Raw genomic sequence first — 115,343 nt, 5'->3', positions numbered from 1 at the left:
TTTCAGGTATTCTCCCATGGGATCTTCTTTTTCAAAGCCCTGAGGGATTTTTTTCAGTTTATCATCCTGATCCAGCTCCGGAAAATGCTTTTTAAACTCTTTATTGTTGATGATCTTAAGAAAATCGTCCCCATACAGCGATATTTCTTTTCTGACCTCTTTCAGTACTGAAGATTCAGGCATATAGATTCCGCCTGCCAGAAAGGATTTTCCGGGTTCCATATGCAGATAATAGCCGCCTTTCTGGCTGCCTTTACCCATTCCGAGAGAAGCTCCGAAATTGGTTTTATAAGGAGATTTGTCTTTCGAAAACCGGGTATCCCTGTAAATCCTGAACAGTGATTTTTTGCCTTCAATTTTACCCAGTTCTTCATCAAACCCTGACATTTCACGGATGAGTTCATCCAGGAAAGCAATCACATTTTCCTGGGATTCTGTGTACGTAGCTTTATGCTCATTAAACCATTCACGGTTATTGTTGGCGGTAAGATTTTTGAGGAATTTAAATGTTTCCGGCTTTATATTAGTCATGTTCTGATATTTAGTGATCTGTTGTTCAATTGATAGAACCAAGTTAAAAAAATAAACTTATGTTGCCTAAAAATACATCTTTTTACCGGTATTTTCAATAAAAAAACACGTAATGTATACCATTGAAAAAATAATTTTGCGTTTAAAAATGATTAGGGATCAGGCGTAAATTAAACATTATTAACAATTTAATGAATCCTCATCAATGCTGATGGATACAGGAAATAACCAGAACAATGCAGAATGATGTCTTGAATGAAAAATTTACATCGAATGGCATTATTTTTGAAAATTCATAAATAATACGGAAAAAATCAATCCAATTTAATAAAAAAAATAATGTTTAACATGTTTTTAATGTGAAGCCTGTTTTTTTAGATTTATTTTTTTAAAAATTAAAAATATATTAAAGGATTCTGAATTAAAGTTTACATATTTAAAACTTTATTCAAAAACAAATCAAATATTTATTGTATCTTTGCAAAAATTTTAAAATATTTAATGAATTTATTTACGGAGACCAATTTAAGTCCTGATATTCTTAAGGCAATTGGCGAACTGGGCTACGAAAGCCCGACAGAAATCCAAAAACAGACTATCCCTTTCATTCTTTCAGATATTCGCGATTTGATCGCACTTGCGCAGACAGGGACAGGCAAAACAGCAGCGTTTTCGCTTCCGATTTTGGATATGATTGACGATACGAGTCGCAAAATCCAATTATTGGTGCTTTGTCCGACACGGGAGTTATGTCTTCAGATTTCTAAAGACATAAAAAATTATTCCAAGTACATGAGAGACATCAAAACCACAGCGGTTTACGGTGGAAGCAGTATTATGGATCAGATTCGATCTCTAAAGGAAAAGCCTCAGATTATTGTAGGAACTCCGGGAAGAGTAATCGACCTTATCAACAGAAAAGCACTTGATTTTTCTGCTATTCATTGGCTAGTTTTAGACGAAGCTGATGAAATGCTTTCTATGGGTTTCAAAGATGAGTTGGAAACCATTTTAAGTGAAACACCGGATACGAAGCAGACTTTCTTATTCTCGGCTACGATGAATAAAGAAGTGGAAAGAATTTCCAAAAACTACCTTACCAATCCGCACCGTATTTCTGTAGGTTCTATTAACGAGGTTAAGAAGAACATTAAGCACGAATACTATGTGGTAGGTTACCGTCAGAAAAAAGAAGCTCTTAAGCGATTAATTGATGCGAATCCTAACCAGTATTCCATTATTTTCTGCAGAACAAGAATGGAAACCCAGGAGGTTGCTGATTTCTTAATGCAGAACGGATATGCGGCAGATGCGCTTCACGGTGATCTTTCCCAGGCACAGAGAGATACGGTAATGAAGAAATTCAGACTGAAAAACATTGATATCCTTGTGGCAACTGACGTGGCAGCAAGAGGACTTGACGTAAACTCTCTTACCCACGTAATCCACTTCTCTTTACCTGATGATCCGGAAGTATTCGTTCACAGAAGCGGAAGAACCGGTAGAGCAGGAAAAGACGGTATTTCAATGGCTTTGATCAAGCCTGAGGAGAGCAGAAAGCTTAAACAGATTAAATCTGCAACGAAAATTGAAATCAACGAAAGGTTTATCCCTACCGGTGATGATATTATCAAAGCGCAGGTAGGTGGTGTTTTTGAAAAATTACTCACCGAGCACGAAGAAGATATTTTCGAATTTGATGACAGCCTGATCCCGGATTTAAGCTCGTTCTCAAAAGAAGAATTAGTACATAAATTACTACAGTTCCAGTTGAAAGACCTTGCTCTTTATTACAAAGATAAGCATGATCTTGCCGAGCAGAAGCTGAGCAGCAGAGATGATGATTATTCAAGAAGAGACAGAGGACGTGACAGGGACAGAGATAGAGGAAGAGATCGTGACCGTGACAGCAGAGGAAGAGACCGTGGCGGAAAACCTAGAAGAAAGGACGAAAACATGGTAAGATTTTTCTTCAACCTTGGAAAAAAGGATCAGTTGAAAAAGCTTGATGTATTGGATATCATCAATAAAGCAACAGCCGGAAAAAGCAAGAAGAGAGCAGAAATCGGTGATATTGAAATCCTTGAGAAATTCTCCTTCTTTGAAGTGGAAAAATCATTCCAGGACAATGTGATGAGTAATATTCCTTCTATGAAATTCAGAGGAAAAGAAATGAGAGCTGAAGTAGCAAACTAGGCATCTCAAATAGTATATAAAACCGGCTTCTGGCCGGTTTTTTTATTTGATTATCAGGGGGTCATGTAATGTTAACAAAACTTAATGTTATATTGTTTCAGGGCAAATCCTTTTTTAAGAAATTTGCACCAAATTATAAATACATAAAAATGGGAATTGGTAATATTTTCCACGCTTTTCAACCGAAAGATAAAATTTTCTTTGTACTTTTTGAAAAAGTAACGGAGAACCTAGTTGCAATGTCTGAAGACTTTAACAATGGAATCAAAGATTTCGATCTTAACGACGACACAATGTTAAAAAGAATGAGCGACTATGAACACAAAAATGATGAACTTACTCATGAGATCTTCGTTGAATTAGGAAAAAACTTCATTACACCGTTTGACCGTGAAGATATCCATACACTGGCTACAGGTCTGGATGATATTGCAGATTATATCTACGCTTCCACAAAATACATCTTCCTTTATAAATCGCCTGAAATGAAGGCCTATTCAGATTTCTCATTACTGATCCATAAGGCTTGTCTTGAAATCCAGAATGCCATGAAGAATCTTAAAGGCTTCAAGAATATGGACCAGGTAAAAGAAGCGTGTATCAAAGTAAACTCTATTGAAAATATTGCAGATGACCTGCTTTCCAATTCAATGGTGGACCTGTTTGAAACCAATGATGCCATTAACATTATCAAGGTTTCATCTGTACTTAATTATCTTGAAATCGTTACCGATAAAGCAGAAGATGTTGCCAACACGATTGAGAACATCATGATTAAATACGCTTAAAACAATTATAACTCACAGAAATGGAATTTCCGATTTTACTTACGGTTATTATTGCTTTAGCTTTAATTTTCGATTATATCAATGGTTTTCATGATGCAGCCAACTCCATTGCTACCATTGTATCCACAAAGGTTTTAACTCCTTTTCAGGCTGTACTTTGGGCAGCATTATGGAACTTCGCCGCTTTTTTTATTGCCGCCTATATTATTGGGGAATTTAAAATTGGTAACACCATCGCCAAAACGGTCAATGAGAATTTTATCAACCTTGAAGTGATATTCTCAGGTCTTGTAGCTGCCATTGCATGGAACCTTTTAACATGGTGGTTTGGGATTCCTTCCTCATCATCACATACCTTAATTGGAGGATTTTTAGGAGCAGCTCTGATGCATGCTTTCATGATGGATTATCATGACGTAGTGGCAACACAGCCGGATCTGGGCTTCTTCGAAACCTGTAAACATGCCCTGCATCAGGTAACCACACAAAGCGTTGTGAAATTTGATAAGGTAATTCCTATTTTCCTGTTCATTTTTATGGCTCCGATTATAGGGATGATTATTTCGATCATTATTACATTAATTATTGTTCACCTGTATAAAAAATCAAACCCGCATAAAGCAGATCAGTCTTTCAAAAGATTACAGCTGGCTTCTTCAGCGTTGTTCAGTTTAGGACACGGTTTGAATGATGCCCAGAAAGTAATGGGAATCATTGGAGCAGCTTTGATCTACTACCATGTAGAGATGCTTCAGGACCCCGTATACCTGAATATTCCTTCAGCCGGACGTTTTGATTATTTTGCGGAGCATTACCTTTGGGTTCCTTTGGTTTCTTTCCTGGCAATTGGTTTAGGTACCATGAGTGGAGGTTGGAAGATCATCAAAACGATGGGAACCAAAATTACAAAAGTAACTTCCCTTGAAGGGGTAAGTGCTGAAACTGCAGGGGCAATTACTTTATTTATTACCGACCACTTCGGCATTCCGGTATCTACTACACACACCATCACGGGTTCTATCATCGGGGTAGGATTAACGAAAAGGGTATCTGCTGTTAGATGGGGAATCACGGTAAGCCTTCTTTGGGCATGGATATTAACCATTCCAATTTCAGCTATTGTGGCAGGTATCACTTATCTTATTGTAACCTTTTTAACTTAATATAAAAGTTGAAATATCATATAAACTTTGTCCTTCGGGGCAAAGTTTTTTGTTTTATAAAGCCTTGAAAAATTGTATTTTTGTTCAAATTAAAAGATTGTATGGAATTTTTAGACAGATACCAGCAGATCGTTGCTGATGCCGTTACCAAGTATACCTTCAAAGACAAGCCCGCAGAACTTTATGACCCGATGAATTACATCATTTCCCATGGTGGAAAGCGTCTTCGTCCTATTATGGTATTAATGGCCTGCGACCTGTTCGGGGGAGATCTTAAGCAGGCGATAAAACCGGCCCTTGCTATTGAATTTTTCCATAATTTCACCCTTATCCATGATGATATTATGGATGAAGCCCCTTTAAGAAGAAATAAACCTACTATCCACACCCTTCACGGGATCAATGTGGGAATCCTTTCCGGAGACGGGCTGATGCTGAAGGCCTATAAATTTTTTGAAGATCTTGAACCTGAGATTTTCAAAGCATGCATCAGGATTTTTACCCATACGGGACTTCTGCTGTGTGAAGGCCAGCAATACGATATCAATTTTGAAACTCAGGAAAATGTAACCTATGATGATTACATCCGGATGATTACCTATAAAACAGGTGTTTTAAGTGCATCTTCTTTCGAGATAGGAGCGCTTATTGCAAGAGCCAATTTTAAAGATGCCAAAGCGATTTTTAATTTTGGAAAACATATTGGGATCGCTTTCCAGATTATGGATGATTATCTGGATGTATTCGGAGACCAGGCCCAGTTCGGAAAGAAACATGCCGGGGATATTTATGAAAATAAAAAAACAATTCTTTATCTTTTAGCGAGAGAACATGCAACAGATGAAGAGAGAAAAGAGCTTGATCACTGGTATGGCAAGAAAACCGATAATATTGATAAAGTATACGGCGTTGAAAAAATCTTCAGAAGAACAAAAGTAGACGAGAAAGCCCTGCGTCTGATCCAGAAGCACAACGAGATCGGGCAGAGCTATCTGGCGAAGATCAATATACCCGAAGAAAAGAAAAAACCTTTTGCTGAACTTGCCAATTATTTGTTGAGAAGAGAAAGTTAATGCGATAATGTGCTGATGTGTTGATGTGTTGATTTGCAGATTAATCATTATCACATTAGCACATCATCACATCATCATATCAATTTATGAAATTCAGAACCGAAGTAGACATTCCAAAGTCGGAGAAAAAGATCCATGTTGAAGATAAAATATTTTCAATAGGTTCGTGTTTTGCTTTGGAAATGACAGATCTTCTGGGACAGGGACAGCTTCAGACGGTTAATAATCCGTTCGGAACCATCTTTAATCCTTATTCAATCAATAATGCGATCAAAAGACTTCATGATTCCGAATTTTATACTGAAGATGAGCTGATTACCTTTAATGATGAATTCATTTCTCTGGATCACCACAGCAGTTTTGACCGGAGATATATCCACCAGACGCTGGATATAATCAATTCCGGGATAGAGATCGGAAACAGGTTTCTTCAGGATGCCGGATGGGTGCTTATTACCTACGGAACTTCATTTATCTATGAGTTTATTCCAAAGAAGAAGTTGGCAGCGAACTGTCACAAAATTCCTCAGAAATTTTTTGAAAAAAGACTGCTTTCCCATCACGAGCTCACCGACTCCATATACAATACGGTTTTAAACCTGAAAGATATATGCAGGGACGATGTACAGATCCTGTTCACCGTGTCACCGGTGCGCCATACAAAAGACGGAATGATTGAGAATCAGCTGAGTAAATCCAAACTGATTACTGGGGTTCATGAGGCCGTTTCGCAGCTGGAGAACTGCCATTATCTGCCTGTGTATGAAATACTGATGGATGATCTCCGGGATTACCGTTTTTATAAGGAAGATATGATTCACCCCAGTTCACAGGCTGTAAATTATATCTTTGATAAATTTGGAGAAGCTTATTTTTCCGATGAAACGAAAAGTTTTATCAAAGAAAATTTTAAGATCAACAGGGCACTTGAACATCGGACGGATGATGAAAAAGATCCTAAATATATTGAGTTCCGGGAAAAGCTGAAGCAAAGGATTGAAGCTCAAAGGGAAAAAGTAAGGCATAAAATATTTTTAAATGATTGATTTCACCACTCCTGAGTACCTGAAATCGGGAAATGAAACGCAGAAGAGAGCTTATGAAGTACTCAGAAAATACCGGGTCTTTGAGAAGTTAAGTTTCTATTCTCCGGTCCTGGCGGGAACCATCCCGATTGGGATTGATATTGAAGGGAGTGACCTTGATATCATCTGTGAGGTGGATCTTCGTTTTGAAGAGGATTTTCTGGACGATATCGCGATGAGCAGATTAATGCCCGGAGACACTGATGTAAAAGTTGAAAATATAATGGTTCGCGGAGAAAAATGCATCGTGCTGAACTTTATGCTGGAAGAGTTCCCGGTGGAGATTTTCGGACAGAATAAGCCCTCGCTTCAGCAGTATGCTTACCGTCACATGATGGCTGAATACAGAATATTAAACGAGAAAGGAAAAGATTTTAAACAAAAAATAATAGAACTTAAAAAGCAGGGAATCAAAACAGAGCCTGCTTTTGGTCTCCTGATGGGATTGGAAAATCCTTATGAAGACTTGTTAAAATTGTAAGAAGATGATTGATACACATACCCACTTATACGCAGAAGAATTTGATGAAGACAGAAAAGAAGCCATTCAAAAGGCTTTGGATAAAGGCATTACTAAATTTTATCTTCCTGCGATAGATTCAGAATCCCACGGGAAAATGCTTCAGCTGGAAGAAGATTATCCCGGACAGATCATTTCGATGATGGGGCTTCATCCTTGCTACGTAAAACCTGAATCCTGGGAAAAAGAACTGGAAATTGTTAAAAATTATCTTGATCAGCGGGTGTTTCCTGCGATAGGAGAGATCGGGATTGATTTATATTGGGACAAAAGCACGTTGGATATTCAGGTGAAAGCCTTTGAGCAGCAGATTGACTGGGCTATAGAGAAAGATCTTCCCATTGTGATCCATACCAGAGAAAGTTTTGATGAAACATTTGAGGTGCTGGAAAGAAAAAAAGATCCGAAACTCAGAGGAATTTTTCATTGCTTTTCCGGAAATCTTGAGCAGGCAAAACATGCAATCGATCTTAACTTTATATTGGGAATAGGAGGTGTTGTGACCTTTAAAAACGGAAAAATCGATCAATTTCTGAATGAAATTCCATTGGAAAAAATTGTTCTGGAAACAGATTCACCGTATCTGGCTCCGGTTCCGCACAGGGGAAAGAGAAATGAAAGTTCATATCTTGATCTTGTAGCCGGAAAACTGGTCGATATCTATGGAAAGGATTTTTCGGAGATTGACAGGATCACCACTGAAAATGCCAACAGGATTTTTAAGAATTAAGGATTCAGATGAATAAAATTTTAATTTTTGCAAAAAGAGGCAGTGTAAGCAGTTTAATCGTGTTTGCCATCTATTTTGTGGTTAATTTTTTATTCCTAACCAAATACGGCATCCGTCAGTCGGTGGTTCCGCTCAGTATTTTAGTGGTCATATTTGCTGCTGTACATGTTTTAATTTTTTCTTTGAGAAAGAACCCGGTGCTGACCAGAAAGTTCGATATACAATGGGTTTATGTACTCACAGCTGTTTTTACCATTGTCTATATTATCTTCTGCCATATTTTGAAAGATCCTTACCAGATGAATATAGACCGCTGGCAGACCCTGAATTTTTCTTTAGAGTTCTGGACCCACGGCAGGTATATTTATGATACGAAAAATTTCATGGGGAACTGGTCATCTTACCTTCCTGGCCAGCTTTTATTAGCGCTTCCTTTTTATTTGGCTGGAAATGTAGGCTATCTTCAGGTTGCTGCATTTTTGCTGTTTTCCTGCACGGTGATGATGGAATTTAAAAATAATCTCATCAGATTCACGGCGATCATGATGTTGGGAATTTCCCTGGCCTATAGCTATGAAGCGGTCTGCAAAAGTGATTTTATTTCTTCTTTTATTTTCTCTGCAGCTTTCATTCTTTTCTGGCATGCTAAGTTTAAAGATGATTATTTTCAAAAACCGGTTTTACTGGGAATATGCCTTGGAATTTTATGTCTTACCCGCAGTGTAGCCGTTATTCCATTAATTATTTTTTTACTGAAACCTTTTTTAGCAGCCCATATTAACCGCCAAATAAAGACAGCCGCTGCATTTCTGGGGACTGTCCTTGTATTATTGCTTAGTATTCTTCTTCCGGCTGAAAATATTAATGTTATACTCCTCCATAATCCTTTGAATCTTCAGGGGCAGAGCAATCTGTGGGTGATGCTTTTCTTTCTGGCTGTGGCTGTGTTTTCCTCTTTTTATGTCAGGAAGATCAATGATGTTTTTTATTTTTCTACCTGCATCGTTTTTCTTGCCATGCTTTGTTTTGTATTAGAAAAATACGTTGCTTTCGGGTATGGGTTCCAGCATAATTTTTTTTCTACCACATATCTGGCAGCGTGCCTGCCATTTAGTATTATTGCGTACTGCCTTTCAGTAGAACAGGAAATAAATTAACTGTTTGTTTTTTGTCATTTACATTTTATCTGGAAATCTTATTGTGATTTAAGCTTTTCATCGGGCAGAATTGATATGGAGTACTTTTCTTACTCTTCATCTGTTTTAGTTTAAAATGGTTAACAGGGATGGGGCGGTTAATCAACTTGTTTTAAATAATAAACTTTGGAACAGATCGAAATAAAGCTTTATCAAAATAACAACCTGTAAAAACAAAGATAGTTGCCGAAATAAACCGACAACTATTTTTAAATATTATTAATTTTATCCTATTAATCTGTAACACTTATTTAGGACTTGTCATTTAGAATACTCATTATTATGATCTTCAATTTTAATCTGCTTTAAAATCAATATTATATTGTGCCTCAACGTTAAGATCCGGCCCGGTAGCGGTTACTTCTTTTTTTAAGGCACCGTCTACATAGATCTGGACTTTCAAAGTAGAGGATGCATCGGCTCCGGTTGCTTTTACGATGGCAAGTGTTCCCTCCGTATTTATTTTTCCTACGGGTAACCGATGGGTCATTTTAACTTCAGGACTTGTCCATTGATTACTACTTACGTTCGGAGCAGTGACTAAATTGTCACCCACATACCCATGATATCTTGCACTTATAATCTGAACCCCTGGTGATCCTTCTGCTTTGTAAACTACTCTGTGTGTAATTTCATAATCCTGTTCTTCCTCACACTTACAAGAAATGATTATTGCAAACAAACCAGCCATTATTAAAAATAAAAAACCGGTTGCAATTTTTTGAAATGCATTCTTCTCTTTTGTCATTTTATTTTTGAATTAATATCATGGCGCGAAGATCAAAAATCTAGTTTTAAATAATTGTATCATATACCATTACATAGATATTACAGACATTTAAGGATGTGATAATCAAGCATAATTTCTAAAAACAACGTAAATAAGAGCGTATAAAAATAGAGTTGCCGGGCTTGCCCGGCAACTCTATTTTCATTGTAAAGTTTGTAACTCTAATTTAGCAATCAGGTACCCTTATTTTTTTCTGGTAAAATTCTTATTCTTAGGTTTTTTGAATCCAGTCGTGGAAGAACTTCCAGCGGATTTATTGCTGTTATTCTGTGGTTTTGGAGATCTCGGAGGTCTTCTTTCCCCACCGGCAGCCATAGGCTTGTTATTGGAATCTCTTTTTTGGGCAACCAGGTTATCAGTATGGAACGGATGATCTTTTACCACAGGTATTTTCTTCCCGATCAGCTTTTCCGTATTTCTTAAATTTAAAAGGTCAAGGCCGTCTACAAAAGAAATAGAAGATCCTTCAGCTCCGGCTCTTCCGGTTCTTCCGATCCTGTGAACATAGGTTTCGGAAACATCAGAAAGTTCAAAATTGATAACATATTTCAGCTCATCAATATCAATTCCTCTCGCTGCAATATCCGTAGCAACCAGAATTCTTGTTTTTCCGGATTTAAAGTTGTTTAAGGCATTCTGTCTGGCATTCTGGGATTTATTCCCATGGATTGCTTCTGCGGAGATATGGTCCTTCTGCAGCTTTTTGGCGATTTTGTCAGCTCCGTGTTTTGTTCTGGAAAATACCAGTACCGAATCTGCAATATCATTTTTTAAGATATGGGAAAGAAGGCTCAGCTTATTTTCTTTATCTACAAAATATACCGACTGCTTGATGGTTTCAGCAGTGGAAGATACCGGGGTAACTTCTACTTTTACGGGATTGTTCAATATAGAATCTGCCAGTTTCTGGATCTCAGAAGGCATGGTAGCTGAGAAGAATAAAGTCTGTCTTCTTTGCGGAAGAAGCTTGATGATTCTTTTTACATCATGTACAAAACCCATATCCAGCATTCTGTCTGCTTCATCCAGAACGAAGATTTCCAGATTTTTTAAGCTGATAATACCCTGGGCGATGAAATCAAGAAGTCTGCCGGGTGTGGCTACCAGAATATCAATCCCTTTTTTTAGGGCAGCTTCCTGGTTTCCCTGCTTCACACCTCCGAAAATAACAAGCTCTTTCAGCGGAAGATATTTACCGTACGCGTGAATATTTTCCTCAATCTGAATCGCCAACTCTCTGGTTGGTGTTAAGATCAGGGCTTTTATATGATTATTTTTAGTCTTATTCTGAGATAAATTTTGAAGGATAGGAATAGCGAATGCTGCTGTTTTTCCTGTTCCTGTTTGTGCACATCCTAAAAAGTCTCTGCCTTTTAAGATTTCAGGGATAGATCTCTCCTGAATGGGTGTTGGATTGGTATATCCCTGTTCCTGAATTGCTTTTGCAATAGGTTCTATTAAGTTTAGGTCTGTAAAATTCAAATGAACGTTTTTTTAATTTAAAATAAAATTCCCTCAATGTGAAGGAATTATAAGTTGCAAAGGTAGTCTAAATATTTTTAAGCGTGTTATTTTACTTTTGTCCACTGCTGGTTATGTTTCAGGTCTTCAAAAAACTGATACACTTTCATGAGTTTTTCGCTTCCTCTTTTCCCATAATCTTCTACATTTTTTGAAGTTCCATCTGCGAAACCAATTCTCAGATAAGAGGTCGGAAGATCGCTGATGTTTCTTGAGCCGTAGTTGTTTTCCAGGTTTTTCACATCAAGGTCATTCAGGAGAGAAATAAGCTGTTTATAGTCTGCTTCCTTAACCACTCCTTTAAAAGTCCCTTCCCGTGGTTTTGAAAATTCTCCTTTGGAAAAATCTTTGGAGAAATTGAAATGTTCAGCTTCCAGGATGGCTGTTCTGTCAGGGTTGATGGTCAGCTTAAAAATAGGGCAGGACCCAAAACACGCTCCGGCTTCATATTCAATAGTGGTATATGGTGAGCCGGCCTTTTTTTGTGCGGTGCAGGAAAATAAAAATATAAATGCACAAAGACTGAGTATATATTTCATAACGATGGTTTCCCAGGTTTCTTTCAATAATTATTCCAAATACCAACTTTCTCAGTAGAAGAGTTATTCCAGAGATGAAACACAACAGCCTTTAGTGAATGATAGTTTAAGAAATACCGGATTGCTATCCTTTGATTCATAATACTTTGTACGTTTTTTTGACGTATTGTAATAAGCATAGCTTTTTATTTCCCCCCTGTCGAATACTATTTTATTTTTGAAGAATAAAGGCTCCATATCAAAAAGGATATTGTTATTGAAATTATGATCAGTATCAATAATATCCAGCTCAATAACTCCTAAATTGATTTTTCTTTTTTTATAGTGAATAAGGTTGTACCTGTAATGGATAAGGTTGTTTTCTGCCCGTTTTTCAACAAGTTCTAATATCTGGTCTGTTTTCGCCTTTTTCCGTTTTCTGACTGCCGAAATTTCAGATTCAAGAGGGATATCTCCTTTAAAATAATCAAAATTTTCAGGTTTGATCTCCTTATTTTCGTCCTTGATCAAAACAGGCAGAACCGGGTTGCTCTCTCTTTTTAAATTGTAAATAACTCCATTTCTGCTGTTGTTATAAGAGAGAACAGACAGATCCGCATCATTCACATAATATTCAATATTTTCACTCACCTCAGTATCTTGATCGGTAGATTGGGCATTGCTGTGAATCAGTATGTAGTTTAATCTTTTATTAAACTCAAATTTAAAAAATGCTTTATGGCTTACAGGTGCAGGTTCTTCTGATCTGAAATTTTGCACAAATGAATCGCCATCCTGAGCATGAGCTGAGGCAGGGAGCAGGAATGAAACAAAAATAACAGCGGGTGCTGTTATTTTATGTATGAAGTGTGTCATTTTCTATCCATGAAGTTTTTTCCAGACGATGTCTTTCAGTTCTACAAGGCCTTCTCCCGTAACTCCGGAGAAGAAAATGGGTTGTCTGTTTTCCGGAAATTCAGCAGAGATTTCTTTTTTCAGCTCATCATCCAGAAGGTCGGATTTTGAAATGGAAATAATGAAATCCTTATCTAAAAGTTCAGGGTTGTATTCCGTCAATTCATTTTCCAGAATTTTAAACTCCTGGAAATGATCTTCAGAATCAGCCGGAATTAAGAATAATAAGATGGAATTTCTTTCAATATGTCTTAAGAATCTGTGTCCTAAACCTTTTCCTTCCGCTGCCCCTTCAATAATCCCAGGAATATCAGCCATTACAAAGGATTTGTAATTTCTGTAATCCACAATCCCGAGATTCGGAGTCAGGGTGGTAAATGCGTAATTCGCGATTTTAGGTTTTGCTGCGGAAACAGAAGCAAGAAGTGTAGATTTTCCGGCATTCGGGAATCCGACAAGGCCTACATCAGCAAGAATTTTAAGCTCGAAAACCACATAGCCTTCCTCACCATCCATTCCGGGTTGTGCATATCTTGGCGTCTGGTTGGTAGAAGATTTAAAATGTTCATTTCCCAAACCTCCTTTTCCACCTTTCATCAGGATGATCTCCTGCTTGTCTTCCAGAATTTCACCGATGATTTCACCGTCTTCATTTTTTGCAATCGTCCCGATAGGCACATCAATGTACACATCAGAACCATCAGCACCGGTCAGCTGGCTTTTTCCTCCGTTTTCTCCACGTTCAGCTTTTACGTGACGCGTGTAGCGGAGTGGAAGTAAAGTCCATTCCTGAGCATTTCCCCTCATAATGATGTGTCCGCCACGGCCTCCATCACCACCATCAGGACCTCCTTTCGGAATATATTTTTCACGGCGGAGATGGGCAGAACCTGCACCTCCGTGGCCGCTTTTACAATGGATCTTTACGTAATCTACAAAGTTTGACATATTTTTTGGGCTTAGGATTCAGAGCTCAGGATTTAGCATAAACATCAGTCCGCTAATTCCTGAACCCTGATTCCTTATTTAATTTTTTCTACTTCAGCGAAAAGCTTTTGGGAAATTTCGTCAATTTCTCCGATGCCGTTTACCTCAACATATTTTCCCTGTTGCTTGTAAAGTTCAGCTACTTCTGCTGTTTTAGTATAATATTCTTTAATTCTGTTTTCAATGATTTCTACATTGCTGTCATCAGATCTTCCACTGGTTTCCCCTCTTTTCAGAAGTCTTTCCACCAAAGTTTTATCTTCTACCACCAGAGACAGGCAGATGTCGATCTCGTCATTCAGCTCTTCTTTTACAATTCTTTCCAGAGCTTCCGTCTGTGCGGTAGTTCTTGGATAACCGTCAAAGATAAACCCGTTGGTATCCGTCGGTTTTTTAAGCTCGTCAATCAGCATATCCGTTGTTACCTGATCTGGAACAAGTTCTCCCTTATCAATATAAGACTTGGCCAGTTTTCCAAGCTCCGTGTCATTTTTCATGTTGTATCTGAAAAGGTCACCTGTTGAAATCTGTTTTAAGTTGAATTTTTCGATCAGGTTTTGAGCTTGTGTTCCTTTTCCACTTCCTGGAGGGCCGAACAGAACAATGTTTATCATAATGTTAAAGGGCTTCCGGCGGTTGGCAGTTAGCTTTTGGCATTTACCATTGGTCTAGCCTGCTTGTAGCCTTTAGCGTTTTTAAGTTATTATTAAATTAATTTCTTTATTTTACTTTTTTAGGCTAAAAGCTATCAGCTAAAAGCCAACAGCGTTTAATGGTTGATTTGTCCTTCTTCCAGTTGATACAGACCCGAAAGGTTTCTTCCTAACTCATCATAATCAAGTCCGTAACCAAGAACAAATTTATTCGGGATTTCCTTTCCGATATAATCCAGCTTGAAATCCTTTTTGTACACTTCCGGCTTTAGCAGGAAAGAGGCCAGTTTTACAGATTTCGGACGCTGTGTTTCCTTGAAATATTTAAACAGGCTTTCCACAGTATTTCCTGTATCTACAATGTCTTCCACCAAAATAATGTGACGGTCTCTCACATCTTTGGTCAGTTCCATTTTCTGGTAAACAATTCCTGTAGATTCTGTTCCTACGTAAGAACTCATTTGGATGAAAGCAATTTCGCATTCGCCAGGATAATATTTTAAAAGATCTGAGAAGAACATGATTACTCCGTTCAGTACCCCGATGAAAACCGGAACCTCGTCTTTATAGTCTTCATAAATCTTTAAAGCTGTTTCTTTTACAATTTCCTGAATTTCGTCTTCCTTCAGGTAAGGAACGAAAGTTTTGTCGTGGACTTTAATGCTTTCCATAAAAAATTTTAGTAGTCGGCAAAGTTACGTTTTTTTGATTAAAATCTTTTCAACTTTTATTATGGATTTAATAAATACTTTGTGCAAAAGGAAGAATCAAATAATTCAGATTCTAAAATCTCCTATATAGTAAAAAATTCCGTCAGTTCTCAGGTTTCTTATCCTTTTTAAAGAAGTTAAATTTGATTCAAAAAATAAAAACATCCGGATTCAATCCTTGCATAGCTGAAAATTTTATCTGAGAATTTGATTTTTTTTATCTGGAAAAAATGAATAATTAATAATTTGACCTGAGTCTGAATTAAGAAGTTAAGAGAAGCTGCAAAGAGGATGGAAGCTACTATTGGACCGAACATTTCTTACGGTTATCATAAAAACTGACCACTTCGGATGAAAAGATTAATAAAAAGCCAGGATAGAAGTCTTTAGACCTCCATAACCTCCCTCTTCCAGCTTCTGGCTTCCTTCCTTTTTGTCAGAAGAAATGGTTTTATCCCAAAATCAGGTTAATTTACTATCTTTGTACTTCCAAACCCCAAAAGATCATCATGTAGGATTTAATTTCTTTTCGATTTTATCAAACAATAACGCCTGTTATTGGATTAATTATTACTAAAAAAGAAATTATGATTTTACTGCACAATATATCCTACGGGTTTCCGGGAGGAAATCTCCTTTTTAATTCTATAAACCTAACCTTACAGCCTCACACGAAATCTGCACTGGCCGGAAACAACGGTATCGGAAAATCCACACTTCTGAAAATTATAGGACAGGAAATTCTGCCTTTGGAGGGGAGCGTTACCGTTAAAGGAAATCTCTATTACGTTCCGCAGATGTTCGGGAATTTTGATCATCTCACGATAGCCGAATGTCTTAAGATCGATGAAAAACTGAATGCCCTTCAAAAAATCACCAGTGGCGAGGTAGATGAAAAATACTTTGAAACGTTAAATGACGACTGGGAGGTTGAAGACCGATGCAGGAGTGCATTGCATTACTGGAATCTGGAAGACCTTGAACTGAACCAAAAGCTTGAAAGCTTAAGCGGTGGACAAAAGACAAAAGTTTTTCTCGCCGGAATACAGATCAGCCAACCTGATATTATTATCCTCGATGAACCTACCAATCACCTCGATGGGGAAGCAAGAAAGCAGCTCTATAACTTTATTGAGAAGACAGACGCGCAGGTAGTAATGGTGAGTCACGACCGTACTTTGCTCAACCTTGCTGATACTATTTTTGAATTGAGTAATCAGGGAATTTCTGCCTATGGCGGAAACTATGATTTTTATGCTGAGCAGAAAGAAATAGAAGAGGAGGCGCTTTATCACGATATTCATGCCAAAGAACGGGCTTTGAAAAAAGCAAAGGAAAAAGAGCGTGAAACTATGGAACGGAAGCAGAAACTTGATGCAAGAGGAAAAGGAAAGCAGGAAAAGTCCGGGGTAGCCAGGATTATGATGAATACCATGAGAAGCAATGCCGAAAAGAACACTTCTAAGCTCAAAGGTATCCATGCAGAAAAGATCAGTGGTATTTCCGGGGACCTCCGTGATCTGCGTTCTTCAATGAAAAATGCCGATCAGATGAAAGTGAATTTCAATGATTCCAATCTGCATTTCGGGAAAATCCTGATTAATGCGGAAAATATCAATTTCAGATATGGCAGCAGAAGCTTGTGGAAAGATCCTGTCAATATTCAGATGGTAAGCGGGGACAGGATCGCCATAAAAGGTTCTAACGGTTCGGGAAAAACAACTCTGATCAAACTGTTGCTGGGAAATCTGCAGCCTTCTGAAGGAACAATGACAAGATCGGATTTTAATACCATCTATATTGACCAGGAATATTCATTGATTGATCAGGAGTTGAGTATCTATGAATTTGTCCAGCAGTTTAATGATAAAGCTATGCAGGAATCTGAAGTAAAAACTTTGCTGTCCAGATTTTTGTTCGGAAAGGAAACCTGGGCTAAAAAATGCAGAGCCCTGAGTGGAGGAGAACGCCTGAGAATTTTGCTGTGTGGACTTTCGATCAGCAGTAAAGCTCCTGATATGATTATTCTGGATGAACCGACGAATAATTTAGACCTTCAGAATGTGAAAATTCTTACGAATTCCATTAAAGACTACAGGGGAACTTTGCTGGTGATTTCGCATGATGAAGTGTTTCTGGAGGAAATTGGGGTGGAGCGGGAAATTGTTTTGGGTTAGCAACTTATACTCACGCGGATTTAGCTGATGGAGCAGATTTTTCTTGTTGGAAATCGCAAAGGCGCAAGGTTGTTTAAGAAAGATTGTTTTTAAGGCGCAAGAAAATCGAAGATTTTCAAAAAGGATTAGGATCAATGATATTATTTCATTTATTGAGATCACAGCGGTGTACAATTTTATCGCAGATAAAATCCTTGCGTCTTAAAGCCTGAAGAAAGGAAATTTTAGTGTCTTTGCGATTTCCAACATATTAGTTTAAAGAAACTTGTCTGATTAAAAGACGGCTTTATATTATAAATATGTTGTCATCCAGCTATTGATGTCATTGAAAACATCTTTACGAATCTCTTCATTAAGGATTTCGTGGCGCATTTCAGGATAGATAACAGAGTTTACGTTTTTAAATCCATCCTGCTTTAAATCCTTGACTGTTTTCATAACACCTTTTCCAAAATCTCCTATCGGATCATTCTGTCCGCTGACAAACAGGAGAGGGAAGGATTTTGAAATGTGAGCAGCCCAATGTCTTGCCGTTGCTTTTTTATAAATGCTGAACAATGCAAAAAAAGCATTATTGCTGAAAGGAATTCCACAGAGTTCATCTTCAGTAAAAGCTTTTCTGTTAACGGGATTTACGCTGAGCCAGCTTGTATCATCAAAATCCTGATCTTTCTTAAAATGTTTGTTATTGACGATATTAAAAAGGGTATTGAGATAGGTAGGATATTTCGGTGCTATTTTATTGGCTAATGAAAGATAACCTTTGATCAGACTGATTCCCGCCAAAGGACCTCTGGTTCCAACCAGAACAGCGCCTGTAAATTTATTGCTTGCTTTTTGAAGCAGACATCGGGTAACAAATGATCCCATGGAATGACCAAGTACAAAATGGGGAACATCAGGATATTGCTGATGAAGATAATTACTCATGGCTTCAGCATCTGAAACCAGTTTTTCATCAGGGCGGTCGAGTTGGAAAAATCCGATATCTTTTTTATCCTTTACAGATTTTCCATGACCCAGATGATCATAGGTAAGGACAGCAAATCCTTGATCTGCAAAATACGCTGCAATTTCAGTGTATCTCCCGCTGTGTTCCTGCATGCCGTGGATGATGAGTAGAGTGGCTTTTATAGGAACTGCATGGGGAGTGAAAAGGGTGTGGAAGAGTTTGGGACTGTCCATAGTTTGGGTAGATAAGTATGCTGATTTTTGTAATGAGCTCATAAGATAATTCTATGGGACTTATTAAGTATAGCTATGGATTTGCCGTTTATTCATCTAACCTTGTTGATATATCCATTTGTTGGTGGAGAATTCTGATGATTTCAATTTCTTCATCCTTCAAATTGATTTTGTAAAATATAAAATGTGATTTTACTCTTGAGCGGAAATATCCTTTTCTAATTAAGTTGTAGTCTTTTCCTGATTCAGGATTGACAGTTATATATTCAATTTCACTCATGATTAAATTAAAATAGTAATCAGCCTGTTTTAATGACCAGTTTTCAAAAGTGTATAACCATATCTTTTCTAAATCATTTGATGCTTCCCTACTTATTCTATATTTCATGAGTCTGCAGAATGTTTTTGATGAAGGCCCTTGAGAAACTCATTACGATCAAAATTCTTCACAAAACCGGATTTTTCACCTTTTTTTAACTCATTAATTAATTCTGTTTTTTTTGATTCTTCATGCTCAAACAATCGTAATGCATTTCTTATAACCTCACTTGCAGACGAGTATTTTCCTGATTTTATTTGTTCACTAATGAAATTATCAAAATAATCTCCCAGTAATATGGATGTATTTTTTGCCATTGTGCTAATTTTAATCAAAGATACCAATTTTTGGTATATTAAAATGGTTTTTTATGGTATTTAATCATTATTAGTCCTAAAATATTTTCAAATTGCCTAATTTCTTGTATTTCCATCCAATGTTCTTTCGCTTTTCCATGATCTTATTATTTAAATAAATATATATTATTAACTCCAACCACATGATTTCCACCCCACCCAAAAATAAAATCCCCTCAGAATTTGCCCAGCCTATTTTTAAAAAGTAATTTTGCATGAATCTAAAATAATAGTAAAATATGTCAACTTACGTAGTTGTAGGTCTTCAGTATGGAGATGAAGGTAAAGGGAAAATCACGGATGTTTTATCGGCTAAATCGGATTATGTAGTTCGTTTCCAGGGTGGAGACAATGCTGGTCACACGGTTTATGTCGGGGATGAGAAATTTGTTTTGCACCTTCTTCCTTCAGGGGTACTGCAGTGCAAAGGGAAGTGTATCATTGCGAACGGAGTAGTGGTAAACCCGAAATCTTTCATTAAGGAAGTAGGCCAGATCGAAAGCAAAGGCTTAAGAACCGACCACATTTTCATCAGCAGAAGAGCGCATGTGATCATGCCTTACCACATTCTTTTGGATACATACCGTGAAGAAGAGCACGGAGGAACTCAGATCGGAACCACTAAAAAGGGGATCGGACCTTGCTATGAAGATAAAATTGCAAGAGTGGGGATCAGAATGATCGACCTTCTGAATCCTGAAATTTTAAGAGATAAAATCGAGAAAAACTTAAAGATTAAGAATTCTCTTTTTGAAAAATATTACGGAAAACCGACACTGGACGTTGAAGAAATTTACAACGAATATTTAGAAATCGGAAAACAGCTTCAGGACAGAATCGTTGATACTGAACTGGAATTAAACGAAGCCATCAGAGACGGTAAAAACGTTTTATTCGAAGGGGCACAGGCCTTGATGCTTGATATCGACTTCGGAACGTATCCATACGTAACTTCTTCTTCTCCATCTACAGGAGGGGTTTGTTCAGGAGCAGGTGTTCCGCCAACTTCACTTCAAAACCTGATCGGGGTGGCAAAAGCTTACTGTACTAGAGTTGGAAACGGACCTTTCCCATCTGAACTGGATAATGAGCTTGGAGAAAAGATCAGACAAATCGGTGGTGAATTCGGTGCTACAACAGGAAGACCAAGAAGAACAGGTTGGTTAGACCTTGTTTCTCTGAAGCATGCTTGTATGATTAACGGAATCAACAACCTGGTAATTACAAAATTAGACGTTCTTACAGGAATTGAAAACCTGAAAGTGGTGACCCATTACAAAACTGAGGACGGAAAAATCATCGATTATTTCACTTCTTCCACTGAGAAATTATACAACTACGAGCCAATTTATGAGGATTTACCGGGCTGGAATGAAGATATCACCAAAGCAAGAAGCTATGATGAACTTCCTGACACTGCTCAGAAATACATCGAGTTTATCGAAAAGTATTTGGGAATCAATGTGTACCTTGTTTCGGTAGGACCTGAAAGAAGCCAGAACATCATTAGAAAAGAATTATTCTAACTGTAGAATTCTAATAAATTATAAAAGAGACCGTCCTTGTGATGGTCTCTTTTTTGTGATTAAGGATTTATAACCAGAGCATCTTTAATTTTTTTTCTGCAAGAAAAAATATGTGAAGATGCGTGGTTAAAATAATCTGCTCTATCTGCAAGATCTGCGTGAGTCCGTTTTGTGACAGTTGTAAAAATTAATATAGGAAAAATCTGTGTCAATCCGTGAAATCAGCTGGAGAAAAATTATCCCTCTGTTACTACTGCATCACGTTCTCCGTCTTCCTCTTTTCCCTCCTGAATCATTTCCTCAGCTTCTGCTTTTTCCTCAGAAGTCGCTTCTTCCACCTGGTCTTCCTGTTCATCATTGTGATGATCAATAAAAAACTCACAGTAGACCGGAAGATGATCTGAACCAAAGTTTTCCAAGGTTTTAAGCTCCTGGATGAAAATATCCTCACTATGAAACATCAGGTCTATTGGAAATCTCAGCAGACGATATCTGGCATGGAATGTTGAAACAAAGGAATGCCCGATTCTGGGATCAATCAGATGGCTGGTTTTTCTGAATAAAATGGAGGATTTTGACCATGCGACATTATTAAAATCTCCTACCACAATTACAGGTTCTTTGATATCCTTGACGCGTTTGGCCGCACTCAGAAGGTCTCCGTCTCTTTCTTTTGAGGTTTCTTCTTCCGTAGGGCTCGGCGGCGGCGGATGCACCCCGAAGAATACAAATGAAAAGCCGTCTTTAGTCTTTAAATGAACTTCAATACTGGGTATATCATCAGCCACAAAGTAATGGGTCTGCGAACTCTTGATCTCCAGCTTTGAATAGAAGTGCATGCCATAAGTGTTTTCAAGAGTTACCTTATGATGGAAGGGATAATCTTTTTCCAGGACTTTCATCGCCTGTTCCCAATCGCCGTTGCTTTCCATGGTGAGAAAAACCTCGGGCTTATATTTTTCAATGAGTTGGATAAACCGGTGATATTCTTTATTGAACTGATAGACATTGGCGGAAATAAAATGCAGTTTTTGAGAGGACTGGTGCTCTTGCCGGTGCTTTTTTACAGGATAAAGCGGCGTGTATTTTACAAGCGTGACCCCATGATGAACAAACAGGAACAGAAGCAGCCCCTGTCCGTACCAGAAATGCTGGGGATGATCAATCAGAAGTCCGATTATAAAAGTAATAACGACAATATAAGTGATCTGGATCTTACCAAATTCCGGAACCCTGAATACCCAGTGTGAATGCTGTATTTTTGGAAGGATGGTCAGCAATACAAGTAACACTATTAAAAACAAATAAATTCCCCACATAATAACAAATCAACGGATAAAAATAGGTTATTTTTCATACAATCTGAAATATTCATTTTTAAACTTTGTTAATTTTAAGAGGTTACAATATTTTCACTATTTTTATGGTATTGGATTAATCAATATTACCATGAATAAATTAGCTGTTATCACCTTGCTGTGCTCTGTCTTCTGTTTCGGACAGCAGAACCAGGACATCGAAAAACCCATCCGCAACCTGTTTTCGGGAATGAAAAATGCAGATCCGGAACTGATGAGGTCTGCATTTACGGAAAGTGCTGTTTTGCAAAGTATTGACAAGGACGGAAACGTGAAAAATGAAAATATCCAGGAGTTTGTAGCCTCTGTTTCCAAATTTTCAAAAGATGATCTTGAGGAAAAAATTGTCATAGAAGCCGTTCATACAGATGGAAATCTGGCGAGTGTGTTTACGCCGTATTCTTTTTATTTTAAAGGAAAATTTTCTCACTGCGGGGCGAACAGTTTCCAATTGGTTAAACAGCAGAATGAATGGAAAATCCAGTACATTATAGATACCAGAAGAAAGGACAACTGCAAAGAGATTAAATAATGAGAAACCGGAATCTTATCCTAAATTATATTTTTATAAGCTGCCTGATCCTGCTCTTTTTAAATGATCATTTTTTTAAATATGACTATAGTGGATGGTTCACAGGTAAACTGTCAGATATATTGGGGATCATTCTGTTTCCGATGCTTCTTACTTACCTGTTTCCGATACTGAGACAGTATTCTGTTTTTGTGGCCGGGCTTTTATTTACTTTTTGGAAATCGCCGTATTCCGAGAATATGATCCAATTGTATAATACCGTGTCGCCTGTTCCGCTTCATAGGGTAGTAGACTACACAGATCTTATGGTTTTGGTGTTGCTGCCTGTTCCTTATATGTTGATTAAAAATACGGATATTATTGATCGTTTTACTTTTAAAAAGATCAATCCTTCCTTTGTTCTGCTGCCTTCAGTGCTCATTTTGATGTCTACTTCACCTGGAAAACGGTATTTTGAGTATGTGCCCTATACCGGGAATCTTTACTTTAATAATGCTACTTTTGATGTGAACAGATCAACGGATGAACTGTTTTCAGAAATAAAGAAAAGGAATATCAACATACAGAAAGATACTGCCAGGATCATCGCCATGAACAAAACAATGCTCCTTAACGCGGGGGAATTTGAACAGAAAAATCTTTACAATCGCGAAAAAATCTATAAGGTATCCGACGATTCTTTAAAAGTAAGAATTTTCCGGATGATAGAGAAAAGTGATGCTTATAAAATCAATAGTCTCCAGCTGGGCGACCAGACCATTTGGGATGTCCAGTTTGATATGCGTTCAAAAGATTCAAATACCAGTACTGTAATCACAGTAAAATCTGCGAGAATAGGAGAAACACTGAAAGCAGAAGAAGTAGACAGAAAGCTTAGAAAAATGTATAAAAAACTGCTGGCAGATAAATTTAAAACCCTTTAAAATGAAGATCCACCACATTGCTATCATTTGTTCAGATTATGAAGTATCCAAAAAATTCTATACGGACATTTTAGGACTGAACATCATCCGTGAAGTTTACCGGGCAGAAAGACAGTCTTATAAGCTTGATCTGGCTATCGGAGAGCACTACGTGATTGAACTGTTTTCCTTCCCTGATCCTCCCGCAAGGCCTTCCCGCCCTGAATCCTGCGGTTTAAGGCATCTCGCATTCTCAGTTGAGAATGTTGGCGCTAAAAGAGAAGAACTGATGGCGAAAGGCCTTACCTGCGAAGAAATCCGCATCGACGAATACACCGGGAAAGAGTTTTTCTTTACCCAGGATCCGGATCAGCTTCCGCTTGAATTCTATGAAATGTAAAATCAGTGGGCGTAACCCGTAAAGAAACTGATCGCCATAATAACAAGCACAATCGAAGAAATGACTACATATACGTAGTCTTTTTCTTTTAAATACCCTATCAATGCGAAAATAATCCTTACCAGGGGCGTAAAAATCAAGAGTAGAATTCCCAGCTGGATAATCGCCATGCCTTCCCCCTTACATAAAGAGGTCCAGAAATGGCCCCATACTTTTTCAGAAGAGGTTCCTATATCAAGGCTGGTGTATTTTTTTGGCATTTTAAAGCCTTCCAGAAACAGTTTGATAAAACCGATCAATGACGTTGCCACAGACAAAATAACGCCCAGTCTCAGGAGATTTCCCACCGAACGGTTCAGATCCACATCTGTAAAATTCTTTCTCATTATCTGAAGCTTTTATTGATCCCGTTATACATCATATATACTGACAAGATGGTAATCACAATGGCAAAGAAGACTTTTAATTTCTTTGTTTTGGAAACCATCAGCGTTTTTGAACCTATGAAACTTCCTACTACCACGCCAATCAGTACCGGAGCTACGATCACAGGAATGATCTCTCCTCTCTGGAAATAGATCAGGGCGCTGGCCACAGCCGTTACACCGATCATAAAGTTGCTGGTTGTAGTAGAAACCTTAAAAGGCAGTTTCATCATATTATCCATTGCCAAGACTTTAAGCGCACCGGAACCGATTCCTAAAAGTCCGGACATTGCTCCTGCAAACATCATCATTAAAAATCCCGAAACGGTATTTCTGGCGGAATAACTTTTTAGAACTCCTTTATCAGGAAAAGTCCCGTAAAGTTTAAGCTTTTCTTCAAGGCTTCCTTTAATTAAAGGCTCCTGATGATCAGGCTTTCCTTTAAGATTTAAAATTACTGTCAGAAGAAGAATACTCGCAAAGATAATTCCGATGGTATTCGGGTTAAGCATTCCGGAGACCAGGGCTCCCATGATAGCTCCGGCTGTAGTACCAATCTCAAGGAACATTCCGATTCGCATATTGGTAAAACCTTCTTTTACGAAAGCTACCGCTGCACCGGATGAAGTTCCAATCACAGAAATTAATGAAGCCCCAATGGCATAATGCATCGGAACACCGAAACCCAGCGTTAATAAAGGGATTATGATAACTCCTCCTCCCAAACCTGTAAGTGAACCTAAAAGACCGGCTGAAACTGCGCCGAGAAACAGAATGATGATTTCTGACATGCTACAAATATAAAACTATTGTGGTAGTCTGCCAAACGTTTAAAAAAGATAAATTTGACGTATTTTTGCAGGTATGAAAAGTGAACTGAAATTATTTTATATCATTCTCGGTGCAACGCCCAAAGGCAGGAATATCGAGCAGCATGACGTTTTTTTCGGGATAGCGGAAAACCTTAAAGATCTCGTTCCCGATATGAAGGATTTCTGGAAAGAAGCAGAAGGGAAGATCCATCTGGACTGTTACCAGGAAGTGAAATTTGCAGACGGATATGAAGTGAAGATTGTTGAAAAAACAGATCAGAAATCTGAAGACCAGCTGTACTTCCTGAATCTTGGAGGTTACAAAAGGGGTTTTTTTGAAGAATTTCATGAACAGCACCTTATGGTAGGAAAATCAATGGGAGAGATCATCAAGCGGGCAAAAGCTACGGAGTTTTATGAAACCATGGGTTTTGAAGGAGCCGTAAGCCACGTTGATGACAAACATGGCGTAGACATCGATGATATTTTTAATGTGAATGATATCCTTCCCGAAAAAATGAAAGAAAAATATACGATTATCCTGACCAGATCTGATGCAGAGAACCAGGAAAATCCAATGGGGTTGGGATACCTGAAAATTGATAAAGTACAGTAAGGCTTTTCGCATTTAATCTAATAGAAAAAATAAAAAGTAAGAATGAAAATAGGAATTTTAGGAGGCGGACAGCTGGGAAGAATGCTGATTCAAAGCGCACTGAAATACGACGACGAATTTTATACACTGGATCCGGCTTCCGATGCGCCATGCAGCACGATCTCACATTTTACACAAGGGAACTTCAATGACTATGAAACCGTCCTGAACTTTGGAAAGGACAAAGAGGTGGTGACCATTGAAATAGAGCATGTAAATGCAGATGCCCTGGCCGAACTTGAAAAACAAGGGGTAAAAGTGGTTCCGAATGCAGCCATCATCAAAACCATCCAGCAAAAAATCCTTCAGAAAGAATTTTACAAAATACATGATATTCCAAGTCCTGAATTTCAGGTGGTATGGAACAGTGATGAAAAAATCAGAATGCCGCTGCCTTTCGTACAGAAAATGAATACCGGAGGTTATGATGGAAAAGGGGTTCAGGTGATTAGAACTGAAGAAGATTTTCAGGATTTATGGAAAGAAGCTTCTGTGATTGAAAATCTGGTTGATATAGACAAGGAACTTTCTGTAATTGTAGCCAGAAATGAGAATGGAGAAACCAAAACCTTTCCGGTAACGGAAATGGTGGCAGATCCGAAACTCAACCTCTTGGATTTTAATATCTGCCCGGTTTCTTTAAACGAAGATATCGTCAAGCAGATTGACTCCATTACCCAGAAGTTTTTAAATGCAGTAAACTCACCGGGGCTTTTCGCGATCGAACTATTCTTAGATAAAGAAGGAAAGGTCTGGGTGAATGAAACGGCTCCAAGGCTGCACAATTCCGGCCACCAAAGCCAGGAAGGAAATGCCAATTCACAGTTCGAACAGATGTACCGTGTGGTGAAAAACCTGCCGTTAGCGAATACCGATGCACTTACCTTCAGTGGAATGCTGAATCTTGTAGGCGCAGAAGGACACGCGGGAAAAGTGGTTTATGAAGGAATGGAAGAAGTACTGAAACTCCCGAAAACATACATCCACCTTTACGGAAAAACTGAAACCAAACCTGGAAGAAAAATGGGGCACATCAACGTCCTTGCCGATTCCAAAGAAGAATTAATGGAAAAACTGGTGAAAGTGAAAGGAATGGTGAGGGTGATTGCTCAATAAGATCAGGACTGAAAATAAATATAAAGATAAAAGAGCTGTAATGATGATTGCAGCTCTTTTTGTGATTTTGCAATCATCACCCATCCACCTTCATCGAATGAACTTGTTGATTCCATCTTTGTTTTCTTGAATTTGTAGGATTCTAATTAAGCTTTGCGTATAAAATCTCCCGCAGATAGGGCAGATTATGCAGATTTTTTGTGTACAGAAAGTGTTTCCAAATTATTGCTTCTTAAAACTTATGTCCTTCTTTTAAAAATCCAAATGTATCAGAAAGCCTTATGATGCTGATCAAATATTGTATAGGATTTCCATTAATATTTTTTTAATTTATTTTGTGTAATTCATTAAAAAAATATATTTATATTAAAATAAAATATGTATTTTCATAATGAAAAATCCTGAATGATAAAAATTAGGAAAAAACCAATACTATTATTATGAAAAACTTAAAAAAAATCTCAAGAGAAACTTTAAAATCTGTAAAAGGAGGAATCACTCCTGAATGTGCTCAATGGTGGAGCTCAGGGCAACCTTATTATTCCAGCCAGGCAGCATGTCTTCAATCTCCAGGCTATGATCCTGACAATAATTTTGGATGTCATAATGCTTGCGGACGTTGGTACGTACTATAAAAAAATCTCTTGATAATTAAACTAAAGTCGGAAGGTTTCTTCCGGCTTTTTTATTTAATATCCTTTTCACTCACCGCTTCAAAAATCTTTTTCTTCTCATTCCATACAAAAGCATGATAGAAAATTCGCTTATCTTCATTGGATTCCCGGCATATGCTCGCAATAAATAATCTGCTGCCAGGATTGAAATTATCATGTATTGTTTTTTACTCTTTTTACTTGAAAATCTTCTGAATTACATTTCCGATTTCCATAAAATCATCATGATTTCCTACAGAACGTATCTCCGGACTGTTTTGATCAAATTCTGAAAACGGGAAAATCAGGAGGTAATTATTATCATTTAAATACCTGTTCAGCAATTCCGGGATCATTCTCATTCTTGGAATATAAGATTTCATCCCGCGTTTCGCCATCAAGACGATCAAAGCTTCATCTTCCTTTAATCCCGCAGCGGTTTTTTCGCCATCCTGCCAGGTACTCATGATGATAAATTCCGATTCTATATTGGCCTTTTTATTAATCCTCTGAAGAATATTCAGAATGTTTTCCGGGGCATAAAAAACCATGGTGGCACCGGAATTTCTGGCGATATTCCATACCCTGAGGAGTGCGTGGAAGAATCCGGCTTCCTTGTGGGCATTTTCAGGAATCATGACGGCATATTTTTTAATCGTGGAAAGGGGCTGGGCCGCATGATAGACCAATACGTTGACTTCATCGTTCTGAAGATAGCCATTGTAAAGGTTGTAAACAAAAGAAGGGGAGAATCCTTTTTCATCCTCCAGCCCAATGATAAGATCTGTAATGTCCTGTTCTTTAATCACATTTTTCACCCCGTTGACCACATCATTGTCATATCGTTTCAGGGCCTGTATGTTCACATCGGCAGCGGAAGCCGCATCAGCAGCCTGGTGAAGAAGTTTTTCAGCGTTTTTTACAGAGGATTCATTTTTATCCTCATTAATCACATTCAGTGCAAAAAGGTTCTCTGTATTCGAATGGGCTTTGATCTGGATTCCCAGATTAACCATTCTTTCCACAGTTTCCTCATGATTGATGGCCAGTAGGATATTTTCCTCTTCATGGCTGTTTCCGGAAACAGTATCTTCATTATCGCTGTCTGCAATCTTTTGTGCACTTGCCATTGAAATAAACGAAGAAATAGTACAGGAAACAAGGATCAGCAGAATACTTCCGTTCAGAACATGTTCGTTCAGTAATCTTACAGGTTCTCCGGTTTCTGTTTCGGAAAGGATGATATTGTATCCTACCATTACCGAGGCCAGTGTGGCTGCCGCAGAAGCAGAACTCAGCCCGAAAATCAGTTTTCCTTCCTCTTTGGAAAGTCTGAAAGTTTTTTGAGTCATCACCGCAGAAAGATATTTTCCACCAATGGAAGCCACAAGCATAATTCCTGCCACTTCAAGTGTTTCCCAGCTTTTGAAGAATACTTTAAAATCGATCAGCATTCCCACACTGATCAGGAAGAAAGGTATAAATATAGCGTTTCCTACAAATTCTACCCGGTTCATCAGTGATGAGGTATGAGGAATAAGCCTGTTAAGGGCCAGACCCGCAAAGAATGCTCCGATAATAGCTTCTAAACCGGCCAGTTCCGCAAGCAGAGCTGCCAGATAGATCATCACAAGCACAAAAATATACTGAGAAATCTTATCATCTACCTTTTTGAAAAACCATCGCCCTATAATCGGGAATACAATCAGAACAATCAGGGCGAATATAATAAAGGAAACGGAAAGTTTTACCCAGAATTCCGTACCGACATCTCCCTGCGAAAGTCCCACAATGACAGCCAGAACCAATAGTGCCAGGATATCGGTAATCATGGTTCCGCCAACTGTAATATTAACGGCTTTGTTTTTTGCAATGCCCAGTTTACTCACCAATGGATAGGCAATCAACGTATGAGAAGAAAAAAGGCTGGCAAAAAGAATGGAAGTCAGGACTGAAAAATGAAGCAGGTAGTAACCGCCAAGATAGCCCAGAACAAGGGGAACGGTGAATGTATAAAGTCCAAAAGTGAGGCTTTTCCACTTGTTCTTTTTAAAATCACCCATATCAATTTCCAGACCTGCCAGAAACATAATGTAAAGAAGACCTGTAGTCCCCGTCACCACAATACTGCTATCCCTTGCAAGTACATTAAATCCATTGGGTCCTATCACAGCTCCGGCAATAATAAGTCCCAGCAGATGTGGAACTTTTATTTTGTTTAAAAGAAGGGGAGCGGCAAGGATGATGACCAGTACCAACAGGAATTTTAATACCGGATCTTCAATAGGAAAACTCAGATTATGTATACTCAGTAAAATCATAGGTGTTTTATTTGGTGGAACGTACTAATTCAACGGAAAATTTGGCGGTACAGCCATCGTTGACCGTAATGGTTCTTGTTCCTTTAAGTTTATTATCGGAAATATCATTTAGCAGAACATTCATTTCTACTTTTTTCCGGGAAGTGGAATCTGTTTTGAAATTAAGTTTGATTTCGTTGTTCTCAAATTTGCCGGAATATTGGCGTACGAGATTATTATTGTTGATGATTTTTGTAGACAGGTGTATAGAATCACTGTCGAATTCCCAGACATCAGTTCTCTGGTCACCCACCACATAATCACTGCAGCTGGATTCTGTACAGATGACCTTTCCGTTCCAGGATCCTGTAATTTCTTCAGGCCAAAGGGCTATCTTCACGGAATCTTTTTTGGCAAAAATGCTGTCTCTCATTTTTAAAAGAGACTGGTATTCCGCATCTTTTTTTGCAAATATTTTTTCTTTTTCGAGGAGTTGTTTTTCTCTTTCCGTCAGGTTTTTTTCTTTTTCCTTATAATCGCAGCTGATCAGGAGAAATGAGCCCAGAAAGAGGAGAAAAAAAGTGTTTTTAAGCATATTATAGGTGTTGATGTAAACAAGATAGGGAAAAATAAAGGAAATAGAAAATTTATGCCAGACAGATGCTTTTAGATGAAAAATACGGATGGCCCTGCCGGGTGATGATTTTAATATTTGTTGAAACGTAAAGATAATGAAGGAATTAAGAATAGTTAAGGAAAATCTGATGATTTTTTAAAGAATCTCACGCAGAATTTTTTTCTCCTACGGATTTCCACAGATTTTTTGAGAAGGATTAGTTTTTGCAACTGCAATAAAACCGACATAGGAAGCTGGAGCGTTAAGAATAAATTCTGTGAGCGTTAAGAAAATTCTACTGTCCGAAGCGCGGCACAGCGACTGAACGAAGCAGAAATATCTAATCCGCGCAAGTTTAGAATTTTTAGAGAACAGGGTTTATTTTTAGCGGAAGTTTCCCGGTCTTGAATTTTTGCTTCTTTTGTTTCAAGACAAAAGAAGATAAAAAAATAATATTTTTATTAAGATGTCTCACACAGATTTTGGAGATTATGCAGATTTTTATAAAGCCTAATGAGCTTTTACACGACCTTATGTTTCCTGAACATTTCCGGCTTGTAATTAATAATAAAAACCCCACAGATGATCATCACTGCAGCAAGGATAAACTTAAGAGAGATTTTTTCATCCATAATCAGCCAGCCCAGAAATATGGCGATTACCGTATTCACATAAGCCAGGATAGAAACCTGTACCGGGGAAATCTTCGTTAAGGCATAATGAAAGGCGAAAAATGCAGCTACAGAGCCAAACACAGCCAGATAAAGCATGGCTGAAATACTTTTCAAGCTCCAGTTTCCGAAATTATAATTTTCTGAAAAAAGAAATGCAAAAATAACCTGAACAACACCTGCAAATAAGAACTGATAAAAAAGATTCAGCGTAATATTGCCGCTTTGGATATTGAGTTTTTTGGTGAAGATAGTCCCAGAAGCCCATCCGGCAATGGCGCAGAAGAGGAAGATCATTCCTGTTCTGTATTGAGGGTTTGCAAGATCCTGGATACCGTCCCAGAAAATAAAAAGAATACCACTGAAACACAGTAACACACCTGCAAGGGAACGGAAACTGAATTTCTGCAACCCTACCGCTACACTTCCTAAAAACACGAGAATAGGAGAGCAGGCGCTGATGAGTGAAGCGAGACTGCTGGAAACCGTTTCTTCAGCTACAGTGGTCATTCCGTTGGCAACCACCAGCATCAGGGAAGCAAAAACAACCTGATAACCCAGGTTTTTCCAGCCGATCCATTTGAATTCTTTTCTTGAAACAAGAATGAAAAACATAATAAGAGCGGCCAGAAACTGACGGATTCCCGCTACAAACCATGCAGGAATAGTCTCAACAGCAACTCGGATAGCCAGAAATGTAGTTCCCCATACAATGGCCACAGTAAGAACAGCAAAAATAAGTTTATAATCTTTCAATGTGAATCCCAGGTATAACAAACAAATATACCTGTTATAAAGTAAAAACGATGGGTACAGTTCCTCCTATTTTTAAAGGTACAGATGGTTTGGAGTGGGTGAAATAGTGAAATAGCAAAAAGGGAAAAGGGAAAGAATGAATTTGCTTATGAAACGGGAACAGCTGTTTTTTCGGGGCCAATAACTTCCAACCTCCTTCTTCCGGCTTCCATCTCCTTAATTTTGCTCTTTTATCCCGGATGTAGGTGGTTAAAATTCTTTATCTTTGGAAATCTAATAAAAATTGAAGATGGTAGGAATTATTATGGGCAGCCAGAGCGATCTGCCGATTATGGAACAAGCTGCGAATTTTTTAAAAAGTCTTGATATTCCGTATGAACTCACGGTAGTTTCGGCGCACAGAACACCGGAAAGGATGTTTGATTATGCAAAATCAGCAAAGGAAAGGGGCCTTAAAGTGATCATTGCAGGCGCTGGAGGAGCAGCTCACCTTCCGGGGATGGTAGCCAGCTGTACCACATTGCCGGTAATCGGGGTTCCGATTTTATCCAGTAATTCTATTGATGGCTGGGATTCTGTATTGTCTATCCTTCAGATGCCGGGCGGAATTCCTGTAGCAACCGTAGCATTGAACGGAGCTTTAAATGCGGGTATTTTAGCCGTAAAGATCCTGGGAAGTGCAGATGAAGCCATTGCTGAAAATCTTCAGAAATACCAGGATTCCCTTAAAGATAAAGTATTGGGAACGGTGGATGATATCAAAGCCATGCACCCGAATCATTTTGATCTGTAAATAATACGCACACCATAAAAAAATCGCCTTATCACAAGATAGGCGATTTTTGTTTTTATTTCCGTTAGTCCTGAGCCATATTGTCCCGGGTATTTTTTTGAACGGAGATCGCTCCGAAAAGGGCAAGAAGGAATGCAAATGCATAAAATCCTTTTTCACTTGGAAGAATGGTGGCATTCCAGAGTCCAACTGCCAGTAGCACGATAGATGAGAGTGTGGCAAACCAGCAGATACCATAATAAATATCCGTTACCGGAATATTTTCCAGCTTGTCGCGTACCGCTTTCTGAAGAGAAACCACGGCAAACAAGCCATATAAAAGAATAGTAAAATAATATCCTTTTTCGTTCAGCTGCATTTCCGCTCTGGCAAGACCTACGATAAAGCCAACCATTCCGGCTCCCAGGGCTATCCACGATGCCGCGATGAAAGCATTCGATACTTTTTGTTTTTTCATGAATTAATGTTTTATTTAACAGGTAAATATATTCATTTTTTACACAATGCCCCGTATTACAGGGAAAATATGGGTAAAATACGGGGAACTGAGGCCAATCACCATGTTAAACCAATATCTTGAAAACCGGCTGAAAAAATAAAAGACTCTTCAGAAACCTGAAAAGTCTTTTATTATGTAAGATTAAAAAATATTAATATCTGTAGTACTCAGGCTTGAATGGCCCTTTCACATCTACACCGATATATTCAGCCTGCTCATTAGAAAGAGTTTCTAATTCAACGCTTAATTTTTTAAGGTGTAAAGCCGCTACTTTCTCGTCAAGGTGCTTTGGAAGCATGTATACTTCATTTTTGTAAGCTGCAGAGTTGTTCCACAATTCGATCTGAGCAAGGGTCTGGTTAGAGAACGAGTTAGACATTACGAAACTTGGGTGTCCTGTTGCACATCCTAAGTTTACCAGTCTTCCTTCTGCAAGGATGATCACTTCTTTACCTTCAATGGTATAGATATCCACCTGAGGCTTCACTTCAGATTTTGTATGACCATAGTTGGTATTTAACCAGGCCATATCGATTTCATTATCGAAGTGACCGATGTTACAAACGATAGCTTTATCTTTCATTTTAAGGAAATGCTCTCCTCTTACAATATTGAAGTTACCGGTAGTTGTGATTACTATATCTGCGTTATCTACCACAGTATCTAATCTTTTTACCTCATAACCGTCCATTGCAGCCTGAAGCGCACAGATAGGATCAATTTCAGTAACGGTAACAATAGAACCGGCTCCTCTGAAAGAAGCAGCAGTTCCTTTACCTACGTCTCCATATCCGCACACTACCACTCTTTTTCCTGCAAGCATTACGTCTGTAGCTCTTCTTACTGCATCTACAGCAGATTCTTTACATCCGTATTTGTTGTCGAATTTAGATTTGGTAACAGAATCATTGACGTTGATGGCAGGCATTACCAGCGTTCCGTTTTTCATTCTTTCGTACAGTCTGTGTACTCCGGTTGTGGTTTCTTCAGAAAGTCCTTTGATATCTTTTGTGAATTCAGGGTATTTATCAAAAACCATATTCGTTAAATCTCCACCATCATCAAGGATCATGTTCAATGGTTTTCTGTCTTCGCCGAAGAATAAAGTCTGCTCAATACACCAGTCAAATTCCTCTTCATTAAGACCTTTCCAGGCATATACAGGGATTCCGGCAGCAGCAATGGCAGCAGCAGCGTGATCCTGCGTAGAGAAGATATTACAGGAAGACCAGGTAACTTCAGCACCCAGAGCTACCAATGTCTCGATAAGCACGGCAGTCTGGATCGTCATGTGAAGACATCCGGCAATTCTTGCACCTTTCAAGGGTTGAGAGGGTCCGTATTCTTCACGGATAGACATCAGGCCTGGCATTTCTGCTTCAGCAAGGGTAATTTCTTTTCTTCCCCATTCTGCTAGGGATATGTCCTTCACTTTGTAAGGAACGTATTGTGTTGTAGTACTCATATGAATGAATAAGTTTAAATTCAGTTGATAACGAAATGCAAAATTACAATTAATAATTAAGATAAAAAAACAATAGGTCAAGTTCCGGTTGATGAGATTTTACATGATGTAAAGTTATTTAGTCTTAATATAAATAGCTATTTTTGTTGATATTAAATTTTATACTATGAATCATACCCAGGAAGAAGCAAACAGGAAAGCAAGACCGGTTGCTCCAAAAGTAAAAGAACTGATAGACCGAACACAAAGTATCATTCTGGCGACCGCAGATGCAGAAGGAAATCCCAATTCAAGCTATGCTCCATTTGTACAACTGGACAATACATTCTACATTCTGGTCTCTTTTATGGCAAAGCATACCAAAAACCTGGCGGACGGAAGAAAAGCTTCACTAATGTTCATTGAAGATGAATCTGCAACCAAGCAGATCTATGCCCGTGAACGTTTAACCGTTGAGACCACCCCTTCCCAGATCGAAAGAGATTCAGAAACATGGAATACCGTAGTTGCTAAACTGAAGGAAACCCACGGAAAAGTAGTAGATGTTATTGCCGATATGCAGGATTTCATCCTTATTGCTTTACAGCCGGTGAGAGGTTCTTATGTGAACGGATTCGGAAGTGCTTATTTTGTGGATGAAAAGCTTGATATCCTTGAGCACAGAAATGATGTGAATCATCAGTCGAAGTAATATATTAAAAATGGGAGAGGGAAGCGGGGAGATGGAAGTTTATAACGGTTAAGTAAAGAAACATATTTTTTTAATAGGTTCTTTGTAATCAAAACTTTAAAAGTTAATTGGCAAACGAACACTAACTTCCATCTTCGCGCTTCCCTCTCCCTTCTTCTTTCATCTTTCACATCTTTTCACTACTTTTATCGAATAAAAAAACGATGCCCCTTTACCGAGATTTTTCAGATGATAATGCCACCATCCTTGTATGGAAATATGATGAGAGCGAAGAACTTGATATCAACGATCTTCTGGAGCCTGAAAATGCCGAAAAGGTAAAAGATTATCATCCTAACAAGCTGCTGGAGGTGCTTATGGTACGTAAGCTTTTAAAAGGCTTAAAACCTCATTCCAAAATTCTGTACAAAGAAAGGGAGCCTTTCCTTTCCCCTAAAGATGCCGAGATTTCCATTACCCATTCATTTCCTTTTGCCGCCATTGCCATTTCCAAGAATAAAATTGGAATTGATATTGAAAAATTTAACCCTAAGATATTAAGGGTTATTGATAAATTCACCTATGAAAACGAACGGGGATTTATTCCTGAAAATAATGCTCCCGCTTTCTATACCATCATCTGGAGTGTGAAGGAAAGCATGTACAAAATTCATCATTCAAAATACTGGTCGCTGAAAAAAAATTATGAAGTAAAACCGTTTGAGCTGAAGCATCTTCACAAGATCAGCTGCAGGGTTTATGATGAACAGTTTTCCGATGAGTTCAAAGCAAGGGTAGAATTTTTTGATGATTACTGCTTTACGATCGTGGAGGAGTAGGTTCCTCCTCGCTTTTATATTTTTCAATGACTTTTCGCTGTTCTTTGGCGACATCATAGATCAGTTCCAGGATATCGTGGATGTTTTTGAGCTCCGTTAAATGCGAAATTTTATCAGGATCCCGTCGGTCTACAAGATCATTTTCCTCAATTTCAGTTTTTCTTTTCAGGATCATATCTTCAATAGAGGAATCTTCAGGTTCCAGGCGGCTCTCCATTTTTAACGCTTCATTGATCTCATTACCGTTCAGTAAGACGGAAGTCTGCTGCATTTCTGCTTCAATCTTTCTGCTCCAGCTTTCGGCATCTATTTCGGGATACTTTTCGTTGTTTTTTGAGTACTGGGAAAGGGAAGCGGTATAGGCCGTGATCAGATGGGAGGTAGCCACAAACTGATGCACCACTTCCAGTTTCTTCTGCTGGTTTTTCGGTTCAGAGATCATTCGCTGGAAATTATCGGAAAGATTGGCCAATGAAATAATAGCGTTCTTCCGTTTCATTTTATAATCTTCCAGATCAAAATTTCCGTCCAGGAATTTAGAGATCACACTTTCAAAATAGATGAGGTTATCCGCTGCAGATTTCTTCATCAGGTCAAGGTTCTGGGTATGCTCCCAAACCGGCAGGACAATATAGGATACGGCAAAAGCAATCACTCCGGCGATAATGGTGTCCAGGATCCGGTCTTTGAAAATAATATCTACGTTTCCGGGATTTAAGAAATTAAAACTGAGGAACACATAGATCGTCATAAACAGGACCGCCCAGAAATATCTGCCTTTCAGGAAGCTGAAGCACATGATCATGCTGAGAAGCAGGATCGTAAACAGAATTCCGTTGATGTGGATAAAATGCAGGATTACGTAAGCAATCACTGCTCCGGCAACAGTTCCGTAGAGACGGAGAAGATTCCGTTTCTTGGTAATAGAGTAGGCCGGTTTCAATATTGCGGTGATCGTGATCAGAATCCAGTAAGTATGCCCCAATCCCAGGAAATCAAACATCGAGAAAAGATAGCCCACCAGCAGGGCGATGGTGATTCTTATGGCATGCCTGAAGTGAGAGGAAGACAGTGAAATATTGTTCCTTAAAACCTTGAAGTTGAGCTTTTCCTCATTAGGCATAAATTTTTTCAGATCCAGACCTGTGGAAAGGCTTTTCGCCAGTTTGATATCCTGTGAAAATACTTTATATATTTCATTGATTTCCTTGGTGATCTCGTTGATGCGCATCAGGATCTGGCGGAGAATCATAAAATTTTCCAGATTATCAGGGGTCAGCTGCCTGTTTCGCAGCTCAAAATAATGAACATTGAGATTTTTCAATTCATGTTCCAGATCAAATATGGATTTTGCCCTGCTTCCGATCTGAAGAGAGATCCCGATATTGGTGATTTCTTCGGCAAGCAGGTTGAGGTAGTCGTGGATGTTGACCAGGATCATACTGTCCTCAAAGCTCTGCTGCAGCTTCTGATAATCACTTTCTGAGGTCATCAGCTTTTCATGAAGGTCCATGGAATTCAGGAACATCAGCATGAGAAGACGGCTGGTGGTGGTAGATTCGTTAACGATCGTTCTGGTTTTAAAAACCGTTTCCCGGGTTTCTTCCTGGAGGTTTTTAATCCCGATCTGCTTGGCAATAACCTGAATCGTCAGCTTATCAAAATCAGGATTTTTCTGGTAATAATTGGCTTTGATTTTTAAGAATTCCGCGAGCTGGAGATAATTTTCCCCAATCATCTGTCCTGCAAGTTTATAGGGCTGAATGGTGGTAACAATCAGGAATATCAGAAGAAACCAGATGCATCCGGAAGCAAAAATCAGAAGACTTTTAAAAATATTGCCTCCTGTAAGATGGCCGTCGATGAAAATGGCCAGCACCACAAGAGATAATGAACCTACAGCGGCAAGCCTTTGCCCGTAAACCCCGATGAGAGAGAAAAATATTCCAAACACCACAATTTCCAGCAAAACCAGCAATTTGAAATTCATCACCAGGCTTGCAATAAGGGCCACAAAGACAAAGCAGAAAATAGCAAAAGTAAGGGCATTTCTTCTTCTGATAAACGGACCGGGCTGGTCACAAAGCGCTACAAAGCTGGTTCCGAGCGGGAAAAGAAAGTATTCTTTGAGGATTCCGAAGTGAGCAAGAACCAGACAGGGCAGAACTGTTGCCAGTGTGATTCTGATCGCAGAATACACATATTGGCTGGTAACAAATTTTTTGAGCTCTGCTGAATAGTTCATACTGCAAAATTACTTATTGGAAACAAGAAAAGCCTTATAAAAATTAGACTTTTGCAAACTTATCTATTATATTTCCTTAATTATGAGCCAAGGTCCGGTCTGATCCGGAATACAAAAAAACAGATCATTAAAATGTGCTGTTGCTGTTGGCTGATCTCAAAATATAAAACAGATCATCGCTTTTTGAAAAAATCATCGATTAGGTTCAGTACTTCATCGAAATTTGTTTCAAGGACCCAATGGCTGCCTTTGAGCATGTGAATCTGAGCATCAGGCAGATCCCTTTTGTAGCAAAAAGCTTCCTCGTTATTAAAGAACGGATCATATTTTCCCCAAATGACGATTGCAGGAGGCTGGTGGGCACGGAAATATTCCTGGAATACGGGGTACATTTTCATGTGATTCCTGTAATCACAATTTAATTCATATTGCATGTCGAGATTACCTGGTCTTTTCATCGAGTCCCAATCAAGGACCCATAATTCGGGGCTTATCGTGGATTTTAATTCTTCGGGCAAGCCTGCAGTATATTGTTCTTTCACTCCTTTCTCACTAAGGAATGCATAGAGCTTTTCCTTTTTTTCAGGTGTCGGATTTTCCCAGTACTCTTTCATTTCATCCCATATAAGGCGAACGCCCTCTTCGTATGCATTACCATTCTGGACAATAATTCCTTCGATTTTTTCGGGATGACTGACGCACAGCGGAAATCCGACAGCAGCTCCATAGTCATGAAGATAAATGGTGAAAGAACTAAGATTGATCTCATCCGTAAACTTATTGATGTAAGCCGATATATTCCTGAATGTATACTCAAATTGTTCTCTGGGTGGGAAATCACTGAAGCCGAAGCCCGGAAAATCCGGAGCTACCAGATGAAGTTTGTCTGACATAGCTGTCATCAGATTTTTGAACATCACGGACGAAGTGGGAAAACCAGGCAGAAGCAATACGGATGGGTTCTTTGGGTCACCCGCCTCACGGTAGAAAATCCTGATACCATCAACGTTCACGGCTCTGTTAAAAATCTGGTTACTCATGTCGGTAAACCATCAAAGATTATGCCCTGATGTACCGGTGTTTTGCTAAAATAAACCTAATTTTAAAATGGAAAGATGAGGAGAAATATATATTCTTTGTATGACAGAAGAGTAGGGTTCATCCAATTTTGATCACCTATCAACGGCAGGGTATTGGCTCTGAACGGAGAGCAGACGGTTTTAGATTTTAACTTTTCATGAAATCTTTTTTCTTAATTTCGTTATTACGGAGGAAGTTTAGTTTTTGAAGCAGATGCTTTGACAGAAATGTAGTGCTACTCTAGTTTCCCATGATCTAAATATTAAACAAAATACTATGAAGATAACGATTATAAACCTACTCATTATTTTATGTTCTTTCACCATTTTAAGCTGTAATTCCCAAAAGACAGGCAGCTTTAAACCTAAGGAAGTTTATACATCGGGTCAGCTGGTCATTACCCAGATTTCAGAAAACTCCTATATCCACACCTCCTATAAACAAACCAATGACTTCGGGAATGTTCCGTGTAACGGACTGGTAGTAAAAAATAGTAATGAAACTATTGTTTTTGATACCCCGATTAATGACAAAAGCTCGGAAGAATTAATACAATGGATCACGGATCATCTTCATTCAAAAATCAATGCTGTGATTCCAACTCATTTCCATGATGACAGTATGGGCGGTCTGCAGGCATTTCACAATCATCACATTCCTTCTTATTCATATGTTAAGACAATTGAGCTGGGGAAGAAAAATAATTTTGTGGTCTCTGAAAACAGTTTCAGTGATTCGATAGTTTTAAAAGTGGGGCACGAGAAGGTTATTGCCAAATTCTTTGGGGAAGGCCACACAAAAGACAACTCGGTATGTTATTTTCCGGCTGAGCATATATTATTCGGAGGCTGCTTACTGAAAGAACTGGAAGCCGGTAAAGGATATCTGGGAGATGCCAATGTTTCAGAGTGGTCAGCTACCGTGGAAAAAGTAAAAAAGGAATATCCGGATGTGAAATTGGTTGTTCCGGGACATGGGGACTATGGGGACGGAAAGCTGCTGGATTATACCATCAAATTATTCAGGAATCAGTAGAGTAGTGACTAAGGTTAAGATTAAGGTTGAGGTTGAGGAAAGTTAGCTAAAAATATACTTACATGATCAGAAATTCACCATTCACTGCGAAGCAAAATTGACTATTAACTATAAAATGTTCACATTGCCTTAAAAAAAAAGTCTCACGATAAATGAGACTTTTTTATTTTGTATAATTGTGTTCTTAATAATCTACGTTGGATGTTTCTTCTCCAATGTTCCAGGTAAGACCGAAACGAAGCGTGTTATCCAAGGCAGTATTGATTTTTGACATATTGATCAGATAAGAAATATCCAATCCGAAAGAACGGTACTTTAATCCGATACCGGCAGTCGCAAACTGTCTTGCACCCTGCTCTTCACTTTCATGGAAGTAACCTGTTCTTACGGCAAAAGCATTGTCATAAGAATATTCCAGAGCACCACTGTACATGATACTGTTTTTGTTTTTGAATGATTTTCCGATTCCGGCGATAGGCCCTACGTTTGGAATTTCATATCTCGGCTGTCTTGTATTCGGGTCTATTCCTACATATTCTGATCCCGGAACCAGAATTTTGGAACCTTCTACGCTAAGCCCGATCTTGTTCATATCATCTAAATACATATCGTAACCAACCCCTAATCTGGCCATAGTCGGCAGGTAAGATCTGGATTCTTCATTTCCTGTATAGTCTAATTTCGGACCTATATTCTGAACGGCTAAACCTGCATTTAATTTCCCGTCATATCCTCCGAAACTTGAGAATCTTGGAGAGGTATAGTAAGCAGAAATATCTACAGCGAAACTGTTGGCTGCTTTAAGAGTGGTATCTGTGTTGAATCCTCCGGCTAAATCTGAACGGATGAATCTACCGGTAACGGCCATTGAGTATGAATCAGAAAGTTTCAGACCGTAAGCCACGTCAAGGGAGAATTCGTTAGGTTTAGAGGTACCCATGGAAGCTACTTCCGAACCTACCAGCTGGGTAAGGTCTACTTCACCCATATTGAAATAATAGATACTTGCAGAGATGGTAGATCTTTCTTCCTGTCCTAAAAATTTATGGAACGCACCATATAGTAAAAATACATCATTGGTAAGCTTTCCCATATAAGGAGTATAGTTAAGACCTATGGAAGAACTTGTCCTGCTAAAAGGATATTTCGCTGCATTCCAGAATTGCGAAAATGCATCCGGTGAAGTTACCACCCCCTGGTCTCCCATACCTCCGGATCTTGCATCTGGTGCAATTCTTAGAAAAGGAGCTCCGGTCAATACTGGATTTATTTTACTTAAATCTTGCGAATAGCCTAAAAAACCAGCACTTAAACCAAATCCCAAAAGCAGTTTTGTAGTTAAATTCATATGTTGTCTTTTATATATTATCAGTTTTTTATAAATATAATTATCTATGTCTTATTTAAATTATTTCAAAAGTACCATTTTTTCTACAGCTGTAGCACTTCCTTTGCATTTTTCTTGATTTTGACTTTTTGCAAATATCTTAAAAATATACGTACCTTTTGCAACAGTTGCCCCAAAATCATCTCTTCCATCCCATTCTATTGCCTGACGCGGCGTTCTAAAGCCCTGTAGGAACGGTTCTGCGATCACAGCCTGAGATAATGTTCTTACTAATTTTCCTGTTATGGTATAAATCTGAACATTCACATCTAAAATATCATCACAGTTGTGCTCAAACTGAACGTACGTCCTGTTGGTAAACGGATTCGGCCAGTTCAGCGGTCTGTTGATCACCAGGTGCTGATCAGATTCATCCTTAACCTCAAAGTTTAACGTAGCAGTTGTCGAATTATTGTTTATATCCCAAACTTTAAATGTCAACTGGTGTTGTCCTATCGCAAGGTTTCTGAAAGGGTAGGTTACATTCCCCTTCTGATAATCGGCAAGGCTTGGGCTCAGACATCCGTTTCCTTCCCCTGAAGCGAAGAAATCATTCAGAACAATGGTATTGATAATCTGGCCGTCAAGATACACGGTAATGTCATGACCTACACCTGATCCGGTAGAGTTGATTCCCGTATCATCCGTTACACAAGCTAAAAGCATAGGATTCTGGTTCGTGATCCCGCCGTCTGCAAAATTGGTATTGTTCATGTACAGTTTTACTTTTGGTGGTTCATTGTCATTAACTCCGTTCGGGTTGATGTCTCCCACCTGTACAGCCTGGTTGTTGAATACATCTGTTCCTTTGTTATCAGCGTATCCTAATATCCTTCCTTGTCCTACTGCGTAATTAATATCTTTCGGAACATAGAATTCTACATTGAATACCCCGTTTACAGCAGTTCCGGAAGCCTTAACTATAGCACTTCCTTCTTCCGTATAATCCATAACCGGAGCAAGTACTCCATCATTATTGAGGGTTTTCTTATTTAATCTCTTATCAAAAATATGGATCGAAACCCTTCCGTTAAATGTTGTATTAACTGTTCCGTCAGGATTGTTGATATGGCCTTTTACTTTAACGAAATCCAATCCTCTGATCAGTCCCGGAACCGGAGATTCTATACCGTCAATGACCAGCTGTCTTTTAGGTCTGCTTAGCTTCATGGCAGGGTCTCCAAGGAAATTAACCTTCAGGTGGTCAATATTGGCTCCTTTTTGCTTTTTGGCATTTAAATGGGCATAGCCTAAAGTTTCAAAATCGTCACTGGTAAGTTTAAAGATATTCTTGGTATAAGTATCCGTGAAAACCCGTCCGTAATCTACTCCAATGGCACGGCTTGATGTAATCATGGCCGCGGCGCCGCCTTGCTTTAATTTAATGAACTGTTCCCCTGCAGAAGAAGTTCCCGGCTCATCCCATAGAGTGAATTCACAGGTGATGGTGGATACAAACGGGAATCTGCTGTATACATTGGAGAAGTTGTTGGAGTTCTGGATTTCCGTACTCGTTAATACTCTTTCCTGCGCCCATCCGTTAATCCCTCCATGTCCGAAATAGAATAAATAAAGACTGTTTCCGATATCATTGGAGATCGCCTGCGTTACCTGTGGAAAGCGTTGGCCTGCTGCAGTACTCTGAGCAGGGAAGGCATCCATATAAAGCTTTCTTACGTTATATTCTTTCAGTTCTAACTGGCCCGGCTGTTCAAAAACAGTAGCCAGCGTATTATTCATTACTTCATGGAAAGGGCTTCCGCCATCCTTATCGTCATCCACCACAAAATCTACCTTCATTCTCCATTCCCCGAAAGGAGAGGATTGCCCCGGAAGCGCATTGTAGTACGCAAGGGTTTTGTTCATCATATCCACAGCTTCAGTTCCGTTGGCGGCAGGAATTCTGCCCACCGGAATATCAGGAAGATTGTTCTCAATGAATGCCGTAGTCTGTGGTTGGGTCATTACAATATAATCGTCTGTCACGAAAGAGCCTACAAAATCTGCAGAATGCTCTCCCTGGTAACTGGAAACAATATTGGAGTTGCCGGAGATTCTGTTTTTATAATCAAATGAGGCATCCCCCAAAATAAATACATATTTAAGTCTTCCTGATGTATTCAGTTTTGTGATGAAATCCCTGATCGCCGTAAGATCCCTGCTTCCACTTCCGAATTCATTATAAATTTTCGAAGGATCTACAATTTCTACGGTATAATTATTTTTAGTCTGGTGATAGCTGGCCAGTCTCTGTGCCTGTCCCATCAGCTCAGGAACAGTAAGGATCAGGTAATCCACATTCTGAAGGGCAGAAAGATTCTGGTTGGCCACTCTTTCTACATAAGCAGGAATGTATGCTGCATCAGCTCTGAATGCTACAAACTCATTGTTAAAGTTAGGATCAGCGGCAATATAACCGAAATTAAAGCTTCCGGCACCTGCTTTATTTACCCTTCTGTTGGCATTGGTGATATCAGTTACATCCCATACCTGTTCCATATTGGTGGCATTGGCAATACCGAAACCATAGCCCGTATTGGATCCGCTGGCAATGGAGTAATCCCTGAAATTCATCTGTGATCCGTTAAAGGTAAGGTTTTCCTTATATTGTACTTCTACATAATCCAGATGAAAAGCTCCGTTAGGGTTAACAGAAATATTGGGAGCGTAATTAAATGTAATCTGGTTTCCGGTAAGATTGGATATGGTGCCTTCGTATTTCAGCTGGTGGAAATCATAAACATAGGTAGAAGAATTGCTGGGCACACTCTGTACCGATGGATTCAGGTTATTGATCTTAAATTCCACACTGTTCTGCTGTGCCCTGTAGCCCACCACCCGTGTTCTGTACCTGATAACATCGCCGGCCTGCATAGGTGAATTGGTTGTAAAAGTAACCACTTTATCTGTAGTAAACGGAGTTTCCTCTACCCATACTCTTCCTACTTTCAGGAGGTTCTTCTGGTCGTTGTTCAGCACCTGATAATTGTCATATCTGGTAATTAAATTACCGGCCGGAAGATCTGCGTCCACCGGTTGTACTCTTTTTCCGGGACCTTTGTCAAAATTGATAAAATAATAGGCAAAATCCTCGTAGATATTTTTAAGGTTATTGCTTTGGTCGGTTCTTGTGTCCACCCTTTTATAGCCATCTCCGTTCGTTACATCATAAAGATTGTATCCGTTAGGTCCCTGGGCATAAAACAATGCATAATCCCCGTCGTTCCATACACCATCGTCTTCACCTACCACCTGAATTGCATTTTCCTGAAGGGCGCTGTATTTCGTATCCTGGTTGAATTCCGGAAGCATAATTCCTCCGTTACCATAAATTCTGAAGTTTTTCGGATTTACTGAAGCCGGATTTATTCCGTTATCTCTTAAAAACTGTGCAGTGATTTTAAAGATTCCCGAACGGTCTACTTTTATTTTGTAAAAACCTCCGCTTGAAAGAGGATTGGCAGTAGTTCCCACCTTATTGGCCATTCCGGACCTTAAATTATTCGACGCTCCTGTTTCAGAAATATTGAAAGAAGAAAGTCGAAGAACACGTCCTTTAACATTCTTAAATAATGCTACACTGATGCTGGCATATCTTTCGCCCTCCAATGTATAATAGGCCACATCTGCCACTTCAAAATCCGGCAGCCTGCTTTTGTCAAGATCATATAAATCCTTACTGGAAACGCTTTCCCAGGCAAGATCAGAAACTTTTAACTGCTTTTCGCCTATTTTTTGTGTGGTTCTGATAAAAACATTATTTTGGCCGAAAGAAAAACCCTCATTTTTAAAATTTGGAAGATTTAATTTTGTTTCACCGAAATCCTGGATTTTAGAGCCTTCCCATTCTATGGCTTTTCTCTGGGCCCAAAGCGTTGATACAAAAGAGAATAGTAATAAAAAGGTGATTTTTTGTTTCATGTTTATTGTTGAAATTTCTGAATTACAAATAAAATGAAAATTTTAGAATTAAATTGTGATACAATAAAATTAATTTGTTAACGTTTTTCAAAAAAATCAAATGTTTACTTGATTTATTGAATAATTTATTTTTTCTTTGTACTTTGAAAATATTTATATCGACTATGAAAAAACTAAAGTTGTTTTCATTAATAGCATTAAGTTCTACACTTGCATTAACCAGCTGTGGCGGATCCGGGACCAGCAAAGGAGGCGGTACTAAAAAATTTGTCAGCAAGACGGGTTGGAAACCAAACGAAAAACAAGGTTGGTTTTTTGCAGGAAAGCAACAAAAACAGAAGGGGTGGCCAGGAATGGTATATGTAGAAGGTGGAACTTTTACAATGGGATTAGTGAAAGATGATGTTATGCATGATTGGAATAACACACCGCGCAGAATGCAGGTAAGTTCATTCTTCATCGGAGAAACAGAAATTACTAACTACGAATACCGCGAATACCTTACATGGTTGAAGTACGTATTTCCACCAAGTGACCCGAGCTTCAAGGAGATCTATAATGGCGCTTTGCCGGATACTCTTTTATGGGACAACAAATTAGCTAGAAACGATTATAATGAAACGTATCTTCGTTCTCCGGAATTCGATTACTACCCGGTAGTAGGAGTTTCCTGGACGCAGGCGAACAGATATTGTGAATGGCTTACAGACAGAGCGAATGAAAAAGCTTTGATGCAGGCCGGTGTTATTGCGAAAGATTTGTATATCAACGAATCCAATAACCAGGGAGGAACTGCTTTCAACATGGATAAATTCAAATCCAATGATCCGGAAATGCAGGGATATATCAATGAGAAAAGAATGCAGCAGAAATCCGGTATGAAAACGACCAACCAGAGACTTCTTGCCGCAAACAGAGCTCCAAACGCTTCCATGGTTCAGAAGTTCAGACTTCCTACCGAAGTGGAATGGGAATATGCAGCTCTTGGTATGGCTAAAAACAGAGAATACAACCAATACTTAGGAAAAAAACCTGAAATCGAAAGATTAAGAGGTACTAAGGGTAGAGATAAAGGAATGTTCCTTGAAAACTTCAAAATGGGTACCGGTGACTATTCAGGGATCTCAGGATGGAAAAATGACGGATCTGCACAAACGGCGGATGTAAGACAATATCCTTCCAATGACCTGGGAATCTACGGTATGTACGGAAACGTATCTGAATGGACAGCTGACGTATACAGACCTATCATTGATGAAGATTTCAGCGATTTCAACTACTACAGAGGAAATATGCCTCAGGCTGTAGTGAGAAACGGTGACGGGACTTACAAAATGATTGACGAAGGAAGCATCAAGTATGATACATTAGCTGACGGCAGATTAGTGTACAGAGGACTTCCGGGACAGTTTGAAAGAGAAACTATCGCTGACTACAGAAATTACAGAGATGGTGACAGACAGTCTTCTTTAGAATATTACAGAGCTTCAGATTCAGCTTCAGCTTATGATATGTACAATTCTCCTAAGAGCAGATTTGTAGTAGATGCAGGAGGAAAAGTGAAACTTCTGAAAGATACTAAAGACAGAACTTCAGCGCTATCAAACGATGTAAGAGTAGTAAAAGGAGGTTCTTGGCAAGATACAGCTTACTGGCTGGATCCGGGACAAAGAAGATACAAAAACCAGGGCAAGGCTTACGGATGGATTGGATTCCGTGTTGCTCAGGATGCTAGAGCTAGCGAAAAAGGCAGAACTAGAAGATAATATGATCAAAATACTTAAAAAACCTTCCGGATTTCCGGAAGGTTTTTTTATTTTTGAAGTATGATTATAGAACAGTTTTATCCTTTATTTTTAAAGTCTGATAAAGTAACGATTGACAGCAGGAAAGTAGGCGTAAATGATATTTTCTTTGCCTTCTCCGGTGATAACTTCAATGCGGCAACCCTGGCAGAAAAAGCGGCTGATGACGGTGCTTTAGCCGTGATCGTAGAACAGCAGGAATTTGAAAATAAAGAAAAAAATATCTTCTATGTTCCTTCCACATTGGAATTCCTGCAGCAGCTTGCCGTTTATCACAGAAATCAGCTGAGCATCCCGGTTATCGGGCTTACGGGAAGTAATGGGAAAACGACCACCAAGGAAATTATTCATGCAGTTCTTTCTGAGAAATTCAGGGTGCAGTATACCTTCGGGAATTTAAATAATCATATCGGAGTTCCGCTGACTATTCTTTCCATTAAACCAGATCATGAAATGGCGGTAATAGAGATGGGAGCCAATCATCAGAAAGAGATAGAACTCTTATGTACCATTGCTCAGCCGGATTTCGGTTACATCACCAATTTCGGGAAAGCCCATCTGGAGGGTTTTGGTGGATTTGAAGGCGTTATCAAAGGGAAATCTGAATTGTACGACTATCTGAAAAGCCATCAGCGTACCATTGTGGTGAATGAAAGTGATCCTATCCAAAAGGAGAAAACGGAATATTATACTCCGAAAATTACCTTTGGAAATGAGCATTCGGATTATCAGTTCGGATTGTTTTCAGAAGAACATTTTGTAGGACTGGAATTTCAGGGGGAGAAAGCCGTTTCAAAGCTGACGGGAGAATATAATTTTACCAATTTATGCGCAGCAGCGAGTCTTGGACTTCACTTCGGGATCAGCTTCGATCAGATCAGACACGCTATTGAAAATTATACGCCAACGAATATGCGTTCGCAGGTGGTTAAAAAAGAGGGGCGAACATTAGTCCTTGATACCTACAATGCCAATCCGAGTTCTATGACAGCCTCCCTGCATAACTTCGTAACCTTCGAAGGAAGAAAAACAGTAATTATCGGAGATATGCTTGAATTGGGGGATGAAAGCGAAAAAGAGCACCAGGCTATTCTGAAACTTGCTCAGGAACTGGCATTTGACCAGATCATTACCGTAGGAAAGAACTTTAAAATGGTCAATCCTTCTGCTTTGTCTTTTGAGAATACGGCGGAATTGATAGAATACCTTCAACAGAATAAAATCCAGTCCGAAAATATCCTGCTGAAAGGTTCAAGAGGAATTGCCCTTGAAAAATCGATCGAATTTATTTGATGTAAAAAAGTTGGAAGCCTGAAGATAGGAGAGGGAAGTTATTGCAGTAATGAAAACAGCCGTATCCCGTTAACTATCGGAATGGTTGGTCTTCCAACTTCCTTCTTCCAGTTTCAATACCTTATCTATTTAGAATGCCAGAGATCTTTGACGATCAGTTTGATATTCTGGAAAGTGCTTGGAAATACTTCATCCTCAATCTGGGTGGTATTTTTCCAGGCTACTTCTGTGATACCTTCCTCTATCTGTGGTTTTGAAGTGTCCTCGCCATCGAAGGTCATTTCAAACCAATGGGTGCATTTAAGAATCTTTTCCCCGTTCCTTTCGATGTAAATGTGATAGGTGGTGTTGATGAATTTTACCAGCTTCACCTCTTTAAGACCCGTTTCTTCCTCAATTTCCCGTACAGCAGATTCTTCACGGGATTCACCTTTTTCCATCTTGCCTTTCGGAAGGTCCCATTTGCCCAGCCTTTTAATGAAAAGAAGTTCGCCCTGAGGATTGCTTACCAGACCACCGGCAGCTTCTATAATCCTGAAAAGCTTTTGAAATTCATTCCAGATCTCTTCGATATTCTCACCAAAAACATTCAGCTCTTTTACAGAAGTGTTCTCCAAAAGATCCAATGCTATTTCTAAAGTTGTGAAACTTTCGTACCTAAGCTCTTTTTCAAGATACCCGGGGTGCTTAGACACTAATAATTTTTTTTCGTTCACAAAAACTTTATACATTTGTAAGAATTAAGAATTTAAATACAAAAATAAAAAATGAATTTAGAAGGACGAAAAATTATTGTCAATAAATCATCTAAAGAACTCTCTGAAATACTAAAATCGCCTGAAAACTATAAAGATTTTATGCCGGACGGTCTTCAGAAGTTTGAAACCAAGGATAACGGGTTCAAATTCGGACTTCAGGGAATGCCGGAAATTGCTTTGAAAATAGATGAAGTGAACGAGCAGAAAGCCGTTTTAAAGTCAGCAAGTTCCAGCCTTGATTTTTCATTAACAGCCACTTTGAATCCTGTAAGTGAAAACCAGACAGAAGTTCAGATGCTTTTTGAAGGAAAATTCAACCCTTTTATCAAAATGATGGTAGAAAAGCCGCTGCAGAATTTTATCAACACATTAACCGATAAGATCGAAGCTTACAAATAATAAGAAAGTCCTGAATTCAGGACTTTTTTTATTTATGATCTTTCATTTTTTTATGCGTAATAATTTCCAGGTGTATCACATTAGCTGCACCCGGATGTATCGCAAAGGTTTCAAAAAAAGAATCAGTTTCGCCATACTTTGAGCAGCTGATCGTAATTCCATTTGGAGCTGCCGGATGCGCCAGATTTTCAAGATGAAATTCATTTCCTGCGGTTTCAATGATGACTTTATGGGCTATAAGCTCCTGCCTGTTCCCATTTTTGTCAAAAATAATGATTTTTTCAAAAGGTGTTTCGCTGATCGGTTGGTCCATAGGATTTAATTTAAAAGTCCTTAAAGGTACTAAACTTACCAATACCCAGCTCTCATCTGCATTCCTTCTGTCAGCAGATCAATCCTGAACTGTGATCAGCCAGGCTTCCCGTAGCAGAAGAAAGGACATTGATCTCATTATTCATCTTTAAAACGCCCATAAAACCAAAGATCAGAGCTTCTTTATAATCAATTATTTCCTTTTTCGGAATAATAATCCCGGATTCTGTTTTTGCCCGGATCTTTTCGATCAGGAAGGTATTGTAAGTGCCCCCACCTGTACAGAGAACCTTTTGTAAATTGTTTTGATTAATGACAATGGAGATTTGCTGTGCCACATGTTCTGTAAAAGTAGCCATGGCATCTTCAGCATCTATATTTTCCAGTAGCGGGAAAACAAACTCCGTGCACCATTCTATTCCTAATGATTTTGGATGTGGCTGACCGTAGAAATCCAGTGAGTTCAGCTGTGTTAAAAGACTTTCGTTGATACGGCCTTTTCTTGCAATATCCCCGTTTTCATCAAATTTTTTATCGAATTTCTGAGCAAGCCTGTTCAGAACAATATTAAAAGGAGCAATATCAAAAGCAATTCTCTGATGATCTTTTTTTAAAGAAATATTGGAAAATCCGCCAAGGTTGAGGCATGCATCATATTGTGGGAAAAGCAACTCATCTCCAATAGGGACTAAAGGCGCTCCGTTTCCACCCATCAGGACATCCTGGCTTCTGAAATCATAAACTACCGGAAGCCCGGTTTCTATTTTAACAGCTCTTCCATCTCCTATCTGAAGAGTGAATTTTCTTTGAGGCTGATGAAAAACCGTGTGGCCGTGGGAAGAGATCAGATCAATATTTTTAAGCTGATGGTTACTGATGAATTCCTGAACTTTCTGTCCCAGGTAAAAACCATACTCAGAATGAAGTGCCAACAATTCTTCGGAGGACAGATGAATAGAATTCCTGAGTTTTTCTTCCCAGTTTGCAGGGTAAGGAAGTGTTTCTGCCTTTAAGATCTCAAAATTCCAGCTGTTCTGCTTTTCAAAAGCTGCAAAACAGAGGTCCAGGCCGTCCAGACTGGTTCCGGACATCAGCCCAATAGCCTGAATCTTCATATTATTGCGGTGTTTTCTTTTCTTCGAGTCGTTTTGTACTGAAATCCCCGGAATTGTTAAAGAATGTATATTCGGAGAAATCATCTTTGGCAGTCATCCCATTAGCACCGACAAGGGTAGAGCCGTCCTCCATGGTGACATACACGGTATCTTTGGTATAAATCCTGTTTTTTCTCTGGTCCCAGTAGATGCTCTGCATGGCAAACCGCTGGCCTTCGTTGGTGGTGATTCTTACATCTCCTTTGGCTTCGTAGAATTTTTTATATTCAAAAATACGGGCATATTTGGCGCTGATTTTACCGGGTACTTTTGGTTTCTTTTTATCAAAGAATTCGATGTTGATCCCTTTTCTCGCTACAATATAAGGGCTGTCTATCAAGGTATATTTTTCAATGATTTTAGCCTTTGCTTTGAGGGAAATAAACCCGGAATCACGCTGGATAATATTGGCATTATAGATCACTTCTGAGGGGAAATTTTTACTTTTGCTGCCGTTATTTTTAGTAAGGTCTTCCTCACAGGATGTCAGTATAAAAAATATAGCACAACTAAAAAGGCATGCTATATTTTTATATGATATTTTTTTTGAAAAATTCATTTTAGTTGTAAAGATTCTTTCTGAACCATCTGTCGGCAAAATTAAACCCGACTCTGAGATTGATGAAGTTCTGATTGATCAGGTTGTTTTTAAGAGTTCCTCTTTTTCCAACTTCTATCCCCAGTTCAAGACCACTCATTCTGGTGATGCTGCTCGTTTTGAACGGAAGCATTACCCCTGCAGAAACTCCGAACTTGTTGATGCTGTTACCGTCTATTTTAAGATTTCCTCTTTCATAGAAGGCTCCGTACCTGTAGATCACCCTGGAGAAATAACTTCTGAAGTTGTTGTAATTCGGAAGGTACCATCCACCGGCAGAAATTCTGTAGGTATCCTGGAAATCAAATGTTTTTCCGAAATAGGAAATATCTTCCCCTTTTTTATAATCAAGCTGTCCGGAGAAGAACCAGTGGTTTTCACTTCCGTAACCTACCCCTAAGGACGCTTGTAATGGAAGAAGGTTTTTAGAATTTGTACTTTTCTGGTCTATAACGGTTTCTAAGATCTTGGAACTCTCAGCAGCATCAGCATATAAGTAGGTACTGTTTACGTAGTCCGTTGTCATATTGCTGGTGTTTCCGAAAGTAGCCGTAGCCCCGATCGTCAATTTCTTATCTGTACGTGTATTCAGGCTCTGGTAGCTTCCCCCAAGCGTGAAGTTAAAGTTTTTGATGCTGTTTTTGGTTTCATAACCGTTGATATACTCCGTGTTGGAAACTCCGTTTTTATCAAAATATCTCAGCTCGTTCAGGTCATAAAGATTTCCAAAATATAAATTGGCTCTCAAACCTACTGCAAAGTTCTGATCTATTTTATAAGAAACAGCCGCCTGTGCAGTATTTAATGTTCCGCTACCCTTAAAACGGTTGGTATAATAGCTTCCGTCTTCCTGAACATCTTTATTGAGAATATCGTAGGTTTTGGAACTGTAAGGCTGATAGGAAAGTCCCATTTTTACCTTTGGAGACAAAGGAAAAGCCAGTGCAATATTAGAAAGATACGTAGAATGTTTGGTAGACTTCGTATTATTATAATTGGTTTTAAAGTAATTGTTTTCGTTGGTTGCTTCCAGCCTGATACTTGTAAGCTCGAAATTAGAGTTATTCGCAGGGTTTGCGAAATTGAAGCTGCTTGTGAAATCACTGATAAAAGCAGTGGAAATACCACCCATAGAGGCAGTTTCAATCGTATTATCATATTTTACATCTCCAATTCCATAAGTTGCATACGGAGAGTTACTTATACTCTGTGCATTTAGGAAGTATCCAACTGATATGAATGATACTGCAAAGATTTTTTTCATTCTTTATTTTTAAAACAATGCGCAAATATCTTAAATATTAATGAATTGTAAAAATTATATGTGGTTAAAGTTTGTTAAGGGCCTTTCTTTACAAGGAAAATGCAATTTTTCATGAATAAAAATAGCAATTCTGTTATGTGAAAAAAACCGCTCATCAAGGGTGAACGGTCTCCTTTTTCAATAACAGCCGAGTTAACTTCCATCCTCCTTCTTCCAGCTTCCATCCTATCAATCTCAGAATAAAATAATCTTCTGATTTTTATTTCACCTGAAGTACAGACCGGGTATGGCTGAAGTTTTCAAAACTGAATTTTCCATGGTATTTTCCCATTCCCGAAGTTCCCACTCCTCCAAAGGGTAAATAGTGAGAGCCTACATGAATAATCGCACTGTTGATTTCCGCATCACCACTGGTGGTACGGCTCAGGATATCATCTGCGAATGTCTGGCTTTCCGTAAAAACATATAACGCCAGCGGCTTAGGTCTGCTGTTGATTTCTTCCAAAGCTTCATCAATATCGGTATACGTCATAATCGGAAGGATAGGCCCGAATATTTCCTGCTGCATCACCTGGTCATTCCAGTTTACGTGATCCATCAGCGTGGCTTCAAAATGGCGGGTTTCAGGATCATATCCTCCGCCATAAATTACTTTTTCAGGGGCAGCCTCAAGATAGCCGGCCAGGTGTTTAATTTGATTCTGGTTAACAATTTTTCCTATTTTTCCCAAAGAACCGTCAGGATAGGTGATTTTTAAATAAGCTTTAAATTTTTCAACAAAAGCATCCTTCACAGATTCATGAATGTAGATATAATCGGGGGCTACACAGGTCTGCCCGCAATTGATCCATTTACCGTAGGAAATTCTTGAAACAGCCTTATCCAGATCGGCATCGTGATGAACAATCGTAGGAGATTTCCCGCCAAGCTCCAGAGTTAAGGGAATAAGCTGTTCCGCGGCTGCTTTCATTACTATTTTTCCAACATGCGGACTTCCCGTAAAGAAGATATAATCAAAAGGAAGACTTAGCAGCAATGTATTTTCTTCAATAGCTCCCTGAACCACAGCTACGTAAGATTCGTCAAATGATTCTTTTACAATATCCTCAAGAACTTTGGCCACATGAGGTGTATTTTCCGAAGGCTTGATCATGGCGGTATTTCCGGCAATCAAAGCCCCGATAAGCGGGCTGAAAGTCAATTGAACAGGATAATTAAAAGGACCTATAATATAATTGACTCCATAAGGTTCGTGCGTTATAGTGCTGACTATTTCAGCTCCGGTTGGATGCGGTTTTGATTCCACCGGTATGGGTTTTGCCCATTCATCTACATTTTCCAGGAGATAATCAAGCTCACTCAGGACAATTTGGATCTCCACATATTCCGCTTCTTTTCTGCTTTTTCCCAAATCGATGTCCAATGCCTGACAAAGTTCATCCGTATGACCGGAAAATACTTCACGGAATTTTCTCAGTTGTGCCTTTCTGAATTCGATGTCTTTCGTCTTATTTGTTTTAAAAAAAGATTTCTGCTGTTGGAATATTTCTTTGATCTTTAGTTCTGTTTCCTTATTCATTGTTTATTATTTAGTGATTAAATGGATAGTGAAGTATCATCAGTAAGTTAAGAATAAAATAGTTCTGCAAATGTATTGCTAAAAATTATATTGTGTAAAATTTAAAATTGGATTTATTCAAATTCGATTATTGATACTGCCTATTAAATGAAGGCGAAGAAAGCTGAGAAAGCGAATGAGCAAAAAATATGGTGAATAATAGATTTGAGAATGAAGAATCAAAAACCAGATTTTAGATATCAGACGATAATTGAATAGCTTAATTATTACTGACCAGAACTAATAAACCAGCAACCAGCAACTAAACTTACTTCCAGACTCCAGATAACATTTCCAACCCTCAGAAGCACGTTTCTGCCATATTAAACATACTTAATCTTCTGAATTGACATAAGATTTTTTATCTTTGGGACATGAATTGGGAAAATATAGCCGGACAGGAAAATCTGAAAAAACTTCTCAGGGAAAGCATCGCCGAAAACAGGGTGAGCCATGCACAGCTTTTTTTAGGAAAAGAAGGTTATGGAACCTTTCCTATGGTACTGGCCTATGCCAAAGAAATCTTTAGCCGGGAAAACGAGCATGCTGCTTCAAAAGTAGAGCACCTCAATCATCTGGATCTTCATTTCAGTTTCCCTGTTTTTACGGATAACAAAAATTCTTTAAGCAAAAATAAATTTGAGGAGTTCAGGGAAATGGTCCTGGCTTCTCCCTATGCGAATTACGACGACTGGACTGCTTTTCTGGAATCCGAGAATAAGCAGCTTTTTATTTCCGCGGACGAAATAGATGACCAGAACCAGAAATTTGCATTAAAAAGCTTTGAGGGCGGAACCAAAATTCTGATCGTCTGGAGAGCAGATAAAATGAATATTGCTGCCGCAAACAAATTTTTAAAATTTCTGGAAGAACCTCCCGCAAAAACACTCATTCTTCTGACGGCTGAAACTGCCAATGATATTCTGCCAACCATTCTTTCCAGAACACAGATGGTGGAAGTTCCAAGGATCAGTGATGAAGATCTGGAAGCTCACCTAAAGAAAAACCATTCAGTTTCGGATGAAAAAGTCAGGGAGATTGTTCATGAAGCACAGGGAGATCTTAATGAGGCATTAAAGATTCTAAATTCAGGACATAAAAGTGACGAGTTCGAAAAGCTTTTTGTACAGTGGGTGCGGGATGCATTCATGGTGAAAAAGAAACCCCAGTTCCTGAAAAGTATTATCTTCTGGGCCAGGGAAATTGCCGGCTGGAACAGGGAAAAGCAGAAAAACTTCCTCAATTACTGTTCCGAAATCTTCAGGCTTGCCCTGCTTCAGAACTACCAGTCTGAAAACCTGGTTTACAAAAAAATTAATGCAGACGGCTTCAACTGGGCCGGATTCTCCAAATATATCAGCGGTGCCAATATTGAAAGTATTCTGGAAGAAATCAATACTGCAGATCTTCATCTGACAAGAAACGGAAATCCCAAAATTGTTTGGACAGATCTGGGCATCAAATTATCTCGTTACATTCATAAAAATTCGTAGAAAATTTTATTAAATATTAAATCCGGAGCAGTTCCGGATTTTTTTTGTTTAATAATGACTGGTTGGGAAGGTTGAAACGGACCAATCCTTGTCAAGGTTTAGAACCTTGACAAGGATATCAACTGAACAAGCGTAATCAGCAGTAACAACATAGACCTTTTTTACACTTAATTTCCAAATTGTTTCATTTACCGGTGAATTGTATACACTTGCTTATTGGTTATGGTAAGGCATTTAGGAGATCGCTATATTTATCAAGGGTAAAATACCGATAACCATTTGACCAACACATTAAACTAATATATTATGAAACAAATCAGGACTTCTTTATCCCTGTTATTACTTTCAGCAGCCGCTTTTACGGTTTCTGCCCAGAATGTATGGACAGGAACCACAACGCCTACTACAACCACAGGTAGTGTAGGAATTGGTAATACTGCTCCTACATCACGGCTTGACATCAACAGTGGTTCAAGCATTTCAGGTTTGAAAATAAACCATGTATACAGAATGTTTGGAAGTAACGCCCCGAATATTGTAGAAATATACAATCAGGTAGGAAATATACTTCCACCGGTAGACCCGGTGATGATCAACTGGCTCAGCTATGGCGGTGTCTTTGGGCTTAGGTCTCTTTCCAATGCAGCCAATGAAAACAGAATGATGTACAATGACAATCTGGGTAATCTGAAATCTTCAAGCCTTGTCATGTATTCAAGTCCGTCATTCGGAAACGGAACCAGCATTAACTCTATACGTGGGGTAGCCTATCTGAACTTTTTGAATGGCGGTAATGGAAGCCCGTCCGGTTTTGGAACAGTATCCGGCGGTGCCAATGGAATTTATATGGCAAGATTGGGTATTGGGGTTGATGCATCATCTACTTACGATCTGGATGTTCTTTTTGGGACAGTAAGAGCGCAGGCATTTGTGACAAGTTCCGATAAAAGGTTAAAAGATAATATTCAGCCTTTGAAAGAGCTTTCTCCTAATTTAATGAACATCAAATCTTACTCATATACTTTCAAAAATAATCAGGAGGGTGAGAAGAAAACCAACACCCAAAAACTGCATTTCGGATTTATAGCACAGGAAGTGGAAAAAGAATTTCCCAATCTCGTAAGCATAGATGAAAAAGGAAATTATGCCCTTAACTATATTGAATTTATTCCGCTGTTACTGAATGAACTTAAAGATCAGAAAAAAGAAATCAATGATCTTAAGGAAAGAATGGCAGCACTGGAAGCTAAAATAAACGGAGCTCCTGTAACTTCAAAAATGGTTCCGGGAAAAGAAATTTCTGCTTCATCATTTTCTCTTGAACAGAATGTTCCTAATCCTTTTAATCAGGAAACGGTCATCAGGTTTAATGCAGCTGGTGATAACGTTTCTATTGGAATTTATGATCTGGCAGGAAGACAGCTTCAGACCATTCCTGTGAAAAAAGGGGAAAAACAGATCAGCGTTTCAGCACGGACACTGACTCCGGGAACTTATATCTATAATCTTCAGGTAGATGGAAAATTAATTGATTCAAAAAAGATGATTGTTACCAACTAAAGATTCTGCTTTATTATTAGGGGATCCGGCTGTAAGGCCGGATTTTTTTTGATTAAATTTCTGTGAATTTTACCATTACAAAATATTTAGTTTTCAGCTCCTTATGTTACGAAATATTAAAAATTGATTAAAAAATCAATCAATCGTTTGATTTGTTTGAAATCTTGTGTACATTTGCACCCTGAAAAATAGAAGTGATATGGTTTCAAAAGAAGAAAATATATTATTTGCTGCAGAAAAGCTTTTTGCTGAAAAAGGGTTTGAAGGAACCTCCACCAGGGAAATTTCAAAAGCAGCCAATGTAAACATCTCTATGATTTCTTACTATTTCGGTTCCAAAGAAAAATTATACGAAAAATTAGTAGAGTACAGAATGAATGAAGGGCAGTTCTTTGCCAAAGACATTCTGGAAAGAACAGATATCAACGAATGGCAGAAGATAGAAAGGATTGTTGACCAGTTTTCCGGAAGGGTAAGACATCACAAATGTTTTTACAGAATCATGCAGCGTGAGCAGCTTCATACAGAAAATCCACAGATCGTGGAATTTCTGAAGCAGACCAAAATGGGCTTTATCTCTATGTATTCCCAGGTGCTTGAAAGCGGACTTAAAAAAGGAATTTTCACCAAAAACCCACCTATTTATCTCCTTCATGCCACCGTTAGCGGAACTTTATTCTATGCATCCAATGCAAAAGAAATGTACAAAGAGTTCCTCAATGACCCGGAGGATGATGAAGTGTTTGATGAAAAATATTACACAGAACTTAATTTACATATAAAATATTTACTAAAAGACCTTTTAGGTTATGAAGAGAATAAATAACTCGGTGCTGGCATTATCCCTGTTGATGGGAATGGCGGCCATTCATGCTCAGGAGAAGAAACAGCTCACGCTCGATGAAGCCGTGCAGCTGGGAATCCAGAACAGCAAAAACCTTAAGATCGATGCCGCGAAAATAGAAGAAGCAACGGCCGATCTTTTGGAAGCCAAAAACAGACAGCTTCCGGAATTGAAAGTTTCGGGAAGTTATATGTATCTTCCTACCAAACCAACGGTTGATCTTAAGATTTCAACAGGTTCCGGAGGAGCAGGAAGCCCGGAAGTTCATCAGGTGGCCTACGGATCAGTGAATTTAAGCGTCCCGATTTATAGCGGAGGTAAAATAAAATATGCGATCCAGTCTGCAAAGTATCTGGTGGAAGCCTCAAAACTAAGCACTGAAAATGATAAAATAGCCATTGCTTATAACGTTGCCCAGGCTTATAACAATTTATTTAAAGCCAACCAGTCCATCAAAGTTCTGGAAGAAAACCTGACCGCTTCCCAAAAGAGGGATGAAACCTTCTTAAAACTTGAAAACAATGGAGTGATCGCAAGAAATGACCGTTTAAAGGCTAACCTTCAGACTTCAAATATTGAACTTCAGCTGCTGGAAGCCAAAAACAATTACAATATTGCCAATATCAATATGGATCTTCTGCTGGGAATTCCTGAAACGACTGAAATTGAAGTAGACCAGAATTATATTGATGAAGGCTCAGACGTAAAGACAGTGGATTATTACGTTAACGAAGCTAAGGAAAACCGAAAAGATCTTCAGGCTTTGGCACAGCAACGTAAAGCAGCAGCTTTGGGAACAAAATCTGCGAAAGCTGAAAACCTTCCTTCAATAGCATTTACCGGAGGTTATGTGGCAGCAGACATTCCAAAGTTTCTTACCGTTTACAACGCTGTCAATGTAGGCGTTGGAGTTTCCTATAATTTATCCAATATCTGGAAAGAAAATTCTTCATTAAGACAATCCCAGGCGAGAGAAAAACAATTGGCAGCCAACGATGAATTGCTGAATGACAACATCAAGCTTGACGTCAACAGAGAATATCAGAATACGGATTACTCTAAAAAGAGAATCGCAGTGTATGAAAAAGCTGCTGAGCAGGCCAATGAAAACTACAGGATCACCAAGAATAAATATGATAACGGCCTTGCAACCATGACTGAACTTCTGGATGCAGACGCCGCTCAGATCTCATCAAACGTAGGAGTTATTAATGCAAAAGCAGATGCCGCATTGGCTTACAGAAAACTATTACAGACAACAGGGACTTTAACAATAAAATAATCAGACTCAGACCAAAATGGAAAATAATAATAAACCAACCGTTGAACTTGAACCTAAAAAGAAAAAAAGTTTAGTTTTTCCGCTCATTTTAGCTGCCGTAGTTATCGGCGGGGGAATCTACGGATACAGAGCTTTTACTTACGGGCAGTATCATGAGGAAACAGATGATGCACAGATTTCATCCAATATGGCACCGGTAATTTCCAAGATTTCCGGATATGTAGCAGAAGTGAAAGTGAAAGATAATCAATTTGTAAAAAAAGGTGATACTTTGGTTATTCTTGATAACAGAGATCAGAAAATGGCCCTTGAACAGGCTCAGGCAGCGCTTTCAACAGCTAAAAGCAATATTTCAAATGCAGAAGCAACTACTACTGCTACATCAAAAAATATCAGTTCTTCCGAAGCAGCGGTAACTACAGCCAACGCACAGATAGAAGCAGCGAAAGTAAACGTTTGGAAAACTGCTCAGGATCTGAAAAGATATTCTGTACTTGTAAAAGACCATTCTATCACGGAACAGCAGTACGAACAGGCTCTGGCGGCGAAACAATCGGCAGACAGACAGCTTCAGGTTCTGGTCGACCAGAGAAACCAGATTGCCCAGCAAACTACCATAGCTTCTTCCCAAACCGCAGCGAGCTCTCAGCAGATCAGCGTGGCAGGTTCAGTAGCAAAACAGCGTGAAGTGGATGTGGAAAATGCAAAATTAAACCTTTCATACACTGTAATTTTGGCTCCTGAAGACGGATACGTAGGAAAAGTTTCTACTCAGGCAGGACAATACCTGCAGGCCGGATCACAGCTTTTTGCTTTGGTTAAGAACGACCAGAAATGGGTAGTGGCCAACTTTAAGGAAACACAGGTAGATAAAATGGTGGAAGGCCAGAAAGTGAAAATTGAGATCGATGCTTTTCCTGATCAGGAATTCAATGGAGTGGTAAGCTCATTCTCTCCTGCTACAGGAGCTACCTTCTCAATCCTGCCTCCGGATAATGCCAGTGGTAACTTCGTTAAAGTAGTACAGAGACTTCCTGTAAAGATCGATTTTGTAAATCTGGATAAGAATATTGCAAAAAGACTGAGAACAGGAATGAACGTGAAGGCAGAGGTATCTTTGAAATAGTATTGGTGTATTGATGTAAAATGTATTTGTGATTTATTGAAAGATTCAAAGATTTAAAAATTAAAAAATTTAAAGATTTGAAGATTCAATAGGGGCGGGTTTTAGCCCGCTTACATCAATCAAATTCATTTCCATTGGCTTTAGCCAAAACTTAAATCATGAATACATGCTACATTTTACATTCATACAAACATTAAAACTATGCAAGAATCATTAGTAGAATATGGAGCCCGGAGAGTGATCATTACGATCACGGCAATCCTCTGTGCTCTGCTTGAAATTGTGGACTCCACGATTGTGAATGTTGCCCTGAATGAGATGAAGGGGAATCTTGGAGCCACACTTTCTGAAGTAGGCTGGGTGATCACAGCGTATGCCATAGGTAACGTGATCATTGTGCCGATGACGAGCTGGCTGTCTCAGCAGTTCGGACGTAGAAATTACTTTGCAGCTTCCATTATTATATTTACGGTATTTTCCTTTTTATGCGGAAATGCCACCAATATCTGGGAACTCGTATTTTTCAGACTGATGCAGGGGATAGGCGGGGGAGCGCTTTTGGTAACCTCACAGACTATTATTACAGAATCTTACCCTATTGAGAAGAGGAGTATGGCGCAGGCTATTTATGGTTTGGGAGTCATTATCGGTCCTACTTTGGGTCCGCCTTTGGGAGGATATATTGTAGATAATTTCAGCTGGCCGTATATTTTTTACATTAATATTCCGATTGGAATTGCAGCCACGCTGATGACTTTACAGTTTGTAAAAAGCCCGAAATATGCAGAAAAACGAAAGGTTTCAGATGTAGACTGGATAGGAATTGCTTTACTGGCGGTTACCGTGGGATCTTTACAGTTTATTCTGGAAAGAGGGCATGAGGAAGACTGGTTTGAAAGCGGAATGATTGTAACCTTCACCGTATCGGCCATATTAGGATTTATCCTTTTCCTCTGGAGGGAGCTCACCTTCAAATATCCTATCGTGGAACTCAGGGTACTGAAAAACGGAAACTTAAGAATCGGAACGGTGATGTCGTTTGTTTTAGGATTTGGGCTGTATGGGTCTACATTCATCGTTCCGCTTTATACACAGAGTATTTTGGGGTGGACGGCCCTGCAGTCGGGAGCATTGATGATTCCTGCTGCACTCACCACCGCTTTTATGATGCCGATTATCGGAAGACTGCTTTCAAAAGGAGCCAAACAGCAGATTCTGGTTTCTTTGGGACTGTTTATCTTCTTCGTCTACAGCTTCTGGGGATATAAAATCCTGACACCGGATACCGGTAAAGATGCCTTTTTCTGGATGCTGATTGTGAGGGGAGCTGGTCTCGGACTTCTGTTTATCCCGATCACTTCACTGTCGTTAAGTACACTGAAAGGGCAGGAAATTGGGCAGGGGGCAGCATTCACAGGGATGATGAGACAGTTGGGAGGTTCATTCGGGATTGCAGCGATTACTACATTTATTGCCAATGCAGGTCAGAAATACAGGCTCAACCTGATTTCCCACCTCGATGAAAACAGCTTTGAAGTACAGCAGCGTCTGAATGGTCTAAAAGCCAGTTTTGTTGCCAAAGGAATGACTCCCGATGCAGCGATGAACGCAGCATATAAAATGCTGGATATGTCTGTAACCAAACAAGCCACCGTACTTTCGTATATGGATGTCTTCCTTTATCTGGGCGTGGTATTCCTTGTTTGTATACCGTTTATTCTTTTCATTAAAGAAAGAAAAAGCAAAGAAAAAATAGATTTAAGTGGGGTACACTAAAGTCTATATGAATACTATAAAACCTCCGGAAATTCCGGAGGTTTTTTTGTTGAATGAAGATCGCTGTAATACTGGTTTTGATGAAAAATACTTCGACTGTGTTCAGCATGACATTTCTAATACTAATCTTATTATTAAAAATAATCTAAAAACATGGTGTCTTAACGTTGTCATGCTGAGCACAGATGAATGATCTGCGAACGAAGGTTCACGAAGCATCTGTCATATAAAACCTGATAAGATGAAATATATTTTTTATTTCCCGCAGATTGCGCAGATAAAGCAGATCTTTATGTATAAAAATCTGCATAATCTGCAAAATCCGCGAGAGATAGAATGTTAACTCTGTTAGTTGTCAATTGATCTCCGCAATCCACTCAATCCCGCTGATATCGATGAGTTTCACTGTACGGATCTCTGTTTTTCGAGTTGAAATATCATTAAGACCTAAAGTAAGATCCGCTTTTGCCCCCAAAGGAATAATCAGGCTGTGTTTCCCGGGTTTTACTTGGGCCACATAATGATTGCGGATATTTTCTTTCGGGAATTCCGAAAGCTCCTGATGATTAAATTCTTTCATTATATTTCCATCCTGATCAAGGACATGAATGCCGATCAGAAAAGATCCGTAGACATCTGCCCCCTGTGTCCTGTACACCTCAAATTTCAGATCTGAGCCGTTGAGAGAAACATTGGAAATCTCCACTTTTGGTTTTACGGATTTGTTATGAAGTGTTCCCCAGACCCCGCCGTGAAAATATTGGTTAGTATACAGTGTCAGTCCGAAAATAAATACCGAACCGGCAAGTACAACTATTTTTGGTTTTGATAAGGGAAGGATGCCGGAGCCCAGCCACAAGAACCATTTTGTATTGGTGAAGCTTTTATTTTTCTTCATAAAATAATGATCCACAGAAAAAGGGCCGCTTCCGGTGAGGAACAAAACAAATCCTCCGGCAATTCCTAGAACGCCTATCTGCCATTCATCAAGGCAGGTAGTCCCGATCCAGCCGGAACCCAGCAGGATTCCCAGAGCAAGACTGAAAATTCCGATGCTCATAAGCCTTGTCATCAGCCCGAGAATGATAAGAAGTCCTACTATGGCTTCTATGATTGTAAAAACCATCATTGAGGTTTGTAAAGCATCGGGATGGGTCACCAGATATTCAATAATAGGTTTAATGCCTAAAGCATTGGGTAAAAAGTGATTGAATTTTTCTCCAATATATCCGGCTTCTTCCGGATCCAGTTTGTTTTCGAGGATAAGTCTGCGCCAGAACGCTGAAAAATAAGTCCATCCGATCACGAGACGGAGTGATAATGTATAAAGTCCGGCCAGGTCATAAGACCGGCTGTCTGAAGTATGTTTCATTGAAATAGTATTGTATTAAAGACTGTTTTGAGAAAATTGATTCGGATAATTCCTAAACCATGTGTAATTTCAGTCTTTTAAACAGAATGTATTTCGGTGGACTGTTTCCGGAACTCTGGCTTGAATAGGTATTAAAACCAATTCTCCTTTCCCCGAAATTTAAAGATGGATTTGAAGCAGATGAAAAGCCTTTGTTGTTTAGCCTTGCAACGGCTTTTGTAAATATTCTTTGCGCTGATGAGGTTTCACTAAAAGATTCACAGACGGCACCATTGGCTATTTTTACTTTATTTAGACCGCTGATGTGCTGTATATCGAAAATACCCAGAAAATCCCTTTTTACAGAACACGGAGACAATGAAAACGCCAGGATAAGCATCATGACGAACACTCTGTAGTTTTTCATATGGATTTTTCGTGTGGGCATTTTTACAAAACTACATTTTTATTTCAGATGTAGACGGATGAATTCCAGAAATTCAGTCTGCTGATCCACAAATAAGTAATGGGAGCAGTTGTCAATACGCTTAAAATGGTTGTCTCCGGCTATATTTTTAATGTCATTCAGCTGTTTCTGTGAAAATATTCCATCGTTTTTTCCATATACTGCAAAAAGAGGGATGCCTCTTTTCCTGATCTCCTTTAAAACTGCGGTATTATCAACGTTGTTTTGAGCTTCATTCTGATAGAATTTTATGGGAGATTCCGGATTTCTGATATTATTGGCGTAAAACTCACCGGATTCATATTCTGTTCTCAACTTTTCGCTCTCCGGGGTCGGGTAGGGCATGGTAAAAAATTTCATGTCGCCTGCAAGATTGTAGCACCTTTTCCTGTAATCTGCGGAGTTTTTACTTAAATTTTCAATTTCAGTAATCTCATTCAGTTTTGAAGCATCATTTTTAAATTTTTCTTTAGCCTCTTTTAAAATATGATCATAAGTTTGCTGTTGAGTAAACAAAGCTCCTGCAAGCGTAAGTGATTGTACTTTTTCCGGAAACTGACGGGTAAATAATGTCCCGATAATTCCTCCAAAACTATGGGCAATGATATTCGCCTTTTTAATTCCATACAATTGATAGAGGGCATTGAGATCTTCAAAACTTTCCTTAAAGGTCATAGAAGCGTTTTCATCCTTTGATCTTCCTTCTCCGCATCTGTCATAAACAATCACATAAAATCCCTGATCTGCCATTTTCTGAGCGGTGGTTCCTTCGAATAAAGTAGCATTTCCACCGGGGCCGCCGTGAATGAAAATAACAGGTGTGTTTTTTGAACTGCCATACGCTTTGGAATAGATTGTCTGTGCATGATATCCAACAGACAGAGCCATAAGAAGAAAAGAAAGAAAAGTTTTCATAGATATTTTTGAAGATTCTAATTTATGATGTTTCTGTGTAACTTCCAGCCACAAAAAATTAAAAAATAAAAATGCTGCTGACGAACAGTTGTCATTATCCCGCCTTATCTTTACCGCCTGAACCGTTCAGGATGAAAATTTGAAGAGTTATAAGACAACTCGGATGATACAAACAATTTTTAACCTGAAAAGCAAATGTATTGAAATGAGTTATTGTTTAGCAATAGAAGGAATGAAGCCTGAAAGCAGAAAGGAGCTTCATAAAAATTACCATGATCATTATTACGGGTTTCCCATCCATGATGACAACGAACTGTTTGGAAGGTTAATTCTTGAAATCAACCAGGCAGGACTGAGCTGGGAAACGGTTTTGAAGAAAGAAGAAAGCTTCAGAAATTCATATAGTAATTTTGATATACAGACCATCGCCGCCTACACTGAAGAAGACCGTGAAAGGCTGATGAGCGACCCGGGAATTATCCGGAACCGCCTGAAAATAAATGCAGCCATCGAAAACGCAAAAACGATTATTGGTCTGCAGAAAGAATTCGGATCATTTGAAAAATGGCTGGAGCATCATCACCCGAAAACCCTTCAGGAATGGATGAAACTCTTCAAAAAGACATTTAAATTTACAGGCGGAGAAATTGTCAATGAATTTTTAATGAGCACAGGATATCTGAAAGGTGCCCATGCGGAGAGTTGCCCGGTCTATCATCAGGTGCTGGAACAGAAGCCGCTTTGGGCGGAGAAGGAGGGGGTTTGAGTTTAGATGTTTGGGTTTGTATATGAAAATATAGTATTACTCAAATAAAAAAGCCCCTTTCGGGGCTAACACTAAATAAAACCAGTATGAAAACAACTATGTTTATATTTTACTTTTTGAATTATTGCTCTTATTAATTTGTTTTTATTCCTGAATATTTTTCAACATCTTACTGAGGACATGTCTGGGTATTGAAGCATTTGCATCCTGCTGAGGTCCTATCTGTATTGATGTACAAGCAGTCTCATGTAATATTATATACCATAAACAGCCTGTCACGGTCAGTGATCCTCAAGACAGGCTTATTTTTATATTTTTTTGTTTAAGGCTTCCAGAAGCTCCACATCTTTCCATTAAAGACAGCCAGCTGCTTTGCTGTGGTATCATAAACCATCATCCCGGGGGCAGGATTAATGATGTTTAAATGAGGATTGGATACTTTGGGTAAAATCATCGCCTTGTTGGTAGCTTCCAGCACCAGGATTCCCGGAGCCGGCCCCGGATCTCCAACCGTAACTTTCGCTCCGGGCTGTTCAGTGAACGGATCCTGCATTAAAAGTCCATCTGTACCCGTTACCGGATCTACTGTGGTTCCTGTGGGATCCACAGAAAGATCTTTCCAGCCTGAGGCATATTTTACTTTTACTTTATGGTCCGAAAGGTCATAGGCAATGGTTCCGTTTACAGCACCTGTTACAGCACCTGTACTCGTAACCCAGGGAAGGATGACTCCTTTATTGCCGTCTCCGAATTCTATGGAAACCGATGGACTGGTGACGGAAGATTTTCCTATGGCCACCTGCCCTGAAACGCCGACTGCTATTAGTAAGAAGATAAGAGTTTTAAATGTTTTCATTGTGTTTATTTTGTTTGTCTTGTTAAAAAATGATGTGATTAAGGACATGTCTGGGTATTGAAGCATTTCCATCCTGCAGCAGTCCCGTCTGTATTGATGTACAGGCAGTCTGATGTAATATTGTACACCATCATTCCTTCTGCCAGATTGGCCGCCGGAATAGCATTGATCTGCTCAATGGTCAGCCTGTTCGGTACAAATCCTTTTGTTTTGGCTTCAACGGCCATCCAGCCTCCTTTTCTTATTCCCGGCCAGCTTCCGGTGCTTTCGGCTGCTCTTCCTAAAGCTGTAATGCCGTACAGGGTAGGTAAAATAGTTCCCGCTGTAACAGCCGGTTTAAAGCAAGCCAGAGAACACAGGGCTATACCTGTATTTGTTGCATTGGCATAGATGTACGTTCCGTTATACGTTGCTGATTGCGTGTCATTGTTTTCCGCTATGGTATAAAATCCATTGGCTCCGTAATGGGCAGGAGTACCATTTCCTACTGTTGCTTCCGGGGATGAAGTATTACCCGGGTTATTTAAAGTTCCTGTGCTGTAGGTTCCTCCGTTAGCGGTTATATAATCTATGACGCCTGCTTCCTTAGCATCCGAGCATCCGTCGTTATCGCTGTCTGTATCCAAATGATTGGCAATGCCATCACTGTCTGTATCACATGCACTTACACCAGCACCCGCAAAAGCGACTCTATCAATAACAAAATCGTCACCGGTTCCACCGGAAACTGATGGATAGAACAATAAATAGTAGTTTCCGGATGCTGCAGGAGTAAAGCTCCCTGTAAAATTTTTATAACTTGGATTAGTTCCTGTTCCCGGTAAAGTATTCAGTGCTCCGGATTCTATAATTTTTTCAGGAGTACTGGTATCCGCATTGTATAATAACACGATATACTTGTTGGCTGTTCCCGAACCGGCTCTGTTTCCTAAATCAAAGCTGTAATTATAGGGAACTCCGGCAATCAATGGAGCAGATAGAACATTGACTATTGGTCTTTGAGGATCGTTTTCCTGTAAAATATACTGAAGTCCTGTAGCTGTATTTGTTCCATCTATCATATCGAAAAATCCTCCGGTAAGCTGAGAATTCGTTTGATTTCCGCCTCCGATACCATAATTGAAAACAGCTCCACTGTTAGAAATCGGGGTTACTGTTGGTGTAAAAGGGGTAGAAATAGGCAGCACTGTAGATGTGAATCCTCTGTACCAATTAGGAAGACTGCCTGCGTTAACTGAAAATCCCCCATTGCCCGCCATATTGGTAAATAACGTAGGACATTCTATTTTATCCAGAACTCCGTCATTATCATCATCAATATCATTGGCATCTTTAATTCCATCACCATCAGTATCAGGTCTGTTATCTACAGGGTCACAGGTATTCCCGATGCCATCATTATCATCATCAAGAGACCGGATTTTACTGTTTCCCACCGTCTGGCCTGTACCTGCGGCAGTAGGGATACCGTTGGCATTAACGGTGTTTCCAAGGTTCTGATTGACAGGACCGGCATAGCCGTTATAGGATATACCTGTATTACCACCACTAACGGAAGAGGTCACCAGATTTGAAGGAGTAAATCCTCCGCCACCTTCCGTTGCATCCGGGCATCCATCTCCGTCACTGTCTAAATCGAACTGGTCAGGAATTCCATCCAGATCAGTATCTGTACAGGGTTTTAAGTTATAGTAAACATCATCTACATAGAAATCGTCATCATTTGCAGTGAAACGGAAAATAATACTGCCTGTAGCCGGAAGGTTAGCCGAATTTAAAGTAACACTAAAACTAGCGTATGAATTAATTGGGATAGTTGTTGTATTGTTGTTTATGGTGACTCCATTTACCTTTAAAACGGCCATTATGTTACTTCCTGCCTGCTTTGTAACAGTTGCAGGCGAATTTGAACTGGGATTGTACACATCAAACAGCTGAACTCCACCAACAAATACCCGCAGCCTGGCATCAGAATCAAAACCTTCACCCAGAGTATTAATATAATTTCTGGTTTGGATTCTCACTGTGAATTCTGATGTATAGGCACATGCTGTATTTAAAACGGCATTGTTGTAAACAAGATCCTGAGCTGCTGCTCCAAGCACATTGTCAGTTGGGTTTCTCATCTGAGTACTATTCAGAGCCCAACCGCCATTCAGCGTCCAGTCGGTTGTATTGCCTGTAAAGGTTGAATTGCTTATCGAATTCGTGATGGGGGCTTCAATATCGTCCAAGATCCCGTCGTTATCATCATCAAGGTCTGTCTGGTTGATAATACCGTCACCATCCCAGTCTTGTGTGGGGCCTGTCTGGGCAGATAATTGGGAAAAGATCGTAAAGGCCATTACGAACAGCAGGCAGAGTAGCCTGTCGAAATAATTTTTGTTTTTCATAAGGTTTTTTAATCTAAATGTTAAGTTTTTTGTAGGGGTAAATTTTGGAATTGCATAAGGAGAAACTGGCTCAGTTCAGCTGTATGGATACTGGGTTTACCAATTCCATTATACCTGAAAATGCCATTTATTAAGCTTATCTTTTTCTATTTTCGGAAAAATCTTTTTTTCCATGCCGCCACTGTATTTCTGCTGAGCCCATAATGAACGGCTAGCTCGGTATTCGTGAGGCCATGGATTTTCTGATGTTTAAGAATTTTGAAAATAACAGCTTTATCATAGGACCTGTGTCTTTTGTTTTTCGAAGATTCTTCATGGGAGAGTTTCCCAAAAATGATTCTTTCCAGGTTAATGATATCCAGTTCGGACAGCTTTTTCTTTCGAAGGATGCGGATGCATTTTGCCTCCTTATCCGGAAATTTTATTTTGATAAGGTCTTCGTAAATCCTCTTATAATCTGGTCTCGTTGGTTTGATACGCTGGCTCAAAACAGGATATATATTTTATCTATACCAACCTGAGCATTATTAAGGATGATTTTTGTGAAATAAATAATCATAATTGTGTTTTTAATGCATTTCATATTCGATGTTTTTTTAAAGAAGGTTAATATTTATCAATCCATTTATATAAAGTGGTTTTTGGAATTTTATATTCCTGAACAATCTGATCTTTGGTTTTCTTCCCGGTCCTGATCATTTCAAGAATAAAGTTGATCATTTCAGTGGTATACAGGCTTTTTCTAAATCCGGGCAGTATACTTTTCTTTTTTTCCGGCCGGTAGATCGCAGCTTTTTTCTGAGGAGCATATAAAATAAGATGCTGGGAGTATAATCTGAAAAAATCATATTCCAGCAGCTTGCTCCACTTCAGCAAAAGATCGGTAGAAATTCTGCTCTGTTTATACATTTCCTGTAATTCCTTTTCATTACATTTCATAAATCTGCAGATGCGGCTGGTTTCTAAACCGCTGTGTTCTGCTTCTGCTTTAATTAATTGCCCGATATTGATATTTTTTAAATCTATTTCCATTAATTTTTTTGACCAGGCTTTTAAATTATTTGTATATACACCTTGTACATAAAAAAGATTATTATATTTTTTTTATTTCATGAACTTTCATATGCAAATCTATTGACAGAAGAAAAGAAAATAAGAAATCCGAATATTAATTTGTTATAATTATTTTATTGAATTTCAATAAAAAGTATTAATTTTAAAAATATAAGTATTTGCTTTTCAGTATATTATTTTTTTTAATGTATTAATTTCAATAATGAACGTCATTAACTAAAATGTATACGGGATAATACAATATTTATTTGTAAAATTGTTAATACAACATTGTACTGAATGCGGAAAATCGTCTCTCTTGTTTTATTTTTTTTACTATTCTTAATCTCCTGCCACTCCGGAGAGGAGAATGATTATTTTCTTGCCATCAGTAAGGAGCTTACCATAGAAGTAAGAAATGATCCTGAAAAAATGAAGGAAATATTTACCCGGGAGCTGGAAAAATATCACAGAACAGGAAAGCAGAAATTCCTCATAAGCAGCAAGCAGGTAGAAATTGCCATTTACGGGAACGACAAGCAAAAACAGATTCCTTTATGCTATGATCTTCTGAAAATTAATAATAACCGCTATCCTTTTATTACCGTTAACTGTAATAACAATCTTTCGGCCTATTTTGAAAAAAGTGCTCCGGACTGGGCTTTGCGATATATAGATGCAGCAATTGAAGCCAGTGAAAAGACCGAACAAAAGTATTCACTGGGCAATCTTTACCATTTCAAGGGAAGGATATTGTACAATGAAGGAAAATATGAACAGGCTCTGGTTTTCTTCGCAAAAGCGCTTGAAGTTTTTAAAAAAGACAATGAAACGCTGTATGTAGCTTCCATGCATAATAATTTTGGAATGTGCTACGATAAAATGAACCAGCTCAAAAGGGCCATTGCTGAAACTGAAAAAGCACTTAAAATCCTTAATGATAAGCCCGATTTAAGAAATACGGAAAAAATTTTCTTAAACTATATGAAAAAAGGGCTTGCAGGATACTACAGGAAAGCCGGAGAATATAAAAGGGCAGAGGCTTTGCTGCAATCAGAGCTCGAATTTTCGCTGGCTAATAAAAATTATGGAATGGTTGTTAATACAGCAGAATCATTAATCAACATCTATGACAGCATTTTGATCAATCCTGCCGGGACGAAGGAAATTATCAGTTCACTGGAATCCGTGGAGCCCGAAATGAGTAAGAATGAGAACAAGATGCTGCTTAATGTGATTCTTCAAAATTATTACCTGAAAACCAATGATATACAAAACCTGAAGGTGGTTTCCAAAAAGCTGATTGATCTCCATAAAGAGAATGATGAGATTCACAGGCAGGAAATTGAAACCAAGCTCAATTTTGCAGACCAGTACCTTATTAAATCTGTTGCCCAGGAAACCGAATATGAAAAAAAGAAAAATATTTTTCTTTTGGTGGGTATTGCTGCTCTTATCGGTATTTTTTCATGGATCATATTTCTTCTGGTACGGATGAAAAAAAGAAAGAATGAAGTGTATCATAAAGAAAAAGAACTCCTTATTAAAGAAAAAGAAATTCTTACCAAGGAAAAGGTAATTTCCGACAATCAAAGAAAAATACTGGAGCAGAACGTGCAGCTTCAGAAAGAGAAAATCAATAATCTGCATCTTAATCTTAATATCAAGACAGAGACGGAAAGGGAATTCCTGGAAAATATCAAGAAAATAAAAAAATCAAATAATATTGATGCCGAAGAAATATTGCGAAGCCTTCAGCTTAAAATAAACAATCTTCTCCTGATTGATAAAAAGAATAATAATCTCATCGATGAAAGCACCCATGAAAACAAAAAGTTCATCGAAAACCTTTCCCGGAAATATCCTTCTCTTACCGAGCAGGAGCTGCAGCTGTGTGTTTATTTCAAACTGGATCTTACCGCCAAGGAGATCTCGCTGTTGGAAAAATTCACCGTAGGAAGCATAAGGGTGTATAAGACCAAAATTAAAACAAAAATTGGCCTTGGGAGAGAGGACAGCTTAAGTGAAGTTTTAAACAGTATCTGATTCCGGAAATACCTAATCCGTTATTCTAGGTTATCTCATGCTTCGTACGGAAACATCCGGTTTTTCACCCTGAGGAACAATGAAAATAGCATTATCACTGATAGAATCTCCCGGATCAAAATAATAGCTTCCGGTTACGGGAATGGTGCTGGTTGTAAACTTTCCTGATTTGTCATAGGCAGAATACGTCACATTGATCATCTGTGCTTTCATTTTGAGCTGAATTTTTTTAGAGGTCAGCTTGGCTCCTGTTGCATTCATGCAGTCCAATTCTACGAGTCCGATATTGGTAACGATTTGCGGATAAGAAGACAGCCGGATATTATAAGCTTTATCAGTAGTATTTTTTACCGATGCGGAAACCTTATAGCGGTCAAAAGATTTACCACCTGCTTCCACACTTTCTTTATTGAGGATATTAAAAGTAACGCTCATACCATTAACATCTATGGTCTGGCCGTCTGAAATTTTCTGGCCCTTCACGGAAATACCAAAAAGAAGCGAAGCAGATAAGCTGATTAAAAAGGCTGTATTTTTCATGATTTATTTTTGTGGTTGATGTTTTGTTAAAGGTACATAAAATTAAATATGTAATGATTGTAAGCGCAAAGTAATATATTTTATTTATTGCAATATTAATTGTATTTTAATTATTATTGAAAATTTTAAATTCTTTCTTTAATAAACTTAGTAATTTATTAAAAAAAATCAGTTCGTCAATAAGGGGATACATTTTTAAATAGGATTCCGGATTATCATATTCAATTTCATTTTCATTTTCCCCGTTTTTGATTTTTACGTAATATGAAATACCATCCACTATATATGATTGCGATGTTGAAGATAGAACTTCACCCTCTTCTGAAAGATAACTCCCATTTTTCTTTTCTAACTTGTATCGAATACTTTCCCATTTCGGAAAGTGTAAAACATCGGTAGCAAGAATTTGTGCCCAAACCAGCTGTGGATTCCCGGGAAGATTTACATTAGATTTCTTAATTTTTATTTCCCGATTTACAGCTACCTCCGTTCTATAATATTCTCCAAACCAGTTCTCTTCACGGTCTTTATAGAGTTTGAACAAATCTAAGCCGGTAGAAATTGCCGACTTCTGATAAATTCTTATTTCATAACTGTTGAATTGCTGATTTTCTATTTTTAAAATCTTATTATACTCATTTATATTCTGCGAAAACAACAGGCTAAAACTTAACAGTATAAAATAAAATGAAAATATTTTAATCATTAATTCTGAATATTATGTTCCGAGTTTTTATTCCTCATCACTTCTTTATGCTCTATTCCCCATTTTTCAAATTCCAGAATAATAGGTTTCAGCTTGTAGCCGATCTCCGTGAGTTCATATTCTACCCGTGGCGGAACTTCAGCGTATACGGTTCTGGTGATGATCCGGTCTTGCTCCAGTCTGCGGAGCTGTAACGTAAGCATCCGTTCTGTAATGGTATTTAATTTTTTTCTGAGCTCTCCAAATCTCAGCTTCCCGTTGATCAGATAGCAGCAGATGGCCAATGCCCATTGTCCGCCGATGGTATTGGAGGCGTAGATTTCCGGACACTCATCAGAAAGTGCTTTCTTATTGGCAAAATTGGTCGATGTTTCCTTTATTTTAGTCATTACTTACATTTTTTATAGTACCATACAATGGGATACTAAGGGTTGAAATGTAAGTTACGTATATTATTTTTGCTGAAGAAATTTAATATAATGAAAACATTAATAATCGTTATTCACCCTGAAATAGAGAAATCGGTGATCAATAAAAGATGGATAGAAGAATTGCAGAAGTATCCGGAAAAATATACAGTCCATTCCCTGTATGAAGCTTATCCTGATGAAAAGATTGATGTGGCAAAAGAACAACAGCTGATCGAGCAGTATGACCGGATTATATTCCAGTTTCCGTTTTACTGGTTCAGCAGCCCGCCGCTTCTGAAAAAGTGGTTTGATGAGGTGCTTCTTTACGGATGGGCATACGGAAGTAAAAGCGGATACAAAGCAGGGGGGAAGAAGATGTCCCTGGCGGTCACCGCAGGAATTGATGAAGAGGGGTACAGTGCATCCGGAAAGTATAAATACACCATGAACGAGCTTTTCCGTCCCTATGAACTGACTTTTGAATACATCAGGGCAGATTACAAAGAGCCGTTTGTATATTACGGAATCGAAAATGACCCTTCCTCAGAATGGATTGAAAGAAGTGTACCCATGTATCTGGAATTCCTGGATGCTTTTTAATCAGAAGAGATCATCCTTATAAATAAGTTCCCGGTAGCCGGAAAGATTCTTTTTAATATCTGATAAAATTCCCGGGATGTAATGGTAGCCGCCTTCAAATAAATGGTCCATATCGCGGTCATGAGCACCGTTTTGCTTCTGATCCAGGTACCATTCAATATGCCGGCTTGTACTGAGATCAAGATTCAGGTTGCTTTTCAGAATATCCTCATCGAGATCGCTTTTAAGCTCTTTCAGATGGGGATACTGATCCATTTCTGCTATTTTGTAGCAAAGCAGAACCAGATAATCTATAACAAGCTCCATTTCTTCGGCGTTAAGAGGCATCATACCGTCATTCCAGAAAGACTGTGTTTCTTCAAGCGGAAAATAGTGGGTCAGAACACCATCACATCCCAGTCCGAAAAAGATCGTCATTTCGTACCGGGAGCCCAATGTACCTATGGAGGTCAGTCCGTGATCGGATAAAAAGTGTTCATTTGTTTCCAGTTCAGTTTCATAATATAAGGTAAACCATTCCAGAATCGCCATGAATTCATATTGTTCCAGTAAAAAAAATTCTTTCTGGAGCTTTTCAATGATGGGTTTATAAGAAACGTGCCGGTAATCAAATGTATGCTTCCGGGATTTTATAAAATTTTGAAAAGTCCCGTACCATTCTTCCATATTGGTATTATAAACCTCCGGAAGATGATCAGCCGTTAGTTTGTGGTACAGTTTTTCTTTTATTTTAATGCTGTCTGTTTTATATAATTCCAGATAACCTCCCATATTTAAATTTGTAAAAAGAAATCAGAAATCTGACCAGCTCATTCCGTATTGTTCCAATAATTTATTTTCTGATGATTTTTGAACTGATCAGGGTTTTCCCTTTTGAAGAAACGGTCATCTGGTATGTTCCGGTGGCTAAGAACTCCAGATTCAGATCAATGAATTGTTTTTTTGAAAAACCAGCTATGTACACTTTTCTTCCGGACAGATCAAAGACTTCCGCGGTTAAATCGTCATATACCTTTTCCAATTGAACAGAAACGGATGTTGTGAAAGGATTGGGATATATTTTATAAGAACCTCCGGATGATGCTTCACTCACAGCAAGATTATTGGGCGTATTAAAAATATAGGCTGCCCCAGCCTGGGAAATATTGTTATTTCCTGCATAGTCAAGATCGTGGTGAGGAGATCCAACGGCTATTCTGCCATTATTGATGCTTACTCCGTAACCAAATCCGTCAAAAGAAGCAGGATCCGAATTATAGATTTCCTGGTCCATTGCCCAGAAACTGTTTTCTTTTATTCTGTAAATCTGAACACTTCCGCTGTTCAAAGATCCGTTCATAGCAGCCGGTGCCCCTATAGCCAGTATATCATTTTCCAGGGAAACAGTTCTTCCGAAAAATGAAGTATTGTTAGCAATATTTTGCGTATGTTCATAGCTGTTTGAAGCAGGGTTATATCTGTAAACGGCAACAAAGGCGTCCAGGTGGGCTGTTACGAACAGGTAGTCATCTTTTGCATACACATAAATGCCAAACTGTCTTTCGCCCGGAAGCGGAGAATTAATGGTCTGAATAATTTCCCAGATACCGGTAGAAGGATTTTTTTTAAAAATATTGACCTGGCCCGCATTGGAAACCGCATTAACCTCCTGGTCTTTTTTGCCGACGAAGATCATCTCTCCTTTTACGAAAACTGAGGCATTGTTGGAATTGGTATTGTTGGGCAACAGCAGATATTGGGTGAATCCGAACTGGTGCGTATTGCTGTTGTATTCATACACAGCTGCTTTTTCATTTGCGGATCCTACTGCCAGTATTTTTGAATCTGCAGATAAACTGCTCCCGAATCCGCCGCCTGTGGTGTTTAACGGCATGATCTTTTGAGTCATCACCCAGCTTCCTGCCGTATTTTTATTATAAAGGTATACTGCACCTACATTACCGTTTCCATTAAAGTTTTTATATGGAGCACTGATGAACAGGTCATCTCCGTCAACTGCAAATCTATCGCCGAAAGCATCATTAGGAGCACGGTCAGGAGGAGCAAGTTTTGCTTTTTGGGCCCAGGTATTATTTTCTTTTTCGAAGATGAAAAATGTTCCTGCTTTAGGCATGATATTGTCTCCGTTCGAATCAGAATTATTGCCTGCAGCAGAACTGAACAGCACATTATCTTTAAGCAGTAAATTGAACCCGAAAATATCAGCAATTTTCCTTTCAGTGGGCGTTATTTTATGGGTTTGGGTGAATATTTGTGCAGAGGTTACGACTGATAAACTTATGGATAAAAAGATAGAAATTTTCTTCATATTTCACTGATTATTAGTTTATAATGAGGTGTATTTTGGATAAATGTACGAAAAATATTATTCTTTATAATCTACATTTTCAATTTTCCGGCTGATCGATGCTGAATCTTTTTAATTTGTTTGTGTTAAGATTTTTCAGCAAATTCCTGTAAATTCAGAGCTTGCTCTTTAAAGTATTCTTTGAACAGGTCTGAAATTCTTTTATCTGTAAATTTAATAATAGTGTAGCTGCTGTCAAAAGCTGTAATTTCAACCACTGCCTGGCTGATTTGAAAATGATCGCTTTTCCAGACTTCCGGATCTTCAGCTGAAAGGTTTGGAAATTATAAAACGGTTATTCGGTTTTTATTACAATCAAATTAATGTCTAATCAACAGAATTACCATCTTCTAATCCTTTTTTTATCAGTTTTTGATTTTCTTTAGACTGTAATATGGGATTGGGATTATCTTTTATAGTTTCAGCGGTCCAGTACCGTACTGTTGAGCTTGGACTTTTAAGCAGGGATAGCATTAAATTAACACTTATGTCATCGGATCTGTTTTGTAAAGCCCTTACCAGTTCTCCTAAAACATGATTATTTTTTATATTCTGAAGAGCTGTATGCAAAGGCTCCAGCATCTCATCATCGGCTAATAAAGGCTGGTCATGAATGAAAAAATAATAGTCTTTGGGGATTTCTTTATTGGGTATTGTAGTTAACCAGAATTTGAGATTCTCAGGGTTTTTGGAATTGAATAAAGCATTCATGATGTCCTCATCAAATTTTTTACTGGTATTGACCTGTGAAATAAGATAATCCCGGTCTGCTTTTGTAGGGCTGCTGGCTAAAGCTATCAAAGAAATATTTCTTGTTTTTTCGTTATTTAGTAAAGGTTGAAGCAGACCGAGAAGATCTGGCATCTGAAGTTCTCCTAAAGTATAGATTGCATATCCTTTTAGATTGATATCCCAATTTTTCACCGCATTTTTTACCAGTTGTTCTGTTTTGACATTGTTTTCTGTTTTGGACAACATTTGTACTGCCAGAACTTTTGAGTTTTCATCCGGGCTGTCCATCTTTTTATAGGCGGTATTCCTTAAAGAATCTTTATTCAGATTAAAATACATGGGAAGCATATGAGCATCACCAAAATCCTCATTTTTTATAAGAAAATCGAATAATTCATCTGTATGACCTGTCTTTAAACTTAATAAAGCCATACCGGACCAGATAAGTGTTCCTTTATCGGTTTCTGTTTTAATTTTCTCCAGCAGGATCTGTTCCTTTGAATGATCCTGGGTTGATGCTACCAACAGATAAGCAAGAATTCTTTTGTTGGAATTGGCAGATCCCAGCAGTTGATCAATGTTTTGTCGATACAACTTGTCAGCTTTAAAACCGGACATGGAATGATCATCACGATTATTTCCCTCTAACATGGAAAATAATTGGGTAGTATCACTGTGAGGAGTTAAAATAAGTGGGTAATCCCGGAATAAATTATTGAGTTGGTCTTCAGTAAGATCTGCATTGACCGCCTTTTCAAAATCCTTTCTGAATTCTTTTATCGTTTTTTTCTGAGCTGATAAGAATGTAAAAGTGAGTAAAAAGGTTATGGCAATTAATTTTTTCATTTTTCGTAATCCAGGGAGCTAAAATACTCAAATTTCCCTATCCCACCGTAGGCGTATCCTCTTCTTTAAGGATCTTTTTCTCCTTCATCGAAAGCAGCATCCTTTCATACTTATATTTTTCCCAGTCAAACTGGTTGAGAAAATCAAGGGCAGCCTGGAAACCCCTGTTAAAAAGATCCTCTTTTTCTTCTCTTTTCATAAAGAAATTCAGCCAGCTGCTGGTACCACAGTTGACGCTCTGGATGCTGTAAAGCCGGTAAAAGCTATGCTTAGTAAGAAATGATTTGTCATTGAAACCTTTTAAAGTACTGATGATATTTCCTGCGTAAGAAAAAGGTGTTTTAAGAATTTCTTCACTGGTTTTTCCTTTTTCAGACAGAAGATCGGAATCGCTGGTAAGCTGTACCCCGAAAAGCGGCATCCTCGGATAAAAAACATCGCTGGCATGAAAAATATCGATCGGGAAATTGGAAATACTGCCGCCGTCTATGAACAGTCCGGCGGGGTAGATGTCTTCCGGTTTCGTATTCATCCAGAATTTCCAGGCATATTTCACCGAATCATCATCCTTATTAATCCTTTTCTGAAAGGGTTCAAAAAAGAACGGGACAGACATTGAGGCCCTTACAAATTCAGCAGGGCTGATGTGTTTCAGCTCTTCTTCAGACCAGTACAGATTAGCCATGGTGGGAAGCTCTACCTTTATTTTGGCATTGATATCAGTAGTGATCACCACATATTCCGAACGAAGCTGGTAAAACGGATTGTTTTTGTAATAATCATTATTCACCGCACTTTCGTAGAATATTCTGTAGCGTGTCTGGTCAATATGCTCCAAATTTTTATCTTTTATGGCTTCAATGCTTTTCAGGGCTATGGTATAATATTCCTGCGAATTGCCATAGCGGTAGTTTAGATTCAGAGCATGCTCCTTCTGAATAAACTTTTCATTGAGATTAGCCACTGTTTTGATTCCGAAACCGTCCAGAACACCTTGCATGGTACTTAGAAATGTATTTCCCGGATTGAATCCGCTGTTTTGCTTTCTGAAGTCATTATAAAACTTTTTGATACAGAAAAAAGCAATAGCAACGGGAATTAACGGAATAAGGAAAAGCAGTTTGGCGCTGAGTGTCGTTTCAGGCCGGGCTGCAAAAGGGATGGCTATCAGGATAATCATAATGACTGCTGCAATAATCGCATTGATCTTAAAGAAATCCTTATTGTTCAGAACCGCATGAATGGTTGTTTTTACGTACGTTTTTCCATCCATAAAATCTGCAAAATTCCAGCTGAAGAGAATATCCCTGATCACATCACTTTTGGATTCTTCTTTGGTTTTGCAGGCGGCAATAAGCATGGTGTTGATGGCTCCTGCACTGGTTCCCGCCACTTTCAGAAAACGGACTCCGAAAATTTCCAGGCCGTACAGGTAGCCTACCAGGGCGCTTCCCCAGACACCTCCTCCTTCCTGCACAAACTCTACATATTGATTTCCCTGTGCATCCAGAAGGTCAGAAAATTCTTTTGCAGAAATATTCTTCTGCAGCGCAGATAATTTTTCTTTAGATGCCCTGGAAAGTACATCTTCCTCAAGGATTTTATCTAGGATTTCAGCTTTCATGGATGGTTTGGTATTTGTTTTTTTATCTGGGTTGCTGGTTAACGCAAAGACGAAATGAGTTTAAAAATGTTTTATGTTGTAAGGCCCAAGAAAATCAACAGTATTCAGTTTTATCGCAGATAAAATCCTTGCGCCTTAAAAACAGTTCATCATCATAAAACTTAGCGCCTTTGCGCTAACCAACACAATATGGATTACGACTGTTTAAAGTTAGCAACAAATCCCTATTACAGTTTCAGGATTTTTCCCTTTTTTACCACTGTTTACGCCTTGCATAAATAAATGTACAGATCACCACCAAAGCCATCAATCCCAACGTAATAAAATACCCGTTCTTATGGTGAAGCTCCGGCATATTGTCGAAATTCATTCCGTAAACACCGGCAATAAAGGTGATCGGTAAAAAATACACGGAATATATAGCCAAAACTTTCATGACCTGATTGGCCTTCTGGTCTGAAAGTGCCAGGAACATAGAAATAAGGTTGGTAATCTGGATGTTTAAATGATCAAAATCCGCTACCACGTCCTTATGCTTATCTTTTAGATCGACAATTTCGGAATCCTGGAGATTCAACAGCTTGAATTTGTCAACAGCATCCGTAGAAATCGTTAGTACCCGGGAGTTCAGCCCTGATTTTCTTTTCAGCTTATATAATCTTCTGATCTGATTGGTGTGATTTGTATTTTTAAGGAAAATCTCGTTTTCAATATTATCCATTGTTTCCAGAAGGCTTATAGATTCATCATCAAAGCTTTTCATAACCAGCAGGGCAATCATTAAGGCAATTTTTGAAGAAGGCACTTCAGTCTGCATGGAAGAAAGCTCTTTTTTAGTCTCCGAGATACTTTTGGTCTTCATCCTGTGGATCGTGATGATGGTATTTTCGAGAAGAAAGATTCCAATCTTGGTGCTGATGTCACTGATGGTGTTGAGGTTCTTTCTTTCCAGTTCTGTACTTTCACGGAGCAGGAAAAATTTTACATTGCCATCTTCTTCATATTTCGGAAGGTGGTTAGGATCCGTTGTATCTTCAAGGAGAAGATTGTTGATCTCGTATCTTTCGTGAAGAAATTTCAGGTCTTCCGCTGTGGGAGCCTCTACATCTACCCATTCACACTGGGAATCTCTGTATAACGTGTCGATTGGCATATGATAAAAATACTAATATTTTGAAAAACTATGTTTTAAATAATTTTATCTTTGCCAAAATTAAAAAAACTATATGATTAAAAGTACAATAAAAGGGATCGGATTTTATGTTCCAGACAATGTTGTTACGAATGATGATTTAGCTAAACTAATGACCACGAATGATGAATGGATCACTGAAAGAACAGGCATCAAAGAAAGAAGACACAGACAAAACAGGAATGATTCTCAGGAAACCACAGCATATTTAGGATTCAAAGCTTCTGAAAAAGCTTTAGAGAAAGCCGGGCTTACCGCTAAGGATATTGATTATATAGTTTTTGCGACCCTGTCTCCGGATTATTATTTTCCTGGTTGTGGTGTTTTGCTCCAGGATATGCTGGGTTGTGACACTATTGGCGCTCTGGATGTGAGAAACCAGTGTTCAGGGTTTGTGTATGCGGTGAGTGTTGCCAATGCCTTTATCAAATCAGGTACTTATAAAAATATACTGGTGGTAGGAGCGGAGATTCATTCTTTCGGACTGGATTTTTCCGATGAAGGGCGGGGCGTTTCCGTGATTTTCGGAGATGGGGCAGGAGCCATCGTGCTTTCAGCTACAGAAGATGAAAATGCAGGGGATATTCTGGCGGTTAATATGCATTCTGAAGGGAAATATGCAGACGAACTGTGCACCCAGTTCCCGGGTTCTAAATACGGATGGAGCGACAGAATGAGAAAAGAACCGGAAAACGTTACCAATAAAGAGGTGTATCCGATAATGAACGGAAACTTCGTGTTCAAGCATGCGGTGACAAGATTCCCGGAAACGATGCAGGAAGCACTGGATAAAGCAGGGAAAACAATTGAAGACCTTGATATGTTCATTCCTCATCAGGCGAATCTCAGAATTGCGCAGTTTGTTCAGCAGAAATTCGGACTGCCGGATGAAAAAATCCACAATAACATCCAGAAATACGGAAATACTACGGCAGCTTCTATTCCTATTGCTTTAAGTGAAGCCATTGAGGAAGGAAAGATCAAAAGAGGGGATCTGGTATTGCTTTCAGCTTTTGGAAGCGGATTTACATGGGGAAGTGTCTTGTTTGAATATTAATTTTAAACTTTAAATAAATAAGAGGGGCTGGCTATTTTTTAGACAGCCTCTTTTTTGTTCAAAAATTTGTTTGAAAAAGTAGAGTTATTATCGACATATATCGATTTTTTATTTAAAGTTATTGTTTTAATTTTGAAAAAAAATAATTGATTATTTAATATTGATTAATTTTCTTCAATATATGTTGCTGAAATGATGTAATTTTATAGTAAAACATATTAACTTTAAATTTAAGCACAATGAAAACTAATTTATTCTTTGCTGCTTTGATTTTTCCCTTAGTCTTCAATGCGCAAGTAGGTGTTGGTACTCCAACTCCACAAAAAAATCTACACGTTAACGGCTCTTTACAGGTCGTAAATGAAATTAATGTGGGAGGCACAACTTCCACTACAGGAAGTGCCGGTACTTCCGGACAGGTTCTTAGCTCAAACGGTCCGGGGGTTGCTCCCAACTGGAAAACACTTAATACAGTAAGCGGAACCATCGCTGCCGCACATTACGTACAGGGTACAACAGCAGCAACTGTTGCTCAAGGTACAACAGCCGATGTTCCCGGAGTAACTCTGATTCTAACGGTACCTGCCGGAATGAGCCAGACATTTTTATTTACTATTCTGGGATTTGTGACTTTAGCAGATGGAAATTCTACACAGGGCGTATTTTCTTTACAGCAAAACGGCGTTAAAATATCTTCCGCCTTTGCTTCCAAGGCAGGAAATTTTCCGGGAACCCCTACAACCTTATCAAGCATGCCGGTGCCGGTAACATTTCTAAAATCAGTTAGTTTACCTGCCGGAACGTATACCTTTAAAGTACAATACAGTGCATGGAGCGGAAATGCTACGGTAAACTTTCTTCCTTCAGCGTATGTGGGATACAACGGTGATACCGAAGCCATGCTCACAAAAATGCAGGTGTTGGTTTATAATAACTGATAACCCCGGCTATTACAGAATCTCAAATACTTTTCACTTAAATAAAAAGACTCCGGCGGGCAAAGCCCGCCGGAGTCTTTTTATTTTATAGATCGATTAAAGGCTTTTCAGCAGTTTTTCGGTATCCGTAGAATCCTGTCCTTCAGTTTTAGCCAGCTGAACAGATTTCTCAGCCCAGATCTTTGCATTCTTTTTATCTCCTATCTTATTGTAAAGGTTGGCAAGTGTGTCTGTGTTGGCGTAGTTTTCACTTTTCTTTACAGATTCCTGAGCCCAGGCTACTGCTTTTTCAAGAGAAGATTTATTGCTTACATTTTCAAAGAAATTCCATGCTATAGAGTTCAGTTCTTCAGAACTTGCAGCAGAATAATCCTTATACATTTCAAGCATCAGTTTCTCATAGGTTGGAATATCCTTATCTTTCAGTGCTCTGCTGGCTTTTGCTCTTTTTAAAATCTTTTCAGATTCTTCTTTAGTAAGGAATTTTTGAGACTCTGTCAGGTAATAGCTGTCATTCCATGATTTTGTATCTGCATTATAAGATTTTTTAATAACTGTATTTATCTTTACATTTTTATCAAATTTTGCATATCTGTCTTCCGGGAAAATTGTTACAATTTCAGTTTTCCTGGTCTGGAATATTTTATAGAGGGGGCCTTCCGTACTCTGGGTTGCAGTAAGAAGCAATTGTATATCTTCCTGATCCATAGTGGTTTTCTGCTGGAAATAACGGTCTAGTACTTTACCTGCAAATTCAGAATCATTATACATGGTAAGCGTTGCCAGGTTTTTCAGAAACTCAGGATCTTTTTCTCCGCCTTCAAATTTTTTCTTTAATGAAGTGAGTCTTTTGCTTGGGTCTTCAGCATCCTTTGCAAACTGGATGAAATCTTTTTCCTCCACGTAGCCTAAGGTCCTGTGCACTTCTTCACCGTCACCGTTAATGAAAAGGTAGGTTGGGAATACTTTAACGTTATATTTTTTGGCAAGACCTATTCCTTCTCCTTTCTCCATATCTATTTTGGCATTTACGAAATGCGAGTTGTAGAAGTCTCCTACGCTTTGAAGCGGGAAAATATTTTTTACCATTAACTTACAAGGCCCGCACCATGATGCATAGGCATCTACAAAGACCAGTTTGTTCTCTTTTTTTGCTTTGGCGAGGACAGCTGAGAAATTGCTGTCTTCAAATTTAATTCCCTGCGCAAAGGCAAGTATTCCTATAAAAACGGAAGAAAATATTGCTAATTTTTTCATAAAACTTTTTACTAGGTTACAAATGTAATAATTATGTTAACATATAGGTAGAAGTAAACAGAAAATAGTTGCGGATATTTTATTTTTAATAAATAATAAATCTATTTAATGTGATAATTATGGATGTTATATGATTAAAATAAATTATTTTTCCATTTATAGTTAAAAAAATTAAATAATTAAAGAATATTTTAATAAAAAATAAAATATTAGTAGCTTTGTAAAAAACAAAAAGACTACCCATGAAAATGATAAATTATTATAAAACCCAGATAATAATTTATTTTTTTATATCCAGGAGTCTTTTTACGTTGTTGTTTTTGTTCACTGCTGCCATTCCTCTGTGGGCTCAGAAAAAAAACGGGTTTGACCAGATCTGCGAAGGAACAGCCGTTCAGGTGGCCTCAAAAGATATCCCTAAATCTCTGAAGACAGCTGATTCTCTTTATATGGCTGCCCAGAAACCTTTGGACAAAGTAAAAAGCCTTTTGCTTTCTGCGGAACTTTACCATTCTGCCGGCGCGTTTAAAAAATCCATTTGTTACGGCGAAAATGCACATTCTCTGCTAAAACAGATTGATGATGCCGAATGGCTTTCCAGGGTTAACCGATTCCTGGCTAAAGAATACCGTCTTGTAGGACTTCATGAAAGGTCCAGGAAATATATTCTTCAGGGAATGGAAGGGGCAAAACGGATCAACAATGTTCAGAAGAGGGGCGAAGTGCTTGGCCTTTTGAATCAGGAAATGGCTTACTATGAAATGGAGCAGGGCAGCTACTCAGATGCAGTGCAGTATATTGAACGGTCATTAAACGCTTTCGGGCAAGATGCTGAGGAAGATAACGAAAGACTTGTTGCTGCTTCTTACCAGATTCTCGGGGATATTTATTTCAAGCTTAAAGATTATACACTTTCCGAGAACTATTACCGGAAAGCAGAATCCCTTCTGAACAACCAATGTTGTGTTCTGGGTTTGGTGTATAACGGGATTGGCGGTATCCGTCTCAGGCAGAAAAACTGGAAAGATGCAGAAATATACCTGAAAAAAGCTGAAGATATAGCAGACAGCTCCAAAAGCCTGAAGCTGAAAAAAGCGGTTTATTCCAATATTAATGATTATTATGAAGGAACAGGTGACGATGCCAAAGCGTCTCTTTATGCTGTAAAATACGTACGGGCTTATGACAGTCTTGTCGCAAGAAATCGTGAGTTTGCCCTTAAAAGTCCGGAAAGCCCGGCAAAGCGCAGTACGAAAAGCAAACAGATCAGTATTGTAAAAAATGCCGCTATTATTGTATTGCTGACCACCCTGATCGGTATAGTTATCTTCTTTAAAACAAAGCAGAAGAAGCAGCGTTCAAAGCTCAGGAATATTATCAGGACACAGCTGCAGATGCTCAGTAACAGAAGTGAGCCTACACCCTTAAAAAGAGAAGATTCTGATTTTTCAAATATTTCGGTGGAAGAAGTGGATGACAGAATTGGAGGGCATGATAAAAAAAGAAATGACTCCCTGATGACCTCTGAAACGGAGGCGAAACTCCTCGAACTTCTTGAAGAATTTGAAAAAGGGGAGTTGTACAACAGTAAAAATATGTCGTTGTCATTCCTGGCTGCTGAACTCAATACCAATACCAAATACCTTTCTTATGTGATCAATCAGCATAAATGCACCGATGTGAAAACATACATCAACCGTTTGAGGATAAATTATATTGTTGATAAATTAATCAATGATGAAAAGTACAGACAATATAAGATCAGTATTCTTGCCGATGAATGCGGTTTTTCTTCACACAGTAAATTTGCTACGGTATTTAAAGCGGTGACGGATTTTTCTCCTTCTGCCTACATTAAATACCTTGACACCGAAAACCCGGGCGGAAAAAATATTCATTTTCGCGAAAATAATTAAGAATGAGGCTCTTTTTGTCTATTCTGTCTTTTCATTTTCATGAAAACTGATAACCTATTGTTTTACGTAAAGTATTCGCATCTATATCTTTGCGCCAGCTTTAAGGGGAATAAATTACTGCATTGTCACTCATATTTTTTTAATCTGTTCATTCCTCTGAAGCAGAACAGCGCTCAAATCTGATATTTAAAACTAAAAAAATAGACCGACCTGGAAAATATCCGAGTCAGACATGAAAATTTTTTAATTAGTCATTAAACAGATGAAGAACATTTTAGGGTCGATTTGGCATTGCTGTTTCCGGATGCTTTTCTCTGTGCAGATGGAAGAATTTGCAGTGATGCCGGCCGGCCCGGATATTAACGGTTTCAGTAAGAAACAAGAAATCTTTTTATTGAGGGAATAACCTTTTAACGAAAAGGTATTAATAATACAATCGGGGTTGATTGCCCGGTTTTTTTCAGTCAAGTTTTTTTAAGTGCAAATCCGCAGTTATGCTGCGGATTTGTTATTTTATTTAGTGGCAGTACTGTCAGTTTTTACCCTGGTACTGTCCGGAGAGGCCGGAGCCGGTTCAGAATTGGCTACCGCAGAATCACCCATATTATTTCTCAGAGCCTCTTTGTTGTGGTCATCCTTGAACTCTTCTCTTTTCTCTTTGTTCTGGGCGCAGCTTCCCAAAAACAGAATTCCAAGAACAGCTCCTATCCATAATTTTTTCATAATAGTCAATTTTTTAATGTTTAGTATACTCAAATATAGCGAAATATTGAGAGTTTTGGGATGATGTGTAATATATTCATCGAAAATTTGTTTTTAGTGTAATAAATAAAGATATTTTGCTACTTATTAAACGATATGATCAATATTCTGAAACATGAAGCTGGAACTGTTTAAACCAAAGGATCCTGTACTGGCAGCTTATATGGAAGGGTATTATTTCCTGACCCGCAGCGCCGGTGAAGAGGATATGCGGTATCTTACATTCCCGAATAATTACAGCATTATTTCCGTTTGCGAAAATATAAAGATGGAATTTGGCCATAACAGTGTGACAGCCATCGGCTCGTCAAACGGGAGATTTGTTTCCAGCCTGATCTGTCATTATAAAAAGCCGATCAGGATAACCATGAAAGGGCAGATCAACGAAATTACATTTTATTTTAAACCTTTAGGCCTGAATGCATTTCTTACTGAACCGCTGAAACAGTATACCGGTACTTTTTTTAACAGTTTTCTGCCTTTTGATGATTATCAGGATTCAATGATAAACATGCTTTATGAAACGGATTTTGAGAAAAGGATAGAGATGATTGAGGAGTACTGGATATCTAAACTGTTAGGGTTTAATCATCCTTTTTTGGGGAAATTAACAGATCATATGATCTATGATCCCGAAATATCACTGACAGATCTGGCTGCTGAATATAAAACAAGCAGACAGACGGTCAGCAAGCTTTTTGACCTGCATCTGTGCAAAAGTCCTTCGGATTTCCGGAAAATCCAGCGGTTCAGAGAAACACTGATCAACAGTATGGACAGGAAGATAAGCCTGACAGAACTTAGCTATGACCATCTTTTCTACGACCAGTCCCACCTGATTAAAGATTTCAAATCTTTAACGGACTTCACTCCCGGTAAATTTTTTAAAGATGATTCATTGTACCAGGATGAAAGTATTAACTGGTTTTTTCTCTGAGGTTTACATTTTTACAATTTTTTAATCTGTTGAATTTCTATTTTTGATCAAACAAAAAACAAAATCAATTATGGAAAATCTAATGAACAAAATACTTATGCTTCTGTTTATTCTCTTTTCTGTTATTACTTTTTCACAGGAAACTTATCTCTGGAAAGTAGCTTCAAAAAACGGAAAGCACATTTCTTATTTCTTTGGAACCATGCATATGGCCGGGGAAACTTTTTATAATCAATATCCGGTGATCGATCATTCTTTGAAAGCAAGCGATCTGGTGATTACAGAATCTGAAGTTAAAAAAGACAAGATAATAGAAGAATTCAACAGCCGTCCTGACTCCAATGATCTGGAATCCGAACTATCTGCTGAAGATTATGCCAGGCTGCAGAACGTTTTTAAAAAAAGCGGAATAAACCTTAAAAAGCTGCGTCGGGATGAGATTGTGAAAATGATGCAGTTAAGAATCTGGAAGTCCGGATGTGACGGAACGGATAAGTATATGCTGGACGGCTACATACAGAAAATGGGAGAAGAAAACGGTAAAAAACTGATGTATCTGGAAACCTCTAAAATGCAGCAGGATTATCTCGATCAGGCAAAAGGACCAAAATTCAAATCGGGAACTGCTGTCATCAGGGGAACTTTGAGCAGATTTGAGAAAGCAATGGCTTCCAATGACAAAAAATGCAAAGGAATACAGAATGATTATCTGGAACTTAAAGACAAATATATATTTGATAAATCCTGTGAAAGCCTAAGTAAAGGTGATCAGATTATTGTGACTGAAAGAAACGGGAAGTGGATGGAAATTCTTCCGGACCTGATTGAAGAGAACAATGTCTTCCTGGCAGTAGGATTGGGGCATTTCTCCTATACCTGCGGACTGATAGAAAAATTTAAAAGTCTTGGATATTCTGTGGAGCCGGTTCCTATGAAATTATAGAATGACTGATTCAGATATCTTCAGAAGAAACTGCAAATTGAAATGACCTGAGAAACATGACGGTTTTGCAAAAAAAAGTCCGCAGAAATTTCATCTGCGGACTTTCCATTTTTAAATTAAACTGATGTTCTATTTATTTAGCCGGAACTACTGTAGCCGTAGAATCTGTTTTCATCTTAGCGGTATCAACAGGAGTTACCGTCTTTGTAGTATCCGTTACAGCAGGCATTTCCGTTTTGGCTTTATCTACTGCCACTGAATCCGAATTGTTGGATGACATGGAAGATTCTTTGGTTCCGCAGCTCACAACAACTAATCCTAATCCAATAGCTGCTAACAATAACTTTTTCATAATATTTTATTTTTTAGTGTTATCTATGAAAGTTCAATAATTATTCCTAACCGATACTGAGAAATATTAAAACATAGATAAAGTTTGTTAAAAGGTGTTAGAGATTTGAAGGTTCCGGGTTTTAAAGTTCAATGTTCAATGTTCAAGGTTTAAGGTTTAAGGTTTAGAGATGGAGTACCATAAACCCAATTACTTATTACTCATTACTTATTATTTATTACCCATTGCCTATCAATCATCATTTATCAATTATCATTTATCAATCATAAAAAGGCCCCGGAAATAAATCCCAGGGCCCTATATTACTCATTGCCGATTACTCATTACTCATATTCACCGGCAACGCTATTATCCTAAATACGGATATTTATAGTCTTTTGGAGAAACAAAAGTTTCTTTGATACTTCTCACGGACGTCCATCTCAGAAGGTTCATTTTAGAACCTGCTTTATCATTGGTTCCGGAAGCTCTTCCTCCACCGAAAGGCTGCTGTCCTACAACGGCACCTGTCGGCTTGTCATTGATGTAGAAGTTTCCTGAAGCATTTTCCAAAGCTTTAAATGCCTCATTGATGGCATAACGATCCTGTGCGAAAACAGAACCTGTTAATGAATACGGAGAAGTGGAATCTACTAGTTTCAGCGTTTCTTTCCAGTCCTGATCTTCATATACATAGACAGACAGGATAGGCCCGAAAATCTCTTCTACCATACTTTCGTAATGAGGATTGGTGGTTTCTATCACGGTTGGATATACAAACCATCCTTTGGAATCATCTGTTTTTCCTCCGATGGCTACTTCAGCTTCACCGGAAGCATTGGCTCTGTCAATATATCCTTTGCATTTTTCAAAAGAATTCTTGTCAATTACAGCGTTAACAAAGTTGGAAGGATCTTCAGGAGAACCTACTTTGATAGAATTGATCTGCGTCTCCATTACTTTTTTCACGTCAGCCCAAAGAGATTTAGGAACATATGCTCTTGAAGCCGCAGAACATTTCTGTCCCTGGTATTCGAAAGAGCCTCTTACCAAAGCAGTAGCTACTGCTTCTACATTGGAAGAAGGGTGAGCGATCACAAAGTCTTTTCCTCCGGTTTCACCTACAATTCTCGGATACGTTCTGTAGTTGTGGATATTATCACCGATCATTTTCCACATTCCCTGGAATACTTTCGTAGATCCCGTGAAGTGAAGACCTGCAAAATCCGGATGTGCCAGTACTTTTTCTGCGGTATCTTTTCCGTCCGTGAAAATCATGTTGATTACCCCCGCAGGAAGCCCTGCTTCTGTAAGTACATCCATGATTACTTTGGCGGAATATACCTGCTTATCGGAAGGTTTCCAAACCACAACGTTTCCAAGCATTGCCATACACGTTGGTAAGTTTCCGGAAATAGCCGTAAAGTTGAATGGTGTTACTGCAAAGCAGAATCCTTCCAATGGTCTGTATTCTACGCGGTTCCAGATTCCGCTGTCGGAAACAGGCTGCTCAGAATACATTTCCGTCATAAATTCTACATTGAATCTTAAGAAATCAATGAATTCACATGCTGAATCAATTTCAGCCTGGTGAACATTCTTAGACTGTCCGATCATCGTTGCTGCATTGATCACGTCTCTGTAAGGTCCGGCCAAAAGGTCAGCCGCCTTTAAGAAAATAGCTGCACGCTGTTCCCAGCCCAGTTCATTCCATTCTTTTTTAGCTACCAGTGCCGCGTTGATGGCGTCATCTACATGCTGCATGGTACCTTTATAGTAAAACCCGAAATCATGAGCATGATCCTGAGGAGACTGAAGCTGAACTTTCTCGTCCGTTTTCACCTCCTTCCCGTTGATGATCATTGGAATTTCCGTTTTCTCGGCCCACATTTTCTTGTAGGTAGCGATAAGGCTTTTAACTTCAGGAGATCCCGGTACATAAGAATTTACCGGTTCATTTACTGCAAATGGTACTTGCGAAATTGCTTTTGACATATTATGTTGTATTATTTTAAAATTGATCCATATGTTGGTATACAAATTTACAATAATTAACGCAAAGAAAAAAAATCACTCCGTTCTTATGCAAATGAACTTTATCACGGTCCGATCTTCAAAAAAAAATTAAATTTCGTGTGAAAAGTAGAATTATTCTGTCCTTTAAATCGTTTTTGACAATTTCTTCAGAGATATACGGATTTAAAATAATTGCTGAAATAAAATAAGACGAAAGCTGTTTGAAAATAAAAGATTAAAAAATCTGCCTGATCTGCAAATCCGCGTGAGAAATATAATCACGCAGATTTTTGCAGATTGAGCGGATGAAAAATTAAAATTTTATTTACTTCTGCCGGAATTTCTTACATTTGGAGAAATAAATAAGACGAAAGCTGTTTGAAAATAAAAGATTAAAAAATCTGCCTGATCTGCTCAATCTGCGCGAGAAATTAAATTTTATTTACCGCCGCTGGAAGTTTCTACATCTTCTCGTTTTCAAGAATTTTCAGGACAAGTTTTTCTTCCTGCGTTAAGCTGGCCTTACCATCATTTTCTTCGATGATTTCCAGTTCATCCAGGTATTTTTTGATCGTATTGTTTTCATAAAGATTGATTACGAGAGGGTGTACGTAGTATTTCCTGCATACTGTGCTGGTATTTCCGAGGTGCTCGGCAACGATGTCCAGGGCCTCTTTTACCTTCTTTTTATATTGGGTGTTGTTTTCTGCATAGCCTATTTCTTTAAAGGCGATCAGGGCGCTCACGGTTCCGGACCAGGTCCTGAAATCCTTAGCCGTAAAATCTTCACCGCTTATTTCTTTAATATACTCATTCACCATCCCGGAGTCTACAGAATGGCGGTTTCCTTCCTCATCAAAATACTGGAAAAGCTCTTTTCCCGGAATATCTTTGCATTTCTGTATAAGCCTTGAAAGCCTTCTGCTCCGGAGGTCTATACTGTGCATAATTCCTTTCTTCCCTTTAAAGGAAAAGCTGATTTTCTGCCCGTTGATTTTTACGTGTTTATCTTTAAGAGTGGTTAAGCCAAAAGAGCCGTACAGCTTCTCATAGGCATTATTCCCGATCCGGATATTGGTACGCTGCATCAGGCTGACGATCAACGCGAGGATTTTTCTTTTTTCAAAATTCCGCAACGCAAGATCCTGCTCTACATGAAGCCTGATATTGGGCAGTGCATACCCGAACTGAAGCATCCGGTAAAATTTGGTGTGGTTTCTGAGTGCGCTCCATAAAGGATGATAACGGTATTGCTTTCTTTTTTTTACATCAAAACCCGTAGCCTGGAGATGACCGTTATCTAATGCGCAGATCCATACATTTTCCCATGCAGGCGGTATCACAAGCTTGTTGATTCTGGTAATCTCATCCTTGTCTTTGAGTTTTTCGCCGTCTTTATAGTAGGAGTACTTCTTTCCGGTTTTCTTACGTGTAATCCCGGCCGTTTCCGCATCGGTGGTATATACAAGATGTACCGCCTTTGCGGAGGCTTCGGGATCCTTCATGATCTTTACAATTTTAGAAGGCTTTAGGTGGGAAATGATTTCCAGATCTGTATTCTTCTCCATAAAACATGGTTAAGAGTTTTTACCCTTCGAAAAAATCAGAAAAAGGATGACTACTACTGCAACGACTAGAATAATTCCCCACCACATTCCTGCCTTAAAAATAGTTTCTATTGCTTCACAGCTTGTAAGCGTTAACAATGTAAAGATGGTCATACTGTATAAGGTCAACTTTCTCATGATAATAATATTTTGATGTGATTAAACTCTCTGGTGATCTGCTTTCCATCTCTTGATAGACCGTTTGATTTCATCTCCGGAGATATTTTCATGAAGTGCTTTGTACAAAAGATCCTTAAATTCCTCATCGTAAGCGAACCTTAAGGCGGCGATCTGGTCGAATCTTAGCCGGTCAGCCGTTTCATCGGATCTTTGACCGAAAATTTCAAAATACCTCTGTTTAAATTCCAATCTTACCATACGGTTTTGAAGTTCAAGCGCATAATGCTGCCTGAGCATAATGGCGAGATAAAAAAGCAGAAATATGATTATAGAAAACAGTATCCAGATCAGTTGATTTTCCGGATCATCCCAGATTTTGTAAATTCCATAGATCTCTAATAGGATCAATAACGGAAGATATATGAAATGATGGGGCGGATAAAATTTCCTATGATTTTTGTAATTCTGCTCACTCATATTTTAAGTAGTAACAATAATCTTTCCAAAGTCTTATATTTTTGATAATAATCTTGTTTCTGTGGTATGTGTTTGCGGAATTTCAACTTATATTGTTAAATATTTTTGGTTAATCATAAAGAGATACGAAAAATTTGATCTCTTCCTGTTTGCTGAAAATCTTTGATTTCCTGCGCCTTAAAACAGTTTCTCATCGAAATCCCTGCGCTCTTGTGAAAAACCAACCCCAATTGACAGTTTCTTGAAAATAAGCGAGAGTTCAAGATGAAAGCACTATCTTCAAAACATTCCCAATCACTAAAAAATAACATAGCATTAAGAAAAATACCCCTTGAAATTCGTTTTTAAACCTCAATTTTTTTGTAACTTTCGGTGTTTTAAAAATGAAAAGAATGACCTCAAAGGAAAAAGTGGCTGCACTTCGCGAAGAGATGCAGAAAAATAATATTGATGCATTTATAGTATATTCTGCGGATCCGCATATGAGCGAGTATCTGCCGGAAGAATGGCAGGAAAGGGCATGGCTTTCCGGGTTTCTGGGTTCTGCCGGTTTCGTGGTGATCACAAAAGATAAAGCAGGGCTTTGGACGGATGGAAGATATTTTACCCAGGCAGCCCTTGAACTTGAAAATTCAGGAATAGACCTTTTCAAAGACGGAATGGAAGGAACGCCCAACTATATAGACTGGATTATTTCCGAAATTCCTTCTGAGGGGACAGTAGCCGTGAATGCTATAGCAACTTCAAATGCCAACTGGGAACTGCTTTCGCAAAAATTCCAGACAAAAAATATTACGCTGAAAGATCTTCCTCTTTTAAAGGAAATCTGGAAAGACAGAGGAACACCTTCCAAAAATCCAATCTTTACACAGCCTGTAGAAAGAGCCGGAAAATCAGTAACTGAAAAATTAGGAGCTATCCGCCAGAAAATGGAAGAGCAGGAAGCTACCGTTCATGTCATTTCAAGTCTGGATGACGTAGCGTGGACCCTGAACTTAAGAGGAAGTGATGTAGAAAGTAACCCGGTATTTTTAGGATATATCGTAATCACGAAAAATGATGCGGTTCTGTTTACCGATCTTGAAAAGCTGGAAGTGGAGGCAAGAAAACAACTGGATGATGCTTTTGTGAAAATGATGCCTTACGAAGAATTTTATAACTTCCTGAGCGCATTTAAAGACGAGAAAGTACTGGTTTCTCCGAACAGCAACCAGATGATCTACGAAACTTTAAAAGCCGATAACCAGTTCCTGAAAGCACCGGTTCCGGGAAATCTGATGAAAGCCCAGAAAAACGAAACTGAGCTGGAAGGTTTCAGAACAGTAATGGTGAGAGACGGTGTAGCAATGGTGAAATTCCTTTACTGGCTGACGCATAATGCAGGAAAAGAAGCCATGAATGAATATTCTATCGGGGAAAAGCTGAGAGGTTTCCGTGCAGAAGGTGAAAACTTTGTAGGGGAGAGTTTCGGAAGTATTGTAGGCTATAAAGACAACGGTGCTATCATGCACTACTCAGCAAAAAGCGAGGGCAGTAAAGACGTTACGAATGATGCCAGCATTCTGGTAGATTCAGGAGGTCAGTATCTGGAAGGAACTACCGATATTACAAGAACATTTGCATTGGGAACAGTGTCAGACGAATTTAAAAGAAATTCTACGCTGGTTCTTCAGGGGCTGATCCGTTTGTCTATGGTGAAATTCCCGAAAGGAACAAAAGGAGTGCACCTTGATGCCATCGCAAGGCTTCCGCTGTGGATGGAAGGAAAAGATTTCAATCACGGAACCGGGCATGGCGTAGGAAGCTTTATGAATGTACATGAAGGCCCGCAGAATATCAGAAAAGATATGAATCCCCAGGATCTGCTCCCGGGAATGGTTTGCTCCAATGAACCTGGATATTATCTGGAAGGAGAATACGGAATCCGTCATGAAAACCTGATTGCTGTAAAAGAAGCAGAGAAAACAATTCACGGGACATTCTATGAATTTGAAACGCTGACGTTCTGCCCGTTCTTTAAAGACACGATTGTAAAAGACGTGCTTTCTGAAACCGAAATTGCATGGCTGAATGATTACCACAGAACCTGTGAAGAAAAAATAGGCCCTTACCTTGAAGGAGAGGTGAAACAATGGTTTCTGGAGCTGGTAAGTCCGCTTTAAAAGAAGATAAGTGAAAGATCAATTGTGAAAAGTGAATGGTGAATAGTCAATTGTGAATGGTCAATTGTCAATTGTGAATTTTAAAAATATAAAACTTTAAACCCTGAACTTCAAACTTTAAACCTTGAACCCAAAACTTTGAACATTTATAATTGTTAGATAAATTTTTGATGCCCTGCGGATTTCTCTGCGGGGCTTTTCATTTATACCACCGTATTTTTACGGAGATATTTTTAGGGATTCCCCTGACATAAACGAATACGGAGTGATCTATCTTTGCATCAGTAAGTACAAACAAAGACATCATTCATAACTTCATATACACTTAGTAAATTCAAAGCAGTAAAACCATTTCGTCCTGAAATGGTTTTATTTTTATCATTGATTCCGGAATATATAACGATAGTTTTACTGCCGGATCACCTGAACATTTTTATCCGATAATTTTTCTGAAATCCAGTCTTTCAGTTTTAATTCCTGGTCTTTTTCTTCTTTCACGGATTTGTACAAAATAATACTGCTTACCCTGGAACTGTCTGTGCCGGGATTGTTGGTGATCTTACCTATTGAAATATCATAGAATTCAGGGAAAAGAATTTTAATCTCCTTAACAACACCGGAATCTTTGATGGTGTATTTTTCAACTTTCTGCCTTAAATCATTAATGGCAATATCTTTTTCTGAAAGGATGCTCGTCTGCTGGCCAATTTCGTTCAGAATTTCAGATTTTATATCTGTTGCGTCCTGTTTAATAACCACTTCCGTATTGAGGATCCCCAAACTTTTAAGCTTATTATTCATTGCTTTCAATTCGTCTGCACTGAATTTTTTAGAGAGAAATGCCAGTTCAATTTTTCTGGGAGAAGCGTTGTAGTTTACCTTTTTATAAATAAGAGTGTAGCCTTTTTGGGAAAATTCTGTATTAAGGAACTGATCAATATGCTGATTGAATTTCTTTTCATTCAGTAAATTGTAGGCGAGATAAGAGCTCGGAACAATCATAATAATAATCAGCGCGGTAATGCCGTATCTGATCTGGAGCTCATATTTTTTATCCACCAGGCTGATAGGCTTGTATTTCAGATATTTAATAATCAGGAACGTAGCAATACAAATAAAAAAACAATTGATGGTATACAGATAAAAAGCCCCGAAAAAATAAATCCAGTTACCTACCGCCAAACCATATCCTGCTGTACACAGAGGAGGCATTAAAGCAGTCGCAATAGCAACGCCGGGTATAGGATTCCCTTTTTTCACCCGGGTAATGGCAATTACTCCCACCAAACCTCCAAAAAAGGCAATGAGAACATCATAGATATTCGGAGCTGTACGTGCCAGAAGTTCAGACTGTGTTTCTTTAAAAGGACTCAGGGAAAAGTAGATGAAAGAGACCAGTAAGCTTACTATAGTAGCAATCAGTAAGTTTTTCATTGATCTTTTAAGCAATTGGAAATTATAGGTTCCCAAAGCAAAGCCTGCGCCTACAATAGGTCCCATTAAAGGAGATATAAGCATTGCTCCGATAATGACCGCTGTGGAATTTACGTTAAGCCCGATTGAGGCGATAACAATGGCGCAGGCCAGAATCCAGAGATTGGATCCACGGAAAGAGATGTCATCACTAACGTTTTCCAGTACCCTTTGCTTATCTTCTTCTCCGATATGAAGGCTGATAAATCTAACGAACTTTTGTATCATTTGCTGTCATTTATAATTAAATTACCCTTCAATATACAACAATATTACGAAGCAGTTATTTTTCCTGTCCATAGTATACATGCTATGACCGGATATTTGCTTAATTTCGCTGAACATGGCATGCCCGGACGGATTCTGGGTATAATTTTGAAAAGATGATAGAACAGTTTTTCCGGAGTTTTGAACTATTCCCGGAGCAGGAAATCAAAGATTTTCTGCAGCTTTTTAAAGCCCGGAAAGTATTTAAAAATGATTTCTTTGTACAGGAGGGAGAAAACTGTACAGAGATTGCATTTATCGTATCCGGAATTTTCCGTTCCTATTATCTGTCGGATGAAGGAAAAGATATAACGTACTGTTTCAGGTTTCCCAATCAGATGATGGCGGCCTATTCTTCATTTATCTCAGATTGCCCCAGCCGGGAAAATATGCAGGCCATTACCGATGCCGACCTGTTGATCTTAAAAAAAGATGCTGCAGATCAACTGGTAAAAGATGATCTCAACTGGACTAAGTTTTTAAAGAAAATTGCAGAACAGGAATACCTCGAGCTTGAAAAAAGATTCTTTCAGCTTCAGCGTGACACTGCAGCGAAGCGGTATGAAATCCTGCTGGGCACACAGCCGGACTATGTTCAGACGATTCCTTTGCAGTACCTTGCTTCTTACCTTGGCATTACCCAGAGACATCTCAGCAGGATCAGAAAAGAAGTAAGTCTTTAGCGTATTGATCTTTCTTCAGCTCTAGCTTATAAAGTCTGTATGTCGTTTTAGACATTTGTCCTGTATTTCAGCGGTGCAGCTCTATAATTTTGTCAAAAAAAATATGGAGCATAATATTCTGGTTGTTGGAGGAAACGGCCTTGTAGGAAAAACCATCATCCGGATTCTGAAATCAAGAAACCCACACATACATATTTTCACGGGCGGCAGAAAAGGAGGAAATACGGAAAATGATCTGAAGATTGATGTCACAGACCCTGCTTCTTTTCAGGTGATCCCGGATAAGAAGATCAGTCTTATTATTCTGTCCGTTAATGACCAGTCCGATCATATTCTTCGCTTTGCGATAGACAACGGGATTGATTATTTAGATATTACAAAACCTACGCCTGACCTTGTCCGAGCTTATAATCTTGCGAAAAGCAGGAAAGTTAACAGCAGGATTGTTTTCAGTTCAGGATGGATGGGAGGAATTGTGAGCGGACTGGTAAAAACACTTTCACCGGGAAACTCTGATATACAGGAAGTGAAGCTTTTCGTTTATTATTCCGTGAAAGATCTGGCAGGAGAAAGCTCAGCGCATTTTATGGCTGAAAATGTAGCGAAACCGTTTATCCGGTATGAAAATAATAAGGAAGTTTCCATCAGACATTTTTTAGATTCTGAAAAGTTCGATTTCTCTTTTGGAATTGGCAGCCGGGAGGCCTATAATTTTGACGTCCCGGATCTGTATATTTTAAATCAGATTGGAAAAGTCCCTGGTGTAAATGTAAAAATGACCTATAATTCAAAACTGATTACCTGGCTGCTGGGTGCATTTCAAAAAATCAGAATTTTTAATATCCTATCCTTAAAAGAGAGGAGAATGATTTTCGGATCCAGTGGAAAAGGGGATCAGAGCGTATTTGAAATCATTGTAAAAACAAAACAGGGTAGTGAAAAGCTGAGCCTGAAGAGCGAAAAAGGTCAGGCCGAATTAACGGCACTTTCTGCGGTACTGCATACGGAAGAACTGTTGCAGAATATTCATGAAAACTCAGTCTGTTTCAGCCATCAGCTGCATCAGCCTTATTCTTTGATGGAAAAACTTAAAGCTTACGAAACCATTCAAATAAAAACATCAAAATGAAAAAAATAGCCATTATCAACGGGCATCCCAATAAGGATTCCTTTAACTTTGGACTTGCAAAAGCCTATAAAGAAGGAGCCCTGGAAGCCAGAACGGAAATAAAAGAAATCATCATAGCGGAATTAGATTTTGATCCCATCCTTCATTTTGGATACCAGAAAAGAATGGAGCTGGAACCGGATCTTCTGAAAGCCTGGGAGATAATCCAATGGGCAGATCATCTGGTATGGCTCCACCCGGTGTGGTGGGGCGGGTTGCCTGCCCTGATGAAGGGCTTCCTCGACCGGCTTTTTCTTCCGGGGTTTGCCTATCAATACAGGGAAAACTCAATCTGGTGGGATAAGCTACTGAAAGGAAAAACGGCACATATTATCACGACTCTGGACCAGCCGGGATGGTATTACCGTCTGTTTTACGGCAGGCCCAGCGTTAATCAGCTGAAAAAATCTACCCTGGAATTCTGCGGGATCAGACCTGTAAAGGTTACTTATGTGGGAATTATAAGAAATTCCACGGAAATGCAGCGTGGTAAATGGATTCGGAAAATAAAAGAACTCGGAAGAAAGCAAAAATAAACCATCATTGCAGCAGTCATTGCGAGGAACGTAGTGACGAAGCAATCTCATCTTAAATTTTAAACACTAATGTCACTAATGTTAACACAAATGCCACTAATCTAAATTCTGAAGGAATAAAAAAAGTTCCAATGAAAACAATAGACAATCTGTATAAAAGCCTCCGCTAAAAATTAACCCGAAAAAACGTAAATTTGCTCCATGAATAACGATACGATTTGCGCACTGGCTACGGCCAACGGAGTAGGAGCTTTAGGGATTATCCGGGTTTCCGGAAATGATGCTTTACCGGTGGTCCAGAAAAGCTTTCCGACTAAAAAACTGGAAAATCAGCCGTCTCACACCATTCATTACGGTTATTTTATGGATGGGGAAGAAGCAGTGGATGAGGTGATGCTTTCTATTTTCCTGGCTCCGAAAAGCTTTACTACGGAAAATTCTGTGGAAATTGCTTTTCACGGTTCACCGCATATCGGAAAACGTATTCTGGAAACTCTGATCAAAAACGGGGCGAGAATGGCTAAGGCAGGGGAATTTACCCTTCGTGCGTTTATCAATGGAAGAATAGATCTTTCGCAGGCAGAAGCCATTGCAGACGTGATTGCATCAGAAAACGAAGCGTCAAGAAAAGTGGCGATCAACCAGCTGAAAGGCGGCATTACCAATGAAATTTCTATATTGAGAACAGATCTTCTGAATTTTGTTTCGCTGATAGAGCTTGAGCTTGATTTTGCGGAGGAAGATGTGGAGTTCGCGGATAGAACAGCGCTTAAAGGACTTTTAGATAAAATTGAACATAAATTAGAATCCCTGATCGAAAGTTTCCAGTACGGAAATGCCATTAAAAACGGAACCGCAGTTGCCATTATCGGAAAACCGAACGCCGGGAAATCCACCCTGCTGAATGCTTTGCTGAAAGAGGAAAGAGCGATTGTCAGTAATATTGCGGGAACCACAAGGGATACCATTGAAGAAGTGCTGCATATTAAAGGCCACGCTTTCCGTTTGATTGATACGGCCGGACTCCGTGAAACCATGGATGAGATTGAAGCCATCGGGGTGAAAAAAGCAAAGGAAAAAGTAGAAAATGCCAATGTCCTGGTATATCTTGCAGACGCAGCTACAGAAGATTATTCGGAAGATATTGAAATGATCAGATCTTTGCAGAGAGACGACCTGAAGCTGATTATCTGCGCTACAAAAATTGATGAAGTACTGCCTCCGAAATATGAGTCTGTAGAAGATATTTTCAGAAAAGAAATCGATCAGGAATTTGATTTTATCAGGATTTCTGCCGTTGAAAACCAAAATATCCAGGATCTTAAAAACGAACTCTCTTCTTACGTTGAGCAGTTAAAGTCCCAGGAAAGCAACGTCATCATCACCAACCAAAGACACTTTGAAGCCCTGCAGAAATCCCTGGAGGCTACCCATAAAGTGAAAGAAGCTATTTCTTTCCAGATCTCCACAGAACTTTTAGCTTACGAGCTGAGAAATGCTTTGGAACACCTCGGCGAAATATCCGGTGAAGTAACTAATGATGAGGTGCTGGGGAATATTTTTTCTAAGTTTTGTATCGGGAAATAATATAAATAGCTGAAAATCAATAACTTAAAATAATTAAGTAAATCCTTTTAAATATACTATATATCACTGTATTACAGTAATTTATGTGTTTTACAAAAGAAAATTAGCACTATAAATCAGTTAAATTTGTCCCCAGTTTTGTCCCCCTAGTTCCAAAATAAAAATCGTACGATTTTATTGGTTAATTCACTGCACTTAATATATACTAGCATACTTTAAATGAATGAATTAATATTTATTTAAAGGTAATTCTTTAGAACTTTTACAGCCTTTTTTATAATAATTCATTTTCATACAAAACGATTTAGATTTAAACAATTACCATTAGTATAAAGGTTAATTTACTGTACTTAATGAGTCTAATTTCTATATAAATTGATTAACAATTATCAGTTGCAAATACAGGTATAACTATCTCTGAGAAATTTGACAACCAAGTATAAAATCCACTCTCATAATCACTATTCCTTTAGATATATATAAATCTATCAAAACGCATTGAAAAGATAAAGCAATCTATAAATACTTAAATATCAATTGATACTTCTTTTAAAATATCACTATCTATAATTTGAAGATAAAACAGAGGTAAGTATAAAAAAATGGGAGAACCATTCAGGAACTTTTGGATTTAACACCATTTTTTAATGAATATATTATTTTTATTATTAACATTCAACAAATGCTTAATATTTATTACTTTTAATTATCGGATCGTTCGTTGCACAAACTCATATGTAATCGGAAATTTTAAACTATCAGGCTTGGAAAATAACCCGTTAATCCAATTGATCAATAGCATTCAGTGTCTTTTTCCACTGAATGATGAGGAAGTCCTGCTTTTGGAGGACCATGTTAGCATTTTCAACGCAGACATGGGAAGCCATGTGATAAACCCATTATCCGTTGCGGCCAAACTCTTTTTCCTCCAAAAAGGGATCATAAGAAGTTTCTATCAAAAGGATTATAAAGAAATCAATACTGAATTCTTTTTTGAAAATGAATTTTTTACTGCGTTTACAAGTTTTCTTACTCAGGAGAAAACCAAATTATGTTTCCAGTGTATTGAACAATGTGATTTGATAAGTATACCAAAGGCTCTTATGGACAAACTGATCCGGGAGGATACCAAATGGAATATTTTATTGAATAATATTCTGGCCAAAGAATATATCAAAAAATGCCGTAGGGAAAGTTCGTTTCTGCTGCTGGATGCCAATGAACGCTATCACTATTTTCTAAAACAGTTCCCGAATGCAGATACACAGATTCCGCTTTTCCATATCGCTTCTTACCTTGGGATCAGCCCTGAAACACTTAGTAGGATCAGGAGTAAAAAAATCAATCAAATTGATCTAAGTCAAGTAAACAATATTTAGATTTTCACACTTTTGTCATAGTAAAATTGAAATATCCTATGGAAAAAAGAGTAAAATTTGACTTCAAGATATTCTTTACGAATGGTGGCAGTATCAAAGGTGAAGATTTTAGGCTGGATATATTCGGAGACGATATCAGCGACAGAGTCCTGGCCGACTACATTGTTAAAGATATGCGGCTGCTAATGGTAGGGCAAGTTAATATCCTTAACAAGAAAATCCTTGTTGAGCCTCATAAACGCAAACCAATTGATGAAAGTGTGGCAGAAGAATTGTTAATAGATTTGAGTCATACAATAGAAGATGGTCTGATAACTTACAAGGGGCTGCAGGCACCACATATTTGCGACTATCTCTCCAGGGAGCAGTCAAAACAAAACTATGACGGGGATACATCTTTTCAGATTGGAAAAATTGAGATGGTCACCAACACCGGAACTTATATTGATTGCCCCTTTCATAGATTTGCTGATGGTAAGGACACAGCCCAAACGGCATTAAAGAATTTTGCGCAGCTTGAAGCAGTAATGATCCATATACCGTTTACAGAAACCCTGACAATTACGGACGATCATCTTAAGAATAGAGAAATCAGAAATAAAGCGGTATTAATACAGACCGGTTGGGATAGACATTGGAATACGGAGCTATATTACCAGGATCATCCTTATCTTACCGAGCAGGCGGCAATATATCTTAGGGATTGTAACGTCAAACTTGTAGGTATTGACTCCCATAATATAGATGACACGGCTGGCAGAACAAGACCTGTTCATACGGTGCTGTTGGGTGCTGGGATTTTAATAGTTGAACATCTCTGCAATTTAAATAAATTACCGGCTGAGAATTTTACGTTCACAGCCGCTCCACCAAAATTTAAAGATGTTGGGACTTTTCCGGTCAGGGCTTTTGCTTCGGTTGAAAAGAAATAATTATATTCAATTGGACTCATTTTAAAAGGAGATAAACATGGCAAATAGCACTGGATTAACAAAAGATGCAGGCTGGCAGTTCGGAATCAGAAAAACTATGCCAGCGAACCTGAAAACACTGTGGAATGACTTTTTTTCAGACCGGGGATTAAGCTATTGGTCTGAAGGTGTAGACCAGAATTTTTCAACTTTTAAGGAATATTCGCATATCCGGACAAAGTGGAGGCACAAAGATTTCACTGAAGACGCAAACTTACAGATCAGATTTATTCCGTCCAAAAATAAAGATAAGACAACAATTTCGATTCACGTTGATAAATTAAAAAATGAAAGTCAACGTGAGGTGACCCGAGAATATTGGTCAAAAGTGATTGAAGATCTTAACCTGTTAATGCAAACATAAACCCTGCGCAGAGGTATTATTCTAATTTTCCCTGCCTTCCAAAACTAACTCAAATAGACCGGGATAGCTCTTTACAATGCCCTTCTGATCGACTGTGATTGACGAAGAAAATTCTGTATCAAGATTGTCGTACAGATATTCGTCCTTCTTCTTTCTGCTATAAAGCTGCTTAGCTGGCTTTATTTCATTTTCGAGAATATTGATATAAACTACATCAATATAGGCCGACTGACCGATGTTCAATAATAAATTATTGATGGGCAGGGTATTGGTGAAGGGAGTGACCGAAATATCAATATAGAGAAATTCATTAAACTCGGCTCGAAGCATTCCATTGATCGACCATTGACCCTCAGATTTTGTTCCCACAACTACATTTCCTTGGCCATCAATTTCTGTTTTTATTTCAAATTCCTGTATGCACCAATTTTTGTCAATTTTTAAAATATAATTTACATTATAAACTCGGTTCATATAGTTACCAATGATAGTTGATTCCACATAGAAGGCATCATTTTTCTTCTCGATCCTGCAATTTTCCCAGGATTTATAAAGCAAGCCTTTCCAGACGATTTTTCTCATTTCGATATGTTTTACACTACATTTTTCCACTCTTATTTTCTGAATATTTTTATGAACGTTTATTTGAAATCGATTCCTTTTCCCAATACCGTTCAAAATAGCCCTAAAAACTCAATTTCTGTGATTATGCTATTACTTTAGCAAACTCCATTAATATGAATCCTTGCAGTTACTACCTAAATTTATTGTATTATATGTTCTAATCATTTAGAAGATCTTCATGCTAGTGGTACAGTTATGATGATGGATACAATGCTCTTTATCAATACTGCTCTTAGAATGAATTTATAATGCCTTATAGTAATATGGTGAATAGCAAATAACATACCCATCAATTTGTAGTCTCCGTTAGCACTCAAACTATAATCCAGGACAATCTCACCGGTTAACTGTTTTTGATGCTGGGCATCAACCTTTTTTGTGATGGGCTTCTTTTTGGATATCATGGTTCTTACACATCGGCAATATCTTTTAATCAATAATAAGTATTTCTTTTCGGAACCGCGCCAGGCTTAATGCAGCAGAAAGCCCTGAATAGCTTCCTCCAATTATAATGACATCAAATATTGTATTCTTAATCATAATAATAAGTTATTTCCTTTATATCGAAATAAACATGTAAATAAGTGGTATACCAGAGTTAGTATAGAATTTTTCTATTTACAATTCTAACTATCTTTTCTCGTTCCATTTTTTTTATAACTCTAATTGTAGTTTCAACGCATAAACCCGTTAATGATCCTAATTGCTGTCTTGTCATTGGAACCTCAAACGTGAATGGTGTAGCAGTATTTCCATGTTCCTGTTTCATTAGCTCCAGAACCTCTTTTAGTCTTTCAACCGCACTGTGGCACGATATTTTTTGCATAAGGACGAATTTACGATAAAGATGCTTTGATAGTGATTTGCATAAGTCCACATAAAGGTTGGGGTTTTGGTCTAAATAATGAAGTAATTTATTCGAGCATAATTTAATAATAGTACAGTTTGTAATAGCTACAGCATTCATAGGATACATGTTTTCTGTATATAACATATACTCTCCAACAGGATCTTTGGAAGTAAGAATACTTTGAATAAATTCTTTACCTGAACTATTATAGTTATTTAGTTTAACATCGCCGTTAACTAGCTGAAAATAAAATTTGGGATTTGCGCCTTCGTGGAATATATAGTCTCCCGGATTATAATGTTGTTCTACGGCTCCGATGGAACGTAGAAGTTCTTCTTTAAAAAGCATACTTTTAATTTTTGTGGTTAGTGATATGAATGGACTTGAATTCCTAATGTAGGATCATCAGCGTAATACGGGTATCGTAATTTTGCTGCATGTTACAGTATGTTTTTAAAGCAACATTCTAACTTAGGTTGGTCGAAAATCATGAAGTGAATTGCGCCTTTTTAATAATATTTATTAGACGATATTCCATATGAAAGTTGCTAAAGCTCCATAATTTGTTAGGAGATTATATAATTCATCAGCAATTAGTATGCAGCAAATATAATGCGAACACTATTTAAATAATATGTTTTGAATCATACTATGTATGTTTTATCTTTTTTTTAATCATAAAGTTAATTGATTGTAAATGTAAAACATATTGATGGACGCACTTATATACCTATTTTACGCCTTAAATTATAAATACGTTAATTAAATCATAATTATTTGATTTTAGATCGTATTAGGATTTATATGTTAATTTCCAGTAGCTTAAAACAAAAACATGGAAATAGATAACAGATTAGGATATAGCTGCTATATATAGATATAATTATTTCTTCGAAAGATTCCTCTTTCCAATACCAATTATCATGAGTAGGTTTTAGTAAAATATTTTACTGTTAATCAATTTTAATATATGACCACTTTCCATTTTCTTAATAGTTCTAATCACGGTTTCAATTCGTAAACCTGTGATGGCAGCCATCTGTTTTCTGGTTAAATAAACCTCAAAAGAATATTTTTCTTTGTTATTGCTGTAGCTTTTAAAGTAGTCAAGAATTCCCAAAAGCCTCACCTCTGGTCTCAATGATAAATTATGCTGCATCATGACAAATTTTTGGTACAATCGTTCGGATATAAACTTGTTGATATCTAAAGATACATTCGGATGATCAGTAAGTAATTTAAAGAAGTTGTCTTTAGGAATGGTAATGATTTCACAAGGAGTTAATGTTATCGCATTGACAGGATATTTTTCGGTGATAAAAAGGAGCAACTCACAAACACTCTGTCCTGAAAACAAAATACTTTGAATAATCTCTTTCCCGTCTTCATCGTAATGATTTAATTTAACTCTGCCCTCTATTATCTGATAATAAAGTTTTGGAGTATTACCTTCCTGAAACAGTGTTTCATGGGCTTTAAACTGTGATGTTTCTGCACCGTATAACTGCAAAAGATTTTGATCGATAATCATAATACTATTATGTTTTTGAATAAAAGTTAGTAGAATATCAAAGATTAATATTCCTGATTATACTAAATCTTTTAGCAAGAAAAAGCACAATTGTTTTCTAAAGATAATATAAAACCAGCAACCAAAAATCTCTTGATTATATTGCTTTATAGAATTTTTAAATACACATAGGTAAACTTGTTCAATTGACGATTGACATTTTGTACTCATAATTCGTACGTATGATTTAGGTCATACATGTGAAGTGTCCTTTACCATTACCTTTGAATGCTAGTTAATTGTACACTTATCAGTGATATATGTCACTTTTTTTTAATCCTGCAATTTAATTAGTACAAGTTTAATACCCCCTAATAATTTTTTCAATATGCTGGTTGATGAAGATTTACTCTTTCATTATGGAGGACAATTAGTGAAATTCACCAAAAATGATATGATATTTAGAGAATCGGAAATACCAAAATTTTATTTTCAGATAAAATATGGCAATGTAAAAATCAACAATTATCATCAGGAAGGAAAAGAATTTATCCATAGTTTACCTTCGGCCGGGCACTGTCTTGGAGAAACTTTTATATTTTCCGAAAGGCCTTATCCAGTCAATGCAGTAGCAATGAATGATGTAGCAGTTATTAAAGTTGGAATAGCTAGATTTTTTGATCTGATTCACAGTGATAAAAGCATATTATTTAAACTTTATCAATATACCGCTGAAAGAATGCACTACCGTTATGTGATGCTAAATAATTTATCATCCACAAACACCTTCAGTAAAATAATCTGTGTAATGGACTGTTTGAAGCAATATCATAATGTGACAGAACAATACGCCTATCAAATTCCCTATACCCGTCTTGAAATTGCCTCACTAACAGGACTGAGAATAGAAACTGTGATAAGAGTATTAAAAAAAATGGAACGTGAAAATATTGTAAAAAATATTGGTGGAAAAATATTTTATTAATCATTTCAATCATGCCTATTTATCATATTAACATTCGATGCCATCTGATGATTGGAATAAATTTAACCAGACCAAAGAATTTAAAAAGCATATTCTTCATACTTGGAATAGATAAGTGGCAATAAATACTTCAACATTTATATTTTTTTTAGGTATTGCTGTGATAAATTATTGCAATATGACCTAAGTCATAAGGTAGATTTTTATGGAGTTGTAATTTTGAAATACACCATAAAATAAAAATTATATGAGCACCAATTATAAATACACACAGATTAACCTGTGCGGCTTACCATTTTATAAAGCAATTTAGAAAGTAGATGATATTCCGCTCCATTTTTTAATGTGTACAGTTCGTTTAATTATTCTCCTTTTTCCAAAAGAAACTTTATTCATAATATAATAATGAGTTGGATAATCATCCTAAAACAATTTGCCGTATCGCATTTGCTGATATTGTAAATTAAATACTAAGTCAACATCACATACATCAAATCGCAATAAGAAGAAATATGGAAAATGAAAATTTGGGATCAAACTCGAAGCGTGATCAACTTCAAGATCATACAACGGATAACAGCAATGAAAAACTGACCACTAATCAGGGATTAAAGATCAATAACAATCAGGACTCTCTGAAAGCAGGAGAAAGAGGACCTTCTCTTCTTGAAGATTTTATTCTCAGAGAAAAAATTACTCATTTTGATCATGAACGAATTCCGGAAAGAGTAGTTCATGCAAGAGGTTCCGGGGCTCACGGTGTTTTTAAATTAAATAAAAGTCTGGCAAAATATACGAAAGCTAAATTTTTAAACAATATCGATGAAGAGACTCCTGTATTTGTGCGTTTTTCTACCGTTGCCGGAAGTAGAGGAAGTACAGATCTTGCCCGAGATGTAAGAGGATTTGCTGTGAAATTTTATACTGAAGAAGGCGTTTATGACTTGGTTGCCAATAATATGCCTGTCTTTTTTATTCAGGATGCAATCAAATTTCCGGATCTGGTCCATGCGGTAAAACCAGAGCCGGATAATGAGATTCCGCAAGCTGCTTCGGCTCACAATACTTTTTGGGATTTCATTTCATTAATGCCAGAGAGTACCCATATGATTATGTGGTTGATGAGTGATCGTGCGATCCCGAGAAGCTTCCGTATGATGGAAGGTTTTGGCGTGCATTCCTTCAAATTTATCAATGAACAGGGCGATGTACATTTTGTGAAATTTCATTTTAAACCCAAATTGGGAGTCCATTCGGTGGCGTGGCCCGAAGCACAGAAAATTTCAGGAAATGATCCAGATTTTCATCGCCGTGACCTTTGGGAAGCCATTGAGAACGGAGCTTTCCCTGAGTGGGATTTCGGAGTGCAGGTAGTTCCTGAAAAAGACGAGCACAAATTTGATTTTGATCTCCTTGATCCTACAAAAATTATCCCGGAAGAGCTTGTTCCTGTGGAACTTGTAGGAACTTTAACATTAAACCGAAATCCGGATAATTTCTTTGCGGAAACAGAGCAGGTAGCATTTCATCCCGGTCATATTGTTCCCGGCATAGATTTTACCAATGATCCTCTTTTACAGGGAAGACTTTTCTCATACACCGATACTCAGCTTACCAGATTAGGTTCTCCGAATTTTCATGAAATTCCGATCAACAGGTCCATTACAACCATTCAAAATAATCAGCGTGATGGACACATGCGTCAGCAGATCGTTAAAGGAAAAGTAAGTTACGAGCCTAATTCAATGGGTGGAGGGTGCCCTTTTCAGGCCATGGTGAAAGAAGGTGGTTTTGTCTCCCAGGAGGAGCGGGTAGAAGGACATAAAGTAAGGGCAAGAAGCTCAAGCTTTGTAGACCATTATTCTCAGGCAAAATTATTTTACAACAGTCAGTCTGCCTTTGAAAAAACGCATCTGCAAAATGCATTGGTTTTTGAGCTTTCAAAAGTAACGCTTCCTGCCATCAGAGAACGAATGGTGGGTCAGTTAGCTTTTGTAAACAAAGATTTGGCTCAGGAAGTAGCATCCAGATTAGGTGTTGAGGTTAAAATTCTCGATCAGCCCAATCAAAGTATTCCTGCAGATGCCGATCCAGCAAGTCTCCAAAGTGCAGAAACTGAACCTTCCATAAAATTTTCAGAAGCGCTGAGTATGGCCAATACTGTTAAAGATACCATTGAGAGCCGTGTAATTGGCTTTATGATGACTGATGGGTTTGATGCTGCTTCTACCGATCATTTAATAGAAAAATTAGAAGGGCTGGGTGCAGTTGTACAATATATTGCGGATTCCGTAGCACCGGTAAAATCTTCGGACGGCCAGACGTACATTCCGGATCATTCATTATCTACAACTTCAAGTGTTTGCTTTGATGCCCTGTATATCTGTGGCGGTGCAAAATCTGCAGAAGGATTTGTAAAGCCTGGAAATAAAAATATGACGGTTGATTTTATTAATGAGGCATTCCGTCACTGTAAAGCCATTTACTTTGGGTATGATACTGAAGTAATCAAAAACCTTACAGATGTGGCATCGATCAAACATGATGATCCTGGAGTAATTTCTGCTAAGGATGCTGATTCTGATGACTTATTTGTTGAGGCGATAGCTAATCACAGGGTTTGGCAGTTTGAAAAAGAAAGAAACGGATTAGTATAAAAAATGAGTAGAAACTACTTGACATTCATATCAACACCAACAAATTAAAATATTATGAAAAAGACAATTCTAATCTTTGTAACCATTGCTGCAATAACGGCATGTAACAAAAAAGAAACCGCTACTGTTGATCATTCGGCTGATCACAGCGAAATGTCAGCTCCTGTGGATTCGGGTGCAATGCCTGGAGATTCTCTTTCAACTTCCCAAACGTCCTCTGAAACAACATCATTAAATGATCAGGATCGAAAATTTGCTGATGCAGCAGCAAAAGGAGGAATGATGGAAGTGATGGCGGGAGAATTAGCATCCCGAAATGCGACCAACCCAACAGTTAAAAAACTGGGTGAAATGATGGTAAAGGATCACACCAAAGCCAACGAAGAATTAAAGCAGTGGGCTTCTAAAACGGCTTACACTTTACCTGCCGCCTTAGATGCAGACCAACAGAAAAAATATGATGATCTTAAAGCTAAAAAAGGAGCTGATTTTGATCGCATGTATACTGATATGATGGTTAAGGATCATGAAAAAACAATAGCTGATTTTAAGAAAGAAGCTGCTGACGGCTCCGAATCCTCTCTGAAAAATTTTGCCACTAAAATTCTTCCCACTTTAGATCATCATTTAATGGAATCTAAAAAAGCAAAAGATGATGTAAAATAATGTCGAATAAATATCCGGTAATCTGCCTTGAAAGGGTTATCGGATATTATTCGAAAGACTGTATATTGTTTCTGAAAATCTGATGCTGACGGATTTGATTGTTTACATTATTGATTTGTAAGCCAGAAAATTAATGTTTTATAAAGACAGTATTTAATCTTTACTGCCGGCTGCATTTTATTACTGGAATAATCTACTGGTTTCAAAATCTATCATCATAAGGAATTCCAAATTACCCAATGCCACAGCCGTGCTAGTGCTCGGAATTTCTTCTGTAGCCTTATGCTGCTGTTATGGAATCCCGGGAATACTAACCGGAAGCATCGCTCTCTTTCTTTACAGAAGAGATAAAAAAGTATATGATAAAAATAAAGGAAACTATACCAATTTCGACAATTTAAAAACAGGAAGAGTGCTAAGCATTCTCGGGATTACTTTAAGCTCCCTTTGCCTCATGTATTTATTGTCGATACACTACCTGTAGCTGTTTAGGAAGGAGGAGATCCTCTACCATTGCTGAAGTATAAAAAACTTTAGCCAGGTCTCTCGTCAGCCATTTTAATCAAATTACAATTTGAAATGTCCAATGCATGAGCTTTTAGAGTCTGATGATCACATTGATAACGTATAAACACCAAACTATAAAATATAACAATATGAAAGCAGCAGTTTTTCATTCGCCGGGTAACATTACCTGCGATACCGTCGATGATCCAAAGATTGAAGATCAAAATGATATCATCCTTCGTGTAACTTCCACCGCAATCTGCGGTAGTGACCTTCACATGTATTCGGGAGGAATTCCTCAGCCGCGTCCTATGGTAATGGGACATGAGTTTATGGGAATTGTGGAGGAAGTAGGAAAAAACATCAATCACCTACAAGCGGGCGACAGAGTTGTGGTACCATTTCCGATTGCATGCGGAGGGTGTTATTTCTGCCAGCATGATTTACCATCAGGCTGTGAAAACTCCAATATAGAAAATTACGGTCCCGAAGGGGGTTTGGTTACTGAAAAAGGTGGCGGCATGTTTGGTTATACCGATCTGTATGGTGGGTATAATGGCGGGCAGGCACAATATGTAAGAGTTCCCTATGCTAATTTCGGACCTAGAAAGGTTTCTGATTCATTGACCGATGAACAAGTGCTTTTTCTTACCGATATTTTTCCTACAGGGTATACCGGCGTAATGTGGGCGGACCTTAAAGGCGGAGAAACCGTAGCTATTTTTGGTGCAGGGCCGGTGGGATCAATGGCGGTAAAAAGTGCCATTCTTCATCATGCAAAAAAAGTAATTGTTATTGATACCCTTCAATATAGATTGGATCAGATAAAAAATCTTACAGGATGCGAAACCATTCTTTGGGAAGATGCCAAACAGACTGTTGACGAAATCAGAAGCATGACCAATGGCAGAGGTGCCGATTTATGCATAGATGCAGTAGGCTTTGAACCGGACAGAAATCTGATAGACAGAGCAAAGGCAGTTGTCAATTTTGAAAAAGGTTCTATCAAAGTGCTGGATGCGTGTATGAGTGGCGTAAGACGCGGAGGTTTTGTTTCCATATTAGGAGTCTATCCCATGAATTATGACAATTTTAGGGTAGGTCAGCTTTTTGATAAAGGCATTACGCTTAAAGCGGGGCAATCTCCGGTTCATGCAATTATTGATAAATTAATGAAATATGTGGAAACCGGGCAGGTAAAACTTGATGATATCATAACGCACCGCCTTTCCCTTAATGAGGTGGCAAAAGGATATGAAATATTTGATAAAAAGCAGGATGGATGTGTAAAAGTAGTGCTTGATCCCTGGAGATAAATAAAAGCTCTATGGTATTAGGAGAGGCGTATTGTTAATTAATTAAATGTATTCTCATGGAATTTAAACAGTCTTTGTTGGATTATATCGGCGGGGCACTGAAATCTGCCCATGAATCAGTTTCTGTGGCAGAAAGTGTTACTGCTGGCTGCCTGCAGTTTTCACTTTCGCAGATGAAAGATGCCTCTGAATTTTTTAAAGGCGGCATAACCGCCTACACTCTTGAGGAAAAATTGAAACTTTTGAAAGTTGATGAGCAGGAAGCGATAAAGTGTGATTGTGTTTCTAAGGAAGTTGCCGATGAAATGGCGTTGAATGTTAGTGCATTATTCAATACAGACTGGGGAATATCTGTCACCGGATATGCAACTCCTGTGAAAGAATCGGATCAAAAAATTTTCGCGCATTTTTCATTCGCCTACAAAAATGAAATCATTTTATCCAAGAAACTGGAACTGCACCATAAAACAAAGGCTTCAACAGCCCAGCTGTATTACACGGAATTTATTCTCGGATGCTTTAAATGTGAACTCAATCAAATGATTATTTTAAAATAAACGATATGGAAATCAAAAATCAATATGTACTGATCACTGGTGCAACCAGCGGAATCGGATATGAACTGGCGAAATTATTCGCAAAAAATGGCTACCATCTGGTTATTGTATCGCGCAGTCATGATCAACTGCTTGAAAAAGCCAATGAATTTAAAAAATATGGTGTTAAGGTGATAACCCAGGCAAAAAACCTCTTTAAAGAAGATGATGTTTTTTCTATGTATGCCGAACTTAGACTCAACGATATTAGCCCGGAAATATTGGTGAATGACGCAGGACAGGGCTTCTATGGAAAATTTGAAGATACAGACATACATCGGGAATTGGATATTGTCAGGCTCAATATAAATGCAGTTCTGATTTTAACCAAACTTTTCCTAAAGGATCGTATCGGCAAAGGATCAGGGAAAATACTGAATCTGGCTTCAATCGCAAGTAAAGCACCCGGTCCATGGCAATCAGTTTATCATGGAAGTAAAGCTTTTATCCTGTCATGGTCTGAGGCGATTCGTGAAGAGTTAAAAGA

At 38.4% G+C, this 115,343-nt stretch carries 107 protein-coding genes and 1 pseudogene (2 of these 108 only partly in view); 52 read left to right on the top strand and 56 right to left on the bottom strand.

The features are described 5' to 3' along the window. Positions 1 to 531, bottom strand: the 5' portion of a protein-coding gene (locus B7E04_RS18490; RefSeq protein ID WP_080780029.1) for a DUF2461 domain-containing protein. Its footprint begins 132 nt before the window's first position; the window shows 531 of its 663 coding nt (coding positions 1-531); the start codon lies at positions 529 to 531; its stop codon lies beyond the left edge, outside the window. Positions 532 to 1,032: 501 nt separating this feature from the next. Between B7E04_RS18490 and B7E04_RS18485 the strand changes: the two genes are divergently transcribed. The 8 genes from B7E04_RS18485 to B7E04_RS18450 all read left to right on the top strand — a co-directional run bounded on the left by B7E04_RS18485 (position 1,033) and on the right by B7E04_RS18450 (position 9,243). Further along, a complete protein-coding gene (locus tag B7E04_RS18485) occupies positions 1,033 to 2,727 on the top strand; it encodes a DEAD/DEAH box helicase (protein WP_062648798.1) in 1,695 nt (564 codons plus the stop codon). A gap of 149 nt (positions 2,728 to 2,876) precedes the next feature. Next, on the top strand, positions 2,877 to 3,515 hold the full coding sequence (locus B7E04_RS18480) for a DUF47 domain-containing protein (protein WP_040998750.1): 639 nt from the start codon (positions 2,877 to 2,879) through the stop codon (positions 3,513 to 3,515). Between the two features lie 20 nt (positions 3,516 to 3,535). Then, on the top strand, positions 3,536 to 4,678 hold the full coding sequence (locus B7E04_RS18475) for an inorganic phosphate transporter (protein ID WP_080780028.1): 1,143 nt from the start codon (positions 3,536 to 3,538) through the stop codon (positions 4,676 to 4,678). 101 nt (positions 4,679 to 4,779) lie between these two features. Beyond that, positions 4,780 to 5,751 (top strand): polyprenyl synthetase family protein, encoded by a 972-nt coding sequence (locus B7E04_RS18470; RefSeq protein ID WP_062648792.1) that lies wholly within the window; start codon positions 4,780 to 4,782, stop codon positions 5,749 to 5,751. Positions 5,752 to 5,837: 86 nt separating this feature from the next. Continuing rightward, positions 5,838 to 6,797 (top strand): GSCFA domain-containing protein, encoded by a 960-nt coding sequence (locus tag B7E04_RS18465; protein ID WP_080780027.1) that lies wholly within the window; start codon positions 5,838 to 5,840, stop codon positions 6,795 to 6,797. Next, positions 6,790 to 7,317, top strand: coding sequence for a DUF4269 domain-containing protein (locus B7E04_RS18460; RefSeq protein WP_080780026.1), 528 nt, complete (start codon positions 6,790 to 6,792; stop codon positions 7,315 to 7,317). Before B7E04_RS18465 ends, B7E04_RS18460 begins: the two co-directional genes overlap by 8 nt. A gap of 4 nt (positions 7,318 to 7,321) precedes the next feature. Further along, complete coding sequence (locus B7E04_RS18455) at positions 7,322 to 8,086, top strand: TatD family hydrolase (RefSeq protein ID WP_080780025.1); 765 nt, start codon at positions 7,322 to 7,324, stop codon at positions 8,084 to 8,086. 8 nt (positions 8,087 to 8,094) lie between these two features. Further along, entirely contained in the window at positions 8,095 to 9,243 is a 1,149-nt protein-coding gene (locus B7E04_RS18450) for a hypothetical protein (protein WP_080780024.1), read from the top strand. A 334-nt stretch (positions 9,244 to 9,577) separates the two neighbouring features. On the opposite strand, the gene B7E04_RS18445 is transcribed toward B7E04_RS18450, so the two are convergent. The 7 genes from B7E04_RS18445 to B7E04_RS18415 form a co-directional block, all read right to left on the bottom strand. Next, complete coding sequence (locus B7E04_RS18445; RefSeq protein WP_080780023.1) at positions 9,578 to 10,030, bottom strand: hypothetical protein; 453 nt, start codon at positions 10,028 to 10,030, stop codon at positions 9,578 to 9,580. A gap of 225 nt (positions 10,031 to 10,255) precedes the next feature. Then, positions 10,256 to 11,554, bottom strand: a complete 1,299-nt coding sequence (locus B7E04_RS18440) for a DEAD/DEAH box helicase (protein ID WP_080780022.1) — start codon at positions 11,552 to 11,554, stop codon at positions 10,256 to 10,258. Positions 11,555 to 11,640: 86 nt separating this feature from the next. After that, positions 11,641 to 12,132 carry a DUF6438 domain-containing protein gene (locus B7E04_RS18435; RefSeq protein WP_080780746.1) on the bottom strand — a complete coding sequence of 164 codons (492 nt, stop codon included), beginning with the start codon at positions 12,130 to 12,132 and terminating at the stop codon, positions 11,641 to 11,643. Between the two features lie 63 nt (positions 12,133 to 12,195). Further along, a complete protein-coding gene (locus B7E04_RS18430; protein ID WP_080780021.1) occupies positions 12,196 to 12,987 on the bottom strand; it encodes a hypothetical protein in 792 nt (263 codons plus the stop codon). A 3-nt stretch (positions 12,988 to 12,990) separates the two neighbouring features. Then, positions 12,991 to 13,974 (bottom strand): GTPase ObgE, encoded by a 984-nt coding sequence (obgE, locus tag B7E04_RS18425; RefSeq protein WP_080780020.1) that lies wholly within the window; start codon positions 13,972 to 13,974, stop codon positions 12,991 to 12,993. Positions 13,975 to 14,048: 74 nt separating this feature from the next. Then, complete coding sequence (locus B7E04_RS18420) at positions 14,049 to 14,627, bottom strand: adenylate kinase (RefSeq protein WP_080780019.1); 579 nt, start codon at positions 14,625 to 14,627, stop codon at positions 14,049 to 14,051. A 155-nt stretch (positions 14,628 to 14,782) separates the two neighbouring features. Next, positions 14,783 to 15,337, bottom strand: a complete 555-nt coding sequence (locus B7E04_RS18415) for a phosphoribosyltransferase (RefSeq protein ID WP_080780018.1) — start codon at positions 15,335 to 15,337, stop codon at positions 14,783 to 14,785. Positions 15,338 to 15,963: 626 nt separating this feature from the next. Between B7E04_RS18415 and B7E04_RS18405 the strand changes: the two genes are divergently transcribed. Continuing rightward, complete coding sequence (locus tag B7E04_RS18405; RefSeq protein WP_080780016.1) at positions 15,964 to 17,553, top strand: ABC-F family ATP-binding cassette domain-containing protein; 1,590 nt, start codon at positions 15,964 to 15,966, stop codon at positions 17,551 to 17,553. A 291-nt stretch (positions 17,554 to 17,844) separates the two neighbouring features. Here the strand turns inward: B7E04_RS18405 and B7E04_RS18400 are convergent, their stop codons facing one another. Genes B7E04_RS18400 through B7E04_RS18390 form a run of 3 tightly spaced genes read right to left on the bottom strand, consistent with a single transcriptional unit; the run spans position 17,845 to position 19,374 of the window. Further along, entirely contained in the window at positions 17,845 to 18,780 is a 936-nt protein-coding gene (locus tag B7E04_RS18400; RefSeq protein WP_080780015.1) for an alpha/beta fold hydrolase, read from the bottom strand. Between the two features lie 46 nt (positions 18,781 to 18,826). Beyond that, entirely contained in the window at positions 18,827 to 19,126 is a 300-nt protein-coding gene (locus tag B7E04_RS18395) for a type II toxin-antitoxin system RelE/ParE family toxin (RefSeq protein ID WP_080780014.1), read from the bottom strand. Beyond that, on the bottom strand, positions 19,123 to 19,374 hold the full coding sequence (locus B7E04_RS18390; RefSeq protein WP_080780013.1) for a type II toxin-antitoxin system ParD family antitoxin: 252 nt from the start codon (positions 19,372 to 19,374) through the stop codon (positions 19,123 to 19,125). The genes B7E04_RS18395 and B7E04_RS18390 overlap by 4 nt, the downstream gene beginning before the upstream one ends. 278 nt (positions 19,375 to 19,652) lie before the next feature. Here B7E04_RS18390 and B7E04_RS18380 point away from each other — a divergent pair, with 278 nt between their 5' ends. Continuing rightward, a complete protein-coding gene (locus tag B7E04_RS18380; protein ID WP_062648765.1) occupies positions 19,653 to 20,939 on the top strand; it encodes an adenylosuccinate synthase in 1,287 nt (428 codons plus the stop codon). A gap of 236 nt (positions 20,940 to 21,175) precedes the next feature. On the opposite strand, the gene B7E04_RS18375 is transcribed toward B7E04_RS18380, so the two are convergent. After that, complete coding sequence (locus B7E04_RS18375) at positions 21,176 to 22,231, bottom strand: endonuclease/exonuclease/phosphatase family protein (RefSeq protein WP_228439986.1); 1,056 nt, start codon at positions 22,229 to 22,231, stop codon at positions 21,176 to 21,178. 157 nt (positions 22,232 to 22,388) lie between these two features. Between B7E04_RS18375 and B7E04_RS18370 the strand changes: the two genes are divergently transcribed. The 3 genes from B7E04_RS18370 to gloA2 are packed head-to-tail and all read left to right on the top strand — an operon-like array spanning position 22,389 to position 24,131. Beyond that, positions 22,389 to 22,829: a nuclear transport factor 2 family protein gene (locus B7E04_RS18370; protein ID WP_080780010.1), complete on the top strand. Its 441-nt coding sequence runs from the start codon at positions 22,389 to 22,391 to the stop codon at positions 22,827 to 22,829. After that, the gene (locus tag B7E04_RS18365; RefSeq protein WP_080780009.1) at positions 22,829 to 23,752 is read left to right on the top strand and encodes a hypothetical protein; all 924 of its coding nucleotides are present in this window, start codon (positions 22,829 to 22,831) and stop codon (positions 23,750 to 23,752) included. Before B7E04_RS18370 ends, B7E04_RS18365 begins: the two co-directional genes overlap by 1 nt. 1 nt (position 23,753) lies before the next feature. Beyond that, positions 23,754 to 24,131, top strand: a complete 378-nt coding sequence (gene gloA2, locus B7E04_RS18360; protein ID WP_080780008.1) for an SMU1112c/YaeR family gloxylase I-like metalloprotein — start codon at positions 23,754 to 23,756, stop codon at positions 24,129 to 24,131. Between the two features lie 2 nt (positions 24,132 to 24,133). Here gloA2 and B7E04_RS18355 read toward each other — a convergent pair whose 3' ends face one another. Continuing rightward, complete coding sequence (locus tag B7E04_RS18355; protein ID WP_062648755.1) at positions 24,134 to 24,517, bottom strand: DUF1634 domain-containing protein; 384 nt, start codon at positions 24,515 to 24,517, stop codon at positions 24,134 to 24,136. Next, on the bottom strand, positions 24,517 to 25,347 hold the full coding sequence (locus B7E04_RS18350) for a sulfite exporter TauE/SafE family protein (protein ID WP_080780007.1): 831 nt from the start codon (positions 25,345 to 25,347) through the stop codon (positions 24,517 to 24,519). The genes B7E04_RS18355 and B7E04_RS18350 overlap by 1 nt, the downstream gene beginning before the upstream one ends. Before the next feature lie 73 nt (positions 25,348 to 25,420). Between B7E04_RS18350 and B7E04_RS18345 the strand changes: the two genes are divergently transcribed. The 3 genes from B7E04_RS18345 (at position 25,421) to B7E04_RS22025 (ending at position 27,774) form a co-directional block, all read left to right on the top strand. Further along, positions 25,421 to 25,984, top strand: a complete 564-nt coding sequence (locus B7E04_RS18345; RefSeq protein ID WP_228439984.1) for a DUF1543 domain-containing protein — start codon at positions 25,421 to 25,423, stop codon at positions 25,982 to 25,984. Between the two features lie 42 nt (positions 25,985 to 26,026). Continuing rightward, positions 26,027 to 27,139 carry a 5-(carboxyamino)imidazole ribonucleotide synthase gene (locus B7E04_RS18340; protein WP_080780006.1) on the top strand — a complete coding sequence of 371 codons (1,113 nt, stop codon included), beginning with the start codon at positions 26,027 to 26,029 and terminating at the stop codon, positions 27,137 to 27,139. A gap of 440 nt (positions 27,140 to 27,579) precedes the next feature. Next, positions 27,580 to 27,774: a bacteriocin-like protein gene (locus B7E04_RS22025; RefSeq protein WP_139785441.1), complete on the top strand. Its 195-nt coding sequence runs from the start codon at positions 27,580 to 27,582 to the stop codon at positions 27,772 to 27,774. A gap of 215 nt (positions 27,775 to 27,989) precedes the next feature. Here the strand turns inward: B7E04_RS22025 and B7E04_RS18335 are convergent, their stop codons facing one another. The 3 genes from B7E04_RS18335 to B7E04_RS18325 form a co-directional block, all read right to left on the bottom strand. Continuing rightward, a complete protein-coding gene (locus B7E04_RS18335) occupies positions 27,990 to 30,113 on the bottom strand; it encodes a cation:proton antiporter (protein WP_080780005.1) in 2,124 nt (707 codons plus the stop codon). A 7-nt stretch (positions 30,114 to 30,120) separates the two neighbouring features. Further along, complete coding sequence (locus tag B7E04_RS18330; protein ID WP_080780004.1) at positions 30,121 to 30,687, bottom strand: hypothetical protein; 567 nt, start codon at positions 30,685 to 30,687, stop codon at positions 30,121 to 30,123. A gap of 542 nt (positions 30,688 to 31,229) precedes the next feature. Further along, entirely contained in the window at positions 31,230 to 32,135 is a 906-nt protein-coding gene (locus tag B7E04_RS18325) for a DMT family transporter (protein ID WP_080780003.1), read from the bottom strand. A 289-nt stretch (positions 32,136 to 32,424) separates the two neighbouring features. Here B7E04_RS18325 and purE point away from each other — a divergent pair, with 289 nt between their 5' ends. Beyond that, positions 32,425 to 32,928, top strand: coding sequence for a 5-(carboxyamino)imidazole ribonucleotide mutase (gene purE / locus B7E04_RS18320; RefSeq protein ID WP_080780002.1), 504 nt, complete (start codon positions 32,425 to 32,427; stop codon positions 32,926 to 32,928). 64 nt (positions 32,929 to 32,992) lie between these two features. Here purE and yiaA read toward each other — a convergent pair whose 3' ends face one another. Both yiaA and ahcY read right to left on the bottom strand, forming a co-directional pair. Next, positions 32,993 to 33,385 (bottom strand): inner membrane protein YiaA, encoded by a 393-nt coding sequence (gene yiaA, locus B7E04_RS18315; RefSeq protein WP_080780001.1) that lies wholly within the window; start codon positions 33,383 to 33,385, stop codon positions 32,993 to 32,995. Positions 33,386 to 33,578: 193 nt separating this feature from the next. Next, positions 33,579 to 34,892 (bottom strand): adenosylhomocysteinase, encoded by a 1,314-nt coding sequence (gene ahcY / locus B7E04_RS18310; RefSeq protein ID WP_062648731.1) that lies wholly within the window; start codon positions 34,890 to 34,892, stop codon positions 33,579 to 33,581. A gap of 166 nt (positions 34,893 to 35,058) precedes the next feature. On the opposite strand from ahcY, the gene B7E04_RS18305 reads away from it, so the two are divergent. Then, the gene (locus B7E04_RS18305; protein WP_080780000.1) at positions 35,059 to 35,583 is read left to right on the top strand and encodes a pyridoxamine 5'-phosphate oxidase family protein; all 525 of its coding nucleotides are present in this window, start codon (positions 35,059 to 35,061) and stop codon (positions 35,581 to 35,583) included. A gap of 203 nt (positions 35,584 to 35,786) precedes the next feature. After that, entirely contained in the window at positions 35,787 to 36,401 is a 615-nt protein-coding gene (locus B7E04_RS18300; protein WP_080779999.1) for a 4'-phosphopantetheinyl transferase family protein, read from the top strand. On the opposite strand, the gene B7E04_RS18295 is transcribed toward B7E04_RS18300, so the two are convergent. Beyond that, positions 36,382 to 38,646, bottom strand: a complete 2,265-nt coding sequence (locus tag B7E04_RS18295; protein ID WP_080779998.1) for an FUSC family protein — start codon at positions 38,644 to 38,646, stop codon at positions 36,382 to 36,384. The two genes, B7E04_RS18300 and B7E04_RS18295, sit on opposite strands and share 20 nt — an antisense overlap. A gap of 173 nt (positions 38,647 to 38,819) precedes the next feature. Continuing rightward, complete coding sequence (locus tag B7E04_RS18290; RefSeq protein ID WP_080779997.1) at positions 38,820 to 39,686, bottom strand: alpha/beta fold hydrolase; 867 nt, start codon at positions 39,684 to 39,686, stop codon at positions 38,820 to 38,822. A gap of 316 nt (positions 39,687 to 40,002) precedes the next feature. Between B7E04_RS18290 and blaCHM the strand changes: the two genes are divergently transcribed. Further along, positions 40,003 to 40,761, top strand: a complete 759-nt coding sequence (gene blaCHM, locus B7E04_RS18285; protein ID WP_080779996.1) for a CHM family subclass B1 metallo-beta-lactamase — start codon at positions 40,003 to 40,005, stop codon at positions 40,759 to 40,761. Positions 40,762 to 40,945: 184 nt separating this feature from the next. Here the strand turns inward: blaCHM and porV are convergent, their stop codons facing one another. Beyond that, positions 40,946 to 42,109 (bottom strand): type IX secretion system outer membrane channel protein PorV, encoded by a 1,164-nt coding sequence (gene porV, locus B7E04_RS18280; protein WP_080779995.1) that lies wholly within the window; start codon positions 42,107 to 42,109, stop codon positions 40,946 to 40,948. A 60-nt stretch (positions 42,110 to 42,169) separates the two neighbouring features. Continuing rightward, positions 42,170 to 46,069, bottom strand: a complete 3,900-nt coding sequence (porU, locus tag B7E04_RS18275) for a type IX secretion system sortase PorU (RefSeq protein WP_080779994.1) — start codon at positions 46,067 to 46,069, stop codon at positions 42,170 to 42,172. Between the two features lie 164 nt (positions 46,070 to 46,233). Between porU and gldJ the strand changes: the two genes are divergently transcribed. Both gldJ and B7E04_RS18265 read left to right on the top strand, forming a co-directional pair. After that, on the top strand, positions 46,234 to 47,835 hold the full coding sequence (gldJ, locus tag B7E04_RS18270) for a gliding motility lipoprotein GldJ (RefSeq protein ID WP_080779993.1): 1,602 nt from the start codon (positions 46,234 to 46,236) through the stop codon (positions 47,833 to 47,835). Between the two features lie 60 nt (positions 47,836 to 47,895). Then, the gene (locus B7E04_RS18265; RefSeq protein ID WP_080779992.1) at positions 47,896 to 49,167 is read left to right on the top strand and encodes a UDP-N-acetylmuramoyl-tripeptide--D-alanyl-D-alanine ligase; all 1,272 of its coding nucleotides are present in this window, start codon (positions 47,896 to 47,898) and stop codon (positions 49,165 to 49,167) included. 125 nt (positions 49,168 to 49,292) lie between these two features. Here the strand turns inward: B7E04_RS18265 and B7E04_RS18260 are convergent, their stop codons facing one another. Continuing rightward, the gene (locus B7E04_RS18260) at positions 49,293 to 49,862 is read right to left on the bottom strand and encodes an NUDIX hydrolase (protein ID WP_317043804.1); all 570 of its coding nucleotides are present in this window, start codon (positions 49,860 to 49,862) and stop codon (positions 49,293 to 49,295) included. A 72-nt stretch (positions 49,863 to 49,934) separates the two neighbouring features. Between B7E04_RS18260 and B7E04_RS18255 the strand changes: the two genes are divergently transcribed. After that, a complete protein-coding gene (locus B7E04_RS18255) occupies positions 49,935 to 50,324 on the top strand; it encodes an orotate phosphoribosyltransferase (protein ID WP_080779990.1) in 390 nt (129 codons plus the stop codon). Between the two features lie 28 nt (positions 50,325 to 50,352). Here the strand turns inward: B7E04_RS18255 and B7E04_RS18250 are convergent, their stop codons facing one another. The 5 genes from B7E04_RS18250 to mdlD form a co-directional block, all read right to left on the bottom strand. Next, positions 50,353 to 50,637 (bottom strand): hypothetical protein, encoded by a 285-nt coding sequence (locus tag B7E04_RS18250; protein ID WP_080779989.1) that lies wholly within the window; start codon positions 50,635 to 50,637, stop codon positions 50,353 to 50,355. A gap of 70 nt (positions 50,638 to 50,707) precedes the next feature. Then, positions 50,708 to 51,751: an anhydro-N-acetylmuramic acid kinase gene (locus B7E04_RS18245; RefSeq protein WP_080779988.1), complete on the bottom strand. Its 1,044-nt coding sequence runs from the start codon at positions 51,749 to 51,751 to the stop codon at positions 50,708 to 50,710. Between the two features lies 1 nt (position 51,752). Then, on the bottom strand, positions 51,753 to 52,349 hold the full coding sequence (gene lptC, locus B7E04_RS18240) for an LptA/OstA family protein (RefSeq protein WP_080779987.1): 597 nt from the start codon (positions 52,347 to 52,349) through the stop codon (positions 51,753 to 51,755). Between the two features lies 1 nt (position 52,350). Further along, positions 52,351 to 53,652 (bottom strand): hypothetical protein, encoded by a 1,302-nt coding sequence (locus B7E04_RS18235; protein ID WP_080779986.1) that lies wholly within the window; start codon positions 53,650 to 53,652, stop codon positions 52,351 to 52,353. Between the two features lie 259 nt (positions 53,653 to 53,911). Continuing rightward, the gene (mdlD, locus tag B7E04_RS18230; protein WP_080779985.1) at positions 53,912 to 55,231 is read right to left on the bottom strand and encodes an NAD(P)-dependent benzaldehyde dehydrogenase MdlD; all 1,320 of its coding nucleotides are present in this window, start codon (positions 55,229 to 55,231) and stop codon (positions 53,912 to 53,914) included. A gap of 413 nt (positions 55,232 to 55,644) precedes the next feature. Between mdlD and B7E04_RS18225 the strand changes: the two genes are divergently transcribed. From B7E04_RS18225 to B7E04_RS18200, 6 genes are all read left to right on the top strand, one after another. Then, positions 55,645 to 56,763 carry a DNA polymerase III subunit gene (locus tag B7E04_RS18225; protein WP_080779984.1) on the top strand — a complete coding sequence of 373 codons (1,119 nt, stop codon included), beginning with the start codon at positions 55,645 to 55,647 and terminating at the stop codon, positions 56,761 to 56,763. A gap of 306 nt (positions 56,764 to 57,069) precedes the next feature. Next, positions 57,070 to 58,323 (top strand): tail fiber domain-containing protein, encoded by a 1,254-nt coding sequence (locus B7E04_RS18220; protein ID WP_080779983.1) that lies wholly within the window; start codon positions 57,070 to 57,072, stop codon positions 58,321 to 58,323. A gap of 199 nt (positions 58,324 to 58,522) precedes the next feature. Next, complete coding sequence (locus B7E04_RS18215) at positions 58,523 to 59,149, top strand: TetR/AcrR family transcriptional regulator (RefSeq protein WP_080779982.1); 627 nt, start codon at positions 58,523 to 58,525, stop codon at positions 59,147 to 59,149. Further along, positions 59,133 to 60,449, top strand: a complete 1,317-nt coding sequence (locus B7E04_RS18210) for a TolC family protein (protein WP_080779981.1) — start codon at positions 59,133 to 59,135, stop codon at positions 60,447 to 60,449. The genes B7E04_RS18215 and B7E04_RS18210 overlap by 17 nt, the downstream gene beginning before the upstream one ends. Positions 60,450 to 60,465: 16 nt before the next feature. Continuing rightward, complete coding sequence (locus B7E04_RS18205; protein ID WP_080779980.1) at positions 60,466 to 61,575, top strand: HlyD family secretion protein; 1,110 nt, start codon at positions 60,466 to 60,468, stop codon at positions 61,573 to 61,575. 201 nt (positions 61,576 to 61,776) lie between these two features. Beyond that, positions 61,777 to 63,351 (top strand): DHA2 family efflux MFS transporter permease subunit, encoded by a 1,575-nt coding sequence (locus tag B7E04_RS18200; protein ID WP_080779979.1) that lies wholly within the window; start codon positions 61,777 to 61,779, stop codon positions 63,349 to 63,351. 355 nt (positions 63,352 to 63,706) lie between these two features. Here the strand turns inward: B7E04_RS18200 and B7E04_RS18190 are convergent, their stop codons facing one another. The 3 genes from B7E04_RS18190 to B7E04_RS18180 are packed head-to-tail and all read right to left on the bottom strand — an operon-like array spanning position 63,707 to position 66,083. Next, on the bottom strand, positions 63,707 to 64,723 hold the full coding sequence (locus B7E04_RS18190) for a TQO small subunit DoxD (RefSeq protein ID WP_080779977.1): 1,017 nt from the start codon (positions 64,721 to 64,723) through the stop codon (positions 63,707 to 63,709). A gap of 52 nt (positions 64,724 to 64,775) precedes the next feature. Beyond that, entirely contained in the window at positions 64,776 to 65,129 is a 354-nt protein-coding gene (locus B7E04_RS18185) for a hypothetical protein (RefSeq protein ID WP_080779976.1), read from the bottom strand. A 39-nt stretch (positions 65,130 to 65,168) separates the two neighbouring features. Beyond that, positions 65,169 to 66,083, bottom strand: a complete 915-nt coding sequence (locus B7E04_RS18180; protein WP_080780744.1) for an alpha/beta hydrolase — start codon at positions 66,081 to 66,083, stop codon at positions 65,169 to 65,171. 205 nt (positions 66,084 to 66,288) lie between these two features. Between B7E04_RS18180 and B7E04_RS18175 the strand changes: the two genes are divergently transcribed. Then, entirely contained in the window at positions 66,289 to 66,849 is a 561-nt protein-coding gene (locus B7E04_RS18175; RefSeq protein WP_080780743.1) for a DNA-3-methyladenine glycosylase I, read from the top strand. A gap of 322 nt (positions 66,850 to 67,171) precedes the next feature. On the opposite strand, the gene B7E04_RS18170 is transcribed toward B7E04_RS18175, so the two are convergent. The 4 genes from B7E04_RS18170 to B7E04_RS18155 form a co-directional block, all read right to left on the bottom strand. Then, the gene (locus B7E04_RS18170; RefSeq protein ID WP_080779975.1) at positions 67,172 to 67,705 is read right to left on the bottom strand and encodes a hypothetical protein; all 534 of its coding nucleotides are present in this window, start codon (positions 67,703 to 67,705) and stop codon (positions 67,172 to 67,174) included. A gap of 38 nt (positions 67,706 to 67,743) precedes the next feature. Then, entirely contained in the window at positions 67,744 to 70,098 is a 2,355-nt protein-coding gene (locus B7E04_RS18165; RefSeq protein ID WP_080779974.1) for a hypothetical protein, read from the bottom strand. A 146-nt stretch (positions 70,099 to 70,244) separates the two neighbouring features. Then, positions 70,245 to 70,586: a helix-turn-helix domain-containing protein gene (locus B7E04_RS18160; RefSeq protein ID WP_228439982.1), complete on the bottom strand. Its 342-nt coding sequence runs from the start codon at positions 70,584 to 70,586 to the stop codon at positions 70,245 to 70,247. A 118-nt stretch (positions 70,587 to 70,704) separates the two neighbouring features. Next, positions 70,705 to 71,130, bottom strand: coding sequence for a transposase (locus tag B7E04_RS18155; protein ID WP_080779973.1), 426 nt, complete (start codon positions 71,128 to 71,130; stop codon positions 70,705 to 70,707). Between the two features lie 321 nt (positions 71,131 to 71,451). Here B7E04_RS18155 and B7E04_RS18150 point away from each other — a divergent pair, with 321 nt between their 5' ends. Next, on the top strand, positions 71,452 to 73,197 hold the full coding sequence (locus B7E04_RS18150; protein ID WP_080779972.1) for a tetratricopeptide repeat protein: 1,746 nt from the start codon (positions 71,452 to 71,454) through the stop codon (positions 73,195 to 73,197). A 30-nt stretch (positions 73,198 to 73,227) separates the two neighbouring features. Here B7E04_RS18150 and B7E04_RS18145 read toward each other — a convergent pair whose 3' ends face one another. From B7E04_RS18145 to B7E04_RS18135, 3 genes are all read right to left on the bottom strand, one after another. After that, a complete protein-coding gene (locus B7E04_RS18145) occupies positions 73,228 to 73,737 on the bottom strand; it encodes a hypothetical protein (protein ID WP_080779971.1) in 510 nt (169 codons plus the stop codon). 106 nt (positions 73,738 to 73,843) lie between these two features. Then, positions 73,844 to 74,443, bottom strand: a complete 600-nt coding sequence (locus B7E04_RS18140) for a hypothetical protein (RefSeq protein ID WP_139785440.1) — start codon at positions 74,441 to 74,443, stop codon at positions 73,844 to 73,846. Next, on the bottom strand, positions 74,443 to 74,832 hold the full coding sequence (locus B7E04_RS18135) for a winged helix-turn-helix transcriptional regulator (protein ID WP_080779969.1): 390 nt from the start codon (positions 74,830 to 74,832) through the stop codon (positions 74,443 to 74,445). Before B7E04_RS18135 ends, B7E04_RS18140 begins: the two co-directional genes overlap by 1 nt. Positions 74,833 to 74,922: 90 nt before the next feature. Between B7E04_RS18135 and B7E04_RS18130 the strand changes: the two genes are divergently transcribed. Then, complete coding sequence (locus tag B7E04_RS18130) at positions 74,923 to 75,453, top strand: NAD(P)H-dependent oxidoreductase (protein WP_080779968.1); 531 nt, start codon at positions 74,923 to 74,925, stop codon at positions 75,451 to 75,453. On the opposite strand, the gene B7E04_RS18125 is transcribed toward B7E04_RS18130, so the two are convergent. The 5 genes from B7E04_RS18125 to B7E04_RS18105 all read right to left on the bottom strand — a co-directional run bounded on the left by B7E04_RS18125 (position 75,454) and on the right by B7E04_RS18105 (position 82,155). Continuing rightward, positions 75,454 to 76,224 carry a hypothetical protein gene (locus B7E04_RS18125; RefSeq protein WP_080779967.1) on the bottom strand — a complete coding sequence of 257 codons (771 nt, stop codon included), beginning with the start codon at positions 76,222 to 76,224 and terminating at the stop codon, positions 75,454 to 75,456. Positions 76,225 to 76,285: 61 nt separating this feature from the next. Then, positions 76,286 to 77,761: a T9SS type A sorting domain-containing protein gene (locus B7E04_RS18120; RefSeq protein WP_080779966.1), complete on the bottom strand. Its 1,476-nt coding sequence runs from the start codon at positions 77,759 to 77,761 to the stop codon at positions 76,286 to 76,288. A 366-nt stretch (positions 77,762 to 78,127) separates the two neighbouring features. Next, on the bottom strand, positions 78,128 to 79,378 hold the full coding sequence (locus tag B7E04_RS18115) for a HEAT repeat domain-containing protein (RefSeq protein WP_080779965.1): 1,251 nt from the start codon (positions 79,376 to 79,378) through the stop codon (positions 78,128 to 78,130). 37 nt (positions 79,379 to 79,415) lie between these two features. Next, the gene (locus B7E04_RS18110; protein WP_080779964.1) at positions 79,416 to 81,002 is read right to left on the bottom strand and encodes a patatin-like phospholipase family protein; all 1,587 of its coding nucleotides are present in this window, start codon (positions 81,000 to 81,002) and stop codon (positions 79,416 to 79,418) included. 253 nt (positions 81,003 to 81,255) lie between these two features. Continuing rightward, positions 81,256 to 82,155 (bottom strand): magnesium transporter CorA family protein, encoded by a 900-nt coding sequence (locus B7E04_RS18105; protein ID WP_080779963.1) that lies wholly within the window; start codon positions 82,153 to 82,155, stop codon positions 81,256 to 81,258. 73 nt (positions 82,156 to 82,228) lie between these two features. Between B7E04_RS18105 and B7E04_RS18100 the strand changes: the two genes are divergently transcribed. Together B7E04_RS18100 and B7E04_RS18095 are read left to right on the top strand one after the other, a co-directional pair. Then, a complete protein-coding gene (locus B7E04_RS18100; protein ID WP_062648653.1) occupies positions 82,229 to 83,251 on the top strand; it encodes a 3-oxoacyl-ACP synthase III family protein in 1,023 nt (340 codons plus the stop codon). A 239-nt stretch (positions 83,252 to 83,490) separates the two neighbouring features. Beyond that, positions 83,491 to 84,189, top strand: coding sequence for a hypothetical protein (locus B7E04_RS18095; protein WP_080779962.1), 699 nt, complete (start codon positions 83,491 to 83,493; stop codon positions 84,187 to 84,189). A gap of 96 nt (positions 84,190 to 84,285) precedes the next feature. Here the strand turns inward: B7E04_RS18095 and B7E04_RS18090 are convergent, their stop codons facing one another. Beyond that, on the bottom strand, positions 84,286 to 85,446 hold the full coding sequence (locus B7E04_RS18090; protein ID WP_080779961.1) for a thioredoxin fold domain-containing protein: 1,161 nt from the start codon (positions 85,444 to 85,446) through the stop codon (positions 84,286 to 84,288). Positions 85,447 to 85,688: 242 nt separating this feature from the next. On the opposite strand from B7E04_RS18090, the gene B7E04_RS18085 reads away from it, so the two are divergent. Continuing rightward, positions 85,689 to 87,362, top strand: coding sequence for a tetratricopeptide repeat protein (locus B7E04_RS18085; protein WP_080779960.1), 1,674 nt, complete (start codon positions 85,689 to 85,691; stop codon positions 87,360 to 87,362). 513 nt (positions 87,363 to 87,875) lie between these two features. On the opposite strand, the gene B7E04_RS18080 is transcribed toward B7E04_RS18085, so the two are convergent. Further along, positions 87,876 to 88,085 (bottom strand): hypothetical protein, encoded by a 210-nt coding sequence (locus B7E04_RS18080; RefSeq protein ID WP_080779959.1) that lies wholly within the window; start codon positions 88,083 to 88,085, stop codon positions 87,876 to 87,878. 154 nt (positions 88,086 to 88,239) lie between these two features. Here B7E04_RS18080 and B7E04_RS18075 point away from each other — a divergent pair, with 154 nt between their 5' ends. Together B7E04_RS18075 and B7E04_RS18070 are read left to right on the top strand one after the other, a co-directional pair. Beyond that, the gene (locus B7E04_RS18075; RefSeq protein ID WP_080779958.1) at positions 88,240 to 89,061 is read left to right on the top strand and encodes a helix-turn-helix domain-containing protein; all 822 of its coding nucleotides are present in this window, start codon (positions 88,240 to 88,242) and stop codon (positions 89,059 to 89,061) included. An 82-nt stretch (positions 89,062 to 89,143) separates the two neighbouring features. Further along, the gene (locus B7E04_RS18070; protein ID WP_165439469.1) at positions 89,144 to 90,004 is read left to right on the top strand and encodes a TraB/GumN family protein; all 861 of its coding nucleotides are present in this window, start codon (positions 89,144 to 89,146) and stop codon (positions 90,002 to 90,004) included. A 133-nt stretch (positions 90,005 to 90,137) separates the two neighbouring features. On the opposite strand, the gene B7E04_RS18065 is transcribed toward B7E04_RS18070, so the two are convergent. The 5 genes from B7E04_RS18065 to B7E04_RS18045 form a co-directional block, all read right to left on the bottom strand. Then, a complete protein-coding gene (locus B7E04_RS18065; protein WP_080779956.1) occupies positions 90,138 to 90,356 on the bottom strand; it encodes a cytochrome C551 in 219 nt (72 codons plus the stop codon). A gap of 348 nt (positions 90,357 to 90,704) precedes the next feature. Further along, positions 90,705 to 92,330, bottom strand: coding sequence for an L-glutamate gamma-semialdehyde dehydrogenase (pruA, locus tag B7E04_RS18060; protein WP_080779955.1), 1,626 nt, complete (start codon positions 92,328 to 92,330; stop codon positions 90,705 to 90,707). 482 nt (positions 92,331 to 92,812) lie between these two features. After that, positions 92,813 to 93,919 (bottom strand): DNA topoisomerase IB, encoded by a 1,107-nt coding sequence (locus B7E04_RS18055; RefSeq protein ID WP_080779954.1) that lies wholly within the window; start codon positions 93,917 to 93,919, stop codon positions 92,813 to 92,815. 9 nt (positions 93,920 to 93,928) lie between these two features. Then, positions 93,929 to 94,096, bottom strand: a complete 168-nt coding sequence (locus B7E04_RS18050; protein ID WP_080779953.1) for a phosphatidate cytidylyltransferase — start codon at positions 94,094 to 94,096, stop codon at positions 93,929 to 93,931. A 21-nt stretch (positions 94,097 to 94,117) separates the two neighbouring features. After that, on the bottom strand, positions 94,118 to 94,555 hold the full coding sequence (locus B7E04_RS18045; protein ID WP_080779952.1) for a DUF6526 family protein: 438 nt from the start codon (positions 94,553 to 94,555) through the stop codon (positions 94,118 to 94,120). 392 nt (positions 94,556 to 94,947) lie between these two features. On the opposite strand from B7E04_RS18045, the gene B7E04_RS18040 reads away from it, so the two are divergent. Further along, positions 94,948 to 96,717 carry an aminopeptidase P family protein gene (locus B7E04_RS18040; protein WP_080780741.1) on the top strand — a complete coding sequence of 590 codons (1,770 nt, stop codon included), beginning with the start codon at positions 94,948 to 94,950 and terminating at the stop codon, positions 96,715 to 96,717. 408 nt (positions 96,718 to 97,125) lie between these two features. Here the strand turns inward: B7E04_RS18040 and B7E04_RS18035 are convergent, their stop codons facing one another. Continuing rightward, positions 97,126 to 98,418, bottom strand: coding sequence for a DUF389 domain-containing protein (locus B7E04_RS18035; RefSeq protein WP_080779951.1), 1,293 nt, complete (start codon positions 98,416 to 98,418; stop codon positions 97,126 to 97,128). Between the two features lie 155 nt (positions 98,419 to 98,573). Between B7E04_RS18035 and B7E04_RS18030 the strand changes: the two genes are divergently transcribed. The 7 genes from B7E04_RS18030 to B7E04_RS18000 all read left to right on the top strand — a co-directional run bounded on the left by B7E04_RS18030 (position 98,574) and on the right by B7E04_RS18000 (position 105,145). Then, positions 98,574 to 99,140 (top strand): Crp/Fnr family transcriptional regulator, encoded by a 567-nt coding sequence (locus B7E04_RS18030; protein ID WP_080779950.1) that lies wholly within the window; start codon positions 98,574 to 98,576, stop codon positions 99,138 to 99,140. A 103-nt stretch (positions 99,141 to 99,243) separates the two neighbouring features. Beyond that, a complete protein-coding gene (locus B7E04_RS18025; RefSeq protein WP_080780740.1) occupies positions 99,244 to 100,269 on the top strand; it encodes an NAD-dependent epimerase/dehydratase family protein in 1,026 nt (341 codons plus the stop codon). Beyond that, positions 100,266 to 100,844 (top strand): NAD(P)H-dependent oxidoreductase, encoded by a 579-nt coding sequence (locus B7E04_RS18020; RefSeq protein ID WP_080779949.1) that lies wholly within the window; start codon positions 100,266 to 100,268, stop codon positions 100,842 to 100,844. Before B7E04_RS18025 ends, B7E04_RS18020 begins: the two co-directional genes overlap by 4 nt. A 201-nt stretch (positions 100,845 to 101,045) precedes the next feature. Further along, positions 101,046 to 102,431 carry a tRNA uridine-5-carboxymethylaminomethyl(34) synthesis GTPase MnmE gene (gene mnmE / locus B7E04_RS18015; protein ID WP_080779948.1) on the top strand — a complete coding sequence of 462 codons (1,386 nt, stop codon included), beginning with the start codon at positions 101,046 to 101,048 and terminating at the stop codon, positions 102,429 to 102,431. 1,103 nt (positions 102,432 to 103,534) lie between these two features. Continuing rightward, a complete protein-coding gene (locus B7E04_RS22240; RefSeq protein ID WP_165439468.1) occupies positions 103,535 to 103,810 on the top strand; it encodes a Crp/Fnr family transcriptional regulator in 276 nt (91 codons plus the stop codon). Between the two features lie 38 nt (positions 103,811 to 103,848). After that, on the top strand, positions 103,849 to 104,742 hold the full coding sequence (locus B7E04_RS18005) for a cyclase family protein (RefSeq protein WP_080779946.1): 894 nt from the start codon (positions 103,849 to 103,851) through the stop codon (positions 104,740 to 104,742). A gap of 37 nt (positions 104,743 to 104,779) precedes the next feature. Next, positions 104,780 to 105,145 (top strand): hypothetical protein, encoded by a 366-nt coding sequence (locus B7E04_RS18000; RefSeq protein WP_080779945.1) that lies wholly within the window; start codon positions 104,780 to 104,782, stop codon positions 105,143 to 105,145. A gap of 21 nt (positions 105,146 to 105,166) precedes the next feature. Here the strand turns inward: B7E04_RS18000 and B7E04_RS17995 are convergent, their stop codons facing one another. The 4 genes and pseudogenes from B7E04_RS17995 to B7E04_RS17980 form a co-directional block, all read right to left on the bottom strand. Next, positions 105,167 to 105,727, bottom strand: a complete 561-nt coding sequence (locus tag B7E04_RS17995; RefSeq protein ID WP_139785438.1) for a putative glycolipid-binding domain-containing protein — start codon at positions 105,725 to 105,727, stop codon at positions 105,167 to 105,169. Between the two features lie 474 nt (positions 105,728 to 106,201). Then, positions 106,202 to 106,309, bottom strand: a pseudogene (locus tag B7E04_RS22020) (NAD(P)/FAD-dependent oxidoreductase); the annotation flags it as partial. A gap of 58 nt (positions 106,310 to 106,367) precedes the next feature. Next, positions 106,368 to 106,967: a Crp/Fnr family transcriptional regulator gene (locus tag B7E04_RS17985; RefSeq protein WP_080779942.1), complete on the bottom strand. Its 600-nt coding sequence runs from the start codon at positions 106,965 to 106,967 to the stop codon at positions 106,368 to 106,370. Positions 106,968 to 107,553: 586 nt separating this feature from the next. After that, the gene (locus tag B7E04_RS17980) at positions 107,554 to 108,150 is read right to left on the bottom strand and encodes a Crp/Fnr family transcriptional regulator (RefSeq protein ID WP_080779941.1); all 597 of its coding nucleotides are present in this window, start codon (positions 108,148 to 108,150) and stop codon (positions 107,554 to 107,556) included. Between the two features lie 367 nt (positions 108,151 to 108,517). Between B7E04_RS17980 and B7E04_RS17975 the strand changes: the two genes are divergently transcribed. From B7E04_RS17975 to B7E04_RS17950, 7 genes are all read left to right on the top strand, one after another. Then, the gene (locus tag B7E04_RS17975; RefSeq protein ID WP_080779940.1) at positions 108,518 to 109,114 is read left to right on the top strand and encodes a Crp/Fnr family transcriptional regulator; all 597 of its coding nucleotides are present in this window, start codon (positions 108,518 to 108,520) and stop codon (positions 109,112 to 109,114) included. 512 nt (positions 109,115 to 109,626) lie between these two features. Continuing rightward, complete coding sequence (locus B7E04_RS17970) at positions 109,627 to 111,771, top strand: catalase (protein ID WP_080779939.1); 2,145 nt, start codon at positions 109,627 to 109,629, stop codon at positions 111,769 to 111,771. 54 nt (positions 111,772 to 111,825) lie between these two features. After that, the gene (locus tag B7E04_RS17965; protein ID WP_080779938.1) at positions 111,826 to 112,437 is read left to right on the top strand and encodes a DUF4142 domain-containing protein; all 612 of its coding nucleotides are present in this window, start codon (positions 111,826 to 111,828) and stop codon (positions 112,435 to 112,437) included. 250 nt (positions 112,438 to 112,687) lie between these two features. Then, on the top strand, positions 112,688 to 112,921 hold the full coding sequence (locus B7E04_RS22490) for a CCC motif membrane protein (RefSeq protein WP_228439980.1): 234 nt from the start codon (positions 112,688 to 112,690) through the stop codon (positions 112,919 to 112,921). Between the two features lie 172 nt (positions 112,922 to 113,093). Then, the gene (locus B7E04_RS17960; RefSeq protein ID WP_080780739.1) at positions 113,094 to 114,260 is read left to right on the top strand and encodes a zinc-dependent alcohol dehydrogenase; all 1,167 of its coding nucleotides are present in this window, start codon (positions 113,094 to 113,096) and stop codon (positions 114,258 to 114,260) included. 56 nt (positions 114,261 to 114,316) lie between these two features. Continuing rightward, a complete protein-coding gene (locus tag B7E04_RS17955; protein WP_080779937.1) occupies positions 114,317 to 114,817 on the top strand; it encodes a CinA family protein in 501 nt (166 codons plus the stop codon). Positions 114,818 to 114,822: 5 nt separating this feature from the next. Further along, positions 114,823 to 115,343, top strand: the 5' portion of a protein-coding gene (locus tag B7E04_RS17950; RefSeq protein WP_080779936.1) for an SDR family NAD(P)-dependent oxidoreductase. Its footprint extends 274 nt past the window's final position; only the first 521 of its 795 coding nucleotides appear in the window; it begins with the start codon at positions 114,823 to 114,825; its stop codon lies off the right edge, out of view.

The sequence above is a fragment of the Chryseobacterium phocaeense genome (assembly GCF_900169075.1).
GTDB lineage: Bacteria > Bacteroidota > Bacteroidia > Flavobacteriales > Weeksellaceae > Chryseobacterium > Chryseobacterium phocaeense.
The sequence above is the reverse complement of the archived record's forward strand: the minus strand, read 5'-3'. Positions and strand labels throughout refer to the sequence as shown.

Excerpts from the sequence above, each read along its gene's own strand:
- B7E04_RS18485 (WP_062648798.1), top strand. The coding sequence starts at position 1,033 with ATGAATTTATTTACGGAGACCAATTTAAGTCCTGATATTCTTAAGGCA.
- B7E04_RS18480 (WP_040998750.1), top strand. The coding sequence starts at position 2,877 with ATGGGAATTGGTAATATTTTCCACGCTTTTCAACCGAAAGATAAAATT.
- B7E04_RS18475 (WP_080780028.1), top strand. The coding sequence starts at position 3,536 with ATGGAATTTCCGATTTTACTTACGGTTATTATTGCTTTAGCTTTAATT.
- B7E04_RS18470 (WP_062648792.1), top strand. The coding sequence starts at position 4,780 with ATGGAATTTTTAGACAGATACCAGCAGATCGTTGCTGATGCCGTTACC.
- B7E04_RS18465 (WP_080780027.1), top strand. The coding sequence starts at position 5,838 with ATGAAATTCAGAACCGAAGTAGACATTCCAAAGTCGGAGAAAAAGATC.
- B7E04_RS18460 (WP_080780026.1), top strand. The coding sequence starts at position 6,790 with ATGATTGATTTCACCACTCCTGAGTACCTGAAATCGGGAAATGAAACG.
- B7E04_RS18455 (WP_080780025.1), top strand. The coding sequence starts at position 7,322 with ATGATTGATACACATACCCACTTATACGCAGAAGAATTTGATGAAGAC.
- B7E04_RS18450 (WP_080780024.1), top strand. The coding sequence starts at position 8,095 with ATGAATAAAATTTTAATTTTTGCAAAAAGAGGCAGTGTAAGCAGTTTA.
- B7E04_RS18445 (WP_080780023.1), bottom strand. The coding sequence starts at position 10,030 with ATGACAAAAGAGAAGAATGCATTTCAAAAAATTGCAACCGGTTTTTTA.
- B7E04_RS18435 (WP_080780746.1), bottom strand. The coding sequence starts at position 12,132 with ATGAAATATATACTCAGTCTTTGTGCATTTATATTTTTATTTTCCTGC.
- B7E04_RS18430 (WP_080780021.1), bottom strand. The coding sequence starts at position 12,987 with ATGACACACTTCATACATAAAATAACAGCACCCGCTGTTATTTTTGTT.
- obgE (WP_080780020.1), bottom strand. The coding sequence starts at position 13,974 with ATGTCAAACTTTGTAGATTACGTAAAGATCCATTGTAAAAGCGGCCAC.
- B7E04_RS18420 (WP_080780019.1), bottom strand. The coding sequence starts at position 14,627 with ATGATAAACATTGTTCTGTTCGGCCCTCCAGGAAGTGGAAAAGGAACA.
- B7E04_RS18415 (WP_080780018.1), bottom strand. The coding sequence starts at position 15,337 with ATGGAAAGCATTAAAGTCCACGACAAAACTTTCGTTCCTTACCTGAAG.
- B7E04_RS18405 (WP_080780016.1), top strand. The coding sequence starts at position 15,964 with ATGATTTTACTGCACAATATATCCTACGGGTTTCCGGGAGGAAATCTC.
- B7E04_RS18400 (WP_080780015.1), bottom strand. The coding sequence starts at position 18,780 with ATGAGCTCATTACAAAAATCAGCATACTTATCTACCCAAACTATGGAC.
- B7E04_RS18395 (WP_080780014.1), bottom strand. The coding sequence starts at position 19,126 with ATGAAATATAGAATAAGTAGGGAAGCATCAAATGATTTAGAAAAGATA.
- B7E04_RS18390 (WP_080780013.1), bottom strand. The coding sequence starts at position 19,374 with ATGGCAAAAAATACATCCATATTACTGGGAGATTATTTTGATAATTTC.
- B7E04_RS18380 (WP_062648765.1), top strand. The coding sequence starts at position 19,653 with ATGTCAACTTACGTAGTTGTAGGTCTTCAGTATGGAGATGAAGGTAAA.
- B7E04_RS18370 (WP_080780010.1), top strand. The coding sequence starts at position 22,389 with ATGAATAAATTAGCTGTTATCACCTTGCTGTGCTCTGTCTTCTGTTTC.
- B7E04_RS18365 (WP_080780009.1), top strand. The coding sequence starts at position 22,829 with ATGAGAAACCGGAATCTTATCCTAAATTATATTTTTATAAGCTGCCTG.
- gloA2 (WP_080780008.1), top strand. The coding sequence starts at position 23,754 with ATGAAGATCCACCACATTGCTATCATTTGTTCAGATTATGAAGTATCC.
- B7E04_RS18355 (WP_062648755.1), bottom strand. The coding sequence starts at position 24,517 with ATGAGAAAGAATTTTACAGATGTGGATCTGAACCGTTCGGTGGGAAAT.
- B7E04_RS18350 (WP_080780007.1), bottom strand. The coding sequence starts at position 25,347 with ATGTCAGAAATCATCATTCTGTTTCTCGGCGCAGTTTCAGCCGGTCTT.
- B7E04_RS18345 (WP_228439984.1), top strand. The coding sequence starts at position 25,421 with ATGAAAAGTGAACTGAAATTATTTTATATCATTCTCGGTGCAACGCCC.
- B7E04_RS18340 (WP_080780006.1), top strand. The coding sequence starts at position 26,027 with ATGAAAATAGGAATTTTAGGAGGCGGACAGCTGGGAAGAATGCTGATT.
- B7E04_RS22025 (WP_139785441.1), top strand. The coding sequence starts at position 27,580 with ATGAAAAACTTAAAAAAAATCTCAAGAGAAACTTTAAAATCTGTAAAA.
- B7E04_RS18335 (WP_080780005.1), bottom strand. The coding sequence starts at position 30,113 with ATGATTTTACTGAGTATACATAATCTGAGTTTTCCTATTGAAGATCCG.
- B7E04_RS18330 (WP_080780004.1), bottom strand. The coding sequence starts at position 30,687 with ATGCTTAAAAACACTTTTTTTCTCCTCTTTCTGGGCTCATTTCTCCTG.
- purE (WP_080780002.1), top strand. The coding sequence starts at position 32,425 with ATGGTAGGAATTATTATGGGCAGCCAGAGCGATCTGCCGATTATGGAA.
- yiaA (WP_080780001.1), bottom strand. The coding sequence starts at position 33,385 with ATGAAAAAACAAAAAGTATCGAATGCTTTCATCGCGGCATCGTGGATA.
- ahcY (WP_062648731.1), bottom strand. The coding sequence starts at position 34,892 with ATGAGTACTACAACACAATACGTTCCTTACAAAGTGAAGGACATATCC.
- B7E04_RS18305 (WP_080780000.1), top strand. The coding sequence starts at position 35,059 with ATGAATCATACCCAGGAAGAAGCAAACAGGAAAGCAAGACCGGTTGCT.
- B7E04_RS18300 (WP_080779999.1), top strand. The coding sequence starts at position 35,787 with ATGCCCCTTTACCGAGATTTTTCAGATGATAATGCCACCATCCTTGTA.
- B7E04_RS18295 (WP_080779998.1), bottom strand. The coding sequence starts at position 38,646 with ATGAACTATTCAGCAGAGCTCAAAAAATTTGTTACCAGCCAATATGTG.
- B7E04_RS18290 (WP_080779997.1), bottom strand. The coding sequence starts at position 39,686 with ATGAGTAACCAGATTTTTAACAGAGCCGTGAACGTTGATGGTATCAGG.
- blaCHM (WP_080779996.1), top strand. The coding sequence starts at position 40,003 with ATGAAGATAACGATTATAAACCTACTCATTATTTTATGTTCTTTCACC.
- porV (WP_080779995.1), bottom strand. The coding sequence starts at position 42,109 with ATGAATTTAACTACAAAACTGCTTTTGGGATTTGGTTTAAGTGCTGGT.
- porU (WP_080779994.1), bottom strand. The coding sequence starts at position 46,069 with ATGAAACAAAAAATCACCTTTTTATTACTATTCTCTTTTGTATCAACG.
- gldJ (WP_080779993.1), top strand. The coding sequence starts at position 46,234 with ATGAAAAAACTAAAGTTGTTTTCATTAATAGCATTAAGTTCTACACTT.
- B7E04_RS18265 (WP_080779992.1), top strand. The coding sequence starts at position 47,896 with ATGATTATAGAACAGTTTTATCCTTTATTTTTAAAGTCTGATAAAGTA.
- B7E04_RS18255 (WP_080779990.1), top strand. The coding sequence starts at position 49,935 with ATGAATTTAGAAGGACGAAAAATTATTGTCAATAAATCATCTAAAGAA.
- B7E04_RS18250 (WP_080779989.1), bottom strand. The coding sequence starts at position 50,637 with ATGGACCAACCGATCAGCGAAACACCTTTTGAAAAAATCATTATTTTT.
- B7E04_RS18245 (WP_080779988.1), bottom strand. The coding sequence starts at position 51,751 with ATGAAGATTCAGGCTATTGGGCTGATGTCCGGAACCAGTCTGGACGGC.
- lptC (WP_080779987.1), bottom strand. The coding sequence starts at position 52,349 with ATGAATTTTTCAAAAAAAATATCATATAAAAATATAGCATGCCTTTTT.
- B7E04_RS18235 (WP_080779986.1), bottom strand. The coding sequence starts at position 53,652 with ATGAAAAAAATCTTTGCAGTATCATTCATATCAGTTGGATACTTCCTA.
- mdlD (WP_080779985.1), bottom strand. The coding sequence starts at position 55,231 with ATGAATAAGGAAACAGAACTAAAGATCAAAGAAATATTCCAACAGCAG.
- B7E04_RS18225 (WP_080779984.1), top strand. The coding sequence starts at position 55,645 with ATGAATTGGGAAAATATAGCCGGACAGGAAAATCTGAAAAAACTTCTC.
- B7E04_RS18220 (WP_080779983.1), top strand. The coding sequence starts at position 57,070 with ATGAAACAAATCAGGACTTCTTTATCCCTGTTATTACTTTCAGCAGCC.
- B7E04_RS18215 (WP_080779982.1), top strand. The coding sequence starts at position 58,523 with ATGGTTTCAAAAGAAGAAAATATATTATTTGCTGCAGAAAAGCTTTTT.
- B7E04_RS18210 (WP_080779981.1), top strand. The coding sequence starts at position 59,133 with ATGAAGAGAATAAATAACTCGGTGCTGGCATTATCCCTGTTGATGGGA.
- B7E04_RS18205 (WP_080779980.1), top strand. The coding sequence starts at position 60,466 with ATGGAAAATAATAATAAACCAACCGTTGAACTTGAACCTAAAAAGAAA.
- B7E04_RS18200 (WP_080779979.1), top strand. The coding sequence starts at position 61,777 with ATGCAAGAATCATTAGTAGAATATGGAGCCCGGAGAGTGATCATTACG.
- B7E04_RS18190 (WP_080779977.1), bottom strand. The coding sequence starts at position 64,723 with ATGAAACATACTTCAGACAGCCGGTCTTATGACCTGGCCGGACTTTAT.
- B7E04_RS18185 (WP_080779976.1), bottom strand. The coding sequence starts at position 65,129 with ATGAAAAACTACAGAGTGTTCGTCATGATGCTTATCCTGGCGTTTTCA.
- B7E04_RS18180 (WP_080780744.1), bottom strand. The coding sequence starts at position 66,083 with ATGAAAACTTTTCTTTCTTTTCTTCTTATGGCTCTGTCTGTTGGATAT.
- B7E04_RS18175 (WP_080780743.1), top strand. The coding sequence starts at position 66,289 with ATGAGTTATTGTTTAGCAATAGAAGGAATGAAGCCTGAAAGCAGAAAG.
- B7E04_RS18170 (WP_080779975.1), bottom strand. The coding sequence starts at position 67,705 with ATGAAAACATTTAAAACTCTTATCTTCTTACTAATAGCAGTCGGCGTT.
- B7E04_RS18165 (WP_080779974.1), bottom strand. The coding sequence starts at position 70,098 with ATGAAAAACAAAAATTATTTCGACAGGCTACTCTGCCTGCTGTTCGTA.
- B7E04_RS18155 (WP_080779973.1), bottom strand. The coding sequence starts at position 71,130 with ATGGAAATAGATTTAAAAAATATCAATATCGGGCAATTAATTAAAGCA.
- B7E04_RS18150 (WP_080779972.1), top strand. The coding sequence starts at position 71,452 with ATGCGGAAAATCGTCTCTCTTGTTTTATTTTTTTTACTATTCTTAATC.
- B7E04_RS18145 (WP_080779971.1), bottom strand. The coding sequence starts at position 73,737 with ATGAAAAATACAGCCTTTTTAATCAGCTTATCTGCTTCGCTTCTTTTT.
- B7E04_RS18140 (WP_139785440.1), bottom strand. The coding sequence starts at position 74,443 with ATGATTAAAATATTTTCATTTTATTTTATACTGTTAAGTTTTAGCCTG.
- B7E04_RS18135 (WP_080779969.1), bottom strand. The coding sequence starts at position 74,832 with ATGACTAAAATAAAGGAAACATCGACCAATTTTGCCAATAAGAAAGCA.
- B7E04_RS18130 (WP_080779968.1), top strand. The coding sequence starts at position 74,923 with ATGAAAACATTAATAATCGTTATTCACCCTGAAATAGAGAAATCGGTG.
- B7E04_RS18125 (WP_080779967.1), bottom strand. The coding sequence starts at position 76,224 with ATGGGAGGTTATCTGGAATTATATAAAACAGACAGCATTAAAATAAAA.
- B7E04_RS18120 (WP_080779966.1), bottom strand. The coding sequence starts at position 77,761 with ATGAAGAAAATTTCTATCTTTTTATCCATAAGTTTATCAGTCGTAACC.
- B7E04_RS18115 (WP_080779965.1), bottom strand. The coding sequence starts at position 79,378 with ATGAAAAAATTAATTGCCATAACCTTTTTACTCACTTTTACATTCTTA.
- B7E04_RS18110 (WP_080779964.1), bottom strand. The coding sequence starts at position 81,002 with ATGAAAGCTGAAATCCTAGATAAAATCCTTGAGGAAGATGTACTTTCC.
- B7E04_RS18105 (WP_080779963.1), bottom strand. The coding sequence starts at position 82,155 with ATGCCAATCGACACGTTATACAGAGATTCCCAGTGTGAATGGGTAGAT.
- B7E04_RS18100 (WP_062648653.1), top strand. The coding sequence starts at position 82,229 with ATGATTAAAAGTACAATAAAAGGGATCGGATTTTATGTTCCAGACAAT.
- B7E04_RS18095 (WP_080779962.1), top strand. The coding sequence starts at position 83,491 with ATGAAAACTAATTTATTCTTTGCTGCTTTGATTTTTCCCTTAGTCTTC.
- B7E04_RS18090 (WP_080779961.1), bottom strand. The coding sequence starts at position 85,446 with ATGAAAAAATTAGCAATATTTTCTTCCGTTTTTATAGGAATACTTGCC.
- B7E04_RS18085 (WP_080779960.1), top strand. The coding sequence starts at position 85,689 with ATGAAAATGATAAATTATTATAAAACCCAGATAATAATTTATTTTTTT.
- B7E04_RS18080 (WP_080779959.1), bottom strand. The coding sequence starts at position 88,085 with ATGAAAAAATTATGGATAGGAGCTGTTCTTGGAATTCTGTTTTTGGGA.
- B7E04_RS18075 (WP_080779958.1), top strand. The coding sequence starts at position 88,240 with ATGAAGCTGGAACTGTTTAAACCAAAGGATCCTGTACTGGCAGCTTAT.
- B7E04_RS18070 (WP_165439469.1), top strand. The coding sequence starts at position 89,144 with ATGAACAAAATACTTATGCTTCTGTTTATTCTCTTTTCTGTTATTACT.
- B7E04_RS18065 (WP_080779956.1), bottom strand. The coding sequence starts at position 90,356 with ATGAAAAAGTTATTGTTAGCAGCTATTGGATTAGGATTAGTTGTTGTG.
- pruA (WP_080779955.1), bottom strand. The coding sequence starts at position 92,330 with ATGTCAAAAGCAATTTCGCAAGTACCATTTGCAGTAAATGAACCGGTA.
- B7E04_RS18055 (WP_080779954.1), bottom strand. The coding sequence starts at position 93,919 with ATGGAGAAGAATACAGATCTGGAAATCATTTCCCACCTAAAGCCTTCT.
- B7E04_RS18050 (WP_080779953.1), bottom strand. The coding sequence starts at position 94,096 with ATGAGAAAGTTGACCTTATACAGTATGACCATCTTTACATTGTTAACG.
- B7E04_RS18045 (WP_080779952.1), bottom strand. The coding sequence starts at position 94,555 with ATGAGTGAGCAGAATTACAAAAATCATAGGAAATTTTATCCGCCCCAT.
- B7E04_RS18040 (WP_080780741.1), top strand. The coding sequence starts at position 94,948 with ATGACCTCAAAGGAAAAAGTGGCTGCACTTCGCGAAGAGATGCAGAAA.
- B7E04_RS18035 (WP_080779951.1), bottom strand. The coding sequence starts at position 98,418 with ATGATACAAAAGTTCGTTAGATTTATCAGCCTTCATATCGGAGAAGAA.
- B7E04_RS18030 (WP_080779950.1), top strand. The coding sequence starts at position 98,574 with ATGATAGAACAGTTTTTCCGGAGTTTTGAACTATTCCCGGAGCAGGAA.
- B7E04_RS18025 (WP_080780740.1), top strand. The coding sequence starts at position 99,244 with ATGGAGCATAATATTCTGGTTGTTGGAGGAAACGGCCTTGTAGGAAAA.
- B7E04_RS18020 (WP_080779949.1), top strand. The coding sequence starts at position 100,266 with ATGAAAAAAATAGCCATTATCAACGGGCATCCCAATAAGGATTCCTTT.
- mnmE (WP_080779948.1), top strand. The coding sequence starts at position 101,046 with ATGAATAACGATACGATTTGCGCACTGGCTACGGCCAACGGAGTAGGA.
- B7E04_RS22240 (WP_165439468.1), top strand. The coding sequence starts at position 103,535 with ATGGACAAACTGATCCGGGAGGATACCAAATGGAATATTTTATTGAAT.
- B7E04_RS18005 (WP_080779946.1), top strand. The coding sequence starts at position 103,849 with ATGGAAAAAAGAGTAAAATTTGACTTCAAGATATTCTTTACGAATGGT.
- B7E04_RS18000 (WP_080779945.1), top strand. The coding sequence starts at position 104,780 with ATGGCAAATAGCACTGGATTAACAAAAGATGCAGGCTGGCAGTTCGGA.
- B7E04_RS17995 (WP_139785438.1), bottom strand. The coding sequence starts at position 105,727 with ATGAGAAAAATCGTCTGGAAAGGCTTGCTTTATAAATCCTGGGAAAAT.
- B7E04_RS17985 (WP_080779942.1), bottom strand. The coding sequence starts at position 106,967 with ATGCTTTTTAAAGAAGAACTTCTACGTTCCATCGGAGCCGTAGAACAA.
- B7E04_RS17980 (WP_080779941.1), bottom strand. The coding sequence starts at position 108,150 with ATGATTATCGATCAAAATCTTTTGCAGTTATACGGTGCAGAAACATCA.
- B7E04_RS17975 (WP_080779940.1), top strand. The coding sequence starts at position 108,518 with ATGCTGGTTGATGAAGATTTACTCTTTCATTATGGAGGACAATTAGTG.
- B7E04_RS17970 (WP_080779939.1), top strand. The coding sequence starts at position 109,627 with ATGGAAAATGAAAATTTGGGATCAAACTCGAAGCGTGATCAACTTCAA.
- B7E04_RS17965 (WP_080779938.1), top strand. The coding sequence starts at position 111,826 with ATGAAAAAGACAATTCTAATCTTTGTAACCATTGCTGCAATAACGGCA.
- B7E04_RS17960 (WP_080780739.1), top strand. The coding sequence starts at position 113,094 with ATGAAAGCAGCAGTTTTTCATTCGCCGGGTAACATTACCTGCGATACC.
- B7E04_RS17955 (WP_080779937.1), top strand. The coding sequence starts at position 114,317 with ATGGAATTTAAACAGTCTTTGTTGGATTATATCGGCGGGGCACTGAAA.